The 113,659-nt window shown below is 71.8% G+C and carries 97 protein-coding genes, 1 rRNA gene and 6 pseudogenes (1 of these 104 cut by a window edge); 63 read left to right on the forward strand and 41 right to left on the reverse strand.

Going from position 1 to position 113,659, the window contains the following annotated elements:
* From rrf to IF67_RS44385, 3 genes and pseudogenes are all read left to right on the forward strand, one after another.
* Window positions 1–92 (forward strand): 5S ribosomal RNA (gene rrf / locus IF67_RS40465); the annotation flags it as partial.
* Window positions 93–510: 418 nt separating this feature from the next.
* Window positions 511–1,317: pseudogene (locus IF67_RS45250) on the forward strand (hypothetical protein); the annotation flags it as partial.
* Window positions 1,318–1,359: 42 nt separating this feature from the next.
* Complete coding sequence (locus tag IF67_RS44385) at window positions 1,360–2,124, forward strand: tetratricopeptide repeat protein (protein WP_199812792.1); 765 nt, start codon at window positions 1,360–1,362, stop codon at window positions 2,122–2,124.
* A gap of 96 nt (window positions 2,125–2,220) precedes the next feature.
* Here the strand turns inward: IF67_RS44385 and IF67_RS0127355 are convergent, their stop codons facing one another.
* From IF67_RS0127355 to IF67_RS0127375, 5 genes are all read right to left on the reverse strand, one after another.
* A complete protein-coding gene (locus IF67_RS0127355) occupies window positions 2,221–4,038 on the reverse strand; it encodes an IucA/IucC family protein (RefSeq protein WP_030990051.1) in 1,818 nt (605 codons plus the stop codon).
* Window positions 4,035–4,604, reverse strand: a complete 570-nt coding sequence (locus IF67_RS0127360; protein WP_030990053.1) for a GNAT family N-acetyltransferase — start codon at window positions 4,602–4,604, stop codon at window positions 4,035–4,037. Before IF67_RS0127360 ends, IF67_RS0127355 begins: the two co-directional genes overlap by 4 nt.
* Complete coding sequence (locus IF67_RS0127365; protein ID WP_030990055.1) at window positions 4,601–5,920, reverse strand: lysine N(6)-hydroxylase/L-ornithine N(5)-oxygenase family protein; 1,320 nt, start codon at window positions 5,918–5,920, stop codon at window positions 4,601–4,603. The genes IF67_RS0127360 and IF67_RS0127365 overlap by 4 nt, the downstream gene beginning before the upstream one ends.
* 45 nt (window positions 5,921–5,965) lie before the next feature.
* Entirely contained in the window at window positions 5,966–7,498 is a 1,533-nt protein-coding gene (locus IF67_RS0127370; RefSeq protein WP_030990056.1) for a pyridoxal phosphate-dependent decarboxylase family protein, read from the reverse strand.
* A 159-nt stretch (window positions 7,499–7,657) separates the two neighbouring features.
* Window positions 7,658–8,923: a DUF1015 family protein gene (locus tag IF67_RS0127375; RefSeq protein ID WP_030990058.1), complete on the reverse strand. Its 1,266-nt coding sequence runs from the start codon at window positions 8,921–8,923 to the stop codon at window positions 7,658–7,660.
* 174 nt (window positions 8,924–9,097) lie between these two features.
* Between IF67_RS0127375 and IF67_RS0127380 the strand changes: the two genes are divergently transcribed.
* On the forward strand, window positions 9,098–10,123 hold the full coding sequence (locus tag IF67_RS0127380) for an HAD-IIA family hydrolase (RefSeq protein ID WP_030990060.1): 1,026 nt from the start codon (window positions 9,098–9,100) through the stop codon (window positions 10,121–10,123).
* 44 nt (window positions 10,124–10,167) lie between these two features.
* Here IF67_RS0127380 and IF67_RS0127385 read toward each other — a convergent pair whose 3' ends face one another.
* Both IF67_RS0127385 and IF67_RS0127390 read right to left on the reverse strand, forming a co-directional pair.
* On the reverse strand, window positions 10,168–11,061 hold the full coding sequence (locus IF67_RS0127385; RefSeq protein ID WP_030990062.1) for a siderophore-interacting protein: 894 nt from the start codon (window positions 11,059–11,061) through the stop codon (window positions 10,168–10,170).
* Between the two features lie 89 nt (window positions 11,062–11,150).
* Entirely contained in the window at window positions 11,151–12,179 is a 1,029-nt protein-coding gene (locus IF67_RS0127390) for an ABC transporter substrate-binding protein (protein WP_030990064.1), read from the reverse strand.
* Window positions 12,180–12,290: 111 nt separating this feature from the next.
* Here IF67_RS0127390 and IF67_RS0127395 point away from each other — a divergent pair, with 111 nt between their 5' ends.
* From IF67_RS0127395 to IF67_RS0127405, 3 genes are all read left to right on the forward strand, one after another.
* Window positions 12,291–13,295, forward strand: a complete 1,005-nt coding sequence (locus tag IF67_RS0127395) for a FecCD family ABC transporter permease (protein ID WP_051818662.1) — start codon at window positions 12,291–12,293, stop codon at window positions 13,293–13,295.
* Window positions 13,292–14,452 carry an iron chelate uptake ABC transporter family permease subunit gene (locus IF67_RS0127400; protein ID WP_030990068.1) on the forward strand — a complete coding sequence of 387 codons (1,161 nt, stop codon included), beginning with the start codon at window positions 13,292–13,294 and terminating at the stop codon, window positions 14,450–14,452. Before IF67_RS0127395 ends, IF67_RS0127400 begins: the two co-directional genes overlap by 4 nt.
* Before the next feature lie 211 nt (window positions 14,453–14,663).
* Window positions 14,664–15,545 (forward strand): ABC transporter ATP-binding protein, encoded by an 882-nt coding sequence (locus tag IF67_RS0127405; protein ID WP_051818664.1) that lies wholly within the window; start codon window positions 14,664–14,666, stop codon window positions 15,543–15,545.
* Here IF67_RS0127405 and IF67_RS0127410 read toward each other — a convergent pair.
* A complete protein-coding gene (locus IF67_RS0127410; RefSeq protein WP_030990071.1) occupies window positions 15,529–15,876 on the reverse strand; it encodes an SCP2 sterol-binding domain-containing protein in 348 nt (115 codons plus the stop codon). The genes IF67_RS0127405 and IF67_RS0127410 overlap by 17 nt on opposite strands.
* A gap of 74 nt (window positions 15,877–15,950) precedes the next feature.
* Between IF67_RS0127410 and IF67_RS0127415 the strand changes: the two genes are divergently transcribed.
* The 6 genes from IF67_RS0127415 (at window position 15,951) to IF67_RS0127440 (ending at window position 23,115) form a co-directional block, all read left to right on the forward strand.
* Complete coding sequence (locus IF67_RS0127415; protein WP_107050313.1) at window positions 15,951–16,283, forward strand: hypothetical protein; 333 nt, start codon at window positions 15,951–15,953, stop codon at window positions 16,281–16,283.
* Window positions 16,284–16,290: 7 nt separating this feature from the next.
* The gene (locus IF67_RS0127420; protein ID WP_030990075.1) at window positions 16,291–17,106 is read left to right on the forward strand and encodes a TlyA family RNA methyltransferase; all 816 of its coding nucleotides are present in this window, start codon (window positions 16,291–16,293) and stop codon (window positions 17,104–17,106) included.
* A 59-nt stretch (window positions 17,107–17,165) separates the two neighbouring features.
* Window positions 17,166–18,044, forward strand: a complete 879-nt coding sequence (locus IF67_RS0127425; RefSeq protein WP_030990077.1) for an NAD kinase — start codon at window positions 17,166–17,168, stop codon at window positions 18,042–18,044.
* 650 nt (window positions 18,045–18,694) lie between these two features.
* On the forward strand, window positions 18,695–20,422 hold the full coding sequence (gene recN / locus IF67_RS0127430) for a DNA repair protein RecN (protein WP_030990079.1): 1,728 nt from the start codon (window positions 18,695–18,697) through the stop codon (window positions 20,420–20,422).
* A gap of 209 nt (window positions 20,423–20,631) precedes the next feature.
* Window positions 20,632–21,423 carry a hypothetical protein gene (locus tag IF67_RS0127435; RefSeq protein ID WP_030990082.1) on the forward strand — a complete coding sequence of 264 codons (792 nt, stop codon included), beginning with the start codon at window positions 20,632–20,634 and terminating at the stop codon, window positions 21,421–21,423.
* 528 nt (window positions 21,424–21,951) lie between these two features.
* Window positions 21,952–23,115, forward strand: a complete 1,164-nt coding sequence (locus IF67_RS0127440; RefSeq protein ID WP_030990084.1) for a glycosyltransferase family 4 protein — start codon at window positions 21,952–21,954, stop codon at window positions 23,113–23,115.
* 77 nt (window positions 23,116–23,192) lie between these two features.
* On the opposite strand, the gene IF67_RS0127445 is transcribed toward IF67_RS0127440, so the two are convergent.
* Window positions 23,193–24,827, reverse strand: a complete 1,635-nt coding sequence (locus tag IF67_RS0127445; RefSeq protein ID WP_030990087.1) for a PucR family transcriptional regulator — start codon at window positions 24,825–24,827, stop codon at window positions 23,193–23,195.
* Window positions 24,828–24,890: 63 nt separating this feature from the next.
* Window positions 24,891–25,976 (reverse strand): LacI family DNA-binding transcriptional regulator, encoded by a 1,086-nt coding sequence (locus IF67_RS0127450; protein ID WP_030990089.1) that lies wholly within the window; start codon window positions 25,974–25,976, stop codon window positions 24,891–24,893.
* 140 nt (window positions 25,977–26,116) lie between these two features.
* Here IF67_RS0127450 and IF67_RS0127455 point away from each other — a divergent pair, with 140 nt between their 5' ends.
* Together IF67_RS0127455 and IF67_RS0127460 are read left to right on the forward strand one after the other, a co-directional pair.
* Window positions 26,117–27,202 (forward strand): glycoside hydrolase family 16 protein, encoded by a 1,086-nt coding sequence (locus IF67_RS0127455; RefSeq protein ID WP_030990091.1) that lies wholly within the window; start codon window positions 26,117–26,119, stop codon window positions 27,200–27,202.
* Entirely contained in the window at window positions 27,199–28,383 is a 1,185-nt protein-coding gene (locus IF67_RS0127460) for a beta-1,3-glucanase family protein (protein ID WP_030990093.1), read from the forward strand. The genes IF67_RS0127455 and IF67_RS0127460 overlap by 4 nt, the downstream gene beginning before the upstream one ends.
* A gap of 71 nt (window positions 28,384–28,454) precedes the next feature.
* Here the strand turns inward: IF67_RS0127460 and IF67_RS0127465 are convergent, their stop codons facing one another.
* Window positions 28,455–30,266, reverse strand: a complete 1,812-nt coding sequence (locus IF67_RS0127465) for a glycoside hydrolase family 15 protein (RefSeq protein WP_030990095.1) — start codon at window positions 30,264–30,266, stop codon at window positions 28,455–28,457.
* A 437-nt stretch (window positions 30,267–30,703) separates the two neighbouring features.
* On the opposite strand from IF67_RS0127465, the gene IF67_RS0127470 reads away from it, so the two are divergent.
* The 11 genes from IF67_RS0127470 to IF67_RS0127520 all read left to right on the forward strand — a co-directional run bounded on the left by IF67_RS0127470 (window position 30,704) and on the right by IF67_RS0127520 (window position 44,043).
* A complete protein-coding gene (locus IF67_RS0127470; protein WP_030990096.1) occupies window positions 30,704–32,359 on the forward strand; it encodes a CTP synthase in 1,656 nt (551 codons plus the stop codon).
* A 98-nt stretch (window positions 32,360–32,457) separates the two neighbouring features.
* Window positions 32,458–33,084, forward strand: coding sequence for an NUDIX domain-containing protein (locus IF67_RS0127475; RefSeq protein WP_030990098.1), 627 nt, complete (start codon window positions 32,458–32,460; stop codon window positions 33,082–33,084).
* 157 nt (window positions 33,085–33,241) lie between these two features.
* Window positions 33,242–35,386 carry a tetratricopeptide repeat protein gene (locus IF67_RS0127480; RefSeq protein ID WP_030990100.1) on the forward strand — a complete coding sequence of 715 codons (2,145 nt, stop codon included), beginning with the start codon at window positions 33,242–33,244 and terminating at the stop codon, window positions 35,384–35,386.
* 168 nt (window positions 35,387–35,554) lie between these two features.
* Window positions 35,555–36,670 (forward strand): alanine dehydrogenase, encoded by a 1,116-nt coding sequence (gene ald, locus IF67_RS0127485; RefSeq protein WP_030990104.1) that lies wholly within the window; start codon window positions 35,555–35,557, stop codon window positions 36,668–36,670.
* Between the two features lie 488 nt (window positions 36,671–37,158).
* Window positions 37,159–38,175: a ParA family protein gene (locus IF67_RS0127490; protein WP_030990106.1), complete on the forward strand. Its 1,017-nt coding sequence runs from the start codon at window positions 37,159–37,161 to the stop codon at window positions 38,173–38,175.
* Window positions 38,172–38,813: a hypothetical protein gene (locus IF67_RS0127495; protein WP_030990108.1), complete on the forward strand. Its 642-nt coding sequence runs from the start codon at window positions 38,172–38,174 to the stop codon at window positions 38,811–38,813. The genes IF67_RS0127490 and IF67_RS0127495 overlap by 4 nt, the downstream gene beginning before the upstream one ends.
* A 252-nt stretch (window positions 38,814–39,065) precedes the next feature.
* Window positions 39,066–40,244 (forward strand): segregation and condensation protein A, encoded by a 1,179-nt coding sequence (locus tag IF67_RS0127500; RefSeq protein ID WP_030990109.1) that lies wholly within the window; start codon window positions 39,066–39,068, stop codon window positions 40,242–40,244.
* Window positions 40,241–40,939 (forward strand): SMC-Scp complex subunit ScpB, encoded by a 699-nt coding sequence (gene scpB, locus IF67_RS0127505; RefSeq protein WP_030990111.1) that lies wholly within the window; start codon window positions 40,241–40,243, stop codon window positions 40,937–40,939. The genes IF67_RS0127500 and scpB overlap by 4 nt, the downstream gene beginning before the upstream one ends.
* A complete protein-coding gene (locus IF67_RS0127510; protein WP_030990114.1) occupies window positions 40,939–42,111 on the forward strand; it encodes a pseudouridine synthase in 1,173 nt (390 codons plus the stop codon). Before scpB ends, IF67_RS0127510 begins: the two co-directional genes overlap by 1 nt.
* 98 nt (window positions 42,112–42,209) lie before the next feature.
* Window positions 42,210–43,223, forward strand: a complete 1,014-nt coding sequence (locus IF67_RS0127515; RefSeq protein WP_030990116.1) for an ADP-ribosylglycohydrolase family protein — start codon at window positions 42,210–42,212, stop codon at window positions 43,221–43,223.
* Window positions 43,216–44,043 carry a DNA polymerase beta superfamily protein gene (locus IF67_RS0127520; protein WP_078889666.1) on the forward strand — a complete coding sequence of 276 codons (828 nt, stop codon included), beginning with the start codon at window positions 43,216–43,218 and terminating at the stop codon, window positions 44,041–44,043. The genes IF67_RS0127515 and IF67_RS0127520 overlap by 8 nt, the downstream gene beginning before the upstream one ends.
* Here the strand turns inward: IF67_RS0127520 and IF67_RS0127525 are convergent.
* Window positions 44,029–44,724, reverse strand: a complete 696-nt coding sequence (locus IF67_RS0127525) for a DNA polymerase beta superfamily protein (protein WP_030990118.1) — start codon at window positions 44,722–44,724, stop codon at window positions 44,029–44,031. The genes IF67_RS0127520 and IF67_RS0127525 overlap by 15 nt on opposite strands.
* 239 nt (window positions 44,725–44,963) lie before the next feature.
* Here IF67_RS0127525 and aroH point away from each other — a divergent pair, with 239 nt between their 5' ends.
* From aroH to der, 5 genes are all read left to right on the forward strand, one after another.
* Entirely contained in the window at window positions 44,964–45,326 is a 363-nt protein-coding gene (aroH, locus tag IF67_RS0127530; RefSeq protein WP_030990119.1) for a chorismate mutase, read from the forward strand.
* Entirely contained in the window at window positions 45,323–46,408 is a 1,086-nt protein-coding gene (locus tag IF67_RS0127535) for a prephenate dehydrogenase (RefSeq protein ID WP_030990120.1), read from the forward strand. Before aroH ends, IF67_RS0127535 begins: the two co-directional genes overlap by 4 nt.
* Window positions 46,409–46,494: 86 nt before the next feature.
* Window positions 46,495–47,229, forward strand: a complete 735-nt coding sequence (cmk, locus tag IF67_RS0127540) for a (d)CMP kinase (protein WP_030990122.1) — start codon at window positions 46,495–46,497, stop codon at window positions 47,227–47,229.
* Complete coding sequence (locus tag IF67_RS0127545) at window positions 47,226–47,882, forward strand: lysophospholipid acyltransferase family protein (RefSeq protein ID WP_030990123.1); 657 nt, start codon at window positions 47,226–47,228, stop codon at window positions 47,880–47,882. The genes cmk and IF67_RS0127545 overlap by 4 nt, the downstream gene beginning before the upstream one ends.
* 70 nt (window positions 47,883–47,952) lie before the next feature.
* Window positions 47,953–49,413 (forward strand): ribosome biogenesis GTPase Der, encoded by a 1,461-nt coding sequence (gene der / locus IF67_RS0127550; protein WP_030990126.1) that lies wholly within the window; start codon window positions 47,953–47,955, stop codon window positions 49,411–49,413.
* A 27-nt stretch (window positions 49,414–49,440) separates the two neighbouring features.
* Here the strand turns inward: der and IF67_RS0127555 are convergent, their stop codons facing one another.
* Both IF67_RS0127555 and IF67_RS0127560 read right to left on the reverse strand, forming a co-directional pair.
* Complete coding sequence (locus tag IF67_RS0127555; RefSeq protein ID WP_030990127.1) at window positions 49,441–49,785, reverse strand: hypothetical protein; 345 nt, start codon at window positions 49,783–49,785, stop codon at window positions 49,441–49,443.
* Window positions 49,786–49,904: 119 nt separating this feature from the next.
* Window positions 49,905–50,714, reverse strand: coding sequence for a hypothetical protein (locus tag IF67_RS0127560; protein ID WP_030990129.1), 810 nt, complete (start codon window positions 50,712–50,714; stop codon window positions 49,905–49,907).
* 284 nt (window positions 50,715–50,998) lie between these two features.
* Here IF67_RS0127560 and IF67_RS0127565 point away from each other — a divergent pair, with 284 nt between their 5' ends.
* The 4 genes from IF67_RS0127565 (at window position 50,999) to IF67_RS0127580 (ending at window position 55,234) form a co-directional block, all read left to right on the forward strand.
* A complete protein-coding gene (locus IF67_RS0127565) occupies window positions 50,999–51,610 on the forward strand; it encodes a transglycosylase family protein (RefSeq protein WP_051818665.1) in 612 nt (203 codons plus the stop codon).
* A gap of 289 nt (window positions 51,611–51,899) precedes the next feature.
* Window positions 51,900–53,159, forward strand: a complete 1,260-nt coding sequence (locus tag IF67_RS0127570; protein WP_030990132.1) for a glycosyltransferase family 4 protein — start codon at window positions 51,900–51,902, stop codon at window positions 53,157–53,159.
* Window positions 53,156–54,124 (forward strand): hypothetical protein, encoded by a 969-nt coding sequence (locus IF67_RS0127575; protein ID WP_078889667.1) that lies wholly within the window; start codon window positions 53,156–53,158, stop codon window positions 54,122–54,124. Before IF67_RS0127570 ends, IF67_RS0127575 begins: the two co-directional genes overlap by 4 nt.
* Before the next feature lie 72 nt (window positions 54,125–54,196).
* The gene (locus IF67_RS0127580) at window positions 54,197–55,234 is read left to right on the forward strand and encodes a helix-turn-helix transcriptional regulator (RefSeq protein ID WP_037839938.1); all 1,038 of its coding nucleotides are present in this window, start codon (window positions 54,197–54,199) and stop codon (window positions 55,232–55,234) included.
* Here IF67_RS0127580 and ctaD read toward each other — a convergent pair.
* The gene (gene ctaD, locus IF67_RS0127585) at window positions 55,122–56,804 is read right to left on the reverse strand and encodes a cytochrome c oxidase subunit I (RefSeq protein ID WP_030990138.1); all 1,683 of its coding nucleotides are present in this window, start codon (window positions 56,802–56,804) and stop codon (window positions 55,122–55,124) included. The two genes, IF67_RS0127580 and ctaD, sit on opposite strands and share 113 nt — an antisense overlap.
* A 509-nt stretch (window positions 56,805–57,313) precedes the next feature.
* On the opposite strand from ctaD, the gene IF67_RS0127590 reads away from it, so the two are divergent.
* Entirely contained in the window at window positions 57,314–57,529 is a 216-nt protein-coding gene (locus tag IF67_RS0127590; protein ID WP_030990139.1) for an I78 family peptidase inhibitor, read from the forward strand.
* Window positions 57,530–57,682: 153 nt separating this feature from the next.
* Here IF67_RS0127590 and IF67_RS0127595 read toward each other — a convergent pair whose 3' ends face one another.
* Both IF67_RS0127595 and IF67_RS0127600 read right to left on the reverse strand, forming a co-directional pair.
* Window positions 57,683–58,717 (reverse strand): phosphatase PAP2 family protein, encoded by a 1,035-nt coding sequence (locus IF67_RS0127595; protein ID WP_030990141.1) that lies wholly within the window; start codon window positions 58,715–58,717, stop codon window positions 57,683–57,685.
* 283 nt (window positions 58,718–59,000) lie between these two features.
* Complete coding sequence (locus IF67_RS0127600; RefSeq protein WP_030990142.1) at window positions 59,001–60,194, reverse strand: mannosyltransferase family protein; 1,194 nt, start codon at window positions 60,192–60,194, stop codon at window positions 59,001–59,003.
* 210 nt (window positions 60,195–60,404) lie between these two features.
* Here IF67_RS0127600 and IF67_RS0127605 point away from each other — a divergent pair, with 210 nt between their 5' ends.
* Together IF67_RS0127605 and IF67_RS0127610 are read left to right on the forward strand one after the other, a co-directional pair.
* Window positions 60,405–62,057, forward strand: coding sequence for an MFS transporter (locus tag IF67_RS0127605; RefSeq protein ID WP_051818666.1), 1,653 nt, complete (start codon window positions 60,405–60,407; stop codon window positions 62,055–62,057).
* Between the two features lie 140 nt (window positions 62,058–62,197).
* Complete coding sequence (locus IF67_RS0127610) at window positions 62,198–63,385, forward strand: acyl-CoA dehydrogenase family protein (protein WP_030990146.1); 1,188 nt, start codon at window positions 62,198–62,200, stop codon at window positions 63,383–63,385.
* Window positions 63,386–63,491: 106 nt separating this feature from the next.
* On the opposite strand, the gene IF67_RS0127615 is transcribed toward IF67_RS0127610, so the two are convergent.
* From IF67_RS0127615 to IF67_RS42075, 3 genes and pseudogenes are all read right to left on the reverse strand, one after another.
* Window positions 63,492–63,941: a cell division protein SepF gene (locus IF67_RS0127615; RefSeq protein ID WP_030990148.1), complete on the reverse strand. Its 450-nt coding sequence runs from the start codon at window positions 63,939–63,941 to the stop codon at window positions 63,492–63,494.
* 296 nt (window positions 63,942–64,237) lie between these two features.
* Window positions 64,238–65,158, reverse strand: a pseudogene (locus IF67_RS0127620) (ABC transporter substrate-binding protein); the annotation flags it as partial.
* 25 nt (window positions 65,159–65,183) lie between these two features.
* Window positions 65,184–65,438: pseudogene (locus IF67_RS42075) on the reverse strand (GNAT family N-acetyltransferase); the annotation flags it as partial.
* Here IF67_RS42075 and IF67_RS0127630 point away from each other — a divergent pair.
* From IF67_RS0127630 to IF67_RS0127655, 7 genes and pseudogenes are all read left to right on the forward strand, one after another.
* A pseudogene (locus IF67_RS0127630) lies at window positions 65,429–65,689 on the forward strand (ABC transporter permease subunit); the annotation flags it as partial. The pseudogenes IF67_RS42075 and IF67_RS0127630 sit on opposite strands and share 10 nt — an antisense overlap.
* A complete protein-coding gene (locus IF67_RS0127635) occupies window positions 65,686–66,456 on the forward strand; it encodes an amino acid ABC transporter ATP-binding protein (protein WP_030990154.1) in 771 nt (256 codons plus the stop codon). The pseudogene IF67_RS0127630 and the gene IF67_RS0127635, both read left to right, overlap by 4 nt.
* 59 nt (window positions 66,457–66,515) lie before the next feature.
* Window positions 66,516–66,834: pseudogene (locus IF67_RS45255) on the forward strand (ABC transporter substrate-binding protein); the annotation flags it as partial.
* An 8-nt stretch (window positions 66,835–66,842) separates the two neighbouring features.
* Window positions 66,843–66,992: pseudogene (locus tag IF67_RS43240) on the forward strand (DUF1684 domain-containing protein); the annotation flags it as partial.
* Between the two features lie 276 nt (window positions 66,993–67,268).
* Window positions 67,269–68,168, forward strand: a complete 900-nt coding sequence (locus IF67_RS0127645; protein ID WP_030990155.1) for a S1 family peptidase — start codon at window positions 67,269–67,271, stop codon at window positions 68,166–68,168.
* Window positions 68,169–68,397: 229 nt separating this feature from the next.
* Window positions 68,398–69,309 (forward strand): slipin family protein, encoded by a 912-nt coding sequence (locus IF67_RS0127650; protein WP_030990158.1) that lies wholly within the window; start codon window positions 68,398–68,400, stop codon window positions 69,307–69,309.
* A 425-nt stretch (window positions 69,310–69,734) separates the two neighbouring features.
* The gene (locus IF67_RS0127655) at window positions 69,735–70,811 is read left to right on the forward strand and encodes a S1 family peptidase (RefSeq protein WP_030990160.1); all 1,077 of its coding nucleotides are present in this window, start codon (window positions 69,735–69,737) and stop codon (window positions 70,809–70,811) included.
* Between the two features lie 146 nt (window positions 70,812–70,957).
* Here the strand turns inward: IF67_RS0127655 and IF67_RS0127660 are convergent, their stop codons facing one another.
* Both IF67_RS0127660 and IF67_RS0127665 read right to left on the reverse strand, forming a co-directional pair.
* Window positions 70,958–71,395, reverse strand: a complete 438-nt coding sequence (locus IF67_RS0127660; RefSeq protein ID WP_030990161.1) for a subtilase-type protease inhibitor — start codon at window positions 71,393–71,395, stop codon at window positions 70,958–70,960.
* 474 nt (window positions 71,396–71,869) lie between these two features.
* On the reverse strand, window positions 71,870–72,538 hold the full coding sequence (locus tag IF67_RS0127665) for a TetR/AcrR family transcriptional regulator (protein WP_030990163.1): 669 nt from the start codon (window positions 72,536–72,538) through the stop codon (window positions 71,870–71,872).
* A 108-nt stretch (window positions 72,539–72,646) separates the two neighbouring features.
* Between IF67_RS0127665 and IF67_RS0127670 the strand changes: the two genes are divergently transcribed.
* Window positions 72,647–73,417, forward strand: coding sequence for an SDR family NAD(P)-dependent oxidoreductase (locus IF67_RS0127670; RefSeq protein WP_030990165.1), 771 nt, complete (start codon window positions 72,647–72,649; stop codon window positions 73,415–73,417).
* Window positions 73,418–73,516: 99 nt separating this feature from the next.
* Here IF67_RS0127670 and IF67_RS0127675 read toward each other — a convergent pair whose 3' ends face one another.
* The gene (locus IF67_RS0127675) at window positions 73,517–73,732 is read right to left on the reverse strand and encodes a tautomerase family protein (RefSeq protein WP_030990167.1); all 216 of its coding nucleotides are present in this window, start codon (window positions 73,730–73,732) and stop codon (window positions 73,517–73,519) included.
* Between the two features lie 409 nt (window positions 73,733–74,141).
* Here IF67_RS0127675 and IF67_RS0127685 point away from each other — a divergent pair, with 409 nt between their 5' ends.
* Window positions 74,142–75,068: a phosphotransferase family protein gene (locus IF67_RS0127685; RefSeq protein WP_030990169.1), complete on the forward strand. Its 927-nt coding sequence runs from the start codon at window positions 74,142–74,144 to the stop codon at window positions 75,066–75,068.
* 8 nt (window positions 75,069–75,076) lie between these two features.
* Here IF67_RS0127685 and IF67_RS0127690 read toward each other — a convergent pair whose 3' ends face one another.
* The 3 genes from IF67_RS0127690 to IF67_RS0127700 all read right to left on the reverse strand — a co-directional run bounded on the left by IF67_RS0127690 (window position 75,077) and on the right by IF67_RS0127700 (window position 78,497).
* On the reverse strand, window positions 75,077–76,330 hold the full coding sequence (locus tag IF67_RS0127690) for a hypothetical protein (protein WP_030990171.1): 1,254 nt from the start codon (window positions 76,328–76,330) through the stop codon (window positions 75,077–75,079).
* 812 nt (window positions 76,331–77,142) lie between these two features.
* Window positions 77,143–77,466, reverse strand: a complete 324-nt coding sequence (locus tag IF67_RS0127695) for a hypothetical protein (protein WP_030990173.1) — start codon at window positions 77,464–77,466, stop codon at window positions 77,143–77,145.
* Window positions 77,463–78,497: a membrane protein gene (locus tag IF67_RS0127700; RefSeq protein ID WP_030990175.1), complete on the reverse strand. Its 1,035-nt coding sequence runs from the start codon at window positions 78,495–78,497 to the stop codon at window positions 77,463–77,465. Before IF67_RS0127700 ends, IF67_RS0127695 begins: the two co-directional genes overlap by 4 nt.
* 232 nt (window positions 78,498–78,729) lie before the next feature.
* On the opposite strand from IF67_RS0127700, the gene IF67_RS0127705 reads away from it, so the two are divergent.
* Window positions 78,730–82,335 (forward strand): DNA polymerase III subunit alpha, encoded by a 3,606-nt coding sequence (locus IF67_RS0127705; RefSeq protein ID WP_030990177.1) that lies wholly within the window; start codon window positions 78,730–78,732, stop codon window positions 82,333–82,335.
* Entirely contained in the window at window positions 82,332–83,444 is a 1,113-nt protein-coding gene (locus tag IF67_RS39565) for a DNA polymerase Y family protein (RefSeq protein ID WP_051818689.1), read from the forward strand. The genes IF67_RS0127705 and IF67_RS39565 overlap by 4 nt, the downstream gene beginning before the upstream one ends.
* 17 nt (window positions 83,445–83,461) lie before the next feature.
* On the opposite strand, the gene IF67_RS0127715 is transcribed toward IF67_RS39565, so the two are convergent.
* The gene (locus IF67_RS0127715; RefSeq protein WP_030990180.1) at window positions 83,462–84,109 is read right to left on the reverse strand and encodes a pyridoxamine 5'-phosphate oxidase family protein; all 648 of its coding nucleotides are present in this window, start codon (window positions 84,107–84,109) and stop codon (window positions 83,462–83,464) included.
* 308 nt (window positions 84,110–84,417) lie between these two features.
* Between IF67_RS0127715 and IF67_RS0127720 the strand changes: the two genes are divergently transcribed.
* Window positions 84,418–85,275: an esterase/lipase family protein gene (locus tag IF67_RS0127720; RefSeq protein WP_030990181.1), complete on the forward strand. Its 858-nt coding sequence runs from the start codon at window positions 84,418–84,420 to the stop codon at window positions 85,273–85,275.
* A gap of 119 nt (window positions 85,276–85,394) precedes the next feature.
* On the opposite strand, the gene IF67_RS0127725 is transcribed toward IF67_RS0127720, so the two are convergent.
* Entirely contained in the window at window positions 85,395–85,982 is a 588-nt protein-coding gene (locus IF67_RS0127725; RefSeq protein WP_030990183.1) for a TetR/AcrR family transcriptional regulator, read from the reverse strand.
* A gap of 87 nt (window positions 85,983–86,069) precedes the next feature.
* Between IF67_RS0127725 and IF67_RS46375 the strand changes: the two genes are divergently transcribed.
* Entirely contained in the window at window positions 86,070–86,240 is a 171-nt protein-coding gene (locus IF67_RS46375; RefSeq protein ID WP_420708722.1) for a hypothetical protein, read from the forward strand.
* Here the strand turns inward: IF67_RS46375 and IF67_RS0127735 are convergent.
* Window positions 86,230–87,531: an APC family permease gene (locus IF67_RS0127735; protein WP_037839942.1), complete on the reverse strand. Its 1,302-nt coding sequence runs from the start codon at window positions 87,529–87,531 to the stop codon at window positions 86,230–86,232. The two genes, IF67_RS46375 and IF67_RS0127735, sit on opposite strands and share 11 nt — an antisense overlap.
* Window positions 87,532–87,611: 80 nt before the next feature.
* Here IF67_RS0127735 and IF67_RS0127740 point away from each other — a divergent pair, with 80 nt between their 5' ends.
* Window positions 87,612–88,079 (forward strand): Lrp/AsnC family transcriptional regulator, encoded by a 468-nt coding sequence (locus IF67_RS0127740; RefSeq protein WP_030990187.1) that lies wholly within the window; start codon window positions 87,612–87,614, stop codon window positions 88,077–88,079.
* A gap of 88 nt (window positions 88,080–88,167) precedes the next feature.
* On the opposite strand, the gene IF67_RS0127745 is transcribed toward IF67_RS0127740, so the two are convergent.
* Window positions 88,168–89,196, reverse strand: coding sequence for a lytic polysaccharide monooxygenase (locus IF67_RS0127745; protein ID WP_030990189.1), 1,029 nt, complete (start codon window positions 89,194–89,196; stop codon window positions 88,168–88,170).
* Window positions 89,197–89,509: 313 nt separating this feature from the next.
* Window positions 89,510–92,017, reverse strand: coding sequence for a SpoIIE family protein phosphatase (locus IF67_RS0127750; protein WP_030990191.1), 2,508 nt, complete (start codon window positions 92,015–92,017; stop codon window positions 89,510–89,512).
* A gap of 195 nt (window positions 92,018–92,212) precedes the next feature.
* Here IF67_RS0127750 and IF67_RS0127755 point away from each other — a divergent pair, with 195 nt between their 5' ends.
* On the forward strand, window positions 92,213–93,409 hold the full coding sequence (locus IF67_RS0127755) for a methyltransferase domain-containing protein (protein WP_078889669.1): 1,197 nt from the start codon (window positions 92,213–92,215) through the stop codon (window positions 93,407–93,409).
* Between the two features lie 31 nt (window positions 93,410–93,440).
* Here the strand turns inward: IF67_RS0127755 and IF67_RS0127760 are convergent, their stop codons facing one another.
* Window positions 93,441–94,370: a GNAT family N-acetyltransferase gene (locus tag IF67_RS0127760; RefSeq protein ID WP_030990195.1), complete on the reverse strand. Its 930-nt coding sequence runs from the start codon at window positions 94,368–94,370 to the stop codon at window positions 93,441–93,443.
* Between the two features lie 288 nt (window positions 94,371–94,658).
* On the opposite strand from IF67_RS0127760, the gene IF67_RS0127765 reads away from it, so the two are divergent.
* From IF67_RS0127765 to IF67_RS0127775, 3 genes are all read left to right on the forward strand, one after another.
* Window positions 94,659–95,048 carry a GntR family transcriptional regulator gene (locus IF67_RS0127765; protein ID WP_030990196.1) on the forward strand — a complete coding sequence of 130 codons (390 nt, stop codon included), beginning with the start codon at window positions 94,659–94,661 and terminating at the stop codon, window positions 95,046–95,048.
* A 35-nt stretch (window positions 95,049–95,083) separates the two neighbouring features.
* Window positions 95,084–95,860 carry a dimethylargininase gene (ddaH, locus tag IF67_RS0127770; RefSeq protein ID WP_030990198.1) on the forward strand — a complete coding sequence of 259 codons (777 nt, stop codon included), beginning with the start codon at window positions 95,084–95,086 and terminating at the stop codon, window positions 95,858–95,860.
* 69 nt (window positions 95,861–95,929) lie between these two features.
* Window positions 95,930–96,892 carry a pirin family protein gene (locus IF67_RS0127775; RefSeq protein WP_030990199.1) on the forward strand — a complete coding sequence of 321 codons (963 nt, stop codon included), beginning with the start codon at window positions 95,930–95,932 and terminating at the stop codon, window positions 96,890–96,892.
* An 88-nt stretch (window positions 96,893–96,980) separates the two neighbouring features.
* Here the strand turns inward: IF67_RS0127775 and IF67_RS0127780 are convergent, their stop codons facing one another.
* The 6 genes from IF67_RS0127780 to IF67_RS0127805 form a co-directional block, all read right to left on the reverse strand.
* Window positions 96,981–97,277 (reverse strand): hypothetical protein, encoded by a 297-nt coding sequence (locus IF67_RS0127780; RefSeq protein WP_030990201.1) that lies wholly within the window; start codon window positions 97,275–97,277, stop codon window positions 96,981–96,983.
* A gap of 158 nt (window positions 97,278–97,435) precedes the next feature.
* Entirely contained in the window at window positions 97,436–98,548 is a 1,113-nt protein-coding gene (locus IF67_RS0127785) for a DUF5925 domain-containing protein (RefSeq protein WP_030990203.1), read from the reverse strand.
* Window positions 98,549–98,751: 203 nt separating this feature from the next.
* Window positions 98,752–99,258, reverse strand: a complete 507-nt coding sequence (locus IF67_RS0127790) for a hypothetical protein (protein WP_030990204.1) — start codon at window positions 99,256–99,258, stop codon at window positions 98,752–98,754.
* 132 nt (window positions 99,259–99,390) lie between these two features.
* Window positions 99,391–99,684 (reverse strand): hypothetical protein, encoded by a 294-nt coding sequence (locus IF67_RS0127795; protein WP_030990206.1) that lies wholly within the window; start codon window positions 99,682–99,684, stop codon window positions 99,391–99,393.
* Between the two features lie 322 nt (window positions 99,685–100,006).
* Window positions 100,007–101,107, reverse strand: coding sequence for a GNAT family N-acetyltransferase (locus IF67_RS0127800; RefSeq protein ID WP_030990207.1), 1,101 nt, complete (start codon window positions 101,105–101,107; stop codon window positions 100,007–100,009).
* A 1-nt stretch (window position 101,108) separates the two neighbouring features.
* Window positions 101,109–101,534 carry a hypothetical protein gene (locus IF67_RS0127805; protein ID WP_030990209.1) on the reverse strand — a complete coding sequence of 142 codons (426 nt, stop codon included), beginning with the start codon at window positions 101,532–101,534 and terminating at the stop codon, window positions 101,109–101,111.
* Window positions 101,535–101,701: 167 nt separating this feature from the next.
* Here IF67_RS0127805 and IF67_RS0127810 point away from each other — a divergent pair, with 167 nt between their 5' ends.
* From IF67_RS0127810 to IF67_RS42085, 3 genes are all read left to right on the forward strand, one after another.
* The gene (locus tag IF67_RS0127810) at window positions 101,702–102,412 is read left to right on the forward strand and encodes a YoaK family protein (RefSeq protein ID WP_030990211.1); all 711 of its coding nucleotides are present in this window, start codon (window positions 101,702–101,704) and stop codon (window positions 102,410–102,412) included.
* 243 nt (window positions 102,413–102,655) lie between these two features.
* A complete protein-coding gene (locus IF67_RS0127815) occupies window positions 102,656–103,462 on the forward strand; it encodes an SGNH/GDSL hydrolase family protein (protein WP_030990212.1) in 807 nt (268 codons plus the stop codon).
* A 271-nt stretch (window positions 103,463–103,733) separates the two neighbouring features.
* Window positions 103,734–103,997 carry a hypothetical protein gene (locus IF67_RS42085; protein WP_078889670.1) on the forward strand — a complete coding sequence of 88 codons (264 nt, stop codon included), beginning with the start codon at window positions 103,734–103,736 and terminating at the stop codon, window positions 103,995–103,997.
* 309 nt (window positions 103,998–104,306) lie between these two features.
* On the opposite strand, the gene IF67_RS0127820 is transcribed toward IF67_RS42085, so the two are convergent.
* On the reverse strand, window positions 104,307–105,566 hold the full coding sequence (locus tag IF67_RS0127820; protein ID WP_030990214.1) for a type ISP restriction/modification enzyme: 1,260 nt from the start codon (window positions 105,564–105,566) through the stop codon (window positions 104,307–104,309).
* A gap of 219 nt (window positions 105,567–105,785) precedes the next feature.
* Between IF67_RS0127820 and IF67_RS0127825 the strand changes: the two genes are divergently transcribed.
* A complete protein-coding gene (locus IF67_RS0127825; RefSeq protein WP_030990216.1) occupies window positions 105,786–107,177 on the forward strand; it encodes an MFS transporter in 1,392 nt (463 codons plus the stop codon).
* Between the two features lie 452 nt (window positions 107,178–107,629).
* Here the strand turns inward: IF67_RS0127825 and IF67_RS0127830 are convergent, their stop codons facing one another.
* Together IF67_RS0127830 and hmgA are read right to left on the reverse strand one after the other, a co-directional pair.
* Complete coding sequence (locus IF67_RS0127830; RefSeq protein WP_030990218.1) at window positions 107,630–108,376, reverse strand: GntR family transcriptional regulator; 747 nt, start codon at window positions 108,374–108,376, stop codon at window positions 107,630–107,632.
* Between the two features lie 16 nt (window positions 108,377–108,392).
* Window positions 108,393–109,739 carry a homogentisate 1,2-dioxygenase gene (hmgA, locus tag IF67_RS0127835; RefSeq protein ID WP_030990220.1) on the reverse strand — a complete coding sequence of 449 codons (1,347 nt, stop codon included), beginning with the start codon at window positions 109,737–109,739 and terminating at the stop codon, window positions 108,393–108,395.
* A gap of 167 nt (window positions 109,740–109,906) precedes the next feature.
* Between hmgA and IF67_RS0127840 the strand changes: the two genes are divergently transcribed.
* The 3 genes from IF67_RS0127840 to IF67_RS0127850 form a co-directional block, all read left to right on the forward strand.
* Window positions 109,907–110,563: a TetR/AcrR family transcriptional regulator gene (locus tag IF67_RS0127840; protein WP_030990222.1), complete on the forward strand. Its 657-nt coding sequence runs from the start codon at window positions 109,907–109,909 to the stop codon at window positions 110,561–110,563.
* Window positions 110,564–110,699: 136 nt separating this feature from the next.
* Window positions 110,700–112,964: a molybdopterin-dependent oxidoreductase gene (locus IF67_RS0127845; RefSeq protein ID WP_030990223.1), complete on the forward strand. Its 2,265-nt coding sequence runs from the start codon at window positions 110,700–110,702 to the stop codon at window positions 112,962–112,964.
* A 134-nt stretch (window positions 112,965–113,098) separates the two neighbouring features.
* Window positions 113,099–113,659, forward strand: the start of a protein-coding gene (locus IF67_RS0127850; RefSeq protein WP_030990225.1) for a CitMHS family transporter. The gene runs 909 nt beyond the window's last position; only the first 561 of its 1,470 coding nucleotides appear in the window; its start codon is at window positions 113,099–113,101; its stop codon lies beyond the right edge, outside the window.

A 113,659-nucleotide genomic window follows, 5' to 3' on the forward strand; every position in this document is an offset into this window, starting at 1 on the left:
CGCCCGGTTACATTTCGAACCCGGAAGCTAAGCCTTTCAGCGCCGATGGTACTGCAGGGGGGACCCTGTGGGAGAGTAGGACGCCGCCGAACAATCTTTCAGGACCCTTGGTCCCAGCGTTCATGCTGGGACCAAGGGTCCTTTTTGTTTTTTGTCGAAGCGCGCCGAACTCATTGGTGCGTGAGAATGAATGCAGTACCGAAGACAGGAGTCACGTCGATGTCCACCAACTCTTCCGACGATCGTTCGGAGCGCCGGCCGCAGCGGCGCGACGACGGTGACCGCGGTGGTTTCCGGCGTGACGACCGGGGGCCGCGTCGGGATAACAACGACCGCGGCGGCCGCCCGGCCGGCGGCGGTGGCAGTTACGCAGGGCGGGACAACCGTGGTGGTGCCCGTCGTGATGACCGTCCGTCCGGTGGCGACCGTGGTGGTTCCCGTGGGGGAGACCGTCGCGACGACCGGCCGCGTGGACCGCGTCGCGATGACGAGCGCGGCGGCGGATTCCGGCGCGACGAGCGGGGCGGAGACCGCCCCGGTTTCCGTCGTGATGACCGTCCGTCGGGCGGTGAGCGTGGTGGGTACCGCGGTGGCGACCGGCGTGATGACCGTCCGTCGGGTGGTGACCGCGGCGGGTTCCGTCGTGACGATCGTCCGTCCGGTGGTGACCGTGACCGCGGTGGGTTCCGTAGGGATGACCGTCCCTCCGGTGGCGACCGTGGCGGGTTCCGTAGGGATGACCGTCCCTCCGGTGGCGACCGTGGCGGGTTCCGTCGTGACGACCGTGGTGGCGACCGCGGTGGGTTCCGTCGTGATGACCGTCCCTCCGGGGGCGACCGCGGAGGCTTCCGCCGTGACGACCGTCCCTCCGGTGGCGACCGCGGAGGCTTCCGTCGTGATGACCGTCCGTCGGGCGGTGACCGTGGTGGGTTCCGCCGTGACGACCGCCGTGACGACCGTGGTGGCGACCGCGGTGGGTTCCGTAGGGATGACCGTCCCTCCGGTGGCGACCGCGGAGGCTTCCGTCGTGATGACCGTCCGTCGGGCGGTGACCGTGGTGGGTACCGCGGTGGCGAGCGGCGTGATGACCGCGGTGGTGACCGTGGCGGGTTCCGTAGGGATGACCGTCCCTCCGGGGGCGACCGTGGCGGGTTCCGTCGTGATGACCGCCCGTCGGGTGGCGACCGTGGTGGGTACCGCGGTGGCGAGCGGCGTGATGACCGTGGCGGTGACCGTGGCGGGTTCCGTAGGGATGATGAGCGTGGGCGTCGGCCGTATGGTGCGGGGCGTGGGCGGGATGACCGGCGGGACGATCGGCGTGATGACCGGCGGGACCGGGACCGGGAGCCGATCAAGCGGCTGCCGATTCCGGAGGATGTCACCGGTGACGAGATCGACAAGGATGTGCGTCAGGAGCTGCTGAGCCTGCCGAAGACGCTTGCCGAGGATGTCGCCAAGAACCTGGTGATGGTGGCGAAGTTGCTGGACGAGGACCCGGAGAAGGCGTACGGGTACTCGCGGGTGGCGCTGCGGCTGGCGTCCAGGGTTGCGGCGGTGCGTGAGGCCGCGGGTTTCGCGGCGTATGCGGTCGGCAAGTACAGCGAGGCGCTGGCGGAGTTCCGGGCGGCGCGGCGGATGACCGGCAGCGTGGAGCTGTGGCCCGTCATGGCCGACTGCGAGCGTGGTCTCGGGCGGCCGGAGAAGGCGATGGCCATGGCCGGCGAGCCCGAGGTGCAGAAGCTCGACAAGGCCGGACAGGTCGAGATGCGGCTGGTCGCGGCGGGTGCCCGGCGGGACATGGGGCAGGCGGACGCCGCGGTGGTGACGTTGCAGAGCCCGGAGCTCGCGTCGAGTGCGGTGCACCCGTGGACGGCGCGGCTGCGGTATGCGTACGCGGATGCGCTGTTGGAGGTCGGGCGCGAGGACGAGGCGCGCGAATGGTTCGCCAAGGCGCTGGAGGCCGACCAGGGCGGCACGACGGATGCCTCGGACCGGCTCGCGGAGCTGGACGGGGTGGAGTTCACCGACGCGCTGGACGAGGCCGACGCGCTGGACGAGACCGACGAGCTGGACGAGGCCGCGGACGAGGGTGCGCGGGACGACGAGGGGCCGGCGAAGGACTGAGCCGGCCGGCGTCGTGAGATGACGTGCCTGAAGTGATGGGCCGAAGGGCGGGACCCCTGTGAGGGGGTCCCGCCCTTCGGCGTTTGGGGGGAGGGATCAGGAGGCCGGTGCGTAGGGGGCGAGGGGATTGCGGAGGGTGCCGATGAGCTGGAGGGCGCCCGCGGGGTCCTGGAGGTCGACCATCTGCTGGTTGTTGCGCAGCTGGAGGCGGTTGAGGCAGGAGAGGCCGAACTCGTCGGTGAACAGGTCGTACTGGCGGAACTTGTCGGCGAGGTGCGGGGCGGATGCCTGGTAGTCGGCGACGCAGGCGGCGACCGTGCGCCAGAAGGTGTCCTCGTCGAGGGTGCCGAGGTCGGCGAGGGTGGCGCTCAGGAAGCGGAAGAAGCAGTCGAAGACATCGGTGAAGACCGAGAGCAGCTTTTTGTCCTCGGGGACGTCGGCGCGGATGCGCTCGACGGCGGGAGGCAGAACCGCCTGGGGGTCCATGACGGCGATCTCTTCGGCGATGTCCTTGAAGATCACGCGCTCCACGGCGCCGTCCTCGATGACCAGGATGGCGTTCTCGCCGTGCGGCATGAAGACCAGGTCGTAGGCGTAGAAGGAGTGCAGCACGGGGGTGAGATACGCGTCGAGGTAGCGGCGGAGCCAGACGGCGGGCTCCAGGCCGGACTCCTCGATCAGGGCGGCGGCGAACGAGCCGCCGTGGCGGTCGACGTGGAGGAGGGAGGCCATGGTGGCCAGGCGCCGGCCCGGTTCGAGGGCGGGGACGGGGCTCTCGCGCCACAGGGCGGCGAGCATCTTGCGGTACGGGGAGTCCTTGGTGGTGGCGGCCTCGTACTGGCGGTGGTGATAGCCGAGGGCGGCGCGCTCACGGATGATCGAGAAGCGGGCGGCCTGGAAGGTGTCGTCCGCGGCGATCAGGCGGGCCAGCCAGTCGTTGATGGCTGGGGTGGCCTCCATGTAGGACGCGGACAGGCCGCGCATGAAGCCCATGTTGAGGACGGAGAGCGCTGTTTTGACGTAGTGCTTGGTGGGGCTGGTGGTGTTGAAGAAGGTGCGGATCGACTGCTGGGCCAGGTAGTCGTCGTCACCGGGGCCCAGGCACACCAGGCGCTGCTCGGCGACTTCGGCGGCGAAGGTGATGGAGAGTTTGTTCCACCACTGCCAGGGGTGGGTGGGGAAGAAGTAGTAGTCGGCGGGGTCGAGGCCGAGGGTGGTGAGGGTGGTGGTGAAGCGGGTGCGGGTCTCGTCGGTGAGTTCGTCGCGGATGAGGGTGTCGTAGTCGAGGTCGGCGCCGGCGGTGAAGGTGGCGTGGTCACGGTGGGCGGCGAGCCACATGAGCCGCAGGGGGCTCGCGGTTTCCGGGGCGTAGGCGTGGTACTCGTGGATGCCGAAGCCGAGGCGGCCGTTGTTGGCGACGAAGCAGGGGTGGCCCTCGGTCATGCCGGTCTCGATGGCCTGGAAGCCGGACTTGGTGAGTTCGGCGGCGGTGGGCTGCTGGGCGGCGAGTTTGTAGGCGGTGCCGGAGAGGGTGGAGCTGATCTCCTCCAGGTAGACCGGCAGGATCTCGTCGCCGAGGCCCAGCGAGCCGCGCAGTTCGATGAAGAAGGCCACGGCGTCCAGCGGGAGTTCACTGTCGTCCCGGTGGCGGGTGATGCTCTCGGCATCGATCTGCCAGTGGTCCAGGGCCAGTCTGCGGGCGGCGAAGCGGTACGCGATGGCGCCGTCGTCGCTGTGGACGACGTACTGGCCGTCCTGCGGGAGGCGCTTGGGGGCGAGCAGCCGCTCATGGGAGAACTCGGCCAGGCCCTTGCGGATCAGCAGGCGGTTGGCGCGGGCCCACAGGTCGGGGGTGAGGTGGGCGACGGCGTCCTGGGCGGAGAGGTGCGGGTTGCCGTCGGACGGGGCGGTCATCGGTGGTCTCCTCGGGTGGCCAGGAACTGGTCGCGGGTGCAGGTGCTGAGGCAGGCGTCTTTGGAGGGGAGCGAAACGGTCCGCAGGACCTCGAAGCCGACGGCCTTGTTGAGGGCGTGTACGGCGGTGTTGCGGGCGTCGGGCTCGACGACGACACGGCGGGTGTCCGGGTCGGCGAAGAGCATCTCCATGACGGTGGTGATCACGGCGAGGGTGAAGCCGTGCACGGGGGTGTCGGTGGGGGCCGACAGGAAGTGCATGCCGACGTCGCCGGGTTCGGCGGCGTGGACGCCGACCAGTTCGCGGTGCGCGGGGTCGTAGCGCTCCATGAGGAAGGCCGGGGTCCCGTTGTGCAGGCCGAGGAAGGCGTCGTGGAAGGGGTCGGCGGCTATCCGCGCGAATTCCTTCTCGACGGCGGCGAGGTCGCACTCCTGCATCAGCCAGAAGGTGGCTTTGGGGTGGGTGACCCAGCGGTGGAGCAGCTCGGCGTCGGCGGACGGGTCGACCGGGCGCAGCGAGAACTCCCCGAGCGCGGCATCGGTGCGGGTGAAGAGCGGGGGCCTCATGCGGGGATCTCCATGGGGTGGTGCGGGCCGGCCGGGGCGGCGAATTCCTGGAAGGCGATGGACTTTTCGACCCGGTAGTACTCGCGGCCGAGCAGCTCTCGGATGATGCAGGCGTTGCGGTACGCGGCCATGCCCAGGTCGGGGGTGACGAAGCCGTGGGTGTGCAGCTCGGCGTTCTGCACGTAGATGCCGTGACCGCTGGTGTCGATGCTGTAGTTGCGCGCCACGTCGTAGCGGCCGGCGTCGTCCCAGGCGATGCGGTCGCGCACGGGGGTGAGGAAGTCCGGTACGCGGTAGCGGTAGCCGGTGGCGAGGATCAGGCCCTGGGTGTCGAGGGTGAAGTCGGTGCCCTGTTCCTCCTGGCGCAGACCGAGCGTGTAGGTGCCGCTCGTCTCGTCGTAACCCGCCTGGTGCAGCGCGGTATTGGTGAGCAGGCGGGTGGGGACGGGGCCGGCCAGGTTCTTCTGGTAGAGCAGATCGAAGATGTCGTTGATCAGCTCGGAGTCGATGCCCTTGTAGAGGTTCTTGTGCTCGGTGTTGAGCCGGTCGCGGGTGGCCGCGGGGAGGGCGTGGAAGTAGTCCACGTACTCCGGGGAGGTCATCTCCAGCGTGAGCTTGGTGTATTCGAGGGGGAAGAAGCGCGGGGAGCGGGTGGCCCAGGTCAGGTGGTAGCCGTGGCTGTCGATGTCCTGGAGGAGGTCGTAGTAGATCTCGGCGGCGCTCTGGCCGCTGCCGATCAGCGTGATGGAGTCCTTGGCCTGGAGGGTGGCCTTGGCGTCCAGGTAGTCGGCGTTGTGCAGCAGATCGCCGCCCAGGCCCTGGCAGGCGTCGGGGAGGTAGGGCGGGGTGCCGGTGCCCAGGACGAGCTTGCGGGCGCGGTAGGTGGTGCGCTCGCCGGTGGGGAGGTGCTCGGCGAGGACGGTGTACAGCTCTTCGCTCTCGTCGTACTCGACGGTGGTGACCCGGTGGCCGAAGCGGATGCTGTGCAGTTTCCCGGCCGCCCAGCGGCAGTAGTCGTTGAACTCGGCGCGCAGCGGATAGAAGTTCTCGCGGATGTAGAACGGGTACAGCCGCCCTGATTCCTTGAGGTAGTTCAGGAACGAGAAGGGGGACGTGGGATCGGCGAGGGTGACCAGGTCGGCCAGGAACGGCACCTGGAGGTGGCTGCTGTCCAGCATCATGCCGGGGTGCCAGTCGAAGGACGCTTTGTCGTCCAGGAACAGGCCGTCGAGTCCGTCGACCGGCTCGGTCAGACAGGCCAGGCCGAGGTTGAACGGGCCGAGGCCGATAGCGATGAAGTCGTAAGGGGCGGACACGAGGTCTCCGATGGGGGAGGTCTGCGGTGGGGACTGTGGGGAGGGTCAGCGCGCGCTGAGCGCCGGGCGGGGCTGCTCGGCAAGGAAGGCGCCGGCGTGCTCGGCGATCAGGTCGAGGACGGTGGCGATGTCCTCCAGCGTGGTCTCCGGGTTGAGCAGGGTGAACTTGAGGTAGTGGCGGCCGTCGACGACGGTGCCCGCGACGATGGCGTCACCGGAGGCGAAGAGGGCGTCCCGGGCGTGCAGATTGACCCGGTCGCTGAGTTCGGGGTCCTGGTCGGTGCTGGGGACGTAGCGGAAGACCAGGGTGCTCAGCCGGGGCTCGACGACGACGTCGAAGCGAGGGTCGTCGTGGAGGAGTTTCCAGGCGTCCGCGGCGCGGTCGATGACCTCGTCGAAGAGCTCCCCGACGGCGCGGGCGCCCATGATGCGCAGGGTGAGCCAGAGCTTGAGGGCGTCGAAGCGGCGGGTGGTCTGGATCGACTTGTCGACCTGGTTGGGGATGCGCTGCTCCACCATGCGGCGCGGATTGAGATAGTCCGCGTGGTAGGTGACATGCCGCAGGGTGGTGCGGTCGCGGACCAGGATGGCGCTCGAACTGACCGGCTGGAAGAAGGACTTGTGGTAGTCGACGGTCACCGAGTCGGCGCGCTCGATGCCGGTCAGCAGTGCGCGGCGACGGGAGACCAGCAGGCCGCAGCCGTAGGCGGCGTCGACATGCATCCAGGCGTCGTACCCGGCGCACAGGTCGGCGATCTCGGGGAGCGGGTCGATGGAGCCGAAGTCGGTGGTGCCGGCGGTGGCGACGACGGCCATGGGTATCAGGCCGTCGCGGTGGCAGCGCGCCAGCTCCGCGGCCAGGCTGTCGGTGCGCATCCGCTTGTTCTCGTCGCTGGGGACCGCGATGACGGCCTCCGCACCCATGCCGAGCAGGGTGGCCGACTTGCGGATGCTGAAGTGGCTGCACTCGGAGGTGAGGATCCGCAGCCGGGGGAGGACGTCCGTGAGCCGGGCGTCGGAGGGCGTGCCGTCGACGGCCAGCGCGCGGCGGCAAGCCTCGTCGCGGGCGAGCAGCATGGCCTGGAGGTTGGACTGGCTGCCGCCGCTGGTGAAGATCCCGTCGGCGTGTTCGCCCAGGCCGATCCGGTCGGCCGTCCAGTCGACGAGCCGGCGCTCGATGAGGGTGCCGCCGGCGCTCTGGTCCCAGGTGTCCAGGGAGGAGTTGACGGCGGAGAGCACGGCCTCGCCGACGAGGGCGGGGATCACCACGGGGCAGTTGAGGTGCGCGAGGTAGCGCGGGTGGTGGAAGTAGACGGCGTCGCGGAGGTAGACCTCTTCGAGTTCGTCGAGCGCGGCGGCGGCGTCGTGCAGCGGGGCATCGAGGTCGACGCCGGAGACGGCGGGCGCGAGGCCGTCGACGGTGATGCCGGTGAACGGGCGGGCGGTGCCGGCGATTTTGGCGCTGATCCGTGTGACGCTCTCGGTGACCGCGCTGTGGTAGCGCGGGGCCGTCTTCTCGTTGAGCAGATATGTCCGGCTGTCGGCCGGGTCCTCGGCGGGGTGCGCGAGGGGACTCATGAAGATGTCCTCCCTGGTGCGGACTTGGCCACGTCCTGCGCAGGGCGAGAGGTGCGCAGGGGCAGGGAGACCCGCCCTGGCGACGTAGTTAGGTAAGGCTAACCTAATTACGCCGCAGGGTGGGGTTCGGGGTTCCGGGGAGGGGCCCGGCCCCGGGATTCAGGCCTCGTGGTCGTCCAGGACGCGCAGGACCAGGCCCGTGGCGGGCTTGGGCCCGAAGGACGTCGACTTCCGCGGCATCGTCACGCCGTGCTCGGCGAGTTGACGGACCGTCTCCTCGGAGGTGGCGCGCATTAGGACCGCGGTGCCGCCGTGCCGGGCGGCCTGTTCGACGGCGGCCCCGGTGTGATGCAGATAGCTGATGTCCGACGGGTGGTCAGGGATGTGCCAGACCTCGTCCAGCAGGACGGAGTGCAGCACCGTGGCGTCCAGCTGCCGCCAGGCCTCGGGCCGGTCCCGGCGGATCGTACGGTCCAGCAGGCCGGGGTCGGGACGGTCCAGAAGGTGGAAGGAGTCCGGCCCGCCGGCGAGGACGAAGGCGGTGCCGGGCGTTTCCTGGAGGGTCTCCAGGGCGGCCGACAGGTCCCCTGGGAGGCTGCGGGCGCGGAAGGCGCCGGCCAGGTCCGCCAGCGCCTTGGCGGGCGGCAGATGCGGCAGTACGCGGTGGATCGCGCGGACCTGGAGCGGGTAGCGGGCGGTGTCGACCAGCAGCACCAGGCCGGAGGCCCACGGCGAGGCGGCGGTGGCGCCGGGCTGCTGCTCGTACAGCCGCTGATAGGTCGCCCAGCGGTGGTGGCCGTCGGCGATCAGCGCCTGCCGGCGGGTGAGATCGTTGTTGATGGCGTCGAGGTCGGCGGGGTCGGTGACCGCCCAGAGGCGGTGTGCGAAGCCGTCCTCGGTAGTGGTGGCCAGCAGCGGGTCGCGCTCCACCGTGCGTTCGATGACCGCGGCGGCGCCGGTCGCGGTGCCCTGGCCGCGGTAGGACAGCAGCAACGGTTCGAAATTGGCGGCCGCCGCGCGCATCAGGGCGGCGCGGTCCTCGACCACCTCCGGGATGACGCCCTCGTGCGGCAGCACCGGACCGTCCAGGCCCAGCGCCCCGATCAGCCCGCGCTGGAGCATCTCGCCGGAGCGCTGCTCGTAGACGTACAGCGCCGGCTCCGCGTCCTGCGTCAGCACGCCCTCGGCGCGCCAGCGGCGCAGGGTGTCGGCGGCCTGGCGGTGGCGGGTGGTCGGGTCCGCGGCGTGCGGGAGGATCAGCCGGACGATGTTGTACGGGTCGGCGGTCTCCAAGTGGCGCACGCCGTCCGGCCGGACCACCACGTCATAGGGCGGGGACGTCACGGCGGTCAGACTGCTGACCCGGTCCTGGTCGTAACGCAGTCCGCGGAACGGGAGAAGGCGGAGGCCGTCGGTACTGGTCATTGAAGAATGCTATGCCGCCGGGCCGATGAGGGAAGATCGGGGCACAGCCCGTGCGTGGCTGGAAATATCGGTATGCGCGCTACGGAGAACTGTGCATCCGGCGGCGCGGTGAGCGTGCCCCCGGTACGCGGCGGAACTCTTCGTACGACGTGTGGGAGTGAGGAGCGGGACGGCATGGACGAGCAGGTTCGCAGGCAGCCCGACGGGTGCCGGCGCGCGCTGAGCGAGGCGTATGACACGGCGCTGCTGGATCTGGACGGGGTCGTCTACGCCGGCGGACAGGCCATCGCGCATGCCGTGGACTCGCTGACGAGCGCGCGGGACGGCGGTATGCACCTCGCATATGTGACCAATAACGCCGCCCGGACCCCGCAGGCCGTCGCCGGCCAACTCTCCGGTTTCGGGCTGCCGACCGGTCCGGACGATGTGATCACTTCGGCGCAGGCGGTGGCGCGGCTGATCTCCGAGCAGGTGCCGCCGGGCGCGCGGGTGCTGGCCGTCGGCGGTGAGGGGCTGTGGGTGGCGCTGCGCGAGCGCGGTCTCGAACCCGTCCGCTCCGCGGACGACGACCCGGCGGCCGTGGTGCAGGGCTTTGACCCCACGCTGGACTGGGAGCGGCTGGCGCAGGCCGCGTACGCGGTGCAGCGCGGGGTGCCGTGGTTCGCGTCCAACACCGATCTGACGATCCCCAAGGAGCAGGGGATCGCCCCCGGCAACGGTGCGTTGGTGGAGGTGGTCCGGATCGCGGCGGGCGGATCGCCGCAGGTGGCGGGCAAGCCGCAGCCGCCGATGCACCGGGAGACGGTGCTGCGGACCGGGGCGCGGCGGCCGCTGGTGATCGGCGACCGGCTCGACACCGACATCGAGGGCGCCACCAACGGCGAGGTCGACTCGCTGCTGGTGCTCACCGGTGTCACCACCCCCGCCGAGCTGCTGGCCGCCCCGCCGCAGCACCGTCCCGCCTATGTGGACCGGGACCTGCGCGGGCTGCTGAGCCCGCAGCCCGAGGTGACCGCGGACGACGGCGGCTTCCGCTGTGGCGGCTGGCGGGCCGAGGCGGCCGGCGACACGCTCGTCGTGACGGGGGAGGGGACGCCGATGGACGGGCTGCGGGCGCTGTGCGCGGCGGCCTGGACGGCTGCCGGGGACGGCAGTTGCGGGGCGGACACGGGGAAGACGCTGGCGCGGATCGGGATGTGAGGAAGGGGGCCCGGCTCCTGGGGGCCGGGCCACTGACGGGCGGATCAGTCCTCGTCGGTGGTCGCCGCGGCGGCCGCGGTCAGCTCCGCGATCAGGTCCTCCTCGGTGGCGCCGCGCCGCCAGTAGCCGGTGAACTTCACGGCCCTGCGGTCGATCCCGCGCTCGCGGACGAGGTGCCGGCGCACCGCCTTGACGGTCCCGGACTCGCCGGCGATCCAGGCGTACGGCGTGCCCTCGGGCAGCTCGGCGGCGCGCAGTGCGTCGAGCACCGGCTCGCCGCCCGCGGCACTCGCCTCGTCCCGGACGAGCCAGCTGATGTCGGCATCGGCGAAGGTCGGCAGCCGCTGCCGGTCGTCCTCGTGCGCGATCTCGATCCAGACCTTGGCCCGGGTGCCGGGGGAGAGCCAGGACAGGATGCCGGCGATCGCGGGCAGTGCCGTCTCGTCGCCGGTGATCAGGATCCAGTCGGTGCCGGCCGACGGCCGGAAGTCGACGCCGCCGTTGTCCTCGACGGCCGGACCGAGGACGGTCAGCCGGTCGCCGGGCCGGGCGTGGGCGGCCCAGCGGGAGGCGGGTCCGCCCGCCGTGGCGGCGGCCCCCGGCCCGGCACCGTGCAGCGCGAAGTCGACGTCGAACTCCCCTGCATCGTGGCGCTGTTCGCGGATCGTGTACGAGCGCATCACCGCGCGCTCGGCCGGATCCTGCGCCCGCCAGGCGGTGTACCAGCCGTCGCCGGTGTCGTCGAAGACCGGCGAGTCCTGGTGGGGCTGCGGGAGGAAGAGCTTGAAGCGCTGGTCCCGGCCGCCGGAGGCCAGCTCCGCGAGCCGTTCGCCGCCGAAAGTGATCCGCACCATGGAGGGGCTCAGCCGTCGGGACCGCACGACGTGCACATCGAAGAAGCGGAACGGTGCGGTGGAGGGGGCGGCGGTCGTGGTCATGCGGGGAACCTCCCGGGGCGGTGGCAGGGGTGGGCAGGGCCGCGGCGGACCGCTGCGGCTCGCGGGCGGCGGATCGCCGCGGCCGTACGTCAGTTGGCCTTCTTGGCGCCCTCGATCGCCTTGGCGAGCGACTCGATGAGCGGTGCGGCGCCCGCGTAGGAGAAGCGCGGCTCGCTCGACCAGGGGGTGATCTGGCCGGCCTTGACGGCGGGCAGCTTCGCCCAGGAGGGCTTGGCGGCCAGTTCCTTGGGCTGGAGGGTGGCGGTCCGGTTGTCCAGCAGCAGGACATCGGCCTTGTACTTGTCGGCGTTCTCCCAGCTCAGGCTCTCGAAGTAGCCGCCCTTGTCCAGGTGGTCGGGGACGATCAGGTCGACGCCCAGGGACTTGTAGTACATGAGGTCGGCGTTGATGCCGGGGTTGGAGGCGTAGAAGAGGTCGGGGCTGCCGGAGCAGGCGAGCACCTTGACCGGGTGGGACTTGGCGGCCTTGCGCAGCGCCGCGGAGGCCTTCTCGAAGCGGGCCTTGGCGTCGGTGACCTTCTTGGCGTTCAGGTCGGCGCCGAGCGACTTCGCCAGGTCGGCGTAGCGCTCGATGATCTTGACGAGCGGGACCCGGGACGAGGTGATGGCGACGGTCTTCGCCAGCGGGGTGATCTTGTCCTTGCTGTCGTCCGGTACGAACCACAGCGCGTCCGGCTCGTACATGTTCGTGACCAGCAGGTCGGGGCGCAGGGCCGCGTACTTCTCGACGTTGAACTGGTTGTAGGCGTTGCCGATGATGGTGACCTTGTCGACATCCAGGTCACCGGCCTGCGGGTCGGGCTTGCCGTTCTTGAGCTTGGTGGGGCCGAAGACGCCGGCGATCTGGTCGTCGATCCCGAAGTCGTGCAGTGCGGCGGCGGTGCCGGTGAAGGCGACGATGCGCTGCGGGGTGTTCTTGAGGGAAACTTTCTGCTTACGGTCGTCGGTGAACGACCACGGGCCCGTCTTGGCGTCGCTGTTGGCGCCCCCCGAGCCCTTGTCTCCGCCGCATGCGGCAAGCAGGGCGCCGATGCCGAGGGCACCACCCGCGGCCAGGATGCCGCGACGGGACGGGGTGACGCTACGGGAGGTGCTCATGATGGCTGTGCTTCTCTCTGGGAGGGGCCGGTCAATCGAATGTGAGGGTAGGCTAACCTAACTATCGTGTTGGCTGACAGTCCCCCCGAAGCAACAACGGTCCCGGTCCCCGTGACCCCCCGTAGGCGGCATCTCCTGCGCTCCGCGGGGCTGGTGGCCGCCGTGGCCGTACTGGCCGTGATCACCGTCCTCGGTATCGCCGTCGGCGCGAAACAGATCCCCCTCGACCAGGTGTGGCACGGGGTGTTCCACTACTCCGGCTCCGACACCGACGTGGTCATCCGCGATGTCCGCTTTCCCCGTACCCTGCTCGGCCTGATCGTCGGCGCCGCGCTCGGTCTGGCCGGCACGGTCATGCAGGCGCTGACCCGAAACCCCCTCGCGGACCCCGGAGTTCTCGGCATCAACGCCGGCGCCTCGGCCGCGGTCGTCTCCGCCATCAGCTTCTTCGGCGTCACCTCGCTGAGCGGCTATGTGTGGTTCGCGTTCGCCGGCGCCGCGGTGGTCTCCGTCGCGGTGTACGTCCTCGGCGGCACCCGCAGCGCCACCCCCGTACGGCTCGCCCTCGCCGGCACCGCGCTGACCGCCGTCCTCGTCGGCTACATCAACGCCGTCAACCTGATGGACACCGCGGCGCTGGACAAGATGCGCTTCTGGACGGTGGGTTCGCTGGCCGCGGCCACCATGCCGACGGTCAGCCATGTCGCGCCATTTCTCGCGGTGGGCGGCCTCCTCGCGCTGCTGATCGCCCGGCCGCTGAACGCCCTCGCGCTCGGCGACGACCAGGCGCGGGCGCTGGGTGCCCGGCTGACCCGCACCCGGGTGCTGGCGATGCTCGCCGTCACCCTGCTGTGCGGCGGGGCGACCGCCGCCTGCGGCCCGATCGTCTATGTGGGCCTGATGGTTCCGCATGCCGTACGGGCCATCACCGGGCCCGACATGCGCTGGATCCTGCCGTACTCCGCCGTGCTCTCGCCGGTTCTGCTGCTCGGCGCGGATGTCCTCGGCCGGGTGGTGGCCCGGCCCGGCGAACTACAGGTCGGCATCGTCACGGCCGTCGTCGGCGGCCCCGTCTTCATCTATCTCGTACGGCGTCGGAGGATGGCCCAGCTGTGAGCGCGACTGTGAAGTCCCGGAAGGGCACCGAGGAGGAGACCGGGGCGGCCGCGAAGGCCGGGCGCGGACGGCGGGCGGGGACGGCCCGGCGGGTCACGGTGCTGCGTACCAGGGGCGGGCTCTCCGTGCGCCTGGACGTGCCCGCCGTGGTGGTCGGAGTGGTGCTGCTGGCCGTCGCGCTGGCCGCCGGTATCGCACTGATCGGCTCCGGCGACTACCCGATGACCCCGGCCGAGGTGATCAGCACGCTGATGGGTGGCGGCAACGCCGGGCAGGTGTTCATCGTGCAGGATCTGCGGCTGCCGCGCGTGCTGGTGGGACTGCTGGTCGGCGCCGCGTTCGGGATCGCCGGGGCGGTCTTCCAGACCGTCTCGCGCAACCCGCTGGGCAGCCCGGACGTCCTCGGTTTCGCGCAGGGATCGTCCGTCGGCGCGCTGGTCGCCATCGTCTACTTCCAGGCGGGGACCTTCGCGGTCGCCGCCGGATCGGTCGTCGGCGGCGTGATCACCGGCATCGCCATCTTCCTGCTCGCCTGGAAGCGCGGCATCCACGGCTACCGCTTCGTCCTCGTCGGCATCGGCGCCAGCGCGATGCTCTACGCGATGGTGCTCTTCCTGCTGACCAAGGCGAACATCGTCGAGGCGACCCGGGCCACCACCTGGATGACCGGTTCCCTCAACGGCCGTGACTGGGACCAGCTCCGGCCGCTCGCCGCCGTCTGCGTCGTCCTCGTCCCGCTGCTGCTGTGCTACGGGCGTCCGCTGCGCATGCTGGAGATGGGCGACGACGCCGCGAGCGCGCTGGGTGTACGGGTCGACCGGGTCCGCATCGTCGTTCTGCTGGCGGCAGTCGTGCTCGTCGCCGCCGCCACCGCCGCCGCCGGGCCGATCTCCTTCGTGGCGCTCACCGCACCGCAGCTGGCCCGGCGGCTGTCACTCCCGCGCTTCCTCAAGGGCACGGGCCGGGGAACGCCCCTGCCCGGCCCCAATCTGCTGCTGTCCGCCCTCATGGGTGCCGTGCTGCTGGTCGGCGCGGACTGGACCGCACAAGGGCTCTTCGGCGCCGACCAGCTGCCGGTGGGCGTGCTGACCGGTGTCCTCGGCGGCGGCTATCTGCTGTGGCTGCTGGCCACGGAGCGCAAGCCTGGACGGATATGAGCGGCCGGGGGCGACCCGTGGACCTGCCGGGGGCGGGGAGCGGACGGAGCGCGCGGTGGTGAGCGGACGGGGCCGGTGGGGCGCCGGAGGCGGACGCGGCCCGCACCGGGCGGCAGCGCCGCGTGGGCCGGGCGATGACGGGGCGGTGTGCGCCGCGCAACAGCCGGCAGCCGCGCAACAGCAGAGTTACGACAACCCCAGGAGTTCCGAAGTGAGCCGTCTCACGGCCGAGCACGTCACCCTCGCCTACGACCAGCGGGTCATCGCCGAGAACCTCTCGGTCGCCATCCCCGACCAGTCCTTCACGGTCATCGTCGGCCCGAACGCCTGCGGCAAGTCCACGCTGCTGCGCGCGCTCTCGCGGATGCTCAAGCCGGCCACGGGGTCGGTGCTGCTGGACGGTTCCGCCATCTCCTCGCTGCCGGCCAAGAAGGTCGCCAGGACGCTCGGGCTGCTGCCGCAGTCCTCGATCGCCCCGGACGGCATCACCGTCGCCGACCTGGTGGCGCGCGGCCGCTACCCGCACCAGGGGCTGCTGCGGCAGTGGTCGGCCGACGACGAGCGGATCGTCCAGGAGTCGATGGCGGCCACCGGGATCGGCGAGCTGGCCGACCGCTATGTCGACGAGCTCTCCGGCGGGCAGCGGCAGCGGGTGTGGATCGCGATGGCGCTCGCCCAGCAGACCCCGCTGTTCCTGCTCGACGAGCCGACGACGTATCTGGACATCCAGCACCAGATCGAGGTGCTGGACCTGTGCGCCGAGCTGCACGAGGAGCAGGGCCGGACGCTGGTCGCGGTGCTGCACGACCTCAACCACGCGGCCCGTTACGCGACCCATCTGATCGCCATGAAGGACGGCGCGGTCGTCGCCGAGGGCGCGCCCTCCGACATCGTCACGGCGGAGCTGGTGCAACGGGTCTTCGGGCTCAGCTGCCAGATCATCGAGGACCCGGAGACCGGCACCCCGCTGGTCGTCCCGGCCGCACGCAAGCCCCGTAAGGGCGGCACCGGAAGCGGCCGGGCGTCGGCGGAGAAGCCGGAGCGGGCCGGGGACACCGCGAAGGGCGAGGCTGCGACTACAGCAGTGTCCTGAGCCGCAGCAGGTCGCGCAGGCCGGCCTCCAGCTTGACGCGACCGCTGCCCCAGGCCTTGGCGAAGTTCAGCTTGCCGTCGACCAGGTCGACGAGGTCGTCACCGGCCATGGACAGGCGGATCTCGGCCTTGTGCGGGGGCGGGCCGGGGACGCTGGCCACATCCTGGATGGCGCCGTGGGACAGCCGCCCGAGGAAGGTCACGTCGAGGTCCGTGATGCGGCAGCTGAGCGAACGGTCGAGCGCGGCGGCGCCGCGGACGTTGCCGTCCGCCGAGGACAGATTCTGGGCCAGCCGGTCGAGAGCGGCACGGCACTGGTCGAGGGTTGCCATCGTGATCGACGATACGCCAGGTCGGGGACGGCTCGTTCGTCCTTGTCGGCCTTTGCCAAGGTAGCGTCGGAGGCATGGAACAGCCGATGTCCGGCCCGGAGCCGGAGGCGCCCGCGGAAGCCGCGCCGGAGCTGGACGGTCACACCCGGCCGGACGCTGCGGCGGAGCCGGGCGGACCCGCCGGGCCGCAGCCGATCGGAGTGGGGACGACACCGACCGGTGAGGCCGCGGTCGACACCGCGCTGCGCCGTCTCACCGATGCGGACCACCTCCCCGCGAGCGGACACCTGCGGGTGTACGAGGATGTGCATCGTGGGCTGCGCGATGTGCTGGCCGGTCTCGACCAGCACCCCGGGCCGCCCGCACCTTCCTCGAATTTCTCGACGCCGCACGACAACAGGAGCTGAACCACAGGTGGCAGGAGTGGCACGACGCCGACTCGACGCGGAGCTGGTGCGCCGCAAGCTGGCCCGTTCGCGCGAGCACGCGAGCCAGCTGATCGCCGCGGGCCGGGTGACCGTCGGCGGTGCGACCGCGACCAAACCGGCCACCCAGGTGGAGACCAGCGCGGCGGTGGTCGTACGCGAGGACGAGGGCGACCCCGACTATGTCTCGCGCGGCGGGCACAAGCTCGCCGGCGCCCTTGCCGCCTTTGTGCCCCTGGGCTTGAAGACCGAGGGCCGGCGGGCGCTGGACGCGGGCGCCTCGACCGGTGGTTTCACCGATGTCCTGCTGCGCGCCGGTGCGGGTCATGTCGTCGCCGTCGACGTCGGATACGGACAGCTCGCCTGGTCGTTGCAGAGCGATGAGCGGGTCACCGTGAAGGACCGCACCAACGTACGGGAGCTGACCCTCGAACAGATCGACTCGCAACCGGTCGATCTCATCGTCGGCGATCTCTCGTTCATTCCGCTGGGGCTCGTGCTGCCCGCGCTGGCGCGGTGTGCGGCGCCCGACGCGGACCTGGTGCTGATGGTCAAGCCGCAGTTCGAGGTCGGCAAGGAGCGGCTGGGCAGCGGCGGGGTGGTGCGCAGCGCGGAGCTGCGGGCCGAGGCGGTGCGCGCTGTCGCGCGGCGGGCGGCGGAACTGGAATTTGGCGTACTTGGCGTAACTGCGAGCCCACTGCCTGGACCTTCCGGGAATGTCGAGTACTTTCTGTGGCTGCGCGCCGGGGCGCCTGCACTCGACCCGGCGGACGTCGACCGTGCAGTGGCGGAGGGGCCTCGTTGACCACTACCCAGGCAGTTGAAGGCAACGCAGCACACGAGAACACCGGAGCCGCGCGGACGGTGTTCCTGCTCGCGCACACCGGCCGCCCCGCGGCCATCCGCAGCGCCGAACGCGTCGTCCAGGGGCTGCTGCGCAGCGGTATCGGGGTGCGGGTGCTGGCGGAGGAGGCAGCGGACCTGCCGCTGCCGCCGTCGGTCGAGCGCGTCGAGTCGGAACAGTGCGCGGCCGAGGGCTGCGAACTGCTGGTGGTCCTGGGCGGGGACGGCACGCTGCTGCGCGGCGCGGACTTCGCCAGGACGTCCGGCGTCCCGATGCTCGGCGTCAACCTCGGCCGGGTCGGCTTCCTCGCGGAGGCCGAACGCGACGACCTCGACAAGGTCGTCGACCGGGTCGTCACCCGCGCCTACGAGGTCGAGGAGCGGATGACGATCGACGTCCTCGTACGCAACAACGGCAATGTCGTGCACACCGACTGGGCCCTGAACGAGGCCTCGGTGGAGAAGGCCGCGCGCGAGCGGATGCTGGAGGTTGTGACCGAGGTCGACGGCCGGCCCGTCTCGCGCTTCGGCGGCGACGGGGTGGTCTGCGCGACACCGACCGGCTCGACCGCGTACGCGTTCTCGGCCGGCGGCCCCGTGGTCTGGCCCGAGGTCGAGGCCCTGCTGATGGTGCCGATCAGCGCGCACGCCCTGTTCGCCAAACCGCTGGTCACCTCGCCGCGTTCCGTGCTGGCGGTGGAGGTCCAGCCCAAGACCCCGCACGGCGTCCTGTGGTGCGACGGCCGCCGCACCGTGGAACTCCCCGCGGGCGCCCGCGTCGAGGTCCGCCGCGGCGCCGTCCCCGTACGCCTTGCCCGTCTGCACCATGCCTCCTTCACGGATCGTCTGGTGGCCAAGTTCGCCCTCCCGGTGGCGGGGTGGCGGGGGGCGCCGCACTGAGGACCTGCTCCGGCAGATCATGGCCGGACAGCCCCTGGATATGCCCCCGGACGCGGCTTTCACGGCTTGTGGCGCGGTAAGGGTCGGCCGTCGCCGTCACGTGATACCGGGTGATACCGGGGGCGGCCACTCCCGCTGCCGCGGTGTGGGCGGGGTGTGACCGTTCCCCTCCTCCAGGCGACTTTGCATATCGGCATATGGATCGAGTGGATCGCGATATGGATCGAGTAGATCGCGCCGGGGAGCGGGGCGGCGGCCGTGCCCCGATGCTGTGGTCTGCCGGTCCGGCCGCCGCGCGGTGGCCGGGAACGCCGTCTGAACGCCGTCCGCCGCGGTCGCAAGGAGCATCGTCATCGATGCGCGGGCAGCGGTCGCCGCACCCCATGTCACCGCCCCTGCCTGGGCAAATGCGAGCGCTGCCCTGTTCCCGGTCGGACGGCGGCCACGCAGTGCCGAAGGCGCCGGTCCACTCGACAGGAGCTCACCTCCCGTCCCGGACCGTGATCGGCCGGACGGCAGAGCGTGATCGCGCGCCATGGGCAATCCGCCCGTTTTCTGCTGCGGTTTTCCGCAGGGTCGGTGGCAGGAGTGAGGGAGGCCGTCGCGGGGCGGCCCCCGGACCTCGTAAGGTCGTATCCGTGTTGGAGGAGATGCGGATCCGGTCCCTGGGTGTCATTGACGACGCCGTTGTCGAGCTTTCCCCTGGCTTCACGGCGGTGACCGGCGAGACGGGCGCGGGCAAGACCATGGTCGTCACCAGCCTCGGCCTGCTGCTCGGCGGGCGCGCCGACCCCGCCCTGGTGCGGATCGGCGCCAAGTCGGCGGTCGTGGAGGGCAGGATCAGCGTCGGCCCCCAGACCCCCGCTGCCGTGCGGGCCGAGGAGGCCGGCGCGGAGCTGGATGACGGCGCGCTGCTGATCAGTCGCACGCTCTCCGCCGAGGGCCGTTCGCGCGCCCACGTGGGCGGCCGCTCCGTACCGGTCGGCCTGCTGGCGGAGTTGGCCGACGACCTGGTCGCCGTACACGGACAGACCGACCAGCAGGGCCTCCTGCGCCCGGCCCGGCAACGCCAGGCCCTGGACCGCTACGCCGGGGACACGGTCGCCGTACCGCTCGCCAAGTACACCGCCGCCCACCGCAGGCTGCGCGCCGTCGCCACCGAACTGGACGAGCTGACGACCCGGGCCCGCGAGCGTTCACAAGAGGCCGATCTGCTGCGTTTTGGCCTCGACGAGATCGCGGAGGCCGAGCCGCAGCCCGGCGAGGACACCGAACTCGCCGCCGAGGCCGAGCGGCTCGGTCACGCCGAGGCACTGGCCTCCGCGGCGACCGCCGCGCATGCCGCGCTGGCCGGCAATCCCGAGGACCCCGAGGGCATCGACGCCACCACCCTGGTCGCCGGCGCACACCGTGCGCTGGAGGTCGTACGCAGCCACGATCAGGAGCTGTCCGCGCTCGCCGAGCGGCTCGGCGAGATCGGCATCCTGATGGCGGACGTCGCAGGTGAGCTGGCCAGCTACGCGGACGGTCTGGACGCCGACCCGTTGCGGCTCGCCGCGGTCGAGGAGCGCCGTGCCGCGCTGAACCATCTGACACGCAAATACGGACAGGACATCGCGGCGGTGCTGGCCTGGTCCGAGGAGAGCGCCGGCCGGCTCGCAGAACTGGACGGCGACGACGACCGGATCGGTGAACTGGCCGCCGAGCGGGACGCGCTGCGCGCCGAACTGGGCGAACTGGCACAAACGTTGACCGATGCCCGCACGGCATCCGCGACGCGTTTCGCCGATGCGGTCACCGCCGAACTCGCCGAACTCGCCATGCCGCACGCCCGTGTGACCGTCGAGATCGGCCAGACCGAGGTTGCGGAGGACGCCGACGGCATCGAGGTCGGCGGCCGCACCGTGGCCTACGGACCGGCCGGTGCGGACGAGGTCGAGCTCCTGCTGGCCCCGCATCCGGGCGCACCGCCCCGTCCGATCGCCAAGGGGGCGTCCGGCGGTGAGCTCTCCCGGGTGATGCTCGCCGTCGAGGTGGTCTTCGCCGGTTCCGACCCCGTACCGACCTACCTGTTCGACGAGGTCGACGCGGGGGTGGGCGGCAAGGCGGCCGTCGAGGTCGGCAGGCGGCTGGCCAGGCTCGCGAAGTCGGCGCAGGTCGTGGTCGTCACGCACCTCCCGCAGGTCGCGGCGTTCGCGGACCGTCAGCTCCTCGTGGCGAAGACGAACGACGGATCGGTCACCAGGAGCGGCGTCAAGGTGCTGGAGGGAGAGGAGCGGGTCCGCGAACTCTCCCGGATGCTGGCCGGCCAGGAGGACTCCGAAACGGCCCGCGCGCACGCCGAGGAACTGCTGGAGACGGCGCGTACGGGCAGCTGAGCGCTCCGCGGGAAGTGCCGCGAGGTGCCGTGAGTCGGCTGTGGCTGGGTCTGGGGCTACGGCGGCTACGGCGCGCGGGGGGAGGCCAGCGGCCGGCCATGGGATTCACGCGGGCGGAGGCCGTGGCCGGGCCGCCGCGTGACCGGGTGGTTCTCGCCCCTAGGGTGACGGGAGTTGAGCGCGGCAGGGCGCCGGGCGAGGGGAGCGACATGGTGGCGGTGGCGGGCAACAGGGTGCTGGGGCGGATCTCGTCGCTCTTGGCGGCGGCAGGGGCGACCAGGGCCACCTACACGGCGCTGAGGAAGCGGCCGCCGGGTGGTGCCGTCCTGTGGGAGCGGAAGAACTACGCCGGCCGGACCGTGCACCTCCACGCAGGACTCGCGACGGCCACCGGTACCGCGCTCGCCGCCGCCGCCGCACCGGAGCTGCCCGCCCGGACCCGTACGGCCGCGGCGCTGGCGGTGCTGGCCGCCGGGGGCTGCGGGGCGTACGACGACGTTTTCGGGGCCGACGACCCCCGCCGCGGATTCCGGGCGCACCTCTCGGCACTCAAGGACGGAGAAGTCACCACCGGAGCCGTGAAGCTGTTCGGGATCGGTGCCGCCGGGCTCGCCGCCGGCGCCCTCCTCAAGGAGCGCCCGGCCGACAAGCTGCTGGCCGGTGTGGTCATCGCGGGCTCGGCCCATCTGGTGAACCTGCTGGACGTCCGGCCGGGCCGGGCGGCCGGCGCCGTACTGGCCCTCGGTGCGCCCGGCCTGCTGCGCCGTGGTCCGGCGGGCCCGCTGTCCGCCGCGCCCATAGGGGCTGCGGCAGCCGTCCTCGGCGACGACCTCGGGGAGCGCACGATGATCGGGGACGCCGGGGCGCATGCCCTCGGCGCGGCGCTCGGCCTCGCCATCGTCACGGGCAACGGCCGCCGCGGACTGGCCGCGCACGCCGCGGGGCTGATCGCCGCCGCGGCAGCTGGGGACCGCGTCAGCCGGGCGGCCGCAGCGATCTGAGGCGTGAACGGGGGCGAGGCCGCGGGCTGTCCCCCTTCCCGCACATCACGCTGCCCTACGCTTCAATCCCCACGTGCCCCGCCACCCTCTGCTGTCACCCCCGTACTCCCCACCCTCTGCCGTCCCTCCCACGCCCTCCGAGCGCTCCTTCCCCATAGCCCATCGATTCGGGTGAACACCGGGCGCTCTGGACAGCGGCGTACGCGCCCCCTGTCGCGGCGCAGGCGCACTCCAGGGAGCGGACTCACTCGAAAGAGCCGGTAACCCGCGCGGGCGGTTTGTCGCCCATGTGGGTGATCTGGTGGGCGCTGAGGTGAGACTTCCCACCGGAACGGCGGGCCGACGGTGCCGAATTGGCGTCGCCGGGCTGGCATCCTGGGCGCGGTGCGCAGTCGCGGGCGTGCTCGCCCCGTCCTGCCCCTCCGCCGGGAAGCGGACGGGTCGCGGTCGCGCGTCTCAGCACCCTGTAGTAAACGGACCGACTCGCCGGTACGGCCCGTCCCGCCCCCGACCCAGGAGCCCGACCACGTGATCAGCACCCCGACCTCGGCGCACGGGTTGTCGCCGCTGCGCACGGTCCAGGTGCTCGGGAACGGCAGCGCCGGCAGCGCGGCACATGTCCGCTCGCTGGCCGAGGGGCTGGTCGCGCGCGGGGTACGGGTGACTGTCTGTGCCACCCCGGAGACCGAGGAGGCCTACGACTTCACCGGCGCGGGCGCGCGGTTCGTGCATGTCCCTCCGCGGACGGACCCGGCGAGCGTGGCCTCGCTGCGCAGCGCCTGCTGGGATGCGGACCTCGTCCATGCGCACGGTCTGCGGGCCGGCCTGCGCGCCTCGATGGCATTGCGCGGACTGCGCGGCCCCCGGGGCGGGCGGCGGGTTCCGCTGGTCATCACCTGGCACACCAAGGCGCACATCGAGGGCGCGCGGGCCGGGCTGGTGCATCTGACGGAGCGGCGGGTGGCGCGGGCCGCGGCCGTCGTCCTGGGGGCCTGCTCCGACCTCGTGGACCGGGCGCGCGAGCGGGGCGCGCGGGACGCACGGCTCGCGCCGGTCGCGATTCCACGTCCCCGGTCGGGCGGTGCACCGGCCGAGCCGGAGAGCCATGACCGGATGCGTCACAAGGAGCGGGCCGAGCTGGGCGCGGTGGACCGCCCGTTGCTGCTCGCGGTCGGCCGTCTCGACCCGGCCCAGGGGCATGACCTGCTGCTGGACGCGGCGCACGCCTGGTGTGCGCTCGACCCGCAGCCGCTGATCGCCATCGCGGGGGAGGGGGAGCAGCGGACCGCGCTACAGCGGCGGATCGACGTCGAGCAGCTGCCCGTCCAGCTGCTCGGCCGTCGCGACGATGTGCCCGAACTCCTCGCCGCCGCCGACCTGGTGGTACTGCCCAGCAGGTGGGAGGCGCGCTCGCTGATCGCCCAGGAGGCGCTGCGGGCCGGGGTGCCGCTGGTCGCCACCGACACCGGAGGCACCCGCGAACTGGTCGGCCGGGCCGCGGAACTGGTCCGTTACGGCGACGCCGCCGCCCTGGCCCGTACGGTCCGTGCGCTCCTCGCCGACCCCGCACGACGGGACGCGCTCGCCGCGGCGGGCCGCGCCCAGGCGGCCGGCTGGCCCAGCGAGAACGACACCGTCACCCAGGTCCTCAGCGTCTACGACGAGTTGACCCAGCCGATTCAGCCCGTCTAGGGGATCTCTCCCCGGTCTCCGTGGACCTGCGACGCTCCCCCGGCCAACGCTGGGAAGTGCCCCCGGCCCCCGCCCCGCTAAGGCTTCTCCGTATGCCGCCTCGCGCGCAGGGCCAGGCGCAGGCCGAGGACCGTCTGCGGATCGTCCAGGTCCGTGCCCAGCAGCTGGGCGATGCGGGCCAGCCGGTCGTACAGCGTCTGCCGGTTCACGTTCAGGTCGCGGGCGGTCTCGGCCTTGCGGCCCGCGCTGGCCAGATAGGCCTCCAGTGTCGGCAGCAGCGGCTGACGGGCGCCCCGGTCGTGGACGAGCAGCGGCCCGATGGCGCGCTCCACGAAGTCGGTGAGCATGCCCTGGTCGCCGTGTTCGCGCATCCGCCACAGCAACAGCTCGATGTCCAGCCGGCGGGCGTCGTACCAGAGCTGTTCCGGCAGTCCCTGGGCCGAGGCCGCCGCCTCCGCGGCATGCCGCAGACCGGGCCCCGCCGCCGCCCAGTCGCCCGGTGTACCGACGACGACCACCGGGCGGTGCGCGGCCGGCCGGTCCAGGCCCGCGCGGACGACTCCCGCGCGCAGCGCCTCGGCGATCCGGTCGGCGAGCGCCTCGCGGTCCTGGCCCGCGCGGAGCGAGACGAGCAGCGGGACCCGGTTCTCCACGGGGCGTACGCCGAGGAGTACGGGCACCCCGGGGGCGGCGAGTTCCTCGCGCAGGGCCTGGGCGAGCAGCGCCCAGCTGCCGGGGGAAGGGAGGCCGGCCGGCAGCCGCATCACCACGGGGAGCACGGGCTCCGTCCCGGGGCGGAAGCCCAGCAGGCGGGCCTGGGCGGGCGCCTCGGACGCGGAGATCCGGCCCTCCGCCAGGTCGGCGAGGAAGTCGCCGCGGCCACGGGCGGCGAGCACCTCCTCCTGGCGGGACTGGAGCATGACCACGGCGAGGAGGTCGGCGGCGCGCTCGGCGGCGATCCGGTGCACCGGTGCCAGGGGGGCGTTGACGGGCAGCAGGACGAGGCGGGCGCGGACCGCGTCGGGGCCGTGTCCGCCGCCGGGGACGTCGATGCGTACGCCGGTGTCGCGCAGGCCCTCCCAGGCCAGCAGCGGGTCGGCGTCCGCGGGGCCGCCGTCGTCGTCGCTCTCCGGCCCCGCCGCGTACAGCGGGCTGCCGTCGGGCGCCTCCAGACAGAGCGGGTTGCCGGTGAAGACGGCCAGCAGCCGCAGTACCTCGGGGGCGCCGCCGCCGTGCAGCAGCACGTCGGTGCAGCGCCGCAGGATCTCGTCGGCGCGCCGCAGCAGCGCATAGTGGCTGTTGATGATCTCGGTGTGGATCGCTTCGGTGACCGTGACGTACGGGACCTCGCGGTGCAGCTGGATCAGCGGGAGCCCGCTGTCCCGTGCGGCGTCGACCAGCGCGGCGGGCAGCGATTCGAAACGGGAGCCGAGCTCCACGACGAGAGCCGCGATCTCGCGGTCCGCGAGCTTGCGGATGAAGGCGCGCTGCTCGGACGGCCGGGCACCCAGCCCGAGGCCGGTGGTCAGCAGCAGCTCGCCGCCCTTGAGCAGCGAGGCGATATGCGGGACCTCGCCCGCGTGCACCCAGCGCACCGGGCGGTCCAGCCGGTCGCCGCCGGCCAGCACCTCCGGCAGACCGCGTCGCAGCGCGGGCAGCTCCAGCGCCCTGCGTACCGTGATCTCGGCTTCGATCTTCGCTTCCGGCCCCATGGCGTCGAACGGTACCCGTAGTCCGCTGTCCGGAGCCGTCTGGTCCGGACAGCGGCCCGCCGCTTACGCCGACTCCCGCACCACCAGCCGCGCCTCCGTGATCACCGGCGCAAGCCCCGCCGCACCCGCGCCCCGAGCCTCCTCCACGCCGGGCGAGCCCTCCGCCCCTGGGGCCTTGCGCGGATCCAGCAGCCGCAGCAGCAACCGGGCCATCAGCCGCCCCATCTCCTCCACGTCCTGCCGCACCGTGGTCAGCGGGGGATCCGCCCAGGCCGCCGGCTCCAGATCGTCGTAGCCGACCACCGCCACGTCGTCCGGCACCCGTCGCCCGCGGGCCCGCAGGGTGCGCAGCGCGCCGTTCGCCATCAGGTCGGAGCAGGCGAAGACGGCATCCAGGTCGGGGGCGGCATCGAGAAGCTCGGCCATGGCCCGCTCGCCGCCCCGGGCGGTGAACCCGCCGTCCGCGATCAGCCGCGGATCCGGCTCCGTGCCCAGCGCCTCACGGTAGCCGTCGAGCCGGTCCACCGCCGAGGTCTGGTCGAGCGGTCCGGTGATCACGGCGATCCGGCGGCGGCCGCGGCCGAGGAGGTGGCGTACGGCCTGGCGGGCGCCGCCGCGGTTGTCGGTGTCGACGTACAGCGGCCGTGGCGCGCGGCCGGCACCCGCCCAGTCGGGCCGGCCGCCGTAGACGGTGGGCAGTCCGGCGCGCTCGGCCATGGCGGGCAGCGGGTCGTCGCGGTGCAGCGAGAACATCAGCGCGCCGTCGACATGCCCGGCCGACAGGTAGCGGCCGATGCGGTCGTAGTCGTCGCGGTGCTCGACGAACATCAGCAGGAGCTGGGTGTCGGCGGCGGCCAGTTCGCGGCTGATGCCCCGTAGTTGGCGTCCGAAGAACGGATCGCTGAAGACTCTGGTCTCCGGCTCCGCGATCACCACGGCGACCGCTCCCGTGCGGCGGGTGACCAGGGAGCGGGCCGCGCTGTTCGGTACGTAGCCCAGCTCGGCCACCGCCTGGCGGACCCGTTCCTGGACCGCGGCCCGTACGCCCGCACCGCCGTTGACCACACGGGACACCGTTGCGCGGGAGACCCCGGCGAGCGCCGCCACCGCCTCCAGCGTCGGTCGTGGACCGTTCGGCTCAGACACCACACAACTCCTTTTTCCATACGGCGACTTGACGGTGTGCCGTCGAGTCGGCAGGGTTCACAGCGCACGATATGAGAGCGCTCTCACGACGGACCTCCCCACGGAACTCCTCACTCCCCCCACTGCAACGAGGAGAGAATGTCATGAGCATGAGAAATCGGCCGGGCGGCCGGATACAAGAGCGGCTGCCGAAACGGCCGGAGGAACGGCGGCAGAAGCGGGCGGGCCTACTGCTCCTCGCCGCGAGCACCGCACTCGTCAGCACCTGTGCGCTCACCCTCCCGACGGCGTCGGCCGAAGAAGCGGGCCCCGCCCCGCACGCCGCCCCTGCAACGCCCGCCGCCCCCACCGCCTTCCAGGAAGTCTGGCGTACGGACTTCGACGGCGCCGCCGGATCACGCCCCTCCGCCGACGACTGGATCACCGACACCGGCACCGGCTATCCCGGAGGCCCCTCCAACTGGGGCACCGGCGAGCGCGAGACCTACACCGACCGCCCCGAGAACCTCCAGCTCGACGGCGCGGGCCATCTGAAGATCACGGCCTTGAAGGACGGAGCCACCTGGACCTCGGGCCGCATCGAGTCCCGGCGCACCGACTTCGCGGCCCCGGCCGGCGGCAGGCTCCGCATCGAGGCGAGCATCCGGATGCCCGATGTCTCCGGTGACGGTGCGCTCGGCTACTGGCCGGCGTTCTGGACGCTGGGTGCCGAGTACCGCGGGAACTACGGGAACTGGCCGGGCATCGGCGAGTTCGACATCATGGAGAACGTCAACGGCATCAACAAGGTCTGGGGCACGCTGCACTGCGGCGTCAACCCCGGCGGGCCGTGCAACGAGACCCAGGGCAAGGGCAGTTCCCGCGCGTGCCCGGGCAGCGCCTGCCAGGCCGGATTCCACACCTACGCGCTGGAGCTCGACCGCACCGACGGCGCCGCGGAGTCGCTGAACTGGTACGTCGACGGACAGAAGTTCCACACCGTGAACTCCTCCGAGACGGACGCCGACACCTGGGCGAAGGCCACCCACCACGGCCACTTCCTGCTGCTCAACCTCGCGATGGGCGGCGGATTCCCGGACGGGGTCGCGGGCTTCGCCACCCCCACCGACGCCACCCGGCCCGGCGGCTCCCTCCTCGTCGACCATGTCGCGGTCTCCGTCCAGCAGCCCGGTCAGGCCCGTACCGCCCGGCCCTCCCACCGCACCGCCCCGCAAGGAGCCACCTCATGATCACTCGCCGCAGCCTGCTCGGCGGCCTCGCCGCCGGCGCCGCCACCGCCTCCGGAATCGCCCTGGCCGGCCGCGCGACCGGCGCCACCGTCCCGGCCGCAGGCTCCACCCGGACCGGCCGCGCCGCCGCCGGGATGCCCCTGCACCTCGTCAACGACTCCGGCGAGTACGCCAACTCCTCGGTCTGGATCTACATCGTCGGCAATGACGGCACCCAGCAGGTGCACGTCACCCCGGATGGTGAACTCAAGCCCGTCGCCATGGCCGACAACGGCCCGGACGGTTTCACCGACTACGCCATCCCGCTCGCCGCCGGCACCACGACCGTCCAGTTGCCGTACATGTCCGGCCGGATCTACACCGCGCTGGGCGGCAAGCTCAAGTTCAAGGCGGTCCAGGACGGCAACGGCAAGGCCGCCCTCGCCTACCCGGCGGGCTGGGTCTCCGGCGACCCCAACTACGACGTCCTGCACGACTGCGCCGAGTTCACGTACAACTCCGGCGGGATGTACTGCAACACCACCATGGTCGACATGTTCAGCGTCCCGCTCGCGATCAAGCTCACCGGGGCCAAGGAACAGACCACCGGCACGCTCAAGGACGGCGCCCGAGCCAAGATCTTCTCCGATGTCAGGGCCGCCGACGGCTTCGGCCGCCTGGTCATCGACGACAAGCGGGTCATCGCCCCCGGCCACGGCCTGGACAGCGGACTGTTCGACAAGGACTACTTCGCCCCGGCCGTCGACGAGGCCTGGTCCGCCTACGCGGGCAAGGACCTGACCGTCACCACCGATGCGGGCACCTTCACCGGCCGGGTCAGCGGCGGAAAGCTCTCCTTCACCGGCCCCAAAACGATCTCCTTCGACAAGCCGTCCACCCGCGATGTCCTCTTCTGCGACGGCACCCTCGCGGCCCCCAACGACGGCACCCTCGGCCCGGTCGCCGCCATCCTGGGCGCCGCCCTCAACCGCTCCACCCTCATCTCGCAGGCACATCAGCCCACCACCGACCCGGCCGCCTTCTACCAGCAGCGGCTGACCAACCACTACGCCCGGTCCATGCACGCCGCGACGCAGGACGGCAAGGCGTACGGCTTCGCCTTCGACGACGTCGCCGGCTTCGCCTCGTACATCGAGGACGGCGCCCCGAAGGAGATCACCCTCACCCTGACCCCCTTCTGACAAAGAAAGGTGCCGTCCGAAAGCCGGACGGCACCACAGAACGCCGGGAGGTCAGCGCCCCGAAGGGGGCGCTAACCTCCGTAGGCCCCGCTGGCCGTCAGCCGCAGCGCGGTGTCGATCAGCGGAACATGGCTGAACGCCTGCGGGAAGTTGCCCACCTGCCGCTGTGCCTTGGGGTCCCACTCCTCCGCGAGCAGCCCCAGGTCGTTGCGGAGCGAGAGCAGCTTCTCGAAGAGCTTGCGGGCCTCGTCCACCCGGCCGATCATCGCCAGATCGTCGGCGAGCCAGAACGAGCACGCCAGGAAGGCGCCCTCCTCACCCTCCAGACCGTCCACCCCGAGATCGTCCGCACCGGACGTCGGGTAGCGCAGGACGAAGCCGTCCTCGGTGGACAGCTCCCGCTGGATCGCCTCGATCGTGCCGATGACGCGCTTGTCGTCCGGCGGCAGAAAGCCCATCTGCGGGATCAGCAGCAGCGAGGCGTCCAGCTCCTGCGAGCCGTAGGACTGGGTGAAGGTGTTGCGTTCCTTGTCGTAGCCGTTCTCGCAGACATCCCGGTGGATGGTCTCGCGCAGGTCCTTCCAGCGCTCCAGGGGCCCGTCGACGTCCCCGGACTCGATCAGCTTGACCGTGCGGTCGACCGCGACCCAGGTCATGACCTTGGAGTGCACGAAGTGCCGGCGCGGGCCGCGGACCTCCCAGATGCCCTCGTCCGGCTCGTCCCAGTGCTTCTCCACCCACTGGATCAGCTTGAGCTGGAGCAGCGAGGCGTAGTCGTTGCGGGCCAGGCCCGTCATGTGCGCCAGGTGCAGCGCCTCGGTGACCTCGCCGTAGACATCGAGCTGGAGCTGCCCCGCGGCGCCGTTGCCGACCCGCACCGGACGGGAGTTCTCGTACCCGGGAAGCCAGTGGAGCTCGTTCTCGCCCAACTCCCGTTCACCGGCGATGCCGTACATGATCTGGAGGTTCTCCGGATCGCCGGCCACCGCCCGCAGCAGCCACTCCCGCCACGCCCGCGCCTCTTCGCGGTAGCCGGTGCGCAACAGGGAGGACAGCGTGATCGCGGCGTCCCGGAGCCAGGTGAAGCGGTAGTCCCAGTTGCGTACGCCGCCCAGGCACTCCGGCAGCGAGGTCGTCGGCGCCGCCACGATCCCGCCGGTCGGCGCATACGTCAGCGCCTTGAGCGTGATCAGCGAGCGCACCACCGCATCGCGGTAGGGGCCGTGGTACGTGCAGTGCTCGACCCACTCACGCCAGAACTCCTCGGTGGCCTCCAGCGAGCCCTCCGGGTCCGCGACGGCCGGCGGCGGCTTGTGCGACGGCTCCCAGCTGATCGTGAACGCGATCCGCTCACCCGGCGAGACGGTGAAGTCGGAGAACGTCGTCAGATCCTTGCCGTACGTCTCCGCCGCGGTGTCCAGCCACACCGAATCGGGGCCCGCGACCGCGACCGTACGGTCGTCCACCTTGTGCACCCAGGGCACGACCCAGCCGTAGGAGAACCGCATCCGCAGCTGCGAGCGCATCGGCACACGGCCGCTGACGCCCTCCACGATGCGGATCAGCTGCGGCGCGCCATCACGCGGCGGCATGAAGTCGATCACGCGGACCGTGCCGCGCGGGGTGTCCCACTCCGATTCCAGGACCAGTGAATCGCCCCGGTAGCGCCGGCGGTCGGCCGGTGCGGGCCGGCCCCCGGGGCCGTTGACCGGCCCCATCCGCCAGAATCCGTGCTCCTCCGTGCCCAGCAGCCCTGCAAAGACCGCCGGGGAGTCGAAGCGGGGCAGACACAGCCAGTCCACTGTGCCGTCCCTGCACACTAGAGCGGCGGTTTGCATATCGCCGATAAGTGCGTAGTCCTCGATGCGCCCGGCCACGTGCATCTCCCGTCGAACTGGAGTCACGCCCCCCATGGGACGTTGTGATCTGTCCGTCCTGCCCATGAAACGTCGCCGAGCAGCGGGACCGGAAATCGGGCGGGGGTGGTGCCTTCCCGGACGGCTCGTTGCGAGTGTCCGAGCAGGATACGACGCACGTGGGTGATCCGCGCGACCCTCGCGACGAGTGAGGCGGTCCAAATGGGTGGCCTCCGTCACGTGATGGTGTCACCCCGGCAGCTACTGCCAGGTTCGCGTGTGTGGCCGGACACGACCATGCCCGGTCGCTGATAGCCTGGTACCCCGTGGACCGGTGGGACGCAGATAGATGTCACGGCAGAAGTCACGGCACCCCCGAACCGCAGCGACGGCACCCTGAATCACCAGGCCCCACGCCGCATCGCACCTCTCCACCTCGCGACCACGGGAGCTCCCTCTTGGCCATGCCGCCCAAATCCACGACGACCAAGCACCTCTTCGTCACCGGGGGCGTCGCCTCCTCGCTGGGCAAGGGGCTCACCGCCTCCAGCCTGGGTGCTCTCCTCAAGGCGCGCGGCCTGCGGGTCACGATGCAAAAGCTCGACCCGTACCTGAACGTCGACCCGGGAACGATGAACCCGTTCCAGCACGGCGAGGTCTTCGTCACCAACGACGGAGCCGAGACCGACCTGGACATCGGCCACTACGAGCGATTCCTGGATGTCGACCTCGACGGCTCCGCGAACGTGACCACCGGCCAGGTCTACAACACCGTGATCGCCAAGGAGCGGCGCGGCGAGTACCTCGGTGACACCGTGCAGGTCATCCCGCACATCACCAACGAGATCAAGCACCGCATCCGGCGGATGGCGACCGAGGACGTCGACGTCGTCATCACCGAGGTCGGCGGCACCGTCGGCGACATCGAGTCGCTGCCGTTCCTGGAGACGGTCCGCCAGGTCCGCCACGAGGTCGGCCGGGACAACGTCTTCGTCGTGCACATCTCGCTGCTCCCCTACATCGGCCCGTCCGGTGAGCTGAAGACCAAGCCGACCCAGCACTCGGTCGCGGCGCTGCGCAACATCGGTATCCAGCCCGACGCGATCGTGCTGCGCGCCGACCGCGAGGTCCCGACCGCCATCAAGCGCAAGATCTCGCTGATGTGCGACGTCGACGAGGCCGCGGTCATCGCCTGCCCGGACGCGCCGTCGATCTACGACATCCCGAAGGTCGTGCACGCCGAGGGCCTGGACGCCTTCATCGTGCGCAAGCTGGACCTGCCGTTCCGTGATGTGGACTGGACCCAGTGGGCGGACCTGCTGGACCGCGTCCACAACCCCGACCACGAGGTCAAGGTCGCGCTGGTCGGCAAGTACATCGACCTGCCGGACGCCTATCTCTCGGTCACCGAGGCGCTGCGGGCCGGCGGCTTCGCGAACAAGACCCGCGTGAAGCTGAAGTGGGTCACCTCCGACGACTGCAAGACCCCGGCCGGCGCCGCCGAGCAGCTCGCGGACTGTGACGCCGTCTGCATCCCCGGCGGCTTCGGCGACCGCGGTGTGGACGGCAAGGTCGGCGCGATCACCTACGCCCGGGAGAACAAGCTCCCGCTGCTCGGCCTGTGCCTGGGCCTCCAGTGCGTGGTCATCGAGGCGGCCCGCAACCTGGCCGGTATCGCGGGCGCGAACTCCACCGAGTTCGACCCGGCCGCCGCCGACCCGGTCATCTCCACGATGGCCGAGCAGATGGACATCGTCGCAGGTGAGGGCGACATGGGTGGCACGATGCGGCTGGGTATGTACCCCGCCAAGCTCGCCGAGGGCTCCATCGTCCGTGAGGTCTACGACGACCAGCCGTACGTCGAGGAGCGCCACCGCCACCGCTACGAGGTCAACAACGCCTACCGCGCCGAACTGGAGAAGAAGGCCGGGCTCCAGTTCTCCGGCACCTCCCCGGACAACAAGCTCGTCGAGTACGTCGAGTACCCGCGCGAGACGCACCCCTACCTGGTCGCCACCCAGGCGCACCCGGAGCTGCGCTCCCGCCCGACCCGCCCGCACCCGCTCTTCGCCGGGCTGGTGAAGGCCGCGGTCGCGCGCAAGACGGGCACCGCGAAGTAAGAGAAAGCACGGCGGATACGGTTGCCGGGGTACGGCCTCTTCGAGGTCGTGCCCCGGTTTCTGCGTTGGGTACACGGCAACACACAGGAGGACGCGCCATGGCGATCAAGGACACCCCCGAGGAGTGGACGGTCACCGCGACCACGACGCCGTTCACCGGGAACAAGACCAGCGTGCGCACCGACGAGGTCGTCATGCCGGACGGCTCCACCGTCACGCGCGACTACCAGGTCCACCCCGGTTCCGTGGCCGTCGTCGCCCTCGACGACGAGGGCCGGGTGCTGGTGCTGCGCCAGTACCGCCACCCCGTGCGCCAGAAGCTGTGGGAGATCCCCGCCGGGCTGCTCGACATCCCCGGTGAGAACCCGCTGCACGCGGCGCAGCGCGAGCTGTACGAGGAGGCGCACGTCAAGGCCGAGGACTGGCGGGTGCTGACCGATGTGTACACCACGCCCGGCGGTTGTGACGAGGCTGTGAGGATCTTCCTCGCCCGGGGGCTGTCCGAGGCCGAGGGGGAGCGCTTCGAGGTCTCCGAGGAGGAGGCCGACATGGAGCTGGCACGGGTGTCGCAGGACGAGCTGGTCCGCGGGGCGCTCGCCGGTGATCTGCACAACAACTGCCTCGTCGTGGGCGTGCTGGCACTCGCTGCGGCCCGGCTCGGTGAGGGGCTGGACGCGCTGCGCCCGGCCGATGCGCCGTGGCCGGCCCGCCCCTTCGAGGCCTGAGCCGCCGCTCCGCCACGAGCCGGTCGGATGATCCACCGATCCGATCGGGTGACCCAACCGCCCTGCTCGGCAGGGCACGTGACGGTCCGTGAACTACGCTCGGCAGCGTCCGTCCCGGCGGCGGACGCGTACGCGCAGGTGGACGGGAGCGTGACCGGTGACGGACCAGGCGGTGGGCGGGGAGCACCTCCCGCCGGAGACGGCGGACGGGCCTGCCACGGCAGCACCCGGACAGCGGGCATCGGGGTTCCGCCAGGCCGGCGGAACCGTCCGTCCCCTGGTCCCCGCGGCCGTCACCGCCCCCTCCGCCACCGGATTCGCCGGCCGCCGCCGCGAGCTCAAGGCGCTGCACGCCGATATCGCCCGGGCCGGCCTGGACACCCTCTCCGGCCGCAAGGGCGCCCGCAGCCGGGTGCTGCTGATCGCCGGCCGCCCCGGCTCCGGGCGTACGGCCCTGGCCGAGGAGCTGCTGCGCGAGCTGGCCGGCAACCATCCCGACGGTGTGCTGAGGGCCACACTGACCGGGCCGGGCGGCGAACCGGCCGACCTCGGCCGCGCCGCGCGTGACCTGCTGGCCGTGCTCGGCGTCGACGCCCCACCGGGCGCCGCCGAGGACGAGCTGACCGAGCTGCTGCGCGGTGCGCTCGCCGGGCGCCGCGCCCTGCTGTTCCTGGACGACGCACGGGGCGCCGAACAGGTCGAACCGATGCTCCCCGACGCCCCCGACTGCCTGGTCGTGGTGGTCTCCCAGGGGCCGCTGACCGGCATTCCGGACGTCCGGCCGTGTGCCCTGGGCGGCCTGGACAGCGTGGCCTGTGTCGAGATCCTCAGCCGCTACGCCGGGCCGACCCGGATCACCGTCGACCCGCGGACCGCCGACAGCGTCGCCGAGGAGTGCGGTGGCCAGCCCGCCGCGCTGGTGCTGGCCGGTGCCTGGCTCGCCGCCCGCCCCAAGTCCTCGGTCGCCGATCTGCTCCAGGCGCTGCACGCCGTCCCGCTGCCCCCGGACCTGCCCACCGGCGCCCGCCCGCTGTTCCGTGCCTTCCGGCTCGCCTATGACGCGCTGCCGGCGCCCGCCGCCCGCATACTGCGGCTGATCACCCTGGCACCCGCCGGCCTCGTGGACGCCCATATCGCCTCCGCGCTGGCCGGCTGCTCGGTGGCCGCGGCCGCCACGACACTGGGCGACTTCGCCGCGCTCGGCCTGCTGCGGCCGGTCGCCACCGAGGGCGACGGGGCTGTGGGCGCGAGTACGCCCGATCCGGCCCTGCGCCCGCAGTACCGGCTGCCCGGCTGCCTCGACCCGCTGGCGCGCGAACTGCTCCGGGAACACGAGCGCCCGGCCGACGTCCAGCTGGCCCGCGCCCGGATGCTGGAGCGGACCGTACGCCTGCTCCAGTCCTGCCGGGCGATGGGCGAGCCGGCCGATTCGCCCGCCCGGCAGAAGGTCGCCGGGCTGCCGCGCTCGCTGCGCTTCTCCTCGCAGGGCGCCGCCGCGTACTGGCTGCGCAGCCGTCGCGGCGCCCTGCTCGACGCCGCCCGGATCGCCGTTGCCGACGGTGAACTCGACACCCTGGACCGTCGGTTGATGGCCGCGCTGACCCGGACGCTGCTCGCGCACCAGGGCCCGGAGGCCGCCGCGCCGGACCTCTACGCACTGCACGGACTCGTCCTTCAGGTCGCCGAGCGGCGCGGGCTGCCGCGGGAGAAGGCCGCCGCCCTGCTGAACCTCGCGGACCTGGACGGCCAGGCGGGGCGTACCGCTCAGGCGCTCACCCGTTACCGGGGTGCGCTGGAGGCGGCCCGCTCGGTGCAGGACCCGGTGGCGACCGGCCGGGCGCTGGAGTCGCTGGGCGGTACGTACACCGAGCTGGGCGACTGGCAGCGGGCCGCCGACTGGTACGGCCGGGCGCTGGAGCTGCGGCTCGCCCGTGACGAGGGCGCTGACGCGGCGCGGCTGCACGGCCGGATCGGTGGCGCGCACACCTACGCGGGCCGGTGGGGCGAGGCGCTCAAGGCCTGGCGGGCGGCCGTCGGGACGTATCGCAGGATCGGCGATGCGGCCGGCCAGGCGCGGGCGACCGGTGAGGCGGCCCGGGTGCAGGAGTACGCGGGGCGGCCCGAGGACGCGCTGCGGACCTGTCTCGAAGCCCTCGACATCGCCCGGAAAGCGGGCGACGGACGACTGGAGGCGGCACTGCAACTACGGATCGCGGACACCCTCGAGAGGCTCGGCGACCCAGCAGCGGCACGGCTCCATCGGGCCGTGGGGGAGCGACTCCTCGAAGATCACTCCAAGTGACCTGCGAAATCGGTGGTGCTTCTCGCGAGAATTAATGCTTTGCAAGGCTAGACAACGGGAGCTCCTTCAATAGACTGGCTGGGCCGCGTTCGGCGCGGTCAGTTCCGTCATGCAGCGCATGAGGGGATAATTCCTCCTGCACCCTCTCTTTCAAGGACCGTGATCGACGTGAAGGTCGGCATCCCCCGCGAGGTCAAGAACAACGAGTTCCGCGTGGCTATCACGCCCGCCGGAGTGAACGAACTCGTCCGCCACGGCCACCAGGTCTTCATCGAGAAGGACGCCGGTGTCGGCTCGTCCATCACGAATGAGGAGTACGTCTCCGCCGGTGCCTCCATCCTGGACACCGCCGATGAGGTCTGGGGCACTGCTGACCTGCTGCTGAAGGTCAAGGAGCCGATCGCGGAGGAGTACCACCGCCTCCGCAAGGACCAGACGCTCTTCACCTACCTGCACCTGGCCGCCTCCAAGGAGTGCACGGACGCGCTGCTGGAGTCCGGCACCACCGCGATCGCCTACGAGACCGTCGAGACGGCCGGCCGCCAGCTGCCGCTGCTCGCCCCGATGTCCGAGGTCGCGGGCCGTATCGCCCCGCAGGTCGGCGCCTACCACCTCATGCGCCAGGCCGGCGGCCGCGGTGTGCTGCCCGGTGGCGTCCCCGGTGTCCACGCGGGCAAGGCCGTCATCATCGGCGGTGGCGTCTCCGGCTGGAACGCACTCCAGATCGCCGTGGGCCTCGGCTTCCACGTCACCCTGCTCGACAAGGACATCAACAAGCTCCGCGAGGCCGACAAGATCTTCGGCACCAAGGTGCAGACGATCGTCTCCAACGCCTACGAGCTGGAGAAGGCCGTCGTCGAGGCCGACCTCGTCGTCGGTGCCGTCCTGATCCCCGGCGCCAAGGCCCCCAAGCTGGTCACCAACGAGCTCGTCGCCAAGATGAAGCCCGGAAGTGTTCTTGTCGACATCGCGATCGACCAGGGCGGCTGCTTCGAGGACTCCCGTGCCACCACGCACGCCGAGCCGACCTTCCCGGTCCACAACTCGGTCTTCTACTGCGTCGCCAACATGCCCGGCGCGGTGCCGAACACCTCCACCCACGCGCTCACCAACGCCACGCTGCCCTACATCGTGGAGCTGGCGAACCGCGGCTGGGTCGAGGCGCTGCGCCGTGACCCGGCGCTGGCCAAGGGCCTGAACACGCACGACGGCAAGGTGGTCTACGGTCCCGTCGCCGAGGCCCACGGCCTCGAGCACGTCGAGCTGCGCACCCTCCTCGGCTGAGGCGTCAACGAAGCGCGTCAACGCTGCATCACCGGCCGGGCCTTGTCGACAAGGCCCGGCCGGCCGCATGTGCGGCCCGCGGAACGCTTCATTCCGGAACGCCGGGCCCCAACTCGCCGCGAACGTGACCCTTTAGCCGATTCGCGCCCCCCTGAAACTTCGGTCCGATGGCATGTGCGCCCTTGACATCGGGGGTCCGGTTACCGACACATCGTGCCGGGTCCGGTGGATTGTGTTGCTGCGGACGCCCGACACGCCATAGAGTCGCCAACCGTCGGCATGGTGCCACGCTGACCTATCGATAAAGTTTCCTGGTCACATCCAAGGAGGTAAGACGACTTGTGAATGAGTCGACATTTACTCCCGGGGGTGGTCAACCAGGAGCGGTTGCACGGGGCCAGGGTCCCTCGGGGCTCGAGGCTGTCGGCTCCGTAGCGGTCCACACCTTCGCAGCCCACCAGAGCATTTCCACGACAGCCCACCAGAGCATGGACGGCCATCACGTGAACGCCATGGCCGGCGACCGGGGCAGTGGAGAACCCGCCCGTCTCGCCGACTACGACGACCTGCCCCAGGGGCACTTCTACGATCCGGACGCGGAGTACGAGCCGGACCCCGAATACGCCGCGACGCTCGCGCCGGACGCCGCGCGCCAGCGCCGAGAACGCGTCGGCCCGACCGGACGCCCGCTCCCTTATTTCCCCATCCCGGGACCGCTGTCCGACCACGGCCCCGCCAAAATCATCGCCATGTGCAACCAGAAGGGCGGGGTCGGCAAGACCACCTCGACCATCAACCTGGGTGCCGCACTTGCCGAATACGGACGACGGGTGCTGCTCGTCGACTTCGACCCGCAGGGCGCCCTGTCGGTCGGACTCGGCGTCAACCCGATGGAGCTCGACCTGACGGTCTACAACCTGCTCATGGAGCGGGGCATGGCGGCCGACGAGGTGCTCCTGAAGACCGCGGTCCCCAACATGGACCTGCTGCCCAGCAATATCGATTTGTCAGCGGCAGAGGTGCAGTTGGTCAGCGAGGTCGCGCGTGAGTCGACCCTCCAGCGCGCCCTGAAGCCGCTGCTGGCCGACTACGACTACATCGTCATCGACTGCCAGCCCTCGCTCGGTCTGCTCACCGTCAACGCGCTGACGGCGGCTCACAAGGTCATCGTGCCGCTGGAGTGCGAGTTCTTCGCGCTGCGCGGTGTCGCGCTGCTCACCGAGACGATCGAGAAGGTCCAGGAACGGCTCAACCCCGAACTGGAGCTGGACGGCATCCTGGCGACGATGTACGACTCCCGCACCGTGCACAGCCGTGAGGTCCTGGCACGTGTCGTCGAGGCCTTCGACGATCACGTCTATCACACCGTCATCGGCCGTACGGTCCGCTTCCCGGAGACCACCGTCGCGGGCGAGCCGATCACCACGTACGCCTCCAACTCCGTCGGTGCCGCCGCCTATCGTCAGCTCGCCAGGGAGGTGCTCGCCCGGTGTCACGCCGAGTGAGTCTGCCGGGCGCCGACGAACTGTTCCGTACCACCGGGGGAGGGGGGCTTCAGCCCTCCAGCCCCCGCCGTTCGGCGAACGGCTCCCCGGCCAACGGCGAGGCGCCCCGCGTGCCCGCACCGGCCGGCGAGCCCGATCCGGCGGCGGACGGGCCGGAGACGGCCACCGCGGTACGGCAGCGGCGGCCCGGGGCCGGCAGCTCGGACACCCCGGCGACGGCGGGTGACGGCGGACCGGCTACGCCACCGCGGGTGCCCGCCGTCGGTCCCTCGGCCGAGCACAGCGGCCGTGAGGCGGACGGCGACACCGGCAAGAGCCACCGGGCCCAGGCGGGGCAGGCCGGTTCGGACGCGGCCGCGGCGGCCGCGCAGGCCGGTGGCCAGGGCCGCCGGCGCGGGGGCTCCCGCGGTGCCAACCGCCGCCCCAGCGGCCGGGAACGGCACGACGAGAAGATCACCGTCTATGTCTCCGCCGAGGAGCTCATGGACCTCGAACATGCGCGGCTGGTGCTGCGCGGCGAACACGGCCTCGCCGTCGACCGCGGCCGGATCGTCCGCGAGGCGGTCGCCGTGGTCCTCGCCGACCTGGAGTCGCGCGGCGACGCCAGCATCCTGGTGCGGCGGCTGCGGGGGCGCTGACGCCCGGCTCCTGCCCGTGTGGGGGCGCGGCCGGTCCGGCACCGCCGGTGCCCGCGGCGTGGCTGCTCGCCGTGGTGGCGGAGATTTCCTGCGGCGGCTGCCACGGTGCGGAAACGTCACGCCGCGCGGAGCCTGACGCGTCGGGTCGGACAGGGCGCGGGCGCCGCGGGATAGCCTGCCTCCTCGGCGGGGTCTCCCGCCCGTGACCAGCCCGTCGCCCCCCGGCGCGGGACCGCAGCACCATGGACCGCGATGCCGACGACCAACGACGATGCCCCTGCGCCCCGCGCCCGTAGACCTCTTGGGCGGGGGGCGGGCGCGGACGCGGGGCCGGTGGCACCGGACGGCCCGGTGACGCCGTACGAGCCCGCGGTGCCGGACGGGTCCGGAGCGGCCGGGGTGCCGGAGGGTGCCGACGCACCGCAGCCGGACGCGTCACAGCCGGACGTGCCGCAGGGCGCCGCCGCCGAGGACGCGCCCGTCGCCGTTTCCGGTGACGCTCCTGCCGCGGCCGTCCCCGACGCCGCTCCCGCCGAGGCTCCCCCCGAGGCTCCCCCCGAGACCGGCGGCGGCAAGTTCACCCTCCGGCTGGACAACTTCGAGGGGCCCTTCGATCTCCTTCTCCAGTTGATCTCCAAGCACAAGCTGGACGTCACCGAGGTCGCGCTGTCGAAGGTGACCGACGAGTTCATGGCGCACATCCGGGCCATGGGGCCGGACTGGGATCTGGACCAGACCACGGAGTTCCTGGTCGTCGCGGCGACGCTGCTGGACCTCAAGGCGGCCCGGCTGCTGCCCGTGGCCGAAGTGGAGGACGAGGCGGATCTCGCGCTCCTTGAGGCCCGTGACCTGCTCTTCGCCCGGCTCCTCCAGTACCGCGCCTACAAGCGGATCGCGGACATCTTCAGCGGCCGGCTGGCGGACGAGGCCCGGCGTCATCCCCGTACGGTCGGGCTGGAGCCGCACCTCGCCGAGCTGCTGCCCGAGGTCGTCATCAGCACCGGAGCGGAGGGTTTCGCCAAGCTCGCGGTGAAGGCGATGCAGCCCAAGGCCCGGCCGCAGGTCTATGTCGACCACATCCACGCGCCGCTGGTGAGCGTGCGGGAACAGGCCGAGGTGATGATGGCGCGGCTGCGGGAGGCGGGCGAGAGCAGCTTCCAGGAACTGTGCGCGGACGCACCGGACACCCTCACCGTCGTGGCGCGCTTCCTGGCCCTGCTGGAGCTCTACCGGGAGCGGGTGGTGGTCCTGGAGCAGGAGGAGGCCCTGGGGGCGCTGAACGTCCGCTGGACGGGCGCGGAGGGGGCCGAGCCGGTCGTCACGGACGAGTTCGACCAGGAGCCGGGGCAGCGCGCCGCCGAGGCTGAGCGGAAAGAGCACGCAGAGAAAGAGCACGCAGAGAAAGAGCACGCAGAGAAGGAGCGGGCATGAGCGGCGTGGCCGACGGCGGGGCGTACGACGTCACGGAGACCGGTACGGAGGGCGTCCCGGGGGAGTGGTCCGGTGCGCCGGCCGGTGCGCTGGGCGTGGCCGAGCTGGAGCTGAAGCCCGCGCTGGAGGCGGTCCTCATGGTCGTCGACGAGCCCGCGACCGAGGAACACCTGGCCAGGGTGCTGGAGCGGCCCCGCCGCGCGGTCGCGCTGGCGCTGCGCGAGCTGTCCGACGACTACACCCGCCAGGGGCGCGGATTCGATCTGCGGCTGGTGGCCGGGGGCTGGCGCTTCTACTCCCGTGCCGCGTACGCGGACGCGGTGGAGAGCTTCGTCCTGGACGGGCAGCAGGCCCGGCTCACCCAGGCCGCATTGGAGACTCTGGCCGTGGTCGCGTACCGTCAGCCGGTCAGCCGTTCCCGAGTCTCGGCCGTACGCGGCGTGAATTGTGACGGTGTGATGCGCACGCTCCTCCAGCGCGGACTGGTGGAGGAGGCGGGGACGGAACCTGAAACAGGTGCGATCCTGTACAGGACGACGAATTACTTTTTGGAGCGGATGGGCCTGCGAGGCCTGGACGAGCTCCCTGAGCTCGCACCGTTCCTTCCGGAGGCGGACGCGGTCGAGGGCGACTCCCCGGAAGGTATCCCGTCGTTCGACGTAGACGACAGCGGCGACTCTCAGACGGATCATTGATGCGAAGCAGCGGCAGGAACAACAGGGACAGCGGCCGGGGCGACCACCGCGGCGCCGGCGGGGCCACTCCGCGGCCGAAAGCCGGGGGGAAGAGGGACGACAAGCAGCGCGCGGGCCGCCCCCGTCCCGAGGAGCGCCGCTACGACGTGGGCGGATCCGGTGGTCCCGGGGGCTCCTCGGACCGCAAGGACGAGCGCGGCGGTGCCAAGGGCGGTGGCCCCAAGAGCGGTGCCCCCAAGAGCGGCGGCAGCCGGGGCGCGGCGGCCCGTGGCGGTGCCAAGGGCGGCCCGCGCACCGGTGCCAAGTCAGGTCCGGGTGCCAAGGGCGGCCCGCAGCGCGGGCGCGGCCAGGCGCCCGCACGGCCCCGTGAGTACGACGCCCAGGTGGAGGAGCGCAACCGCGCCCGCCACAACAAGCCGCAGGTCAAGACCCCCAAGACCTTCGGTGACCAGGAGGGCGAGCGGCTTCAGAAGGTGCTGGCCAGGGCCGGTATGGGCTCGCGGCGGGCCTGCGAGGAGCTGATCGACCAGGCGCGCGTCGAGGTCAACGGCCAGGTCGTCATGGAGCAGGGCGTCCGGGTCGACCCGGAGAAGGACGAGATCAAGGTCGACGGCCTGACGGTCGCCACCCAGTCGTACCTCTTCTTCGCGCTGAACAAGCCGGCCGGTGTGGTCTCCACGATGGAGGACCCCGACGGCCGCCAGTGCCTGGGCGACTACGTCACCAACCGCGAGACGCGGCTGTTCCACGTGGGCCGGCTGGACACCGAGACCGAGGGCATCATCCTGCTCACCAACCACGGTGAGCTGGCGCACCGCCTGACGCACCCGCGCTACGGCGTGAAGAAGACCTACCTGGCCGCGATCCAGGGCCCCCTCCCGCGCGACCTGGGCAAGCAGCTCAAGGACGGCATCCAGCTGGAGGACGGCTACGCCCGCGCCGACCACTTCCGGGTGGTGGAGAACACCGGCAAGAACTACCTCGTCGAGGTCACGCTCCACGAGGGCCGTAAGCACATCGTGCGCCGGATGCTCGCGGAGGCCGGATTCCCCGTCGAGCGGCTCGTCCGCACGAGCTTCGGCCCGATCCCGCTGGGCGACCAGAAGTCGGGCTGGCTGCGGCGGATGACCAACACCGAGGTCGGCATGCTGATGCGTGAGGTCGAGCTCTAGGTCCGAAGGACCGCCGCGGGACCGCACGGCAGGAAATGCCTTGCGGCTCCGCAGCCCCACCCCTTAATGTCACTGTGACATTAAGGGGTGGTTTTTTCATGGAGTCCACGGGGTCCGCCGCTACCGGCTCGCTGATCGGGCTGGCTCTCGGCGATGCGCTCGGCTTTCCCACCGAGTTCAACGATGTGCCGTCGATCCTGGCCAAGTGCGGCCCGTGGCGGCAGATGCCGCTGCCCGATCCCGCGTTCGTCACCGACGACACCCAGATGACGCTGGCGCTGGGCCGCGGACTGCGCACGGCCCTGGGCCGCGGTCCGCTCACCGCGCAGGCCCTCGTGGGACCCGTGCGCGAGGAGTACGTCACCTGGTGGCGCTCGCCCGACAACAACCGGGCGCCGGGCGGCACTTGCCTCAGGGCCTGCCAACTGCTCAGCGACCGCGACCGGCCCTGGGCCGAGGCCGCCCAGATGGGGTCGAAGGGCTGCGGCGCCAATATGCGGGTCGCGCCGATCGGGCTCGTCCCGGGGCTGGGCCCGCAGCAGCGCTCCGGTGCCGCACAGCTCCAGTCCGCGCTGACCCATGGGCACCCCACCGCGCTCGCCGCCGCCGATCTGACCGCCTGCGCCGTACGCGCCCTCGCCGACGGCACACCGCCCGCCGAGCTGCCCGCCCTGCTGCGCACGTATGCCCACGCCCATCGCACCGTCTACCGGGAGGACTGGCTCGGCGACCTGTGGCGGCGGAGTCAGGACCCCTCCGCGACGGCCTTCACCGCCCGCGGCTGGGACGAGTGCCTCGGTGTGCTGGACCGGCTGGACGCGGCGCTCGGCGCACCGGACCGGGAGGCCGACCCGTGCCTGGCCACCGGCGCCGGCTGGATCGCGGAGGAGGCGCTGGCCACCGGCCTGCTGTGCTTCCTGCTCTTCCCCGACGAGCCGCTCACCGCGCTGCGCAGGGCCGCCTGCACCTCCGGCGACTCCGACTCGATCGCCTGCCTCACCGGCGCCTTCGCGGGCGCCTGCCTCGGCGCCGGCGCCTGGCCCGAGGAGTGGGCCGCCCGTATCGAATACCGCGACGAGCTGCTGGCACTGGGGGAGGCCTGGGATGCGTGAGAACCCGACCGCCACCGAGGCGGTCACCGGACGGGAGGCCGTCCTCCGGGCGGCCGGGCTGCCCGCCGTCGACCTGGGCGCCGTGGTCGCGGAACAGGATGACCCGCTGGTCTTCGCGACGGTCTCCGGCGCGCATCTGTACGGCTTCCCGTCCCGGGACTCCGACGTCGATCTGCGCGGCGCCCACCTCCTGCCGGCCGCCGCCCTCCTCGGGCTGCACGAGCCCGACGAGACACGGACCCGGATGTGGGACGAAGGACGCACCGAGCTGGACCTCGTCTCGCACGACCTGCGCAAATTCGCCCGGCTGCTGCTGCGCCGCAACGGCTACGTACTGGAGCAGCTGCTCTCGCCCCTGGTGGTGCACACCACTCCCGTGCACGACGAGCTGATCGCGCTGGCCCCGGACCTGCTCACCGCCCACCACGCCCACCACTACCGCGGCTTCGCCACGACCCAGTGGCGGCTCTTCGAGAAGACCGGCGAGCTGAAGCCGCTGCTGTACACGCTGCGGGTGCTGCTCACCGGCATCCACCTCATGGACAGTGGCCGGGTGCAGCCCCATCTGCCCACCCTGGTGGGCGAGCTGGCCGCGCCCGCCTACATACCGGAGCTGATCGCGGCCAAGGAGGCGGCCGAACACGGCACGGCCGGTGCGGTGGTGGACCCGGTGCGGCTGCGTACGGACATCGAGGCACTGCACGCCCGGCTGGACGCCGCCCAGGACGCGACCGCCCTGCCGGATGCTCCCGGCGCCCGCGAGGCGCTGCACGGCCTCATCGTCCGGGCCAGGACGGCCGGCGCCTCAGCCGAGCGCTGAGGCCCGCCGGGCCCGGAACAGGAAGTCCGCCACCCGGCCCCGGTCCGGCTCGGCCGGCAACGGCGAGCCGGACACCGAGGCCTCGGCCTCCTCGGCCAGCCGCCCCATCCGGCGCTCCACCGCCTCCCAGGCCACCTCGCCGCGCCGGACCGCCAGCAGTTCCTCCCGGTCCTCGCCGACGTCCAGCGTGAGCGCGCCCGTACGGAGCAGATCGCGCGAGGAGGCCAGCAGCCGCAGCAGATGCATGGCGTGTTTCCAGCGGGGCGCACCGTGCTGCCGTACGTCGGCCCGCAGCTGCTTGAGCTGCCCGCCGGCATAGCCCGCGAAGGTGCGGTGGACCTGCCGGGACAAGAAGGCGTCGCGCAGCGCGAGCAGCTCCCGGCCGGTGTCGTCGATCCGCTCCACCAGGGGGGAGTGCAGGCACTCCAGGATGGTGGGGTTGGCACGCAGCGCCAGATGGCAGAACCGCTCCAGCTCCCAGGAGAACTCCTCCTCGCGCGGCCCCTCCACATGGGTCGGCGGCTTCTCGAAGCCCCAGAAGAGCGGGGTGGGTGCGAGATACACCCCGCGCCGGTCGGTGTCGCTGGACTCCGTGGCCAGACCGAAGGCGCGCGAGCCCATCACGCAGGCGTAGACGGTGTGCTCGGCGACCAGGGTGTGACCTGCGGCGGCTTCGGACATGGCGGCGATTGTCGCTGGTGGAATGGCGGATGTCACCAGTTTTTAAGGGCGGAATGCTGCCCTCCGGAAGCGTGCTGACTGTCGGTGGGCGGCCGGTCGCGGCGCGCACGGACCGCCGTCCTGCCCCTCCGGCCGTCTCAGCGTCCGGCCGCCGCGTACGGATTGTCCGTGCGGCTGGTTACGCTGATCAGTGCGCGCACAGGTGCGTGACGCGGCACAGAACGCAGGGGAGCAGTGACGTGGCGGTACGAGCGGTCCGCGGGGCCGTCCAGCTGGAGCGGGACGACGCGCAGCACATGCAGGAGCAGGTCGGCGAGCTGCTCACCGCCCTCCTCGAGCGCAACGACCTCCTCGCGGACGACCTGATCAGTGTGTGGTTCACCGCCACCCCCGATCTGCACAGCGACTTCCCGGCCGCCGCCGCCCGCGCCCTCGGCATCACGGACGTCCCGCTGATCTGTGCCCAGGAGCTGGACATCGACGGCGCCATGGAGCGCGTGGTGCGGGTGCTCGCCCATGTCGAGACCGGGCTGTCCAAGGCCGGGATCGCCCATGTCTACCTCGGTGCGGCCGGAGAGCTGCGGAAGGACATCGCGCAGTGAGGACCGCACTCGTCATCGGAACGGGCCTGATCGGCACGTCGGCCGCGCTCGCGCTGCACGCACGGGGCGTCCGGGTCTTCCTGGAGGACCACGACCAGGCGCAGGCCCTGACGGCCGCCGCGCTCGGCGCGGGCACGGCCGAGGCCCCCGAGGGCCCGGTCGACCTGGCCATCGTGGCCGTGCCCCCGGCCCATGTCGCGGCGGCCCTGGCCGATGCCATCCGCCGCCGGGTGGCCCGCGGCTACATCGACGTCGCCAGCGTCAAGGGCGGCCCGCGCCGTGAGCTGGAGGCGATGGGCTGCGAGCTCTCCGGCTACCTCGGCACGCATCCGATGGCCGGCAAGGAGCGCTCCGGCCCGCTGGCCGCCACCGCCGACCTCTTCGAGGGCCGGCCCTGGGTGCTCACCCCGACCCGCGACGGCGACACCGAGGTGCTCAACCTCGCCCTGGAGCTGGTCGCGCTGTGCCGGGCGGTCCCGGTGGTGATGGACGCGGACGCGCACGACCGCGCCGTCGCCCTGGTCTCGCACACCCCGCAGCTGGTCTCCAGCCTCGTCGCCGCCCGCCTCAGGGGAGCCGACGAGACCGCCGTACGCCTCTGCGGCCAGGGCATCCGGGATGTGACGCGGATCGCGGCCTCCGATCCCGCGATGTGGATCGACATCCTCTCGGCCAATCCCGGCCCGGTCGCCGATGTGCTGGGCGAGATCGCCGCCGACCTGGACGAGACCGTGCGGTCGCTGCGCGCCCTGGAGTCCGCCGACGAGGAGAAGCGCGGCGGCGGCGCCGGCGGTATCGAGGACGTGCTGCGCCGCGGCAATGCCGGCCGTGAGCGGGTGCCCGGCAAGCACGGCGCCGCCCCGGCCACCTACGAGATCGTCGCCGTCCACATCGGCGACCAGCCCGGCGAGCTGGCCCGGATCTTCGCCGACGCCGGCCGGGCCGGGGTCAATATCGAGGACGTCCGCATCGAGCACGCCACCGGTCAGCAGGCCGGTTTCATCCAGCTCATGGTCGAGCCGCAGGCCGTGCCGGTGCTGACCGCGGAGCTGCGCGAGCGGGGCTGGTCCATCCGGCAGTGACCGCGTGGACGGCACCGTGCGGGTGAGCCAGTAACCTTGTCCGAGGCCCTTATGGCCCTTGGACCCCCGCCCCGTGTACAAGAAAGGTGTTCGTCACCGTGGAAACCGCCGCTCGGACCGCCCCGGCAGCAGTGATTGTCGCCATCGACGGCCCCGCAGGCACGGGCAAGTCCAGCACGTCCAAGGCCGTCGCCGCCAAGCTGGGCCTCGGCTACCTCGACACCGGCGCCCAGTACCGCGCGATCACGTGGTGGATGCTGACCAACGGCATCGACGTCAAGGACGCGACGGCCGTGGCCGACGCCGCGGTCAAGCCCGTGATCGTCTCCGGCACCGACCCGTCCGCCCCGACCATCACGGTCGACGGCCTGGACGCCGCGGGCCCGATCCGTACCCAGGAGGTCACCTCCGCGGTCAGCGCGGTCAGCGCCGTCCCCGAGGTGCGGACCCTGATCACCGACCTCCAGCGCAGCATCGCCGCCGAGGCGCCGAACGGCATCGTCGTCGAGGGCCGGGACATCGGCATCACCGTCCTGCCCGACGCCGACCTCAAGGTCTTCCTCACCGCCTCTCCCGAGGCGCGGGCGGCCCGCCGCAGCGGCGAGCTCAAGGGCAAGGAGGCCGGCGACCTGGCCGCCACCCGCGAGGCGCTGATCAAGCGGGACGCCGCCGACTCCGGCCGTAAGACCTCCCCGCTGGCCAAGGCGGACGACGCCGTCGAGGTGGACACCACCGAGCTGACGCTGGAGCAGGTCATCGAGTGTGTGGTCACCCTCATCGAGGGCGCCGGCGCCGAAAAGGCAGGGCGGGCCGCCCGGTGACCGACAGCGGCGGGGCCCCGAGCGCGGCGGGCGCCGCGGTCGGCCGGCGGATCGGCATCGGCCTGATGTACGGGCTGTGGCGGCCGCGGGTGCTGGGCTCCTGGCGGGTGCCGTCGGCGGGCCCGGTGATCCTCGCCGTCAACCACTCACACGGCATCGACGGCCCGATGCTGATGGGCACCTCGCCGCGGCCCGTGCACTTTCTGATCAAGAAGGAAGCCTTCGTCGGCCCGCTGGACCCGTTCCTGCGGGGCATCGGGCAGCTGAAGGTGGACCGCCACACCGTCGACCGCAAGGCGATCACCGACGCCCTCGGGGTGCTGGAGCAGGGCGGAGCGCTGGGGATCTTCCCGGAAGGCACCCGTGGCGAGGGCGACTTCGCTTCCCTGCGGGCGGGCCTGGCGTACTTCGCGGTGCGCTCCGGCGCCCCGGTCGTGCCGGTGGCGGTGCTCGGCAGCAAGGAGCGCCACAGCCGGCTGACACCGGCCGTGCCACCGCTGCGGTCCCGCGTCGATGTCGTCTTCGGTGACGCCTTCGAGGCGGGCGACAGCAGCGGGCGACGCACCCGTAAGGCGCTCGACGAGGCGACCGTACGGATCCAGGAGCGGCTGACCGCCCACCTGGCGGAGGCCAGGCGCCTGACCGGGCGCTGACCCCACACTTGAGTAGTGGGCCGCGGACGAGTGGCCCACCGATCACGATGATGAACGAGGAACGGACTTCATGAACGACCAGATCCCTACCGGCGACGAGCACGGTGCGCTTGGCGACGCCGAGTACGCGGAGTTCATGGAGCTCGCCGCGGAGGAGGGCTTCGACCTCGAGGAGGTCGGGGGCGACATCGCCGCGGCCGGCCACGGCCCGCTGCCCGTCCTCGCCGTCATCGGCCGCCCCAATGTCGGCAAGTCGACGCTGGTGAACCGCATCATCGGCCGCCGTGAGGCGGTCGTCGAGGACAAGCCGGGCGTCACCCGCGACCGTGTCACCTACGAGGCCGACTGGAACGGCCGCCGCTTCAAGGTCGTCGACACCGGCGGCTGGGAGCAGGACGTCCTCGGCATCGACGCCTCCGTGGCGCTCCAGGCCGAGTTCGCCATCGAGGCCGCGGACGCGGTCGTCTTCGTCGTCGACGCCAAGGTCGGCGCGACCGACACCGACGAAGCCGTCGTCAAGCTGCTGCGCCGCGCCGGCAAGCCCGTGGTCCTGGTCGCCAACAAGGTCGACGGCCCGTCGGGCGAGGCCGACGCCGCGATGCTGTGGTCGCTGGGCCTCGGCGAGCCGCACCCGGTCTCCGCACTCCACGGCCGCGGCACCGGCGACATGCTCGACGCCGCGCTCGACGCGTTGCCCGAGGCGCCCGCGCAGACCTTCGGCACCGCCCTCGGCGGCCCCCGCCGGATCGCGCTGATCGGCCGCCCGAACGTCGGCAAGTCGTCGCTGCTGAACAAGGTCGCCGGCGAGGAGCGGGTGGTCGTCAACGAGGTGGCCGGCACCACCCGTGACCCGGTCGACGAGATGATCGAACTGGGCGGCAAGACCTGGAAGTTCGTGGACACCGCCGGTATCCGCCGCCGGGTGCACCTCCAGGAAGGCGCCGACTACTACGCCTCGCTGCGCACCGCGGCGGCCGTCGAGAAGGCCGAGGTCGCGGTCGTCCTGATCGACGCGTCCGAATCCATCAGCGTCCAGGACCAGCGCATCATCACGATGGCCGTGGAGGCCGGGCGCGCCCTGGTCATCGCCTACAACAAGTGGGACACCCTCGACGAGGAGCGCCGCTTCTACCTGGAGCGGGAGATCGAGCGGGACCTCGTGCAGATCCCGTGGGCGATGCGGGTGAACGTCTCCGCGCGCACCGGCCGCCACATGGAGAAGCTGGTCCCGGCGGTCGAGACCGCACTGGCCGGCTGGGAGACCCGCATCCCCACCGGGCGGCTGAACGCCTTCCTCGGTGAGATCGTCGCCTCCCACCCGCACCCGATCCGCGGCGGCAAGCAGCCCCGCATCCTCTTCGGCACCCAGGCGGGCACCAAGCCGCCGCGCTTCGTGCTGTTCGCCTCCGGCTTCCTGGAGGCGGGCTACCGCCGCTTCGTCGAGCGGCGGCTGCGCGAGGAGTTCGGGTTCGACGGGACGCCGATCCACATCTCCGTGCGGGTGCGCGAGAAGCGCAGCAAGAAGAAGTAGCGGCAGCTCCCGGGCCGTACGGACCGCTCAGCGGCCGTGCGGCCGGGAGTCCCGCTGCGCCGGTGGCAGCGCCGCCGGGGCATGGCCCCGCGGGTGGTAGGGCTGCCGGCTCACGACCTCCCAGTGCGCCGCGGACGCCGTCGTACGGCTCCAGTTCCCGCTGGCGTGCAGCGCCTCCGAGATCTCCGGCTCGTCCGTACGGTCCCCGGGCAGGGCACGGAAGGAGCGGCGGTACTCGGCGTACAGCGCGTCATAGATCGGCGTGGCCGAACCATGGTCCGTGAGGTGCGTCGTCGCGGGTTCGTAGGACGGGCGCATGCCGGGGATCGGGTGGGTGTACGGGGCGCGGGAGGAGGGGTCGTATGCGTGCACGTATGTGCCAACGACCCCGATGCCCGCGGGATGCGGCTTTCGTGCGGAAATGGCTGATCGCGAGGGCGTGACCGTCCGGAATGGCGGTCCTGCCCCCGCGATCGGGTGCCGAGGGGCTGTCAGGTGCCGGCCAGCGGCATCTCCGCGGCGACCAGGGCGCCCCTCGTCGCGGCGTTCTCCAGCGCCTCCCGCATCAGGTCCTCGCGGGGCTGGTGGCCGATGGAGCCGGCGGGCGCCGCGTACATCACCACCGACTGCGCCTTGTTGGCCGCGGTGCGCCAGCCGTCGGAGACGGCGAGCGGCTGATGAGCCTGCCACCACGCGGCCTGCTGGCCGGTGTTGCCCGGCTGGAGGACGGCGTGCAGCTTGCCCATGGCCAGCAGGGCGGACCAGCCCGGGTTCGGGCCCGGGAGCCGGTTCATGTCCGTCACGGGGTGGAACCCCTGCTCCAGGAGCAGCGGAAGGAAGTCGTCGTCGGGGCCGACCGAGCCGGGACGGGCGATCGGGCCGTCGGGCTCGACCACCAGGGCCGGGCGCAGGTCGCCGTCGATCAGCACCAGACCGCAAGTGATCCCGAGGGTCGCCTGGCGCGGGGTGGTGGGGGCCGGGGCGGCCGGGGACGGCTGCGATCCGGGGGCGGGGGCGGCGGCGTCCTCTCCGGTGATGGAGCGTACGGCTCCCTGGAGCTGCTCCTCCGACACCGGGACGACCTGCGAGGGGATGCAGGTGGCGTGGGCGAACGCGAGCACCGCGGTCTCCTCGCCCACGAACAGGACGGTGCTGGTGCGCTCCTGCTCGCTGTCTCCGGGGGTCCGGCAGGAGGTGCAGTCGTAGCTGCCGGGGGCGTCGCCACCGGCCAGCAGGCGGTCGGCTTCTTCGTCGCCGATCTCGGCGCGAACGTCGTCGCTGACGTCGAGCATGCGCGGCACGGGTGGCTCCTCGATCTCTGTGCGTCTGCCGGGTGGTCTCCCGGCTCGTACAAGGACAACGGGTGACCTGCGGCAGGAGTCACGCGAGGAAGGGAACGGAATCGAACCAATCGCCGCACAGTGGAAATCCATGGAAAGCCGCCACAGAAGCGGTCACATAACGCCAACTCTTGCGCAGAACCTGGTGCAGTCGGCGGCGTTCCGTACACCGGACCGGGTGGGAGCGCGGGCCCGAGGGCGTGGCGCCCTGGTCAGCGGCGGACGGCTGCTTACCGTCACCGGCTATGTCGGACAACTCTTCGGCGCCCCGGCGCCTCGTGGGATCCGTCGGGCTGCTCACCGCGGCGGCCGCTGCCCTGGTGCTGTGCCTGCCCGGCGCTGCTGTCGCCGCCGACGGGCCGGACGGCGGCGGTACCGGCGGCAAGAGCATGCACGCCTGCTCCGCCGACCAGTGGCCATGGGGCTGCCTCGCCGAGTGTGAGAGCAGCGGGGACTGGCACATCAACACCGGCAACACCTTCTATGGCGGGCTCCAGTTCTGGCAGCCCACCTGGGAGGCCTTCGGCGGCCTCGACTTCGCGGAGCGGGCCGACCTCGCCTCCCGCGCGGATCAGATCAAGATCGCAAAGCGGGTGCAGGCCGCCCAGGGATGGGGCGCCTGGCCCGAGTGCGCCCGGCGCTACGGGCTGACCCCTCCCGCCCGGACCCATGTCGTACGGCGGGGGGAGACGCTCGGCGAGATCGCCGAGAAGTACCGCGTGAAGGGCGGCTGGCGGGCGCTGTACAGCGCCAACCGCTCGACCATCGGACCGGACCCCAGCAGGCTGTCGGTCGGCACCAGGCTGCGGCTCCCGAAGGCGGCGAAGCCGAACTCCCGGTCGGCGCGCGACGACTGACGGGCGGACGGCGGAAGTTCGCAGGCGCCCGGACGGTGTCCGGCGTCCCGGCGCGATCCGGCGGAAGACCCGGTCACGCGGCAACGGCGGAGGGGATTCGGGGTCGTGGGGTTCCGTTGCGCGGCTACCGATGACCTAACTTTTGCGGAACAACTTGGCGAAAGGCCCAACCAGGGACCCTTTTTCGCGGTCCTACCGTTCAGCAGGGGATGCGTCGCGCCGTCGGGAGGGGGGCGCGACGCATCCCACGGGGACCGGAACGACCGAAGACCAGGGGACACGGGGACGGATGCACATCTCATTCCTGATACACAATGCCTACGGCATAGGGGGGACGATCAGGACGACGTTCAACCTCGCACGTACGCTCGCCGAGCGGCATGACGTCGAGATCGTGTCCGTACTGCGCCACCGCGACGACCCGGTCTTCGACCTCGGTCCGCGCGTCGCGCTGCGGCATCTCGTGGACATCAGGGAGAACAGCCCCGGCTACGAGGGCGCGGACCCCGAGCACACCCGCCCCGCCAGGGTATTTCCCGCCGCCGAGGGGCGCTACGGCCAGTACAGCGAGCTCACCGACCGCCGGATCGCCCAGCATCTGCGCTGGACGGAGACGGACGTGGTGGTCGGCACCCGTCCCGGACTCAATGTGCACATCGCCAAGCAGGCGCGCCGCGGCCCGGTCCGGATAGGCCAGGAGCATCTCACCCTGGACACCCACAACCGGGCGCTCAAGCTGGCACTGCGCGGTGCCTATCCGCGCCTCGACGCGGTCACCACCGTCACCGAGGCCGACGCCCGCGCCTACCGCCGGACGCTGCGGCTGCCCGGTGTGCGCGTCGAGGCGGTGCCCAACAGCGTGCCGGAGCCCGCCCTCCGGCCCGCCGACGGCAGCGGCAAGTGGATCGTCGCGGCCGGCCGGCTCGCCCGCGTCAAGCGCTACGACGTCCTCATCCAGGCCTTCGCCCGGGTCGTCGCCGAGCGCCCCGACTGGCGGCTGCGGATCTACGGCGGCGGCGCCGAGAAGGCCGCGCTGCGCGCCCTGATAGACGAACTCGGCCTGTACAACCACGTCTTCCTGATGGGGCCGGCCAACCCTCTGGAGCCCGAGTGGGCCAAGGGCTCGATCGCGGCGGTCTCCTCCAGCCTGGAGTCCTTCGGGATGACGATCGTCGAGGCCATGCGCTGCGGTCTGCCGGTCGTCGCCACGAACTGCCCGCACGGTCCCGGCGAGATCATCGACGACGGGGTGGACGGCAAGCTGGTGCCCGTCGGCGATCCGGAGGCCATGGCCGGCTCGCTGCTCACACTGATCAACGACGACGCCGCCCGCAAGCGGATGGGCGAGGCCGCGCTGGCCTCGTCGGCCCGCTTCGATCCTGCCGAGGTCGCCGGACGCTATGAGGCGCTCTTCGGGGAGCTGCTCGCCCGCAGGCGCGGCAACCAGCTGCGCGGCAGCCTGCATCGAGCCCGTGGGGCCCTGCTCAGCGGCGCATACGCCACCAAGGATGCGGCCTGCGCCGTGCTGAGAGGGGTGCGGACGGCATGACGGCGTCGAGCCAACTGACCGTGACCGGAGATGAGATGAAGGAGCCCTCTGCCATCGACCAGGAACCCATGGTTCCGGTGAGCGCGGGAACCGACGGCCCCGAGGGGCCCCAGGAGCGGAGCGACGAGGGGGAGCTGAGGGCCGACTGCATCGCGGACTCCGCCGGCGGCCTCACCTTCGACCTGAACGCCCCTCAGGACACTCACACCGCCTGGAACGCGGCGCTGGTGCTGCGGCTGCGCGGCGGCGACGGCGCCGACGACGAGGTACGGCTGCCGCTCGGGCCGAACGGCGCCGGGCGGCTGCGCGCCGTGCTGCCCAGCACCGTCGCCCTCGCCGAGGGCCGCTGGAACGCCTACGCCGACTTCGGTGACGGCGGGGACCCGCGGCGCCTGCTGCCGGGCGTCAACGACCTGCGGTCGCTGGTGGACCGCAGGCCGCTGGCGGGCATCGGCCGGCTCGGTGTGCGCATCCCGTACGCGACCAAGTTCGGCAATCTCGCGCTGCGCAGCTGGCTGCGCGGCCCGCACGCCGAGGCCGGTGACATCCTTGTCGCGCCCGACGGCATGACGGTCGCCGGCCGGCTCTACGGTGCCGCCCCGGCCGCCGGTGCCTGCGCCGAGGCCCGCGCCCGCCGCACCCCGGCCTCCTCGGACACCGAACCGGCCACCGTCACCGTCCCACTGACCGTCGAGGGCCAGGAGTTCACCTTCACGCTGCCCTACGAGGAACTGGCCGGCCGGTGGGAGCGGGGCAACGAGCCCTGGGACCTGTGGCTGCGCCCCGCAAAGGGGGCCCGGCCGGTGCGCATCGCCCGTCTCCTGGACGATGTCGCCGACAAGAAGCAGGTCTTCAGCTACCCCGGGCTGCCGGTGCGGACGGACGCGGGAGAGCTCAAGGTCGGCCCGTATTACACGCTCGACAACGACCTGGCCGTACGGGTCGCCGGACCGGCCGAGAGCTGACGGAACGCCGGCTGCGGTCCCGGTGGCGCACCGAGGACCGCAGCTGTCCGCAACGGCTGCGAGACTCGGGCCATGTTGGAGACCTCGGCACGTCTGCTCCGCCTGCTCTCGCTGCTCCAGGCCCACCGGGAGTGGTCCGGCGCGGAGCTCGCCGACCGGCTCGATGTCACCCCGCGCACGGTGCGCCGGGACATCGACCGGCTGCGCGAGCTGGGCTACCCCGTCCACTCCGCGCCCGGGACGGCCGGCGGCTACCGGCTCGGCGCGGGCGCCGAACTCCCGCCGCTGCTGCTGGAGGACGAGGAGGCGGTGGCGGTCGCGGTCGGGCTGCGCACCGCCGCGGCAGGCGGCGTCGAGGGCATCGAGGAGGCCTCCGTACGGGCGCTGGCGAAGCTGGAGCAGGTGCTGCCGCACCGGTTGCAGCGCCAGGTCGGTGCGCTGAACGCCTTCACCGTCCCGCTGCTCGGCAGCGGCGGCCCCCGGGTGGACCCGAACCTCCTCACCGAGCTCGCGCACGCCTGCCGGGACTGCCGCCGGCTCCATTTCGACTACACCGCCCACGACGGCACGGTCTCCCGGCGCACCGTGGAACCGCACCGCCTGGTCTTCGCCCGGCGCCGCTGGTACCTCGTCGCCTGGGACGCGGGCCGCGCCGACTGGCGCACCTACCGGGCCGACCGCCTCACCCCCACCCCGCCGCACGGCCCGCGCTTCACCCCCCGCCCGCCGCCGGCCGAGGATCTCGCCGCGTATGTCTCCCGGGGCATCTCCACCCGCGCCTACGCCCGGCAGGCCACCGTGCTGCTGCACGCCTCGCTGGAGCAGGCCGCGGAGCGCATCGGTCCCGCCGCCGGGACGCTCGAAGCGGTCGACGAGCGGCGCTGTCTGCTGCGGACCGGTGCGCACAGCCTGGAGGTGATGGTGTTCCACATCGTGATGACGGGTTTTGACTTCGAGGTCCGTGAACCACCGGAGCTGATCGGTCACATACAGGCGATCAGGGACCGGCTGTCCCGGGCACTGGCGGCATCGCCGTCGGCTGCTTCCTCACCTCGGGATGGTGCAGATCGAACGCGGGGGACTCGGAACGGATCTTCGGGAGAGTCGTGAAGTTGTGCCGGGGCGGCGGCGAGGAGGTCGCCCACTCCAGGGAGCGGCCGAAGCCCCAGGGGTCGTCCATGGTGATCCGTGCGCCGTGGCGGGTGGTCGTCCAGACGTTGTAGAGGAAGGGCAGTGTGGACAGGCCGAGCAGGAAGGAGCCGACGGTGGAGAGGGTGTTCAGGGCGGTGAAGCCGTCGGCGGCCAGATAGTCGGCATAGCGCCGCGGCATTCCTTCCACGCCCAGCCAGTGCTGGACGAGGAAAGTGGTGTGGAAGCCGATGAACAGTGTCCAGAAGTGGATCTTTCCCAGGCGTTCGTCGAGCATCTTGCCGGTGAATTTCGGCCACCAGAAGTAGAAGCCCGCGTACGTGGCGAAGACGACCGTCCCGAAGACGACGTAGTGGAAGTGGCCGACGACGAAGTACGAGTCGGTGACGTGGAAGTCCATCGGCGGTGAGGCGAGGATGACGCCGGTCAGCCCGCCGAACAGAAAGCTCACCAGGAACCCGATCGACCACAGCATCGGCGTCTCGAAGGACACCGAGCCGTGCCACATGGTGCCGATCCAGTTGAAGAACTTCACCCCGGTCGGCGCCGCGATCAGGAACGACATGATCGAGAAGAACGGCAGCAGCACCGCCCCGGTCACGAACATGTGGTGCGCCCAGACCATCACCGACAGGGCCGTGATGGCCATCGTCGCGCCGATCAGCATGACGTAGCCGAAGATCGGCTTCCGGGAGAAGACCGGGATGATCTCCGTGATGATGCCGAAGAACGGCAGCGCGATGATGTAGACCTCGGGATGGCCGAAGAACCAGAACATGTGCTGCCACAGCAGCGCACCGCCCCACTGCGCCTCGAACACCACCGATCCGAACTGCCGGTCCGACTCCAGCACCAGCAGCGCCGCCGCCAGCACGGGGAACGCCATCAGCACCAGGATCGAGGTGAAGAGGATGTTCCAGGTGAACACCGGCATCCGGAACATCGTCATGCCGGGCGCCCGGAGCGTGATGATCGTGGTGATGAAGTTGACGGCGCCGAGGATGGTGCCGAAGCCGGCCAGCGCCAGCCCCATGATCCACATGTCGGCGCCGATGCCGGGGGAGCGGACCATCGAGTTGAGCGGGGCGTACGCCGTCCACCCGAAGGCCGGGCCGCCGAACGGTGTGAGGAAGCTGCCCAGCACGATCAGACCGCCGAAGAGGAAGAGCCAGTACGAGAACATGTTCAGCCGCGGGAAGGCCACATCGGGCGAGCCGATCTGAAGCGGCATGATCTCGTTCGCGAAGCCGGCGAAGGCGGGGGTGGCGAAGAGCAGCAGCATGATCGTGCCATGCATGGTCAGCGCCTGGTTGAACTGCTCCGCGTCGATGATCTGGAGCCCGGGGCGGGCCAGTTCGGCGCGCATCACCAGCGCCAGCAGGCCGCCCACCAGGAAGAATCCGAACGCCGTGATCAGGTAGAGATGCCCGATCTTCTTGTGGTCGGTGGTCGTCAGCCAGTCGACCAGCACCGACCCGCGGCGCCGCGCCCCGGGAGGCCGGACACGCGCCCGGTCGGTGTCCGTAACCATCCGCTGCACCTCGTTCGTCGAAGGTGTACTGGGCCCGGAACATGATGCTCGCGCCGGGAGCGCAGAGCGAGTGGGCGCTCCGGTCCGTTCCGGTGGGATCGGGTGGGCCGTTGGGCGGGCGTACGGATGGGCCGGGAGGGTACGGGACCGGCAAGCGGGGCGATGTGCGGGAAATGTGTGCGGAGTGTGTGTCGTCGGGCAATTTCGGGACGGCCGATAAAGGGCGTCGGGTAAAGGGAATCCGACGCCGCCGGGGGATTGTTTTCGGACGTCGTGCTGCGCTGTGCCGAGTGACCGCGCCCGTTTCACATTCGAGCAAGGTGGAATTTCGGCTGTTTAATTTTCCACCCGGTTGCGCCATCACACGGCGCGTAAGGGTGACGGAAGTTCCGGCAAACGTACGAACGTGTGCTGTGACACAAGTGTGACCAATGTCGGACCGGAAAGTCACCGAGGCGTGCGACGGCCCGGCCTTCCATGGGCCGTCGCGGGCGCCTACGGTGGCTGTCATGGCTGACGTACCGAACCTTCCCGATAACCCTCAGGACGACATGGAGGCGTATGTCGGCCTCGCTCGGCAGGACGCCGAAGAGCAGGCCAGGGCACGTGGCTGGACCACCGTCCGCTCGCTGCCCCCGGGCGCGATCATCACCATGGAGTTCCTGGCCGGCCGGCTCAACTTCGAGGTCAAGGACGGCACGGTGCACCGCACCTGGCAGGGCTAGGGCCTGTCGTTTGGATCAGGCCGGGCTCGCGATCCGAAAGACACGCCCTGGCGCCGCACATACGACGAAGGCCCTGGCCGCTCCGTGGGGAGCGGCCAGGGCCGTCGCTGCGGGGTGGGGGTGTGCGTACCGGCCCCGCGGCTCGTGGGGCGGTCAGCCGCTCCCGTTGCGGCCGCGCCCGGTAGTCGGGCTCAGCGGCGTGGTGCGCGGGACGCGGTCCGCGTGCGGCGGTCGCCGGCTGCCCGCCGGGGTGACCGGAGCGCGCTCCGAGCGGATGGTGTACGGGCGTGGCGCGTGGTGCGGCCAGCCGTCCGGGGTGTGGGCGGACCGGCCGCCCGTGCCGGCGGAGATCGTCTCGCGGACGAGCACCTCGCCGTCGGAGGCGATGCGCTGCCGGGACACCCCCGGGGCCAGCGAGCCGACCGGCAGCGGGCCGCGCAGCGAATCGGGGCGCAGTCGCAGCCACAGACGCAGCAGCACGCCCATGAGGCGGTCCTCGAACCAGGTGATCCCGGGCTCCAGCCACGGCATCGCCAGCAGCACCAGCAGCCCCGCGGCCCAGCCGAGCAGCACATCGCTGACCCAGTGGGTGCCGAGGTAGACGGTGGTCATGCCGACGCCCAGCGCGCCCAGCGCGGCGATCACCGACAGCGAGCGGCGGCGCAGCGAGGTGGTCGCCAGGTAGGCCAGCACACCCCAGGTCACCACGGCGTTCGCGGTGTGACCCGAGGGGAATATGTCGCCGCCGAGTCCCATCTCGTTGGCGCCGACCACGGTCGCGTAGTGCGGGCCGAGCCGGCCCATGCCGAGCTTGGCGGCGCCCACGGTGATGTTCAGCAGCAGCAGCGAGGCGCCGAGCACCAGCAGCGGGTGGAGGTTGCGCTGGCGCCAGCAGCGCCAGCCCAGCCACGCCGCCACCGCCACCGCGGTCGGTCCGCGCTGCCCCAGTACAACGAAGTAGTCGAGGAAGGCATGGATCTCAGGCCATTGCTTGTAGGGCCTGAAGAACATGACTTGCCAGTCGAACGTGACCAGCCATGAAGTGGCCAGCACCCCGGCCACGATCGCGAGGTACACCGCCATGGTTCCCCAGAACAGCCACAGGCGGGTCCGGGTCATACGGGGCGGTCGGACGCGATCGGTCGGGCGCTGCTCCTCCATCTGGTCGAGCTTGTCATCGGTACGCACTCAATCGACGTTACCGCGTGTGATGTAGGTGCTTGGTCAAACTGTGCGCTTTGTAATGACGATGTGATGTGGAATGTGTCTCAATCGAGGCTTCGGCGCGGGGATTTGGAAGCGAATTCCCGGCGATTCCCAATGAGCTCCCGGGGATCCGCGTGTCGTGCCCCCGAGCGCCTTATCTGCTTTTCCCCGGCAGAGTTTATCGGCCCTTTGCTCGGGGGTGGCGCGAAGTTTCCCGGGAGGGGTGGTGACGGAACGGGATCATTCGGTCACGCGGGGCTTCGGGTCACGGCGGCCCCGACCCGTTCAGCCAGAACGCCCCGTACGCCGCGGAGCCCGCCGTCACCAGGCCGATGACCAGCAAGGCCCGTACCGGCCGCGCTCGGGCGAGCGCGACCGCCGGCGGCAGCAGCAGCGGGTAGGCCGGCAGCATCAGCCGCGGCTTGGACCCGAAGTAGCCCTTGGCGGTCAGTGCGAGCAGCAGCACCGTCCCGCCGTAGACCGCCAGCGGCAGCGGCTGGCCCTGCCGTACGCCGTGCAGGTACAGCCAGATCACCAGCGCGACGCCGACGAGCAGCCCGAGTCCGGCCGCGAACGTGGGCCCCGAGAGCTGGTGCCAGATGAAGGCAGCGAAGGCGATGCCCCCGTCGAAGCCGTTGCCCCAGCCCCCCTGGACGTCGAGATAGCCGGTGAACGAGCCCTGCCGCGCCCCCACCCACAGGAAGAAGCCGCACCAGCCGAGCGGTGCCAGCAGCACGCCGGGCAGCATGCCCGGTTGGGCCCGCAGCGCCGCGCGCAGCCGTACGCCGTCGGCCCGCTGCCGCCACAGCGCCGCGGCCGCGGTCAGCCAGACGGCCGCGACCACCGCGGCACCCACCGGCCGGGTCAGCCCGGCCAGCGAGGCCAGCACCCCCGCCCACATCCACCGCCCGGTCAGCACGGCGTACACACCCCAGGCCGCGAGCGCGGTGAACAGCGACTCCGAGTACGCCATCGACTGCACGATCCCGACCGGCAGCGCGGCCCACAGCGCGGCCAGGGCGATTCCGGCCCGCGGCCCGTGCAGCCGCTCACCGGTCGCGTACAGCGCCCAGGCCGCGGCCAGCGACGTCAGCCAGGCCACCACCATCCCCGCGTCGGCCGGCGACAGCGGCGAAAGGGCCGACAGTGCCCGCTCCAGCCACGGCAGCAGCGGGAAGAAGGCCAGGTTGGAGTGCACATCGCCGTTGGGCAGCTGGACGGTGTAGCCGTAGCCCTGCTCGGCGACCCGGGTGTACCAGACCGCATCCCAGCGGGCGGTCAGCAGCGTGTGCCAGTCCTTGCCGTTGACCGTGGACCAGACCGCGAGGACGACGAGCCCCAGCAGCCGGATCGCCGCGAAGGCCGCCAGCGCGGGCGCGGCCGCGCGCAACGCGGCCCGTACGGCGGGCGCGTCGCACAACGGCCGGCCGGGAACGCCGGCGGAGGCAAGATCGTTCATCGGGACGATTATCCAGGTGGCCGAGGAACGATCGGTGACGGCGGTGGGGAACGCACAGTGCTGCGATGCGCGTCTCATCGTGAGGTGAGCCACGCGGCACCCTGGGGGACTCGCGTAGTCTGACGTCCCTACTCGCTTGTGCCGCCGGTTCTTCCCGGGGCGTTTTCGCGCCCTGATCCGTGGCCGCGAGAGCATGACTGGAGGTGCTGCATGTCCGGGACGACCGCGTCCGGCAGTGGACGGACGGCTGGTGGACCCCGGCTCACAGGCGGCGGTGCGAATCGCTGGACCGTGCTGATCGTGCTCTGCGTCAGCCTGCTCTTCGTCGCGCTGGACACCACGATCCTCTACGTCGCCGTGCCCTCCGTCACCGAAGATCTGCGGCCGGGCCCGGTGGAGCTGCTCTGGATCGTCGACGTCTACCCGCTGATCGCGGCATCGCTGCTGATCCTCTTCGGCACCCTCGGCGACCGTGTGGGCCGCCGGCGCATCCTCCTTCTCGGCTACGGCCTCTTCGGGCTGGCCTCGGCCGCCGCCGCGCTCGCGCCCAACCCGCAGATCCTCATGGTGGCCCGCGCCCTGCTCGGCATCGGCGGCGCCATGATCATGCCGGCGACGCTGTCGATCCTGCGGCAGGTCTTCCCCGACCGGCGCGAGCGCGCGGTCGCCATCGGTGTGTGGAGCGCGGTGGCCGCGGTCGGCGCCGCGGTCGGTCCGGTCCTCGGCGGCTTCCTCGTCGAGAACTTCTGGTGGGGGTCGGTCTTCCTCATCAATATCCCGATGATGGCCGCGATGCTGCTGATAGGCCGATGGCTGCTGCCGGAGTCGCGCGGCGAGCGCAACGGCCCCTGGGACGTGATCGGCGCGATCGTCGCGGCGCTCGGTGTGCTGGGCATCGTCCTCGGCGTCAAGCGGATCGGCAGCGGCGAGGCCGTGGTGGGCCTGACCACGCTCCTGCCCATCGTCCTCGGCATCCTGCTGCTGGTCCTCTTCGTACGCCGGCAGCGTCGGCGCGAACACCCGCTGATCGATGTGCGGCTGTTCGCCCGGCCCGCCTTCGGCACCTCCGTCACCTGCATCGTGCTGGCCATGCTCGCTCTGGTGGGCCTCCAGCTGATCGCCGTCCAGTACCTCCAGCTCGTCCTCGGGCTGAGCCCGCTGGAGACCGGGCTGCGGATGCTGCCGCTGGTCTTCGCCGCGATGGCGGCCGGGCTGACCGGCTCGAAGATGCTCCAGGCGCTCGGCCCGCGCGCGATGGTCTCGCTCGGCTTCGTGCTGACCGCCGTCGCGGTGCTCTGTCTGACCGCGATGAGCAGCCAGGACCGCCCCTGGCTGCTGTCGTTGGGCTTCGTGCTGCTCGGCTTCGGCTTCCAGTCCACGCTGTTCGGGTCGTACGAGTCGATGCTCAGCGAGGCGCCTGCCGAGCAGTCGGGCGGCGCCGCCGCGATCGGGGAGACCTCCTACCAGCTCGGGGCCGGTATCGGTGTGGCCCTGCTCGGCAGCGTCATGAACGCCGCCTACGCCCCGGGCCTGGCGCATGTCGACGGTGTCTCCAAGCGGGTCTCCGCCTCGGCCGCGCACTCCCTCGGCGAGGCCTACAAGGTGGCCGCCGGTCTGGGCGAGGGGGCCAAGGCCGCGCTGCGCGAGACGGCCCGGGAGTCCTTCGTCCGCGGGCTGCACATCACCCTCGTCGCCAGCGCCGTGCTGCTGCTGGTCGGCGCGGGGATCGCGCTGCGGCTGCCGCGCCGGGCGGCGGACTCCACGGAGCGGGCGGAGGCCGACGGGGAGCCTGCTCCGGGCGACCACCCAGCCGGCGCCGGCCGTGGCAGCGGCGAGCCCGCCCCGGCGAGCTCCGGCCGCTGACCCGGGGTTTCTCCTTCTTGTGTGTCCCCGGCCCGCCGCGCGGCGGTGACTCTTGCCGCGCGGCACCGCGGGCCGTACCGTCGGAAGCGAAATAACTACCACTGCTAGTTTTTCGCGCTGAACCCGCCGGAGGCCCCGCCATGTCCGCAAAGCCGCCCTCGTTCGACCCCAGCGACCCCCTGGGCCTCGACGACCTGCTGACCGACGAGGACCGTGCCGTCCGGGACACCGTCCGCAGCTGGGCCGCCGACCGTGTCCTGCCGCAGATCGCCGACTGGTACGAGCGCGGCGAACTGCCCGGCATCCGTGAGCTCGCCCGCGAGCTGGGCTCCCTCGGCGCGCTCGGGATGTCCCTGACCGGCTACGGCTGCGCGGGTGCCTCCGCCGTCCAGTACGGGCTGGCCTGTCTGGAGCTGGAGGCCGCCGACTCCGGCATCCGCTCCCTGGTCTCCGTCCAGGGCTCGCTCGCCATGTACGCGATCTGGCGCTTCGGCTCCGAGGAGCAGAAGCAGCAGTGGCTGCCGGGGATGGCGGCCGGCGAGACCATCGGCTGCTTCGGTCTGACCGAGCCGGACGTCGGCTCCGACCCCGCCGCGATGCGGACCTACGCCAAGCGCGACGGCGGGGGAGACTGGGTGCTCAACGGGCGCAAGATGTGGATCACCAATGGCTCGGTGGCCGGGGTCGCGGTGGTCTGGGCCCGTACCGACGACGGCATCCGCGGGTTCGTGGTCCCCACCGGCACCCCGGGGTTCTCGGCTCCCGAGATCAAGCACAAGTGGTCCCTGCGGGCCTCGGTGACCAGCGAACTCGTCATGGACGAGGTACGGCTGCCGGCCGACGCGGTGCTCCCCGAGGTCACCGGACTGCGCGGCCCGCTCGGCTGTCTCAGCCACGCCCGCTACGGCATCGTCTGGGGCTCCATGGGGGCCGCCCGCGCCAGCTTCGAGGCGGCGCTGGACTACGCGAAGACGCGGGAGCAGTTCGGCAAGCCCATCGGCGGCTTCCAGCTCACCCAGGCCAAGCTCGCCGACATGGCCGTCGAACTGCACAAGGGGATCCTGCTGGCCCACCATCTGGGGCGGCGGATGGACGCGGGGCGGCTGCGCCCCGAGCAGATCAGCTTCGGCAAGCTGAACAACGTACGGGAGGCGATCGAGATCTGCCGTACGGCCCGGACGATCCTCGGCGCCAACGGGATCTCGCTGGAGTACCCCGTCATGCGGCATGCGACCAACCTGGAATCGGTGCTCACCTACGAGGGCACCGTCGAGATGCACCAGCTGGTGCTGGGCAAGGCGCTCACCGGTCTCGACGCCTTCCGGTGAGCGGCCTCGCCCGCTGACGCCGGTCGCCGCACTGTCCGGGGGCCCGCACACCGGTGGCTGCCGGGGCGGGCCCTGGGGCCCCCGGCCGGGAACACGCGGGTCGCGCTCAACTCTGGTTGAAGAAGCCGCCGTTGCGGTGGGCGCGGGCCTCGCCGCTGACGACCTTGTAGTCGGCGGGGGTCAGCAGGAACACCCGGGTGGCGACGCGCTCGATCGAACCGCGCAGACCGAACGTCAGACCGGCCGCGAAGTCCACGACCCGCTTGGCGTCGGCGGACTCCATGGACGTCAGGTTGACGATCACCGGGACGCCGTCCCGGAAGAGCTCGCCGATGCCGCGGGCGTCCCGGAAGCTCTCCGGAGTGACCGTGGCGATGCGGGTGCCCTGGTCCTGGGCGACCTCGTCGGCCACCAGGACCCGGGGGTCGGTGACCCAGGGGCTGTTGCCCGAGTCGCCGGCATCGGGTCCCTCGGCGTAGTCGTCGTCGTAGTAGCGCTCGTCATCACTGTCGTCGACGAGGCCAAGCCAGGCGCTCGCCTTGCGCACCGATCCCATTGACGCCTCCTCTCACCCGCGGTGTCTGTGTGTGTACCCCTATCGTCGTCCATCAGGCCGACAGTGTGCCAAGTGGATAGCCGCCGCACGGGGGGTTCGTGACACATCTGGTGCAAAGAGGGTGGCGCGTCATCACCTTACGCGCCCCGTAAGGAAACTGACAGTATGAAGAACCTCACGGTCGGTACCTGACCTTCCGTTGACGGCAAGCGGTCAGCGGAAGGCGGACCGGACCGGCGGGTAGGTTCGTGCGCGGGACCAGCGCACATGCCCCACCGCCTGACGGCCCCGGGGCAGCGGATCTCCGGCGGGCTGATCCGCGAGGTCGTGAGGGCCGAGGGGCCGGTGCCCCACTTCTTCAGGATCCGGTCGTAGGTGCCGTCCTTCTTCAGGTGGTTGACCGCGGCCTGGACGGCGGGCGCCAGCGGGGTGCCCTTCTTGAACGCGAAGCCGACGTCCAGCCGCTTGAACTCATTGAGGAACCGCAGGCCCGGCTGCTGCCGCACGGCGTAGCGCAGCCCGTTGATGGTGCTCATCACCACATCGGTGCGGCCCTGCTGGAGCGAGATCCACAGGGCGCCCTGTTCGGCATAGGTCTTGACGTCGTACGGCTTCTTGCCGGCCTCGGTGCACCGCTGCCGGTTCTCCTCCAGCGTCGCCTCGAAGGTGGTGCCCGCCCTGGTGGCCACCGTCAGCCCGCACAGCTGCCGCAGCGAGCCGACCTTCTTCAGCGGGCTGTCCTTGCGGACCGCGAAGCCCTGGCCGTCGTTGATGTACGTCACGAAGTCGATGGCCTTGCGTCGCTCGTCGGTGACGCCGAAGTTGCCGGTGCCCACGTCGTATTTGCCGCTGCCGAGGGCCGGCAGGATCGCCTCGAAGCTCGCCACCTCGCGGTCGATCTTCAGGCCGAGGACCTTGCCGACGGCGTCCGCGAAGTCGATGTCCTGGCCGGCCAGGGTCTTGCCGTCGGCCAGATAGGCCGCACCGGGCGGGGTGCCGACGCTGGTGGCGAGGGAGAGGCTGTCGCGTGCGCGGACGTCCGCGGGGAGCAGTTTCGCCGCGGCCGGGTCCTTCCGCACGCCCGAGACCACGTCCGTGGTGGGGATCTTGTCGTCGGCGGCCGACGGGCCCGCGGCCCCGGCCGCGCCCGACGTGTCGCCCGAGCCGCAGGCGGTGAGCGCCAGGGCCGCGGCGGCCAGGACCGCGGCGGTGCGCAGGGCGGTGGTGCGGGGGTGGTGAGGCTCATGGCTGCGGGATCTCCAGGTGCTTTTCGAACGGCAGCGGGCCGATCGACTCCGGGGCGGCGGACAGGTCGAACAGGGGGTGGTAACCCGCCGCGAGACAGCGGCCCTTGGCCTCCGGCCGGCGGGGGCCGGTCGTCAGGAAGACGCGGGTGCAGCCCCGGCCGGCGGCCTCCCGCTCCAGGGCGTCCAGGACCCGCCGGGCCAGCCCGCGCCTGCGGTGCGCGGAGTGCGTCCAGATGCGTTTGCATCGTGCTGCCGCAGGCGGCACGCTCGATCCTGCCGAACGCCACCAACGAGGTCATCTCCCTCTTCAAGGGCACCTCGATCGTCTCCGTCATGGCGATCGGCGAACTCTTCCACCAGGTCCAGGTCATCTACGGACGGAACGGCAGGGGCGTGCCCCGGCTGATGGTCGCCACCGCCGGGTACGCCCTGCTGACCACCGTGCTCTCCGTCCTCCAGTACTACGTCGAACGCCACTTCTCCAAGGGAGCCACCCGATGAGCGCGCAGGGCGCGATGGTCGAAATCCGCTCGGTCCACAAGAGCTTCGGCTCGCTCGCGGTGCTCAACGGGGTGGACCTCCAGGTCCGTACCGGCGAGGTCACCGTCGTCCTCGGCCCGTCCGGCTCCGGGAAGTCCACCCTGCTGCGCACCATCAACCACCTGGAGAAGGCCGACAGCGGCTCGGTGAGCGTGGACGGTGCGCTGGCCGGCTACCGGAGGGCCGGCAACAAGCTCTACGAGCTGCGCGAACGAGAGATCCTCCGGCAGCGCACGGAGATCGGCTTCGTCTTCCAGAACTTCCACCTCTTCCCGCATCTGACGGTGCTGGAGAACATCACCGAGGCGCCCGTCGCCGCGCTCCGTAGGCCGAAGAAGGACGCCGACAAGGCCGCGCGGGCGCTGCTCGCCCGGGTCGGGCTCGCCGACAAGGCGGACGCCTACCCCAAGACGCTCTCCGGCGGCCAGCAGCAGCGCGTCGCCATCGCCCGTGCGCTCGCCCTGGAACCCAAGCTGCTGCTCTTCGACGAGCCGACCTCCGCGCTCGACCCGGAGCTGGTCGGCGAGGTCCTCGACGTCATCAAGGACCTCGCGCACCAGGGCACCACGATGATCGTCGTCACCCATGAGATCGGCTTCGCCCGTGAGGTCGCCGACACCGTCGTCTTCATGGACGACGGACGGATCGTCGAACAGGGCCCGCCCGGCGAGGTCCTCGACCGTCCGCACCATGAGCGCACCAAGTCCTTTCTCTCCAAGGTCCTTTGAACATGAGAGTCATCCGTTGAACCGCCGCCGCCGCAGCCCTGGACCTACCGGCTCGACCAGAGAAGATCCTGGTCGACTGGAGCAAGGAGAACGAGAAGGCCGGCCGCAAACCGGTCGACATCAAGTACTTCCACAAGCCCTCCGACACCTACCTCGCGCTCCGATCGGGCCGCCTCGACGGCTTCTTCGGCCCGAACCCGACCGCCGCGTACCACCACCAAGAAGGACAGCGGCCTGGCCAAGGCCTATGCCGCCGCACTGCGGAAGGTCATCGACAACGGCCGCTACGGCAAGGTGCTGGCGCGCTGGGGGCTGACCGGCGAGCAGCTGAAGACCTCGCGGATCAACCCGCCCGGCCTGCCCAGGACTGCCAACTGACCGGCGCCGCCGAGGACGGCACCGTCACCGTCGACTTCCACCGCACCCTGCTGCCGCCCTGTGCGTTCGACGGCCGCTTCCGCTGTCCCTTCCCGCCGCCCGGGAACACCCTGACCGTCGCCCGGCCGGCCGGGGAGCGGAACCGCATCGTCCACTGAGCCGTCCAAGGGCCGACCGAGGGGGTCAGCGCCGCCCCGGCAGCCGTCAACGCGGCTGCCGGGGCGGAGTGCTGAGGGTGGTGAGGCCATGAAGAACGTGTACCCGGCACAAGACATTCGTGTGGCCCTCTTGCGCTGCGGGGGTGGTGCGCCCGAAACTCCGCTCAGCGCTTGTCAGGGGCACGCCGAAAATGAACGTGCGGATTCCCGCGTGCCCTTCGGCTGCGCCTCACGGGCTGCCCACCGGCGGCCCCCCGATCCCCCTCGGAGGAATCAGTGAGGAACGAGCGCACCACCCCCCGCAGCGGCGTTGCGAGACGCACCCGGCTGATCGCCGTGGCGTCCGGACTGGTGGCCGTCGGAGCCATCGCCATCCCGAGCGCCAACGCCCAGGACCCCGCCCCCGCACAGACGTTCAGCGCCACCCAGCTCACCGCCGTCGGCAACGCGGTACGCGCGGCGGATGTCGCGGGCACCGCCTGGCGGGTCGACAGCAAGAGCCACACCCTGGTCGTCACCGCCGACCGCACGGTCTCCCAGGCCGAGATAGCCAAGATCGAGCGGGCCGCCGGCAGCAATGCCGACGCGGTCCGAATCGACCGCATCGCGGGCACCTTCCGCAAGTTCATCTCCGGCGGCGACGCCATCTACGCCCCCAGCTGGCGCTGCTCGCTGGGCTTCAACGTCCGTAGCGGCAGCACCTACTACGCCCTGACCGCCGGTCACTGCACCGACGGCAACCCGCCGTGGACCACCGGGTCCGGTGCCGCCATCGGCCCGACCGTCGGCTCCAGCTTCCCCGGCAACGACTACGGCATCATCAAGTACACCGGCTCGGTCTCCCATGAGGGCACGGTCGGCGGCCAGGACATCACCAGTGCCGCCACCCCGAGCGTCGGCCAGACGGTCACCCGCCGCGGCTCCACCACCGGCACCCACAGCGGCAAGGTCACCGCGCTGAACGCCACCGTCAACTACGGCGGCGGCGACGTCGTCTCCGGACTGATCCAGACCACCGTCTGCGCCGAGCCCGGCGACAGCGGCGGCCCGCTCTACTCCGGGAGCACGGCGCTCGGCCTCACCTCGGGCGGCAGCGGCAACTGCTCGTCCGGCGGCACCACGTTCTTCCAGCCCGTCACCGAGGCGCTGAGCGCCTATGGGGTGAGCGTCTACTGACGCCGGCCGGCTGACGTCCGTACGGACCGGTCCCCGCGCGCGCCGGGGCCCGTACGGAGGGACATCCGCGCCGACCGCCGGGCCCGGCTCCGGCAGCACGAGGGCCCCCGTCCGCCGGCGGACGGGGGCCCGGTCGCGCCCGGTGCGAGCCTCGACCGCCTTCCCGGGCCGGGCATACCATGGTAAATGACGTGATTCGGACGGCGTACGGCACATGTCAGGAGCCGTGATGGTCGAAGAACTGGTGACGGCCGGGGTGGCGCTGGCCTCCGTCGGTGCCGTGTATCTCGTGGCCGCGGCGCGCGTGGTCAAGCAGTACGAACGCGGTGTGGTGCTCCGGCTGGGCCGGCTGGCCTCCGAGGTGCGCGGGCCGGGATTCACCATGATCGTTCCGGGCATCGACCGGATGCGCAAGGTCAACATGCAGATCGTCACGATGCCGGTGCCCGCCCAGGAGGGCATTACCCGGGACAACGTGACCGTCCGGGTCGACGCGGTCGTCTATTTCAAGGTCGTGGACGCCGCCGACGCCGTCATCCGGGTCGAGGACTACCGCTTCGCGGTCTCGCAGATGGCGCAGACCTCGCTCCGGTCGATCATCGGCAAGAGTGAACTGGACGATCTGCTGTCGAACCGGGAGAAGCTCAACCAGGGCCTGGAGCTGATGATGGACAGCCCGGCCATCGGCTGGGGGGTGACCGTCGACCGGGTGGAGATCAAGGACGTCTCGCTGCCGGAGACGATGAAGCGGTCGATGGCCCGCCAGGCGGAGGCGACCCGGGACCGGCGGGCCCGGGTGATCAACGCCGATGCCGAGCTCCAGGCCTCGAAGAAGCTGGCCGAGGCGGCCGCGGCGATGTCCGATCAGCCCGCGGCGCTGCAACTGCGACTGTTGCAGACCGTGGTGGCGGTGGCCGCCGAGAAGAACTCCACCCTCGTCCTGCCCTTCCCCGTGGAGCTGCTGCGGTTCCTGGAGCGTTCCGGACTACAGGCCCAGGCGCAGACCGCGGCGGCCGAAGCGGAGCGGGACGCCGCGCAGCGGCCGGCCGCCCCGGCGCCCGAGGCCTCGCGCGGGGCCGTCGAGGAGGGCGCCCTGCCGCCGGAGCTGGAGGACCTTCCGGAGGCGGAGGAGCTGCCGTAGCGGCGGAGCGCCGATAAGTCCCTGATATCCCTCTGATCGCCGTAAGTGCCCGTTGGTGTGGGTGCTTACGGCGATCCCTGCTGTGCGGGGGCCGGTTCCCGGCCGGTGCTTTCCGGCCAGCTATAGTCCTCACACGTTGCCGTCCGCCGAGCGCCTCGCGTGCCTGCTGATGTCCGTGCCCGGGACCGAGGTGTGCGGACATGGGTGTGACCGTCGTGTGGCGAAAACGTGAACTCCCGCATGGGGGACCGGAACTCGGTCTTGTGCGCGAGTGAGGCGGATGGGAATACTCTGCTCCGCGCATTGGCATGGACGCGCCCCCCCCGGGACGTCGGGGCGGACCCGTTCGTGCCCCGACTCCTCACTCTCCGGGCCCGTGCAACTCCCCACAGTTTCCGGGCTCTTCCCCCCACGGAGGCTCCGACTTGAAGCACCGTCGCATACCCAACCGGCGCGTCATCGTCGCAGGTGCGGGAGCCCTTGCGCTCGCCGCCACCGCCACTGTCGCCCTCGCCAACGCCAACGCGTCCCAGGCCCCCGCGCCCACCCCCGCGCTCGCCAAGCTGACGTCCGCCGCGGCGACCACCCTCGCCTCCCACCTCAAGACGGACACCGCCGGTGCCTTCTACGACGCCAAGGCCAAGAAGCTGGTGGTCAACGTCGTGAACAAGGCAGCGGCCCGCGCCGTACGGGCAAAGGGGGCGGAAGCCAGACTTGTCGCCCATACCTTTGCCCAGCTGGACTCGGCCCGGCAGACGCTGAAGTCGAAGGCGACCATCCCCGGTACGTCCTGGGGCATCGACCCGCAGAGCAACAAGGTCGTGGTCACCGCCGACCGTACGGTCAAGGGCACCAAGCTGGACCGGCTCACCAAGGTCGCCAAGACCCTCGGCGACAAGGTCGAGGTGCGCCACAGCAAGGGCGCGTTCAAACCCTTCATCGGTGGCGGCGACGCGATCTGGGGGAGCGGCGCCCGCTGCTCGCTCGGCTTCAACGTCGTCAAGGACGGCCAGCCGTACTTCCTGACGGCCGGCCACTGCGGCAACGACATCAAGAGCTGGTCCGACAAGCAGGGCGGCTCGGCGATCGCGACCACCGAGGACTCCAAGTTCCCGGGCGACGACTTCTCCCTCGCCAAGTACACGGGCGACACCGCGCACCCGAGCGAGGTGAACCTGTACAACGGCAGCACGCAGAAGATCACCAAGGCCGCGGAGGCCACCGTCGGTGAGAAGGTGCAGCGCAGCGGCAGCACCACCCAGGTGCACGACGGCACCGTCAAGGCGCTGAACGCCAGCGTCAACTACCAGGAGGGCACGGTCGAGGGTCTGATCCAGACCGACGTCTGCGCCGAGCCCGGTGACAGCGGCGGCGCGCTCTTCGACGGCGAGACCGCGCTCGGTCTCACCTCCGGTGGCAGCGGCGACTGCTCCCAGGGCGGCGAAACCTTCTTCCAGCCGGTCCCGGAGGCCCTGAAGGCCTACGGCGCGGAGATCGGCTGACCCGCGCGGCGGACCGCACCGCTCGGCGTACGGCGCCGGCTCCCGGACGTACTCGGCGTCCGGGGGCGGCACCGGCCCGGTGGCCGCCGCACGCGACGATCCCCGGGCACCGCCCTCCGGTGCCCGGGGATCTCAAGCCGGACCGGTCAGAAGTTGAAGACCGCGTCGCTGTCGTTGTTCATCGCGCAGGGGTTGGCGAAGGTGTAGCTGTACGAGACCCGCTTGCCCTGCCACACACCGTCGGCGGTGACCACGAGGGGGTTCCACTCCTTGGTGCACAGCCGGTCCGAGGTGGCGCCGGTTATCGCGTTGAAGTCACCGGCCACCGCACGCAGTTGGGTGCAGGCGGCTTTCGCGTACGGGTGGCTGCCCCTGGCCCCCGGCATACAGCTGAGCGTCACGGCGCGCTGCACCGTGGCGGTCGCACGGCTTTCGCCCTGGCCCACCGTCAGCACCAGTTCCGTCGGGGCGTACAGGCCGCCGGTCCGCGTCGGCTGCGCCGGTGCGGCGGCCTGTGCGGTGGTGGCCAGCGTGCCCAGGACCAGTGCCGCGCCGAGCGCGACCGCCCCAGTGATGTACCGCATGACGAACACTCCCTTGCTCGAAGGTGCAGATACCGGTCGGGAGTCTGGCCCAACCGCATCCCGAAAGCATCCTGAGTGGGCACAAGGCGATCGCTTTGAGTCATTGGGTGAAAGCTGAGAGTAATGGCGCGAACGAGCCGGAGGGCGTGCGCGACGGCAGGGTGAAGCGGGGTGTGCGGCCAGCGCGGATGTCGCTCCGGTCATGCTCCTGGCAAGGGCCGCCCGGACCCGGAACGAAGAAATCCGGCCGCCGACCGGCCGTTCGGGCGGGTTTCGATCTCCGGCGATTGGCTGAAGAGAGGGGCCGGAGGGTCCCTCCGTGCTGCCCGGCGTCTCCGACGAGGTAAGAACCGGCCACCCGTTGCTCGCCTTACCCCGCCCGGGTCCGGCTGTCCTGCGGGCCCGGATCTGCCGGCTCGCGGGCACGGGTTTGCCCGTTTGTGAGCCCGGCGCCCGCTGTCCCGCCGGAGCCTCTCACTCCTCGTGGCCGTCCGCCCCGCCCCGCGGCAGGAGCCCGGCCGTCAGCATCCGCATGCACCTCGTCACCAGCGCGGCGGGCCCCTGCGGCCCGTCCGGCGCCCCGCCGCCCGCCGCCCACTCCTCCACCGCGACCCTCATCGCGGTGTTCGCGGCGGCCGCGGCCAGCCGTGCCTCCAGTGGTCCCGCGCCGGTCAGCCGCGCCAGGACCGGCACCAGTGCCTCCTCGGCCTCGTGGTGGACCCGGTGCCAGACCGCGCGCAGCGTGGGATCGGCCGGCATGGCCCGCAGCAGCCCACGGGTCCAGCGCAGCGCGTCCACGGCCGGTTCGTCGGCGGGCGTCAGCGACCGGCGGGCCGTGCGTTCCAGCACCTCGTGTACGGCGGGCGCGTCCGGGCCGGGGGAGGCGGCGGCCAGGTCGTCGATCCACTGCTGTACCCCGACGGCGAGCAGCGGTGCCACTGCGTCCTCCTTGGTGCGGAAGTAGCGGTAGAAGGTGCGCAGCGCGACCCCCGAGGCGCGGGCGATGTCGTCGGCGGTGACGGCGGCGCCGCGCTCCGTGAACAGGGCCGCGGCGGTACGGGCGATCTCCAGCTGAGTCCCGGCCTTGCGCCGCTCGGTGAGCGAAGGGCGGGGGAGGGGGGCGGGGTGGGGCGCGGTGGGCATGGCGTCAGCTTACGGAAGAACACGCCGGTATTGGCACGTCACGCCAAATTGGCACACTGTGCCGTCTGGGCATATCGTGCCGGGGTACCTCAAGGACGGAGCTGGACCATGAACCGCTTTGACGGCCGCCGCACCCTGATCACCGGAGCCGGTTCGGGCATCGGCCGGGCCACCGTCCACCGGATCCTCGCCGAGGGCGGCCGGGTGGTGGCGGCGGACATCGACGCGGCGGGTCTGCGGGGCACCGCGGACCGTGCCGCGGCGGACGGTACGGCCGGGCGGCTGGAGACCACGGTGCTGGACATAGCCGACGAGACGGCGGTCCGCACCGCCGTCGCCGCCGCGGTGGCCGGTCTCGGCGGTCTGGACGTCCTGGTCAACGCGGCCGGGATCCTGCGCGCCTCGCACACCCACGAGACCGGCCTGGACGACTTCAACGAGATCATCTCGATCAACCTGACCGGCACGTTCCTGATGATCCGTGAGTCGCTGCCCGCGCTCCTGGGGGGCCGGGCGCCGGTCGTGGTCAACTTCAGCTCCACCTCCGCCTCGTTCGCGCACCCGTACATGTCGGCGTACGCGGCGAGCAAGGGCGGCATCCAGTCCATGACGCATGCCATCGCGAGCGAGTACGGCAAGCAGGGGCTGCGCGCGGTGTGCGTGGCGCCGGGCTCCATCGCCAGCGGCATGACCAGCGGCGGTGTGCCGGGGCTGCCCGACGACGCCGATATGAGCCTGTTCAGCAAGCTCGTCCCGGCGATCGGTGAGGGTTTCGCGAGCCCGGAGACGGTCGCGGGGGTCATCGCGATGCTCGCCTCGCAGGACGGTGCGTTCATCACCGGCACGGAGATCCGGATCGACGGCGGAACGCATATGTGAGCCGGCCGCACTCCCCGTCGGACAGCTCCGTCACCGCATCGACGACATCGCGCTCTGCGTGCCCGAGCTGGTCACCCAGCCTGATCCAAACGACAGGCCCTAGCCGGCCCTCTTGGCCTGAACGTCTTCGGCTGTCACGGCCTTACCGCCGATTGCCCACTCGCCACTGGGCGTCTCGGTGACCACCACATGCGTCACCGGTCGCAGTGCCTCACCTTCGATGGCGATCAACGCCTCGGAGACATCTTCGACCATCTTCTGCTTCTCTTCGGGGGTGAATACCCCTGCGATCACCTTGATGTCGATGAAGGGCATCGGATGCCTCCCACGTGATGGTGAGATCCGGCCGTCATGCGCTCCGGTTCGCCCGGTTAACCGGCCAGCCTGAAGGCGATGTCAACCGCTGCTTGCGCTGGCATGTTTCTCCCAGTCTCGCAGATCGACTCCGGTGACGTGCGGGAGCGCGGAATCAGCCACATGGACAGGCTGCTCAAGAGCCGCCCCGGCCGTGAGTGACCTTCGCCGTTGGTGTCAGACCCTTCTGAACTGGTGCCCCGGCAGGATGCGGACCTGCGACACCCGCTCTAGGAGGGTGCTCCGGTGACCACGGCGCTGACCTGAGCTGGGCCCAGCCTGCAACATCACCACGCCGGCCGCCCGCCGTTGTCCGCCCGTGCCCCTGCCATCTGGCACGGATCTGGCACGGCCCGGTACGGTCGATCGCATGATCTCGGACCCCGGCAAGAGTCCAGACACACTCCGGGAGTTCACAGCGGAGGGCGTGGAGGCCGTGCTCCGCGAAGCATGTGCAGAGGCCCGGATTGACGCGACCGGGGCGGAACTGCTGCGGCTCGGCTCGAACGCGGTGTACCGGCTGTCGGCTGCTCCAGTGATCGTTCGCATCGCGCGTGATCTCGATGCGGCAACCGAGATGGAGCGGGCTGTCAAGGTGGCCCGCTGGCTTGAGTCGCAGGACTACCCGGCAACGAGAGCGCTGCCCGATGTGCGTCAGCCGCTGTCGGCCGGCGGCAGAGTCGTCACGTTCTGGGAGAGTGCCCAGGATCGCGAGGAGTACGCGACGGTGACCGAGCTGGCAGGCCTGCTGCGGCGGCTGCATTGGCTTGAGGAGCCGGAGTCGTTGCGTCTGCCGTACTTCGATCCATTCGCCAAGGTGTGGTCCTCGTTCGAGGCACTCGATGGCGTCTCGGCGAACGACGCGGTGTTCCTGGAGCAGCGGGCTCGGCGACTGGGCAAGGAGTACGACCGGCTTGACTTCGTGCTGCCGTACGGAGTGATTCACGGCGACGCCAACATCGGCAACGTGCTGCGGGACCGCAGCGGCCAGGCCATCATGATCGACCTGGACGGCTTCTGCCTGGCACCGCGGGAGTGGGACCTGATCCTTACAGCGATCTACTACGACCGTTTCTGCTGGCATGGCCGGAGTGAGTACGAAGGCTTCGTCCACCACTACGGATTCGACATCATGAACTGGCCCGGCTACTCGGTGCTGGCCGACATCCGTGAGCTGATGATGGTGCTGTGGATGGGCCAGCAAGCCGGAAGCAGCGAGAAGTCTGCTACCGAGTTCGGCCGCCGGATGCATGCGCTCCGTACCGGGGGCAGCCGCCGGGACTGGAGCCCCTTCTGACCTGACGGCTACGAAGTCGTCAGCGCTTGCCCGCTTGCGATCCACAAACGGTGTTCCGCGGCCTGCTCGTGGAACTCGCGGACGGCGGCGGTAGGCCCCCACACCGCGAGGTGTTGGCGGAACTCGGCAAGGTAGGCGACGCATCGCGCGGACCTGAGCTGTTCCCCGAGATCAAGGGCGTCCAGGGCGACGTTGCAACCTTCCTCGGCGTCGCCGGCGTGGAGGTGGGCGTCGGCCAGGACCATGGTGGCGAAGAAGTCGCTGCGGACGTGGCTGCCGCTCATTGCGCTTTCCGCGTGGGAGACGGCCTGACGAGCGCTGCGCACGTCACGGAAACAGTGGGCGGCTTCCGCTGCCAGTTCGGCAGCGTCGAAGTAGGTGATCCACTCGGGCTCGTCGTCCGTGTTGCAGCTCTCCAGCGCCTCGGCGGCTGCGGCGAGCGCACTTTCGCACGCGTGCCGGTCACCTGTGCGTGCCAGCGCCCGAGCCTCCATCGCGTGGAACTGCGCTCGCAGGGTCGGAGTGGCAACAGCGGAGACACCCATCAGGGCCGCGCGAGCGAGAGTGGCAGCGTGGGTGAACTGGCCCAGGAACGTGGCCTGGTGGCTCATCGCGGACAGGATGCTCCCGGCCAGGCGCCGGTCATTGCCGTCCTGAGCGAGCCTGAGCGCCTGGAGAAAGTACCGCTGCGCAAGTCCGTGGCGGCATGCGTCGTATGTCATCCAACCTGCCAGCAGGGTGGCTTCGGCGACGGTTGAAAACAGGACGCGCCCCACAAACTCGGTGTACCGGCCGGAGAGTAGAGGCGCTACGTCCCGGCTGAGGTACTGGATCACGGAGTGTCGAGCATGGTCTCCGCCGAATTGGTCATCGAGCTGGGCGAACATGTCGCAGGTCGACTTGATCACCGCGACGTCGGCGAGGCCCACACGCGGCCCTCGATCACCCATCGTCTTGGGGAATGCTGCCTCCGGAGCAACAAGCCACCGTAACGACGCTTCACTCCATGCGGGCTCGGATGCCTGGGCCTGAAGCAGGGGAGCATAGCCGTTGAGGTCCGCCCGCCAGAGGCGGTCCACGCTCGCAATGGCAGCGTCGGGACTGGCGGGGTAGCCGGCGTCCAGGAAAACGGAATCCTGGCCGGTTAGGTGGCCCAGTCCCAGTTCAGCGGAGCACATCCCCAGGGTTTCGCACACCACCGGGCCGTAGAACTCATCCGGGGCACTGTGGCCGTTCTCCCAACTGGCGATGCGCCGTTTCACGCTCGCATCGGCTGGGAGCGACTGGCCATGACGAGTGGCGACTTGGCGTATTTCATGGACCAGCCGGGCCTGACTCCAACCGCGGCTCTTCCGGGCACGCAGCAGGAGAGGCCCGAACGACATCGGCGTCGATTTCGTGGTGATCGCCTCCCCGGACGATGTGGGCGATGCCCGCTCCTGCTCCTGAATCTAGGGAACTGACACGCGTCGCGTGTCGACTCCGGCGGATTGCCCGCGGTTCGGACCCTGATGGGGGATGACGCGATCGTGCAATGCTCGTCATCCCCCGTCACCTCTCGTCATCTGCCCAGCTCAGAGCCTCACGCAGGAGTCTGGTTGCACCGCGGCAGACGAGCCGCCGCAGTTGCCGACCGAGGTGGGATGACGTGCAGAGGATGACGAGGCGAGGCATTCAGTGGCTGTCCGCTGTCGCTGACGATCCAGTGATGTGCCGGGCTCATTGGGCGGATGACCCCAGGCGCCCGTACGTGCTGCCGGCCGGGCGCCTCTTCGATGTGGTGGTCATGAGCCAGCGGTTGGGCATGGAGACCTTCGACCAGTTGGTACGCCGCGAAATGCCGCTCGGCCCGGTCATGATGGACCGTCGCACAAAGCAGATCGGGTTCCTTCTGCCGTCCAAGTCGCGGGCTCGCTTCGCGCGTCTCGTGTCCCTGGAGACGGCCACTCCGCCTGAGTACCGCTATCTCGACGCCGGCTCCTTCAGCGGTGCCCCTAAAAGCGAGGCGCCGCGCCCCTCCCGTACCGAGGCCCCCACGTCCTATCGGGCGCCGGGCCCCCTACGCCCCCCGACCTCAAGCCTGCCCCGTTTCGAACCGGCTGACCTTTCCGTCCGCCACCGTGAACCGCCAGCGCGTGCGCATCTCGCTCCAGGTGTCGTTGCGGTAGTCCGCCACGAGGGACAGTCCCTGGTGGGACTCGGACTGCACATCCATGTGTCCGCGGGTGGTGAAGATCTCCCGCTCGCACCACTCGCGCAGATCCCGGTCGGACCCGTCGTCGGACATGGTGGCGTCAGGGGTGAGGGCGGCGAAGAACGCCTGCTCGTCGTTGCTGTTGAGGGCCGTGACCAGGGCACGTACCGCGGGGTCGGACAGCCGGTTGGCGGAGAGGGTCATGAGGGGGTCTCGCCCTTCTTGCGGAAGATCGACAGTGCCAGGGTGATCAAGGTGCCGCCCACCGCCCAGGCCGACAGCACCAGGAGCGGGCCGGTGACCGCGCGGCCGTGGAAGTAGGCGAGGGAGCGCGCGGCCCAGGTGCCCGCCCCCGGGGGGAGGGCGGGGCCGATGGCACGCCAGAACGGGGGCAGCAGCGGGTAGGGGTAGGCGCCGCCCGCGCTCGGGTTGCCGAGGATGACGATCAGCAGGATGGCCAGGCCGATGCCGATGATGCCCAGCAGGGCCTGGCAGGCCAGGGTGGTGGCGCCCACCGCGAACACGATCAGGGCGCCCAGCCCCCACAGCCCGAAGAAGGTGCCGGGCAGGGCGCCGAGCACCGGTCCGACGATGATCGCGCCGGCCAGTCCGGCGACGATCGCGTACAGGGCGAGCGCGGCCAGCCGGATGACCGCCCGGTGTCCGTTGGAGGGCCGCGCCCCGGCGCTGATCGCGAGGATCGCGGCGCACAGATAGCCGCCGACGCACCAGCCGACGACCAGGTAGAAGGACGACAGGCTGCGGCTGTCGCCCCGGGCCGCCGGGGTCACATCCACCGTGCGGACGGTGCGGTGCTCGGCTTTCTCCGCCGCGCGGACGACCAGTTCGACCGCCTGGGACAGGGAGGCGCCGCCACCGCCGGCCACCAGCAGCCGGTCGGGGCGGCCGCGCGGGCCGACGATCAGCGCGCCGTCGATCGTCCGGTCCGCGAGCTGCTGTCGCGCGGCCCGCTCGGAGGGCACCGCGCGGGGGTCCAGGGGGGAGCCGGACAGCCGGTCCAGTTTGCCCACCAGCTGCCCGCTGACCTGCGCGGGGGCGACGACGCCGAACGGCACATCGGCCGGCTTGGGGTGGTGGAAGGCGCCGGTGTACGACGTGATGAACGCGATCATCAGCCCCAGCACGCCGAGCACCAGCAGCGAGGCATGGGGCGTCACCGCGCTCTTCACCTCCCTGAGGAAGGTGGTGCGGGCGCCGTCGTCCGTCGTGGCCATGGGTCGCTCCTCGCCGCACTTCCGGCTGCCGGTCCGGTGCTGTCGGTGCTTTTGCTCCGCCATTTTCAGGTCGGTGGTGGGGGTGTGCAGATCGGGTGGGGCTGATCGGCGGACGGGCGGGGGCACCCCTCGGCAGGCGTTCGTACGAATGTTCGATGGCCGGGTTATGGTGGAGGGGAGGAACGAGAGACACAAGGTCAGCTGGGGGGCGGATGAGGCGCAGGAGGTGCGGATGCCCGGGTTCACGCATCTGCACACCGCTTCGGGGTTCTCCCTGCGCTACGGCGCCTCCCATCCGGAGCGGCTCGCCGAGCGCGCCGCCGAACGCGGGATGGACGCCCTCGCACTGACCGACCGGGACGGGCTCTCCGGGGCCGTACGCTTCGCCAAGGCCGCCGCCGAGGCCGGTGTCCGCCCGCTGTTCGGCACCGAACTCGCCGTGGCGGAACACGAGTCGGTGCCCGTCACCGGCACGGCCACCGCGCGGCGGCGTACCCCGGTGCGCGGCGGCGCCTTCCTCGACGAGTCCGCCGCCCGCGCCGTCTTCCTGGCCCGCGACGGAGCGGCCGGCTGGGCCGCCCTGTGCCGGCTGGTCTCGGCCGCCCACGCAGGCCGGGCCGAGCAGCCCGTCCTCCCGTGGAGCTCCCTGGAATCCGTCACGGACGGACTGACCGTGCTGCTCGGACCGGACTCCGAGGTCGGCCGGGCGCTGGCCGCCGGCCGCCCGGACCGCGCCGCCCGGCTCCTCGCCCCCTGGCGCGAGCTGTACGGCGAGGCGCTGCGCCTGGAGGTCGTCGACCACGGGCGGCCCGGCAGCGGCCCCGGCTCCCCGCGGCTGGCCGCCCGCACCCTCGGCTTCGCCGTCGACCAGGGCGTCCGCGCCGTCCTGACCAACGCGGTCCGCTATGCCGACCCCGGTCAGGGCCCGGTCGCCGACGTCCTGGATTCCGCCCGCCGTCTGGTGCCGGTGGACCGGAGCCGGCCCGAGGCCTGGGACAGCGGCGAGCGCTGGCTCAAGGACGCCGCCACGATGAGCCACACCGCCGAGCGGATCGCCGAGGCGGCCGGATTCCGGCGCGACCTGGCCCACCGGCTGCTCGCCATGACCGAGGAGACCGCCGGCGCGTGCCTGGTCGACCCGCAGGACGACATCGGGCTCGGCCGTGTCCACTTCCCCGAGCCGCGGCTGGTCGGCGCGGGCCACCGCACCGCCGCCCGGGTGCTGCGCTCGCGCTGCGCCGCCGGGATGGTGCTGCGCGGCTACGACCGCGACCGCGCGCGCTGGGACCGGCTGCACGACGAACTGCGCACGATCGAACGGCTCGGCTACCCCTCGTACTTCCTGACGGTCTCTCAAGTAGTGGACGACATACGGGAGATGGGTATCCGGGTCGCGGCCCGCGGGTCCGGCGCCGGCTCCCTGGTCAACCACCTCCTCGGCATCGCGCACGCCGACCCGGTCGAGCACGGCCTGCTGATGGAGCGCTTCCTGTCCGAGCGGCGGGCGGCACTGCCGGACATCGACATCGACGTCGAGTCCGCCCGCCGGCTGGAGGTCTACCGCGCGATCTTCGACCGCTTCGGCGTGGAGCGGGTCGCCACGGTCTCGATGCCCGAGACCTACCGCGTACGGCACGCCGTACGGGACGTGGGTGCCGCCCTGGGCATGGACCCGGCGCAGGTGGACCGCCTGGCCAAGGCCTTCCCGCACATCCGCGCCCGGGACGCGCGGGCGGCGCTGGCCGAGCTGCCGGAGCTGCGCGGGGTGCGGGAGGCCGGCGGCGAGCGGCTGTGGCCGCTGGTCGAGGCGCTGGACGCGCTGCCGCGCGGGATCGCCATGCACCCGTGCGGGGTGCTGCTCTCGGACGCCACGCTGCTGGACCGTACGCCGGTCGTCCCGACCAGCGGCGAGGGCTTCGCCATGTCCCAGTTCGACAAGGAGGACGTGGAGGACCTGGGGCTGCTCAAGCTCGATGTGCTGGGCGTACGGATGCAGTCCGCGATGGCGCATGCGGTCGCCGAGGTCGGCCGGGCCACCGGGCGCCGGATCGATCTCGACGACCCCGCGCAGGTGCCGCCCGGCGACGATGCGACCTACGACCTGATCCGCTCGACCGAGACGCTCGGCTGCTTCCAGATCGAGTCGCCGGGCCAGCGCGACCTGGTCGGCAGGCTTCAGCCCGCCACCTTCCACGATCTGGTCGTCGACATCTCCCTCTTCCGGCCGGGGCCGGTCGCCGCCGATATGGTGCGGCCCTTCATCGAGGCCCGGCACGGCCGGAAGCCGGTCCGTTATCCGCACCCCGACCTGGAGGAGCCGCTGCGCGAGACCTACGGGGTGGTGGTGTTCCACGAGCAGATCATCGAGCTGCTGCGGATCATGACGGGCTGCGCACGGGACGAGGCGGACGAGAAGCGGCGCGCGCTGTCGCACCCGGAGCTCCAGGGCAGGCTCCGCGCCTGGTTCGCCCAGCGCGCCGAGCGGCGCGGCTATACGTCCGAAGTGATCGCGCGCACCTGGGAGATCGTCGAGGCCTTCGGCTCGTACGGCTTCTGCAAGGCGCATGCGGTGGCCTTCGCGGTGCCCACCTACCAGTCCGCCTGGCTCAAGGCACACCATCCCGCGGCCTTCTACGCCGGGCTGCTCACCCACGACCCCGGGATGTACCCGAAGCGGCTGCTGCTCGCGGACGCACGGCGGCGCGGGGTGCCGGTGCTGCCGCTGGACGTGAACCGGTCGGCGGTCGCTCACCGGATCGAACTGGTGTCCGGTTCCGGTAGGGGCGGCGGGCCCCGCTCCGGCGCGCTCTGGGGGCTGCGGCTCGCGCTCTGCGATGTGCACGGCATGAGCGAGGCCGAGGCGCGGCGGATCGAGGCCGGGCAGCCCTACCGCTCGCTCCAGGACCTGTGGCAGCGGGCCAGGCCGAGCCGCCCGGTGGCCGAACGCCTCGCCCGGGTGGGCGCGTTGGACGCCTTCGGCGCGAATCGGCGGGATCTGCTGCTGTACCTCGCCGAGCTGCACCACCACGGGCGGCAGACGTCCGGTGGCCAGCTGACGCTGCCGGCCGGGGCCCTCGACAGTGCGGGCGCGGAACGGACGGCTCCGGCCGATCTGGTCGAGCCGGTGGGGCTGCCCGACCTCAGCGATGTCGAACGGCTCAGCGCCGAGCTGGGCGTCCTCGGCATGGACGCCTCCCGCCATCTGATGGCCGACCACCGGGAGTTCCTCGCGGAGCTGGGCGCGCTGCCGGCCCGGCTGCTGCGCGGCGCCAGGCACGGAGAGACGGTGCTGGTCGCCGGCGCCAAGGCGGCCACCCAGACACCGCCGATCCGCTCCGGCCGCCGGGTCATCTTCACCACCCTGGACGACAGCACGGGACTGGTCGACTGCGCCTTCTTCGACGACAGCCACGCGGCCTGTGCGCACACGGTCTTCCACTCCTGGCTGCTGCTGGTGCGCGGTACGGTCCAGCGGCGCGGTCCGCGCAGCTTCAGCGTGGTCGGCGCCGCCGCCTGGAACCTCGCCGAGCTGGCCGAACTCCGTCGCGAGGGCGGGCTGGAGGCGGTCGCCGCCCGGCTCGCGACGGGGCCGGACACGCCGGACGGCGGGGCGGAGGGGGCGGACGACGGGACGGACGGGACGGACGGGACGGGCAAGGGGCTGCCGGGGAAGGAGTCCGAGGCGGGCCGGGAACCCGAGCCGGCCGCCGCCCCGGGCCGCACCATCCGGCTGGAGACCGGCTATGAGCTGCACCCGTGGGCCGACCTCCAGCCCCCGGGCGAACGCGCCGCCACCGGACGCAAGTTGTGGCACTCCAGCCCGGGGAGCGCGGGATGACCCCCGCGCCGAGGCCGCCCGCCGCGCCGCCGGAGCCGTCCGGCGCCCCGCGGCAGCCGGGCATGCTCCACATACGCTTCAAGGCCGCCGACGACACCCCCGTGAGCGCCGGAGGCTTCGAGCAACTGCTGCGGCTGCTGGCGCAGTTCACCCCGGTGATCGAGGCGCTGCCGCCGGACGCCGCGCTGGCGGACGTGCGCGGTGCGCTGCGCTACTTCGACCGGGACGCGGCGGGCATCGCCGAGCTCGTACGGCTGCGCGCGCTGGCCTGGCACGGCGTGCGGTGCACGATCGGGATCGGCGCCAACCCGCTGCTCGCCCGTATGGCGGCCCAGGAAGCGGCGCCCGGGGAGATCCGGTCCGTTCCCGAGGGCGCCGAGGCCGTCGCCGCGTTCCTCGGCCGCCGGCCTGCCTCGGCGCTGCACGGCGTCGGCCCGGCGACCGCGCGCGCCCTGTGTGCGTACGGGCTCGACAGCGTCGGCCGGATCGCCGCCGCACCGCCCGCGACCCTGCAACGGATCCTCGGCGCGAAGACCGGCCGCGTCGTGTACGAGCGGGCCCGCGGCATCGATCCGACGCCGGTGACGCCCAACGCCGCGGCCCGCTCGATGGGCGCGGAACACCGCTTCGTCCACGACGAGCTGGACCCGGCCAGGCGCCGCCGGGCGCTGCTCTCGCTCGCCGACGGCCTCGGCGCCCGGATGCGTGCGAGCGGGCAGGTGGCCCGTGCGCTCACCCTCACCGTCCGCTACGCCGACCGCTCCACCACGACCCGCACCCGGCGGCTGGACGGGCCGACCGCGCACGGGCCCGCACTGACCGGGACGGCCTATGCGCTGCATGCCGCGCTCGGATTGCAGCGGGCGCGGGTGCGGTCCGTGGCACTGCGCGCGGAGGATCTGTGCCGCGCCGAACTCGCCGTGCGCCAGCTGACTTTCGACCCGTCCGACGACAAGGCGCACCGTATCGAGGCGGCCGTCGACCGGGCGAGGGCGCGCTTCGGGTCCGGGAGCGTACGGCCCGCGGCGACCCTCGGCCACACCGGTCGTATGCGCCCGCCCCCGCCCCCGGGTGCCAAGCCACCCGGCCCCGGGGCCGCCCGGCCGTAGCGACCGGCCGTGGCGCCTCAGCCGTAGAGCTTCTCCGCATACCGCGGGCCGTAGTGCTGCTCCAGCTCCGCCAGCGGCATCTCCTGGGCCTCGACGCCCTTGACGATCCGGGCCCGCGAGGGCAGTGCGTCCGGCTGCCAGGTCTCCGGATTCCACAGCTGCGAGCGCAGGAACGCCTTGGAGCAGTGGTAGAAGACCTCCTCGACCTCCACCAGCAGCGCCAGCCGCGGGCGGTTGCCCTTGACGGTCAGCTCGTCGAAGAACGGGGCATCGCGCAGCAGCCGGGCGCGGCCGTTGATCCGGAGGGTGTCACCGCGCCCCGGCAGGAAGTAGTTCAGCCCGACACGGGGATTGCCGAGGAGGTTCACCATGCCGTCCAGGCGCTTGTTGCCGGGACGGTCCGGGATCACGAGGGTGGTGTCGTCCAGGACATGGGTGAAGCCCGCGGGGTCGCCCTTGGGCGAGACATCGCACCGGCCCTGTGCGTCCGCGGTGGCGATCACGCAGAACGGCGAGTGGGCCAGCCACTGCCGGTCGATGTCGTGCAGCCGGTGGCGGGTCTTGTTCGCCGCGTGGGAGCTGGGCTCACCGATCAGCTCGCGCAGCTCCGCCTCCGACGAGACCTCCACGATGCCGGCCGGATCCGCGGCCTCTGCCGTCTCCATCGGTGTCCCCCTCTTGTTACGTCTTATGTCTTACGCCACTGGTCAAGGCGTTATCGACGATACGGGACCGCTCCGGCATCCGAGTCGGCCGTGACATCGGAGGGCGCAAGCACACAAGCGGCGCTCTGCACCCCGGACGTCCGGTGAGGGTCATGTGCGGTTTCCTTCACCGTCACACCGCTGGTACACCTTGCTTACCCAGCCGTAACTTACTTGCCAGTCAACTGCGTTGGCCCTTGCGATCCGGATCGCAGGTGAACGGCTCACCGAGCACTTCGGAGTCCCCCTCACCCCGCAAGGAGCATCGTATGAAGCTGCGCTGGTCAAGAACGCTGACCCTGCTGCCCGCCCTCGCCCTGGCCCTCGGTGTCACCACCCCCGCGCCGCCCGCCGCCGCCGACGCCCCCACCGTCCGCAGCGGCTGGAACAACTACTCCTGCAAGCCCTCCGCCGACCACCCGCGGCCGGTGGTCCTGGTGCACGGCACCCTGGGCAACGCCATCGACAACTGGCTGGGCCTCGCGCCCTACCTGGTGGCCCGCGGCTACTGCGTCTTCTCCCTGGACTACGGGCAGTTGCCCGGCGTCCCGTTCTTCCACGGGCTGGGGCCGGTCGACGCCTCCGCCCAGCAGCTCGCCACCTACGTCGACCGGGTGCTGGCCGCCACCGGCACCTCGAAGGCCGATCTCGTCGGCCATTCGCAGGGCGGCATGATGCCGCGGGTGTACATGAAGTTCCACGGCGGCGCGGGCAAGGTGAACGCGCTGGTCGGGCTGGCCCCCGACAATCACGGTACCGATCTGAACGGTCTGACCCGTCTGCTGCCCTACTTCCCCGGCGCCAAGCAGTACCTCGACAAGCTGACGCCTGGACTGTCCGACCAGATCGCCGGCTCGGAGATCCTCAACCGCCTCAACGAGGGCGGCGACACCGTCCCCGGGGTGCACTACACCGTGATCGCGACCAAGTACGACGAGGTCGTCACCCCCTACCGGACCACCTTCCTCGACGGCCCCGATGTGCGCAACGTCGTGCTCCAGGACCTGTGTTCCGCCGATTACTCCGAGCACGTGGCCATCGGCCTCGTCGACCGCATCGCCTTCCACGAGACGGCCAACGCCCTGGACCCGGCCCACGCCACCCCGACCACCTGCGCGTCGCGCTGACCGGGTGCCGGTCCGGCCCACCGCCCGTGCGGGGGCCGGACCGTGCTGCGCGTGGGGCTCTGGTCCGCCCGTACGCCGGGCCGCGCGCCGTCCGCGGGGTGTCGTCCCCCTCGTCTCCGTCAATCGCCGGCCAGCAGTGCGTCGGTGCACCGCTCCGCCAGGTCCTCGGCGTGTGGGGGCAGCGGTGTTCCGCCGCGCAGATGGCGGCGCACCACGGACAGCGGGAGATCGATGACGGCGAGCGTCACCCGGTCCAGGCTCGGCCTGCCGTGCATCCCCAGTGCGCCCGCGAGCGCCGCCACGGCCGCCCGGACCTGTATGTTCCCCTCCTCCGCGCGGAGCAGGTGCTCGTCGGACCAGTCGTCCCGCCCGAACTCCTGCGCCCCGTACAGGAGCAGCGCGGCCTCCGCCGGGTGGGTGCGGCTCCACGACACGATGTGCCGGGCGGCCGCCCGGCCCCCGGCGCGAGGGTCGTCCGATGATTCAAGGGCCTCGAAGTAGCCCTCCTGGAAGTCCTCGACGGTCCGCAGCCATACCTCGGCGAGCAGTGCCGTACGGCCCGTGAAGCGGTGGTAGAGCGAGCCGCTGGGGGCGCCGACGGCCGCCGCGACCGCGGACATGGTGACGCCCGAGGGCCCGGACTCGGCTGCCAGCCGCACGGCGGCGTCGAGGAGCTGCGGGGTATCGAAACGGGGTGGCCTGGCCATGTTCTAGAGGGTACTCTCCACTATATTGGAGAGGTGTCTCCATAACCTTCCCGGAAGAGGTGCGGACCAGGTACGGAAAGGGGCGCGATGGGCGTCTGCAACGTGCACGAGAGGGTGCTGCCGGTGCCCGGGGCCGAGGTGGGTCTGCTGCTCGACGGCCTGTCCGGCGACACCGACCGGCTCTCCTGTACGGGCACCGTCGCCCGGCCTGCCGGCTGGAGCCGCTCCGCCCGGCTGCTGCGCCACCTCACCGGCTGACGCGGTCCCGGCGGATCACCCGGCGCAGCGTCAGAAAGCAGAACGCGGCGCTCGCCAGGCCCGCGGGGATCAGCAGCAGCCATCCGGAGAAGACCAGCACCGCCGCCGTCAGCAGTGTGCTCGCGCACACGCCGCACCACAGGGGAGTGCGGCGCGGCAGCAGCACCAGTGCGGCGGCGAGGCCGGCGAGGGTCACCGCCGCCAGACAGGTGGCGGTGGCCCTCATCAGGACATCCAGATCGGCGCCGCCGAAGCCGGCCGCCGCGCCCACGAGGACGGCCGCCCCGCCCAGCACCGCCAGCGACCGCCGCGGCACCTCGCCCGGCCCGCCGCCCTCGGCAAGCAGCCGCGGCGCCGCCCCGTCCCGGCCGAGCGCCGCACCGAGCCGGGACGCCCCGGCCAGATACGAGTTGACCGCGCCGAAGGTGAGAAAGAGCGCCGCCGCAGCGGCCACGGGGCGGGCCGCGCCGCCCACGCTCCGGGCGAGCAGCTCGGTCAGCGGAGTGTCGGTGGCGGCCGCGGCCGGTCCCAGTGCACCGATCGTGACCACCGCGAGCCCCAGGTAGAGCACGGTGATGACGGCGAGCGTACGGCGCGTCACCCGCGGCAGGTCCCGTCCGGGATCGGCGAACTCGCCCGACAGATGGCTGGCCGCCTCCCAGCCCGCGAACGCGAAGAACAGCACCGAGGCCGCCGACCCCACCGAGGACCAGCCGCCGGGCAGGAACGGTGTGAAGTGGCGGGCGGACACCTGTGGGGCGGCGGCCAGCACCGTGCCCAGCAGCACCACCGCCAGCAGCCCGCCGAGCAGCAGCTGCACCCGGCCCGACATCCGCAGCCCCACCGCGTTGGAGACCAGCGCCACCGTCACCACCGCCCCGGCCACCACGGCCGCGCCCGTGCCGCCCCAACCGGCCGCATCGGCCACGTACTTCCCGCCGATCCAGGCCGCCGAGACCACACCGATCGGCACCGCTCCGTAGAACCACCACCCCACCACGGCCGCCGCACGCGGCCCGATCGCCCGGTGCACATACGTGGCCACGCCCCCGCCGTCGGGGAACCGCGCACCGAGCGCCGCGAAGGCGGTGGCCACCGGCACGCACAGGGCCAGCAGCACCACCCAGGCCACGAGCGAGGCGGGTCCGGCCGCGTCGGCGGCCAGGGACGGCAGGGCCAGGACGCCGGGGCCGAGCACCGCGCCGGCGCACAGCGCGGTACCACTGCCGATGCCCAGCCGCCGTACATCCGGACGTTCGGAAGGGGGAAGGGATGTTTCTTGTACGGTCACAGTCGCAGAAGGTAACCGTGCAAATGATCAAATGGGGCTCTGGCCGAACGAAATTCGGTGGGCACGGCACCATGGAGTCCATGGATGACATTGATTCGGCGATTGTCCGCGAACTACAGCGCGATGCACGGCAGACCAATCGCGAACTGGCCGGCAGACTCAACATCGCGCCCTCCACCTGTCTGGAGCGGGTCCGCGCGCTGCGCGCCCGCGGTGTGCTCACCGGCTTCCGGGCCACGGTCGATCTGCGCGCCCTCAACCGCCCCGTACAGGCGTTGCTCACGATCCGGATCCGTCCGATGAACCGCGAGGTCATCGAGCGGTTCAAGGCGTTCTTGACCTCGCTGCCCGAGGTGCTCAACGTCTATGTCGTCGCGGGCGGCGACGACTTCCTGGTCCATGTCGCCGTCCCGGACGTCGACAGGCTGCATGCGCTCCTCATGGACCAGGTCTTCAAGCGCCGCGAGGTCGTCGACTGCCGCAGCTCGGTCATCTACCAGCACGTCGCCAACGACATCATCGAGCCGCTGCCGCCGAACGGCCCGTGACAACGGCCCGCAACGGGGCGACGCCGCCCCCGAGGTGCAGAAGAGGGGCGGCGTCGCTTCCCGGCCGGCCGGGTGCCGGGCGGAGGGCTCAGCCGTGGTGCCGGGCGGCCTTGCGGCGCGAGGTGGTGAACAGCACCCCGGCACCCACGGCCAGGACGGCGGCGCCGCCGATGGCCAGCGGGGCGGTGGAGCTGTCACCACCGGTCTCCGCCAGCCGCTGACCGCCGACGGGCGTGCCGCCGCCCTGTGCCTGCGCGGCGTTGCCCGTGGTCTTCGAGGCGTTGGCCTCGGTCTTCGAACTGCCGCCCGGCGCAGGGGCGTCGGCGCCCGCCGGCGTCACTGCATCGGTGTGCGGGCCCGTCCCGTTCTCCTTGTGCTCGTGCCGGCCCGTCCCGATCGACGACTTGCCGGCGGCCGCCGAGAGCTGGGTGGCACTCGGCGCGGAGGCGGTGGGCGCGGGCTTCGCCGCGGATGCGTCGCTGCCCTTTCCGAAGACGACGTCCGAGCAGGTGTAGAACGCCTCCGGGCTGTCCGACCGCTGCCAGATGCTGTAGATCAGATGGCGCCCGGACCGTGCTGGCACCTTCCCGTCGAAGACGTACTCTCCGTTGGTCAGCTTCGGATCGGTGACCTTCGCGAACGGCTTCGACTCCAGGTCGGACCACTTCAGCGGCTTGGCCGGGTTGTAGCTGCTCTTGGTGAGGTACAGCTCGAAGGACCCCCGGTGGGGCGCCGTGGCCTTGTAGTGGAAGGTGTGGCTGCCCGCCCGCATCGTGGACGAGGGCCAGTCGGCACGGGGCAGGTCCAGGCCCTTGTACTCCGCACTGTTGGCACTGCACAGCTTGCCGTCCGGGATGCGCGTCCTGGACTGCCCGCCCGCATTGCCGTCCCGTACGCCGTTCCAGTCGTAGAGCGCCTGGGTGCCGCCGGCCTGCACGGCCGCCTTGCACGCCGCGGACTTCGGGCTCTCCGGCCCCTCGGCGAAGCAGGCCGAGACCCGGCTGACCGGGTCCGTCATCGAACCGTGCGCGGCGGCCGGGCTCGCGGTGAGCACGGTGAGCGCGAGCGGCGCGATGCCGGTCAGCGCGATCCCGGTGGCTTTACGACGAACGGTCATCGTGGGGGTCTCCTTCATCATTTGCATCGAGCGAGGGCACGAGGCAGCACAGTGGTGGGGGGTCGGACGCAGACCACGGCGCCGTCCCCCGGTGAGCGGCGCCAACGGCCCGCAGCGCCGCCTGACGAGAAGCACGCTAGCCCCGCTGAACAGCGCATTCGCCCCGCAAAGCCCGTTCCGGAGGATCTTTATGGCGGGCTTAAGGAGCGGCTAAGCGGGGGCACAGGCAGGCGGGGAGGAAAGGGGCATCGGGTGGGTCCAGGTCTCGTAGCCGCCAACTCCCGGGCCATTTCCCGCCCCTGTCCTCGCCGCCCTAGGCCCCCGTGAAGTCCCCCTGGTCCTCCAGGTGTTCGAGGAGTGCGTCCAGGTCGTCGGCCGGTTCGGGGTCGGTGGTGGTGCCGAGGGGGAGTTCGGCCCAGATGATTTTTCCCTCGGCGGTGTAGCGGGTGCCCCACCGCTGGGCGTAGCGGGCGATGAGGAACAGGCCGCGCCCTCCCTCGTCGGTGGTCCGGGCGTGGCGGAGGTGCGGGGAGGTGCTGCTGGCGTCCGAGACCTCGCAGATCAGCTCGCGGGCCCGGATCATCCGCAGGCCGATCGGTGCGGAGGCGTGCCGGAGGGCGTTGGTGACCAGTTCGCTGACGATCAGCTCGGTGGAGAAGGCGAGTTCCTCCAGGCCCCACTCCCTCAGCTGTCCGGCGGCGGTCCTGCGGGCCTCGCCGACCGCGGACGGGTCGGCGGGGATCTCCCAAGTGGCCAGCCGGGTCCGGGGCAGGGCCCGGGTACGTGCCAGCAGCAGCGCCACATCGTCGACCGGCCGCCCGCCCGGCAGACCGCCGATCACCGTGTCGCAGAGGTCCTCCAGCGGGGCTTGCGGATCGGCCAGCGCGTCGCGCAGCCTGGTGATCCCCCCGTCGAGATCGAGGGCCTTCCCCAGCAGCAGACCGTTGGTGTAAAGGGCCAGCAGACTCCCTTCCGGCAGCGGCAGTTCGACGGATTCGAAGGGCATCCCGCCCAGCCCCAGCGGTGGGCCGGTCGGCAGCTCCAGAAGCCGGCCGGTGCCCTCGGGGCTGACGAGCAGCGGAGCGGGGTGGCCGGCGCGGGCCAGGGCGCAGGAGCAGCTGACGGGGTCGTAGACGGCGTAGAGGCAGGTGGCCCCGATGGACCCGTCGTCGGTGTTCGTGTCGTGGGCGACGCGGTTGAGCATGTCGTCCAGATGCGCCAGCACCTCTTCCGGGGACAGGTCCAGGTCCGCGAGCGCCTGTACCGCGGCGCGCAGCCGCCCCATCGTGGCCGCGGCATGCACGCCGTGGCCGACCACATCGCCGACCACCAGCGCGACCCGTGCTCCGGACAGCGGGATCACGTCGAACCAGTCGCCGCCGACCCCGCTGAGGGAGTCGGCCGGCAGATAGCGGTAGGCGGCTTCCACCGCGCACTGCTCGGGCAGATCGCGCGGCAGCAGGCTGTGCTGGAGGGTGAGGGCCGCGGTGTGCTCGCGGGTGTACCGGCGGGCATTGTCGATGGAGATCGCGGCGCGGGCGACGAATTCCTCGGCGAGCACCAGGTCGTCGGGCTGGAACGGTCCGACGGGCTGCCGGCGGGCGAACGCGGCCGCTCCCAGGAAGACGCCCCGCGCCCGGAGCGGCACCACCATCAGCGAATGAAAGCCCAGTCCCCGCAGATGTGCTGCCCGGAACGGGTCATCGGCCGACCGGTCACCGTCGGCAATATCCAGCGTCTGGAGCAGCGTGGAGTCGCCCTCGGTCAGGCTCCGCACGACGGGCGCCGACGGGGGATAGGCGGCCGCCTCCCCGATGGCGACCACCGCCTCCGGGCAGCCCTCGCGGACGGACTGCGCTCCCGCCCGGCGCATGGTGAGCAGGTCCGCCGCATCGAGCGGTCCGGGCGCCGCGTCCTGGCTGGTGAGCAGCGCATCGAGCAGATCGACGGTGACGAAGTCGGCAAGATCCGGAACCGCCGCGTCGGCGAGCTCCTGCGCGGTCCGCCAGACGTCCAGCGAGCTGCCGATGCGCTCGCCGGCCTTGTTCAGCAGTGCCATCCGCTGCCGGGCCCGGTAACTTTCCGTGACGTCGAGGACCATGTAGCAGACGCCGAGCACCTGACCGGCTTCGTCCTCCAGACGGAAGAACGACGTGGAGTAGGCGTGCTCCCGTTGCGGATCGGACTGCGGACGCCCCAGGTATTCGTAGCCGACCGAGGGGATGCCCGTGCCCAGCACCCGGCGCATCTCCGCCTCGATGGCCTCCCCGTCCAGGCCCGGCTGGATGTCCGCCAGGCGCTTCCCGAGGCGCTGCGCACGGGTGGTACCGCCCATCTCCTCCAGGGCGTCGTTCAGCCACACGAACTGGAGATCGGCGTTCACCATGGCCACACCGATCGGCGACATGCCGAGAATGCCCTCCAGGAACGAGCGGCTCGCCCCCGACCAGGGCGTCTGCGCCATCTCCGCGGCGAGCACGAGACGTACGGAGTCCTTCCGGGCATCCAGGAGGGGCAGAACGCGGAACTCCAGGTCGAGGCGGTGGCCGTCCTTGTGCCGTACGGCCTCCAGTCCGCTCCAGCCGTCCGCCGACGCCAGCCGGCTCTGCCACCTGCCGTCCTGCTCGGACCCGGCGCCCACCCCGGCGAAAAGGTCCGCCAGGGGCCTGCCGACGGCCTCGGAGACCGGATAGCCGAGGAGCCGCTCCGCGCCCCGGGTCCAGCCCTGCGCCACCCCCGCACGATCGGCCGTCACCACGGCCGTCCGTGTGAGGTCGAAGACCCCGTCTCCGGAGAAACGGCTGCTCTGGGAGGCACTCATCTGACCGGTTCCGTGCCGGTCCACCATGCGGGCACGCGCTCTTCTCGCGGCGGCGCCATCGCTCCGGACCGGCCCTACAACGGTACTCCCTCACCCTGTCCGGGCGCCCTTCGCAGCGGCCCGTGGCGGACCGCTCGGCACGCGTCAGCAACGCCTCCACCCGCCGTTGTCAGTGGTCGCTGGCACCATCGGCACATGAGCACCGATGCGCCCGCCGACCCGGCCTCTCAGCCCTCCACCGGACCTTTCAACCCCCCTGCCGCCCAAGGGGAATCGGCCCTGCCGACCGCCGACGCCGCCTACTGGGAAGCGGCCGCCGCCTCCTTCGACGACGAGCCCGATCACGGCCTGCGCGACCCCGCGGTCCGTTCCGCCTGGGCCGCCCGACTGCGCGCCTGGCTCCCGGCCGGGCCCGCCACCGTCCTCGACCTGGGCTGCGGCACGGGAAGTCTGGCCCTGCTCGCCGCCGAGCTGGGCCATCGGGTCACGGGCGTCGACCGTTCCCCGCGCATGATCGCGCGGGCCCGCGCCAAGCTCGCCGGCCGGGACGCCGCGTTCGCGGTCGGTGACGCCGCCGAACCGCCCGTGGGGGAGCAGCGGTTCGATGTCGTCCTGGTGCGCCATGTCCTGTGGGCGCTGCCCGACCCGGTGGCTGCGCTGCGCCGCTGGGCCGGGCTGCTCACGCCCGGCGGCCGGCTGGTGCTGGTCGAGGGCCGCTGGGGGGAGGCCGAGCCGGTCGGCATCCCGGCCGCCGAACTCACGGACCTGGTCGAGCCGTTGGCGGCGCGGACGTACGTGGAGAGCCTCTCCGGCGATCCGGCGCTGTGGGGCAAGGAGGTGACCGACGAGCGGTATGTGCTGATCGCCGAGCCCCCGCGCCGGCACACCGAAGTGGTCGACGTCCACCTCGTCCTGCGCCGCGGCAAGGAGGTGCTGCTCGCCCGCCGGGCCGGTACGGGCTATGCGGACGGTCTGCTGCACGCCCCTTCGGGCCATGCGGAGGACGGTGAGGACGTCAGGGAAGCCATGATCCGCGAGGCCGCGGAGGAGATCGGGCTGCGGCTGGCGCCCGAGGACCTGAAGGTCGCGCTCGTCATGCAGCACTGCGCCCCGCCCCCGGCGAAGCCCCGGATCGGCTGGTTCTTCGAGGCGGCGTACGGGGCGGGCGGCGAGCCGTGGAACCGCGAGCCGGACAAGTGCGCCGAGTTGGCGTGGTTCCGGCTGGACGCGCTGCCGGACGACATGGTCGCGTACTGCCGCGCCGGCCTGGACGGACTGCGGGCGGGACACCGCTTCCTGCTCCACTGGCACCGGCCCGGCGACGCCGTCGCCCACGACCCGTCGGCCCCCTCGCGCGCGGTCGCCCTGGACGGGGCGTGGCCGAGCGGGTGAACGGGCCGGCGCGGGTGACGCGGGCGGCGCGTCAGTCCCGCCCCGCCTCCCGCACATACCGCCATGCCCCGGCGAACGGCCGGTAGCCGAAGGCGTGGTTGACGGCGAACATCGGGACGTTGCCGGCGTCGTTGTGGGTGAAGGCCTCGGTGCAGCCCGCGTCGCGGGCACGGTGGAGGGAGGCGGTCTTGGCCAGCCGGGCCAGGCCCTGGCCGCGGAAGGCGCGGCGGGTGCCGGTCATGGCGGAGGAGCAGCGGGCGCGCCCGTCGGTGGCGGCCAGTGCGAAGGCGGCGATCTCCCCGTCGACGGTCACCACCGAGGTCAGGTCCAGGTCGATGTGGGGGTGTTCCCAGGTGTGCAGCAGCCAGTCGTCGTAGGCCATGGCGTCGCAGGTGACATCGCCCGGCTCGTCCGCGGTCACCTCCGCGTCCGCCGCGTACAGCGGGTGCGGGTCGGCCTCGAAGTCCGCGCCGGTGTGCAGCCGGACGCCGGAGGGGAGGGCGGAGGGGAGCGGCGGCAGGCCGGCGGCCGTGAGATCGAGGCGCAGATAGCGTGCCCGGCGGGTGCGGCGGTAGCCGTGGCGTTCCGCGAAGGCCGGGACGCCGGGCTCGTCCACCGCCCAGGCGAAGAGCCGTTCGGCGCCGGCCGCCACGAGGTGCTCCTCGGCCGACATCAGCAGGGCATGGCCGACACCCCGGCCGCGGTGCCCGGGATGGACCTCAGGAGTGGCCGCGGCCTGGCCGGGGACGTCGGCGTCGTGCAGCACCGAGGCCTGGACCGCTCCGACGACCCGGCCGTCCAGCTCGGCGACGAACAGCCGCAGACACTGCGCCGCGGGGGCGGTGGAGACCTCCCAGGCGATGCCCTGCGGGGTGGCGAGCCGGTACGGCACCACGGCCCGTCTCAGGTCGGCGACGGCCTTGGCATCGGCGGGGCGGAAGTCGCGCACGGTAAGCGTCATGACGGCGGACGGTACGTGCCGGCAGGCCGTTGTGCCGCTCCTTTTCGCGTGAGCGGGGGAGAGGGGGAGAGAGGCGCGGCGCCTCCGGACGGTTCGCCGTCGGCAACGCCACGGTGAGCCCCCGAGGTGTGAGACCTCCCGGCACCGCAGCCGCTCCTGACGCACAATGGGTGCGACAAAACCGCGCACCGACGGGTACGAGTACGTCACGCATCCCCGGGGGACGAGCCCCCGGGAGCGGTTCGTCGTGCATCGGCCCGCACCACCACCAGCACCAGGAGCGCCACCGTGTCCCCGCAGACCTTGACCATCACCGTCGATCCGGCCGCGGACGCCGCGCCGTTCGAGCAGGTACGCACCCAGATCGCGGACCAGGCCAGGGACGGCGGTCTGCCGGTCGGCTACAAACTCCCCACCGTCCGCGGTCTGGCCGAAGACCTCGGCCTGGCCGCCAACACCGTCGCCAAGGCCTACCGCGCCCTGGAGACCGACGGTGTGATCGAGACCCGCGGCCGCAACGGCAGCTTCATCGCGGCGGCCGGCGAGGCCGCGGACAAGGAAGCCGCCGCGGCCGCCGAGAGCTACGCCCGCCGCGCCCGGCGCCTCGGCCTGGACCACCGTGCCGCCCTCGCCGCCGTCGAGGACGCCCTGCGCGCCACCTACCGCACCGACGCCTGAGCGCAGCCACCGCGCCCACGCCCGAAAGGAGCCGCATGCCCAGCAAGCAGGCGCTCGTCCGCCGTCCAGGCCCCCGCCTCGCCGAGGGCCTGGTCACCCATATCGAACGGCGCCCGGTCGACCCCGCGCTCGCCCTGCGCCAGTGGGAGGCCTACGTCCAGGTGCTGCGCGACCACGGCTGGCACACCACCGAGGTCGACCCCGCCGACGACTGCCCCGACGCGGTCTTCGTCGAGGACTCCATGGTGGTGTTCCGCAATGTCGCGCTGCTCGCCCGCCCCGGCGCCGGCCCCCGACGCGCCGAGGTGCCCGCCGCCCGCGCGGCCGTGGAGGCGCTCGGCTGCTCCGTCAACGAGATCCGGGCGCCCGGCACCCTGGACGGCGGCGACGTCCTGAAGGTCGGCGACACCCTCTACGTCGGCCGCGGCGGCCGCACCAACGCCGACGGAGTACGCCAACTCCGCGCCGTCTTCGAGCCGTTGGGCGCCCGCGTGGTCGCCGTACCGGTGAGCCGGGTGCTGCATCTCAAGTCCGCGGTGACCGCACTCCCGGACGGCACCGTCATCGGCCACCCTCCCCTGGTCGACGACCCGGCCGCGTTCCCCCGCTTCCTGCCCGTCGCCGAGGAGTCCGGCTCCCATGTCGTGCTGCTCGGCGGCGGCAAGCTGCTGATGGCCGCCTCCGCGCCCCGGAGCGCCGAGCTCTTCGCCGACCTGGGATATCAGCCGGTCGGTGTGGACATCAGCGAGTTCGAGAAGCTGGAGGGCTGTGTGACCTGCCTGTCCGTACGGCTGCGCGAGCTGTATGCATGACGGGGCATCATCCCCGGGCACCTCGTGTGCCTGCCGGGACCGTACCCCGGCCGTGCCTATCGTGGCGCCATGAGCAACCTCGAACTCAGACCCGCGCCCCATCCGTGCGGCGGCAACGGCCGTACGGGCCCGGTCCGTGATGTACAGCCCGGCAAACAGGTACCGCTCGGCGAGAGCACCGTCGTCCGCAGACTGCTGCCGAACCTCGGCCGACGGATGGTCGGCGCCTGGTGCTTCGTCGACCATTACGGCCCCGACGACATCGCCAGTGAGCCCGGGATGCAGGTGCCGCCGCATCCGCACATGGGCCTCCAGACCGTCAGCTGGCTGCGCGAGGGCGAGGTGCTGCACCGCGACAGCCTCGGCAGCCTCCAGTCCGTACGGCCGCGGGAGCTGGGCCTGATGACCTCGGGCCGGGCGATCGCGCACTCCGAGGAGTCGCCGCCCGGCCATGGCCCGTTCCTGCACGGTGCCCAGCTGTGGGTGGCGCTCCCCGGCGAACACCGCGACACCGCCCCGGCCTTCGAGCACCACACCGACCTGCCGGTGATCACCGGCGGCGGCGGACTCTCCGCCACCGTCATCCTCGGCGAACTGGACGGCGCCACCTCACCCGGTACCACCTACTCCCCGCTGGCCGGCGCCGACCTCACCCTCGCCGCCGGCACGGACGCCCGTCTGCCGGTCGACCCCGACTTCGAGTACGCGGCGCTGGCCATCTCCGGCGAGAGCCAGGTCGACGGGGTGCGCCTGGCCCCCGGCGCTCTCCTCTACCTCGGCTGCGGACGCAGCGAACTGCCCCTGCGCGCCGACTCCGACAGCAGCCTGATGCTGCTCGGCGGCGAACCCTTCGAGGAGAAGATCGTCATGTGGTGGAACTTCGTGGGGCGGTCACAGGAGGACATCGAGGAGGCGCGTGCGGACTGGATGGCGGGGCAGCGATTCGGCCAGGTGAAGGGGTACGACGGGGGGCCGCTGCCCGCTCCGGAACTGCCTCCGGTGCCGCTGAAGGCGCGGGGAAGGGCGCGCTGACCTGCGGCGATACCGGTGGTCCCGGGGTTCCATGGCGGCATCCGTCCGTTCCGGGGGCCGGTGCGGACTGTCGACCTGTGCGGACCGTTCACAGGTCCGGATGGTCGGGTACGGGGGAGGCGGCGATGGCGTCGTCGAGGATCTGCTCCCGCCCCGAGATGATCAGCCTGTTGAGGGCGGCGGCCAGGGGGAGGATCTCGCCGGGCCCGCTCGGGGCGGTGATCCGGGGGGACGACTCCTCGAGGAAGGTCATCGCCTTCCGCATGAGGCGGTGCGCCTCGGGAGTGGTGGGAAGAGCATCGGCTCTGATCAGGTTGAGCATCGTCTCCAGTGCCTCGGCCAGCTCGCGGACCGTTTCGCGCATCTCGGTTTCATCGGACTCCATGCCGCATACGATCGCGGATCGCGGGGGGTTACGCCATGCCGCCCGTCTCGGCCGGAGGGCGGCCGCCGCCGCACCGCGGTTCGGCGGTGCGGCAGCGGTACGGCAGTGGTGCGGCCGCCCTTCGCAGGATCTCCGGGGCGCGGGGGCGCGGGGCGCGGTCAGAGGTACAGCCCGGCATCGGCTCCGGCGTCCTGGGCCGGGACCGACGTGGGCCGGATGCCGCGGCGCAGCGCATAGAGTTCGGCGAGCGAGGCGCCCTCGCGTCCGATGCCCGCTTCCGTGCCGAGCCACCGCACGGCCTCCGCGCGGCTCAGCGGGCCGACCTCGATACGGGCCAGACAGCGCCCGGGGCGGATCACCGCCGGATGCATCCGCTCCAGATCCTCGTTGGTGGTCACGCCGACCAGGACGTTACGGCCCTGGCCCAGCAGTCCGTCCGTCAGATTGAGCAGCCGGGACAGCGCCTGGCCCGCGGCGTGCTTGGCCTCGCCGCGGATCAGTTCGTCGCAGTCCTCCAGGAGCAGCAGCCGCCAGCGGCCCTTGCCGGTGCTGTCGTCCTCGCCGATCGCGATGTCCATCAGATAGCCGACGTCGTTGAACAGCCGCTCCGGGTCCAGCACACAGTCCACCTGGCACCAGTCGCGCCAGGAGCGGGCGAGCGTGCGCAGCGCGGAGGTCTTGCCCGTACCGGGCGGGCCGTGCAGCAACAGCAGCCGGCCGGCGATCTCCTCGGGAGCCACCTTCATCAGCCGGTCCATCGCATCGGCCACCGGAGCGGTGTAGTTGGGCCGGATCTCCTCCCAGGTGCCGGCCGAGATCTGGCGGGACGTACGGTGCGGTCCACGGCGTGGGGAGAAGTACCAAAAGCCCATCGGGACGTTCTCCGGCTGCGGCTCCGGTTCGTCCTGCGCCCCGTCCGCGGCCTGTGCCAGCACCTTCTCGGCGAGGGCGTCGGTGACGGCGGTGACCGTCACATCGGCGCCGCGGTTCCAGCGCGAGACCAGCAGGGTGAAACCGTCGCCCTCGGCGAGCGTGGCGCTGCGGTCCTCGTCCTTCGCCGAGCGCAGGATCCGTGCGCCCGTCGGCAGCAGCGTCAGTCCCGACTTCACCCGGTCCAGGGACCGGCTGCGGGCGTACGGCTGTTCGCCCTTGGCGAACCGCCCCAGGAAGAGCGCATCGACGACATCGGAGGGCGAATCGCTGTCGTCCATGGTCAGCCGGAGCGGAAGGGACTCCTCGGCGGCGGTCGGCTGGACGTGATCGGCACACATGCCGCCATGATCTGTCACAGCGGCCCGTCGCGTACACGGATTATCCCGGCGTTTTCCCTGTACCAGAACAGAACTGTTACCCAGAAAGCCGGGCGTAACGGTTCCTTCGCTCGCTAATCTGCCCAATGTGCGACGTCATGGGGGGAACGTCAGGGCCGGGTCCTTACGATTGCGGACTCGCCGACCGGCTCTCTGGTCATCCCTCACGACATCGTCATGAACCGCTGCACCAGCGCCGCCAGGAACACCAGAAGCAGCGGTTGCGAGAACCAGAACAGCCCCTGGATCCAGTGCAGTTGGCGCACGCTCGGCGCGACCGCGACCCGGAGCACCTCGCGCGCCGCCAGCACCACGACCAGCGCGAGCGCGGCCGGCGCACCGAGCACCGACCACGGGGTCCAGGTCACCTGCGGACCGGGCCGGCCGGGCCGGGGCTGCGGGACCTCGCCCGCCGGGCGCCGCGTCAGCTCGTAGACCGCCGCATGCCGGTTGGAGAGCACCCGCCGCAGCTCGGGGCGCCCGTCCAGGGCGGTGCGCAGCCGCGCTTCCCAGTCCTTGCGGTATCCGGAGTCCAGCCGCAGCGACTCCGACTGGCCGTGGTTGACGATGAGGTACGACTGCGGCCCCGCGTCCCGCAGGGCGGTGACGACCGGGCCGACCCGGCCCGGATCGCGCGGCGCCAGGGCCGGTTCGTACTGCACCCGCTCCATGTCCTCCGTCGGCCAGCACCGCGAGCTGCGCGGCGAAGGCCTCGGGCGGCACGGACAGCTCCCGTACGGCGGGTGTGGGGGCCACGGTCACCGCGTGGTACATCAAAATCGGCACCACGGTCGGGTGTTCGCTCATGCCGCCGCCCTCTCGCGCGCCGGGACCGCCCCCACGGCACCGCTCTCCGCGTGGTCCCCGCCCACCGGGGTCTCGAAGGGTGCGCGCTTCCCGCGGGCCCGTACGGTTCCCCACACATAGCCGCCCGCCGCGGCCGCCACCCCGGCGACGATCGCGCCCGCCCGGCCTGCGCCGCCCGGCCTGCGCAGCAGCGCGTCCCGTACCCCGCGCAGCACCCCCACGGGCAGCACCCGGGTCGTGTAACGCCGCTCGGTCGCCAGCCCGTCCCGCGCGCCGACGCTGCGGGCCACCAGCGCCCTCGTGCTCCGGTCATCGGCAAGCAGTGATCAGCAGGCGACGACCGAGCGCACGGGCCCCCCCGCGCACCGCACCGGTCGCTTCATCGTGTCGCTCGCGCTCTCCCCAAGAGCCGTCTTGCGAGGATCGTCCGATGCGGGTGGGTGTCCGTCGCAATTGATGACTGGGACTGTAGGGCACGACTTCCGGCGTCAAATACCCTTTGCGGCAACCGGCAGGTGCACATGGGGGCACGCCCGTATTGATGCACCGGCGCGCGCCCCGTTGCGCCGTCTTGAAGGCTGCGAAAACCAGGGCGCCGGGGGCTTGCGACGGTTATGAGTCATCCCCCGACCGGATCCGGCCCACCCGCTTGAGCAGGCGGTCGGCGGGCGCGAACAGCTCCGGCCTGGCCAGCACCGCATTGCGCAGCGCACGGACCGGCGCACGCCGCGCGCGATGCCCCAGTGCCACGGGATGCCGCCGCATCACCCACCCCTCGGACACCACGAGCTCACGGGTCTTGAGGGAGTCCTTGTCATCTTTCGCACCGCGCCTCAGGTCGAGATAGTCCATGGAGTCCGCGGCCGCCGCCTGCGCCATCCGCAGATGCAGCACCAGCCCGGGGGAGAACTTCGCGAACTGCGGGTCGTAGGCCGGGAACCAGCAGGCGAGGACGGACGGTGAACGCAGCCCGAAGTGCGCCGCGACCGGCCGCTCGCCCGCGTACAGCACCGACAGCAGCCCCGCGAAGGATTCCGTACGGGTGTGGAAGAGCCGCTGTGCGAGCCGGACGATCCAGGGCTGTGCAAAGCGGTCGCTGCGACCCGTCCTGCGGTACTGCGCGGACTTCCACCGCATGAGCTCCCGCAGCGCCGCCGGATCGCGCTCGTCATGGACATAGCGCAGCGGCCCGATGTCCCGGCCGAGCTTGCGTTCCTTGGCGAGGGTGGACCGGGTGAACTTCGGCGACCGGGCCCGCAGTCCCGTCAGATAGGCCTCGAAGCCCTGGTCCACCTCGATGACGGGCGAGGCGTGACCGCTGAACGAGGCCGCCTCGAAGGGGCTCTGGCCGGCCACCAGGTGGTCGAACTCCAGCACCGACAGCCCGCAGGCCCGCAGCAGCTCCTGGGCGTCCCACCGGAACCCGGGCCGGTGCACCAGCCCCTGGGCATCCGAGACGCCCAGGCCGATCGCCCGGCCGGTCCCGAGCGCCGAGCGCTGGAAGGGCAGAAACGCGGCAGGACCGCCGTCCTGGTGGAGCACCGCGATGCGTACCCCGCCGCGGCAGTGGCCGACGGCCAGCGTGAACTCGGGGGAGAGGAAGGGGTTCGCCAGCTGCGGCGCCCCCAGGGAGCGTGCCCGGGACTGGAGGGCGGTCCAGGCGCTCCGGTCGGCCCCGGTCAGTTCACCGGGACGGTACACCGCCACGTCCATATCAGTCCGCCCGGCTTCCGGGCGCCCGGCGGGCCCGCCGCCGCACCGCGCCGACCAGCAACAGGGCGCCGCTGAGCGCCGCCACGGCGAGAACACCGCCGCGCAGCGACCACAGATGCAGCGCGAGCATGGTCTGTGCCACCAGCAGATCGACGGCCAGCGCGCCGGCCCCGGCGGCGACCGCGCGGCCGAGCGGATCCATCCGGCCGAGCAGCACGGCGAGCGCACCGGCCGGCGCCATCAGAAGGAAGAAGAGGGTGAACGGCGCACGGAGCGGCGAGCCGATGCCGGCGAGCGCGAGGACGGCGCCGATGGCACCGATGCCGGCCGCCACCCCCGCGACCAGCGACACGGTGGCGCTCGTCGGCCGGTCGTCGGGTGGTGGCTGATCGTACGAGCCGTCGTGAGCGATGGTCTTGGTGTGCATTGGCAGCTTCGCCCCCCATAAGCGCCGGATGCTACGCAACCGGGTACGGGGCGGGGCTCCGGCGGGCCGCCCTCGGACGGCGCAATGGCGGCTGTGCGGGCCGGCCGTCCGGAGACTGGGAGGACGTGCCGGGAGGCGGGGTGACACCGCTGGAAGGAGCCGCGTCCGTGGAGCCGCCGAGCGGAACCGTCCTGACGGTGATCATGGTAGGTCTGACCGTGGCCACCGGAGTGCTCGACGCCGTCAGCTTTCTGGCGCTCGGTCAGGTCTTCACCGCCAACCAGACCGGCAATCTGCTCTTCCTCGGCTTCGGGATCGCCGGGCAGGGCGGGCGGCCGGTCCTGGTGACGGCGGTGTCGCTCGGCGCCTTTGCGGTGGGCGCGGCGCTGGGGGCCCGGCTGGAATCGGCGCTGGCCGCTCGGCACCACCAGTGGTTCCCGGTCGCGCTGACCACGGAGGCGGCGCTGTTGGTCGCCGCCGCGGCGGCCGCCTGGGAGTCGGGGCCGTCCCGCGGCCTGCCGCCGGGCCGGCGCTGTGCCGCCATCGGGCTGATGGCGGTGGCGATGGGCCTGCGCAATGTCACCGCCATACGGGCCGCCGTGCCCGACCTCACGACGACGGTGGCGACCCGGGCGATGACGGCCCTGGTGAGCGGGTCACCACTGGGGCGCGACAAGAGACTGGGGTACGGCAGCCACGCCGGGGGCCGCCGATTGTTCTCGGTCGCGGGGCTGTTCGCCGGCGGCCTCCTCGGTGCCGGGCTGCTCGGCCTGGGGACCCGTCCGGCACTGGTGCTCCTGCTGGTGGCCGCGTTCATCGCGGCCACCGCCTTCCTCGTGCCCGGCCTCGCCCGCCGCCGGCGCACCACCGAGGGCTGACGTGTCCGCCGGCTGCCCGCGGGTGTCAAGATCGCGCCCCACCGCACGGGCCCGATCAGGCCGCCCCGCTTCGGCCGTGATAGCTGTCGCCGCCCTGCACGCCGGAGCAGGAACGTGCGGTGAATATCCCCCCGGAACGGCACATTTGCCGTGGACCGTTCACCATTTTTGGCATGGACACTTCCGGCTACCGGCGAGTTTTGGTACGACAAAAGTGGCAGAGATCCTGCTAAGGGAGGTTCCATGAGACTGTCCCGGTTTGCGGCCTTGACGTCCGCCTTCTTCGTCACCACGGCGCTCGCGCTCACCGGCGCGGGCGCCGCCGCGTCCGCCCAACTCCCCACCGCCACGGGCTATGTGGCCCTCGGCGACTCCTACTCCTCCGGTGTCGGAGCCGGCAGCTACGACAGCGCCAGCGGCTCCTGCAAGCGCAGCTCCAAGGCCTACCCGGCCCTCTGGGCGGCCGCGCATTCCCCCTCCTCCTTCCAGTTCACCGCCTGCTCCGGCGCCCGAACGGGTGACGTCCTGAGCGGTCAGCTCGCCCCCCTCAACAGCTCCACCGGCCTGGTCAGCATCTCCATCGGCGGCAACGACGCAGGTTTCGCCGACACCATGACGACCTGTGCGCTCCAGGGCGAGAGCGCCTGTCTGTCACGGGTGGCCCAGGCCAGGAGCTACATCGACAACACCCTGCCCGGTCAGCTCGACGGGGTGTACAACGCCATCTCCCAGAAGGCCCCGGCCGCGCATGTGGTGGTCGTCGGCTACCCCCACTTCTACAAGCTCGGCGGCAGCTGTATCGCCGGCCTCTCCGAGAAGTCCCGCGCCGCGATCAACGCCGCGGCCGACGACATCAACGGCGCCACCGCCAAGCGGGCGGCCGACCACGGCTTCCGCTTCGCCGATGTCAATGCCACCTTTACCGGCCATGAGCTGTGCTCCGGCAGTGCCTGGCTGCACAGCGTGACCTTCCCCGTCCTGGAGTCCTACCACCCCACCGCCACCGGGCAGTCCGGCGGCTATCTGCCGGTGTTCGCCTCCGCTGCGTAATCATCCGCCCGCCGGGCGCCGGGGGGAGACGGTGAGATCCCGCTCTCTTCCCGGCGGCCCTGGCGGCCTGTCAGGCATCCCGCAGGGCTTCCGCCGAAGCCCGATGACGCTCAACTCGCCCTGGTCCATGCGGTGTACGTGACATTCCGTATGGTGTTCGTCAACGTCAAGGCGAGGCAGGTGAATCCGTTGACCGGTCTGCACGCGTGTCCTCCGAGAGAGATAGGGTTACCCTGCCCGGGCCGGGTGCCCTCGTAGGGTGGGGAGAGTCATGGAACAGATAACAGTGCGTAGCAGGGCGCGAGTCCCTGCCATCAACTGCGGGAGCAGTGCGTCCAGTACGCGTCTCGACCGCCATCTCGCGGTGCTGGGTGGTCCCGCCATCCCACAGCGTGAGGCGGAGGGGGCGACGTTGCTGATGCGAGAGCTCACCAAGCGTGATCATTCGCGTACGAGGAACGGCCGCGGCGCCAGGGTGTCGCTGTTCGCGCCGCTGCGCAGGCTGCGGCGCTCGCTGTTCGGGGGTCACGGCTGAGCCGCTTCTGAAGCGGTATCTCGGGCGATCACACCGTCCCGGCGCAGCACTGCGGTCCGATCGCTCGTCAGGCCCAGGGCGCCGGCAGCTAGTCGGTGTGCTCGCCGGGGCGGAATTCCTCGCCCCTGAGGTGCCGTGCGGCGCCCGCTCTTCGCCCGGCCTCGTCCCCGCCCGGCCGGTGCACCACTCCCCACCACCCGTTGCTCCGCGACGGGTGGGTTTTTTTTGTCCGTGACACTGTGCTGCCGGTCCTGAGCGGTGGAGAGCACGACGCCGGGCGGACACGGGCAGCGCCGCGGACCGGGGCGCTCACAACAGCGCGAACTGCCCCTCCGGACCCTCCTCGTGATGGTCGAGCACGGAGGCCGGACGGTGCGCGGAGACCGGCGCCGGGAGGATGCCGGCCGCGCGCAGTTCGCCCGCCGTCAGCTGCGGACCGTCCGTCGTCCGCTCCCGCAACTCCTCGCACTCCGGACGGAGTTCGTCCAGCAGCGCCAGTACGGTGATCAGCTCCAGCAGCTCCGACGTCCACTCCTGCGGCCAGTTCGCGGGGCGCAGCGCCGCCAGCGAACCGGCCTCGGGCGCCTCCGTCCCCGCCGCGGCGGCGCCGGTGCGCTCGGCCAGCCAGGCCTCCAGGACGCGTACGCCGCCCGCGTGGAAGTCCCAGGCGCCCCGCGGCACCGGTGAGATCCGGCCGTCACCGAGCAGCAGCGCCTCCTCCTCCGGGTCGTAGCCGAAGTCCTGGGGCAGTCCGCGGGCGGGGAGCGCGGAGCGTACGTACGGGCGCCGGCCGCCCGGCATCCGGGGCCGTTCGCCGCCGCCGGCGCCCGCCGCCCCGGGCGCGCAGGCGCCACGGGTGCCGAGCCACAGCAGCCGTTCACCGAGCGCGACGCCGCGGTCCCAGAGCTCCGGGGCGGCGGTGAGCGGCACCGTGCAGCCGTCGGGGGAGTGCTGGGCGCTCACGGCGAGCCAGGCGAGCAGATCCGTCGGGCCTGCCGGGCGGTCCAGGCGCCGGGCGAGCAGCTCGAGCAGGCCCGGGGCGAGATTCGGCTCCTGCCCGCCGGGCCGCCGGTAGAGCGGATGGATCCGTCCGGGGCGGCCGGCCGGCGAACGCCCGTCGGGCAGCAGCGTGGAGCACACCACCGCGGGGCCGGGCACCTGCGGCACCTGCCCCCACTCGACGACGAACAGCTGCCGTGCGTCCGCCACCCGCCACAGCTCCGGCCGCGCCCCGTCGATCAGCCGGTGGTCGGGCAGCAGCCACTGCTGGTCGAAGGGGCCGTGCGCCACCCGCACCGGCTCGGGGCACGGCCCGCTCGCCCGGTGGAGCCGCTCGGTGGGGGTGGCCTGGCCCGGCAGCTGGCCGACGGCGGAGTGCAGGGTCCGGGCGCGGGACGGCCGGAACAGCCGTTCGCGGGCCGCCGCGTCCTCGGCGTCCACCAGCGCCGCCCAGCGGGCGCGCAGCGTGGCCGGATCGGGCGCCAGTACCCAGGAACGGCCGAGCCGCAGCGGCGCCACGGACCACGGCATGAGATCGGACAGCCGTGGCGCGTCCTGCTTCGCCGTCACGCGGAGCCCCTCCCGGACCGTTCGGTTGACCCCGGCATGGTATCCACCGGCCCCGCGCCCGTACCGAATCCGCAGGTTCTGTCCACCGTCCGGGGCGGGCGGGCAGGCGGTCTTCCGCTTGCTGATCTTGAAGGAGTACGGTCCTGGCCGTACGCCCGACCACGCGGTGCGGACCTGGCTCCGCCCTGTGCGCCGGGACCTGCTCAGGGGAGGACCGCTATGACGGACACCACCTCCTCCACGCCTGAACGGCGCGGGGGACCCCCCATCGGCCACCGGGCCGCCGCGCGGCTGGACCGGCTGCCGCCGTCCCGGTGGCACCGCCGGATCACCCTCATCGTCGGCCTCGGCGCCTTCTTCGACCTCTACGAGATCTTCCTCGGCGGGGTGCTGGCCGCGGTCCTCGCCGAGCAGTGGCACCTCGGGCACACCGCGAAGTCCTGGGTGATCGCCGCCGGGTTCCTCGGGATGTTCGTCGGTGCGAATGTGCTGTCGGTACTCGCCGACCGCTTCGGGCGGCGCCGGATGTTCATGATCAACCTGGCGGCGTACTCGTTCTTCTCGCTGCTGTGCGCCTTCGCCCCGGACCTGTCCTGGCTCCTGGTGCTGCGCTTTCTGTCCGGCCTCGGGCTCGGCGCCGAACTCGTGCTGGTGGACACCTATCTCGCGGAGTTCCTGCCCCGGGCGGTGCGCGGGCGCTATATCGCCCATGCGTACACCTTCGGGTTCCTCGGCGTTCCGGTCGCCGCGCTGCTCGGCGCCCGGCTGGTGGCCGAGCAGCGGCTGCTGGGCATCGAGGGCTGGCGCTGGCTACTGGTGGCCGGTGCGCTGGGTGCCGCGTTCATCCAGCTCATGCGCCGCCAACTGCCGGAATCACCACGGTGGTTGACGGTACGGGGGCGGGGTGAGGAGGCCGAACGGATCGTGGCCGGGCTGGAGGAGCGGGTGGCCCGGGAGAGCGGCGGCAGCCTGCCGTCCGTACCGGAGGCGGAGACCGTCCCGGAGCGGAAGGTGCCGCTGGCCGACATGTTCCGGGGCGACCAGCGGCGGCGCACCGTCATGTGGTGGATCTTCCAGGTGCTCCAGACCGTCGGCTACTACGGCTTCGGGTCGCTGGCGCCGGTGGTGCTCACCGCGAAGGGCCACACCGTCACCGAGTCGCTGCTGTACGCGGCGCTGAGCTTCTGCGGCTATCCGATCGGCTCCGCGCTGTCCGTCCCGCTCATCGACCGGATCGAGCGCCGGACGCTGATCATCGCCTCGGCGCTCGGTATCGCCGGCTGCGGTCTGGCCTTCGGGTTCGCCGACGCCACCTGGGCCGTCGTCTCCTTCGGCTTCCTGCTGACGGTGTGCAGCAATGTCTTCTCCAACGCCTTCCACGTCTACCAGACCGAGATCTTCCCGACCGGTCTGCGCAGCAGCGCGATCGGCATCGCCTACTCGCTGTCCCGGCTCACCTCGGTCCTGCTGCCGTTCGTCGCGCTGAGTGTGCTGAACGACCTCGGAGCGGCCGCGGTGTTCACCGGCTCGGCGGCGCTGATGCTGCTGCTGTGCCTGGACGTGGCACTGCTGGGGCCGCGTAGTACGGGGCGGAGCCTTGAGAGAATTTGAGCCCACGTTTTTGTCTTTCCCGCCGTTCCGCTGCGCTTTGCGTCCCCCTGCGTCTTCGGCTTTCCCGCCGTGGAGGTTTCCCGCCGTTGCGCCTGCGGCGGCGGGTCCGCTGCGCGGGGCTGTCGGGGTGCGGTGACGGGCCTCCGCGGGTGGGTGTCCGGACTGCTTCGCTTTACGTCCGGACACCCACCCGCTCCGGCCCGTCCCCTCCCGTTGGGGGGCGGGAAAAGCCAGGTGGGCGTGAACGTGGGTGGTCCGGTGCACCTCGTGGTCACGGTCATGACGGAGCGATCAAAGGAGCCGCACGGCCATGCCCTTGGCCCGCCCCCACTCACCTTCACTCATCCACCCACGGGAGGGGACGGGCCGGAGGGGCCGGTGTGTGGGACGTAAAGCGAAGCAGTCCCACACACCGGCCCCGGAGGTCCGTCACCGCACCCGACAACCACAGGTCAAGCCTCCAGCGTCACCGTGAACGAGAAGCGGTCGCCCCGGTAGTGGATCCGGGCGACGTCGACCGCGCGGCCGTCCTCGTCGTAGGTGATGCCCGTGTAGTGCAGGATCGGGCTCAGCAGCGGAACCTGGAGCAGCCGGGCGGTCTCCGGGTCGGCCAGCCGGGCCTCGACGGTGTCGGTGATCCGGCTGATCCGTACGCCCACCGCGTCCCGCAGCACCTTCGTCATCGGCGAGCGCAGCAGATCCGCCGGATCGATCAGGGCGGCGACGTCGGGGCGTACATAGTTGTGTGCGTGGTTGGTCGGCTCGCCGGTCTCCTCGTCGCTGCGCAGCCGACGGAATCCGGTCACCTCGGCCAGGCCCGGGAAGTACTCGGACAGTTCGGACGGCACCGTGGTGGGTCCGTGCTCCAGCAGCTCGGTGGTCATCCCGGACTGCTGGGCCACGATCGCGTCCACCGAACCCAGCAGCCGTACCGGCGCACCGCGCCGGGCGCTCGGCTCGATGAAGGTGCCCCGGCGCCGGTGCCGGCTGATCAGGCCCTCCGCCTCCAGTTCCTTGAGGGCCTGGCGCATGGTCAGCACGCTCACGCCGTAGTGCGCGGCGAGCGCGTCCTCGGTGGGCAGCCGCAGCGGCGCCTCGGGGGAACGGCCCAGTATGGAGGCGCGCAGCGACTGCGAGACCTGGTACCACAGCGGCAGCTTGCGGTTCAGGGCGAGCGAGTCGGGAGCGAAGGTGGTCACGAGGCGATCCCCGGTGTCACGGGCGGAAGTGGCGCTGGAGACCCTGCCATACGTCGTCGTAACCGCGCTGGAGATGGCCGGCGCCCCGGGCCTGTTCGGTCAGCGTCAGCGGCCAGCGGGTCTCGAACATGAAGGCCAGCCCGTCGTCGATCTTCTGCGGTCGCAGCTCGGCGGCGCTCGCCCGGTCGAAGGTCTCCCGGTCGGGTCCGTGCGCCGACATCATGTTGTGCAGGGAGCCGCCGCCCGGCACAAAACCCTCGGCCTTGGCGTCGTAGGCGCCCTCGATCAGACCCATGTACTCGGTCATCACATTGCGGTGGAAGTACGGCGGCCGGAAGGTGTCCTCGCCGACCAGCCAGCGGGGTGCGAAGGCCACGAAGTCCACGCCCGCCAGGCCCGGGGTGTCGGAGGGGGAGGTGAGGACGGTGAAGATCGACGGGTCGGGGTGGTCATAGCTGATCGAGCCGATGACATTGAAGCGGCGCAGGTCATAGACGTACGGGACGTGGTTGCCGTGCCAGGCGACGACATCCAGCGGTGAGTGGTCGTAGGTGGCCGTCCAGAGGTTGCCGCAGAACTTGTTGACGACCTCGACGGGGCCCTCGACGTCCTCGTAGGCGGCGACCGGGGCGCGGAAGTCCCGGGGGTTGGCCAGGCCGTTGGCGCCGATCGGGCCGAGGTCGGGGAGCTGGAAGGGCCGTCCGTAGTTCTCGCATACATAGCCGCGAGCTGTCGGGCTCGGCCCGTCGGATGCAGCGTCCAGCAGCTCGACGCGGAAGCGGACGCCGCGCGGGATCAGCGCCACCTCGCCCGGTTCGGCGTGCAGCAGGCCGAGTTCGGTGCGCAGCAGCAGCCCGCCGCGCTCCGGCACGATCAGCAGCTCGCCGTCCGCGTTGCCGAACACCCGCCGGTCCATGGAGGTGTTGGCGCAGTAGAGGTGGACGGCGATACCGGTGCGCTGGGTGGCGTCGCCGTTGCCGCCCAGCGTCCACAACCCGTCCAGGAAGTCGGCCGGGCCCGCGGGTTCGGGCAGGGGGTTCCAGCGCAGCCGGTTGGGGTCGGGGACGCAGTCGGTGAACGGCGCCGAGCGGACCGCGCGCTGTTCGGCGCGGACGAACGGCGGATGCGCGGCCGACGGGCGGATGCGGTAGAGCCAGGAGCGGTGGTTGTGGTCGCGCGGTTCGGTGAACGCCGACCCGCTGAGCTGCTCGGCATACAGGCCGAGCGGTGCGCGCTGAGGGGAGTTGCAGCCCGCCGGCAGGGCACCCGGCACGGCCTCCGAGCTGTGCTCGTTGCCGAAGCCGGTGGCGTACGCCGGCCCTTCGGCCGTCTTCCTCGCCTGCTCGCTGCCCGTGCCTGCCATCGCGTGCTCCCGCCGCTCAAGGAATCCTATGCAAGACCTTAGGATTGCGGTGGGGGGCCGTCAACGGAGAGTCCCGGCCGCGTCGGCCGGATCGCGCCGATGGCGCCCCGCCCGGCCGGACGCCGGGCAGGATGGCCGGGGCGCCGGACGACGGGCAGGATGGTCGGGTGCAGCAACCGACCCCCCGCCCCGCCGCCCCGCCGACCCTCCTCCGCCGCGCGCCCGTCCAGCGGCGCAGCGCCCAGCGCCTGGCCAGAATCCTCGACGCCTGTGCCGAGGTCCTGGAGGAGACCGGGTACGAGGAGCTGACCACTCGCGCCGTGGCCCTGCGGGCCGGCGTCCCGATCGGCTCGGTCTACCGCTTCTTCCCCAACAAGCGCGCCATGACCGAGGCCCTCGCCCGGCGCAATCTCGACGCCTACGCGGACCGCATCACCGCCCGGCTCACCGCACCGGCCGACCAGCCCCTGCGGTGGCGCCGTGCGATGGATGTGGTGGTCGACGAATACCTCGCCATGAAGCGGACGGTGCCGGGTTTCGCCCTGGTGGAGTTCACCGTCCCGGCCCCGCGCGAATCCCGGCAGGCCAACTACGAGGTCGCCGACCGGCTGCGCGCCCTCTTCGCCGGACCGCTCGGCCTGGACACCGCCGACGAGCGGCTGCGCACCGCCTTCCTGGTCGGCGTCGAGACGGCCGATGCGCTGCTCCAGCTCGCCTTCCGCACGGATCCGGCCGGCGATCCCGCCATCGTCACGGAGACCAAGGAACTGCTCCGGGCCTATCTGGCGCGTTATCTGGACGGGCCGGGCGCGGGGGAGGGGTGAGCGCCGGGCGGGTACCGGCGCGCCTGACGGGGTGCCGAGGGCCGATTTCCGCCGAGAGGGCTGCCCTCATGCCAACCGGTCGGTATGGTCGGACGGTACGCAGCCCCGCCGCCGGCACCGTCCCCGGGAGGGACCGATGACCCGTACCGCCCTGCGCATCTGCCCGCTCTGTGAGGCCACGTGCGGGCTCAGCGTCACCGTGGACGGTGACCGGGTGACCGCGGCCCGCGGCGACCGGGACGACATCTTCAGCAAGGGCTTCATCTGCCCCAAGGGTGCGTCCTTCGGTGAGCTGGACGCCGACCCCGACCGGCTCACCCGCCCCCTGGTGCGCCGCAACGGAGCGCTGACGGAGGCCACCTGGGACGAGGCGTTCGCCGCCGTCCAGGCCGGGCTGCGCCCGCTCATCGAGGCACACGGCTCGGGCTCCCCCGAGCTCCCGGGTGCGCGCGAAGCGGCCGGGCCCCCCGTCGCCGTGGTCCTCGGCAACCCCAATGTGCACACCGTCGCCGGCGCCCTCTACCCGCCCGTCCTGCTCGCCGCCCTCGGCTCCCGCAGCGTCTTCACCGCCTCCACCGTCGACCAGATGCCCAAGCACGTCTCCAGCGGACTGCTCTACGGCGATCCGCTGGCCATCCCCGTACCGGACCTGGACCGCACCGACCACCTCCTGGTCATCGGCGCCAACCCGCTGGACTCCAACGGGAGTCTGTGCACCGCACCCGACTTCCCGGGCCGGATCAGGGCGCTGCGCCGCCGCGGCGGGCGGCTGACCGTCATCGACCCGCGGCGCACCCGTACCGCGAAGCTGGCCGACGAGCATCTCGCGGTCCGCCCCGGCACCGACGCCCTGCTGCTCTTCGCGATGGTGCGGGTGCTCTTCGAGGAGGGCCTGGCCGACGTGGGGGAGCGGGCCGGGCACCTCACCGGGATCGACGAGGTCGAGCGGCTGGCGGCGGACTTCACACCCGAGGTGGTGGCACCGCTGTGCGAGGTGCCCGCGGAGCGGATCCGGCGGCTGGCCCGTGAGCTGGCCGCGGCCGAAACCGCCGCGGTCTACGGCCGGATCGGCTCCACCACCGTCGAGTTCGGCACCCTCACCAGCTGGCTCGTCGATGTACTCGCCATCCTCACCGGCAACTTCGACCGGCCAGGCGGCATCATGTTCCCGCTCTCGGCGACCGGCGCCGCACCCCGCCCGGCCGGGCCCGGCCGCGGCTTCGCCCTGGGCCGCTGGCACAGCCGGGTCTCCGGCCACCCCGAGGCCAAGTCCGAGCTTCCCATCGTCGCGCTGGCCGAGGAGATCGACACCCCTGGTGAGGGCCGCGTCCGGGCCGCCGTCGTGATCGCCGCCAACCCGGTCCTCTCCGTCCCGGACGGCGACCGGCTCGACGCCGCGCTCGCCTCACTGGACTTCATGGTGAGCGTCGACCCGTACCTCAACGAGACTTCGCGGCACGCCGATGTCGTGCTGCCGCCGCCCCCGCCGTCCCGCAGCCCGCACTTCGACTACGCCTTCAACGCCCTGGCCGTGCGCAACCAGGCCCGCTACACCCGGGCGGTGCTCCCGCTCGCCGACGGGCAGCCCGACGAGTGCGAGATCCATGCGCGGCTGATCCTCTGCCTGGGCGGCCAGGACGGCGCGGACCCCGGCCTGGTGGACGCCATGGTGATCGGCACGGCGCTCGGCAAGGCGGCCGGGGATCCGCACTCTCCCGTGTACGGACGCCAACCGGACGCACTCGCACAGGAGTTGACCGGACGGACCGGAGCCGAACGCCGGCTGGACATGATGCTGCGGCTCGGCCCGTACGGCGAGGGCTTCGGCGCCGACCCCGAGGGGCTGACCCTCGACCGGCTGCTGGCGCACCCGCACGGCATCGACCTCGGCCCGCTCGCACCGCGGGTGCCCGGAGTCCTCAGGACCCGCAGCGGCGCCGTGGAACTGTGCCCCGGGCCGATCGCCGCCGAGGCGGCCCGGCTGCGCGGCCGGCTCGCCCGGCGCCCCGACGGCATGCTGCTCGTCGGCCGCCGCCATCTGCGGTCCAACAACAGCTGGCTGCACAACGTCCCGGCGCTGACGGGCGGCAGCAACCGCTGCACGGTCCAGGTGCACCCCGACGACGCGGCGCGGCTGGAGCTCACCGACGGCGGGCCCGCGCGGCTGAAGGGGGACGGCGGCGAGCTGGAGGTGCCGGTGGAGATCACCGAGGCCGTGCGCCCCGGTGTGGTGAGCCTGCCGCACGGCTGGGGCCACAACCGGACCGGGACCCGGCTGGGGGTCGCCGCCGCCGACCCCGGCGTCAACGTCAACCAGCTCAACGCCGGGCGGCTGCTGGACCCGCTCTCGGGCACCGCGGTGCTCAACGGACTGCCGGTTGTGCTCACGCCCGTCCGGTGAGATCCGTATTGACCTGGGGTTTTGCTCGTATTGCTCGCGCGTCAAGGCCTTGTTAACAAAAGTTTGCGGGACCTAACGTCACCTGAACTGCCACCCCCCGGCAGATGTTCAAGGGCGAACGTGAGGTACCCCTAATGCTGACAATCCTCGGATTTGTCATGATCGCCACCTTCCTGGTGCTGATCATGATGAAGAAGATGTCACCGATGGCCGCGCTGGTGCTCATCCCCGCGCTGTTCTGCATCCTGGTCGGACAGGGCGCGCACCTGGGCGACTACGTCGTCAAGGGCATCGGCGACCTGGCTCCCACGGCCGCGATGCTGATGTTCGCCATCATCTACTTCGGGGTGATGATCGACGTCGGGCTCTTCGACCCGATCGTCCGCGGCATCCTGAAGTTCTGCAAGGCCGACCCGGTGCGGGTGGTGGTCGGCACGGCGCTGCTCGCCGCGATCGTCTCGCTCGACGGTGACGGCTCCACCACCTTCATGATCACCGTCTCGGCGCTCTACCCGCTCTACAAGCGGCTGAAGATGAGCCTCGTGGTCATGACCGGTGTCGCCGCCACCGCCAACGGCGTGATGAACACCCTCCCCTGGGGCGGCCCGACCGCCCGCGCCGCCACCGCGCTCAAGCTCGACGCCGGCGACATCTTCGTCCCGATGATCCCCGCCCTCGCCGTCGGCCTGGTCGCG

The organism is Streptomyces sp. NRRL S-1813, assembly GCF_000719605.1.
Classification (GTDB): domain Bacteria; phylum Actinomycetota; class Actinomycetes; order Streptomycetales; family Streptomycetaceae; genus Streptomyces; species Streptomyces decoyicus.

Bases quoted from the DNA above. Each gene is read 5' to 3' on its own strand.
- IF67_RS0127815 (WP_030990212.1), top strand. From the start codon at position 102,656: ATGAGACTGTCCCGGTTTGCGGCCTTGACGTCCGCCTTCTTCGTCACC.
- IF67_RS0127780 (WP_030990201.1), bottom strand. From the start codon at position 97,277: ATGGAGTCCGATGAAACCGAGATGCGCGAAACGGTCCGCGAGCTGGCC.
- IF67_RS0127360 (WP_030990053.1), bottom strand. From the start codon at position 4,604: ATGAGGCCCCCGCTCTTCACCCGCACCGATGCCGCGCTCGGGGAGTTC.
- IF67_RS0127455 (WP_030990091.1), top strand. From the start codon at position 26,117: ATGAGCATGAGAAATCGGCCGGGCGGCCGGATACAAGAGCGGCTGCCG.
- IF67_RS0127490 (WP_030990106.1), top strand. From the start codon at position 37,159: ATGGACGGCCATCACGTGAACGCCATGGCCGGCGACCGGGGCAGTGGA.
- IF67_RS0127755 (WP_078889669.1), top strand. From the start codon at position 92,213: ATGAGCACCGATGCGCCCGCCGACCCGGCCTCTCAGCCCTCCACCGGA.
- IF67_RS0127390 (WP_030990064.1), bottom strand. From the start codon at position 12,179: ATGAGCACCTCCCGTAGCGTCACCCCGTCCCGTCGCGGCATCCTGGCC.
- IF67_RS0127805 (WP_030990209.1), bottom strand. From the start codon at position 101,534: ATGCACACCAAGACCATCGCTCACGACGGCTCGTACGATCAGCCACCA.
- IF67_RS39565 (WP_051818689.1), top strand. From the start codon at position 82,332: ATGACCCCCGCGCCGAGGCCGCCCGCCGCGCCGCCGGAGCCGTCCGGC.
- IF67_RS0127700 (WP_030990175.1), bottom strand. From the start codon at position 78,497: ATGGCCACGACGGACGACGGCGCCCGCACCACCTTCCTCAGGGAGGTG.
- IF67_RS0127435 (WP_030990082.1), top strand. From the start codon at position 20,632: ATGGTGGCGGTGGCGGGCAACAGGGTGCTGGGGCGGATCTCGTCGCTC.
- IF67_RS0127515 (WP_030990116.1), top strand. From the start codon at position 42,210: ATGGAGTCCACGGGGTCCGCCGCTACCGGCTCGCTGATCGGGCTGGCT.
- IF67_RS0127510 (WP_030990114.1), top strand. From the start codon at position 40,939: ATGCGAAGCAGCGGCAGGAACAACAGGGACAGCGGCCGGGGCGACCAC.
- IF67_RS0127670 (WP_030990165.1), top strand. From the start codon at position 72,647: ATGAACCGCTTTGACGGCCGCCGCACCCTGATCACCGGAGCCGGTTCG.
- IF67_RS0127790 (WP_030990204.1), bottom strand. From the start codon at position 99,258: ATGGAGCGGGTGCAGTACGAACCGGCCCTGGCGCCGCGCGATCCGGGC.
- recN (WP_030990079.1), top strand. From the start codon at position 18,695: ATGCGGATCCGGTCCCTGGGTGTCATTGACGACGCCGTTGTCGAGCTT.
- IF67_RS0127760 (WP_030990195.1), bottom strand. From the start codon at position 94,370: ATGACGCTTACCGTGCGCGACTTCCGCCCCGCCGATGCCAAGGCCGTC.
- IF67_RS0127615 (WP_030990148.1), bottom strand. From the start codon at position 63,941: ATGGGATCGGTGCGCAAGGCGAGCGCCTGGCTTGGCCTCGTCGACGAC.
- IF67_RS0127720 (WP_030990181.1), top strand. From the start codon at position 84,418: ATGAAGCTGCGCTGGTCAAGAACGCTGACCCTGCTGCCCGCCCTCGCC.
- IF67_RS0127475 (WP_030990098.1), top strand. From the start codon at position 32,458: ATGGCGATCAAGGACACCCCCGAGGAGTGGACGGTCACCGCGACCACG.
- ddaH (WP_030990198.1), top strand. From the start codon at position 95,084: ATGCCCAGCAAGCAGGCGCTCGTCCGCCGTCCAGGCCCCCGCCTCGCC.
- IF67_RS0127385 (WP_030990062.1), bottom strand. From the start codon at position 11,061: ATGACCACGACCGCCGCCCCCTCCACCGCACCGTTCCGCTTCTTCGAT.
- IF67_RS0127785 (WP_030990203.1), bottom strand. From the start codon at position 98,548: ATGTGTGCCGATCACGTCCAGCCGACCGCCGCCGAGGAGTCCCTTCCG.
- IF67_RS0127580 (WP_037839938.1), top strand. From the start codon at position 54,197: ATGTTGGAGACCTCGGCACGTCTGCTCCGCCTGCTCTCGCTGCTCCAG.
- scpB (WP_030990111.1), top strand. From the start codon at position 40,241: ATGAGCGGCGTGGCCGACGGCGGGGCGTACGACGTCACGGAGACCGGT.
- IF67_RS0127705 (WP_030990177.1), top strand. From the start codon at position 78,730: ATGCCCGGGTTCACGCATCTGCACACCGCTTCGGGGTTCTCCCTGCGC.
- IF67_RS46375 (WP_420708722.1), top strand. From the start codon at position 86,070: ATGGGCGTCTGCAACGTGCACGAGAGGGTGCTGCCGGTGCCCGGGGCC.
- IF67_RS0127370 (WP_030990056.1), bottom strand. From the start codon at position 7,498: ATGAGTCCCCTCGCGCACCCCGCCGAGGACCCGGCCGACAGCCGGACA.
- IF67_RS0127685 (WP_030990169.1), top strand. From the start codon at position 74,142: ATGATCTCGGACCCCGGCAAGAGTCCAGACACACTCCGGGAGTTCACA.
- IF67_RS0127825 (WP_030990216.1), top strand. From the start codon at position 105,786: ATGACGGACACCACCTCCTCCACGCCTGAACGGCGCGGGGGACCCCCC.
- IF67_RS0127520 (WP_078889666.1), top strand. From the start codon at position 43,216: ATGCGTGAGAACCCGACCGCCACCGAGGCGGTCACCGGACGGGAGGCC.
- IF67_RS0127660 (WP_030990161.1), bottom strand. From the start codon at position 71,395: ATGCGGTACATCACTGGGGCGGTCGCGCTCGGCGCGGCACTGGTCCTG.
- der (WP_030990126.1), top strand. From the start codon at position 47,953: ATGAACGACCAGATCCCTACCGGCGACGAGCACGGTGCGCTTGGCGAC.
- IF67_RS0127465 (WP_030990095.1), bottom strand. From the start codon at position 30,266: ATGCACGTGGCCGGGCGCATCGAGGACTACGCACTTATCGGCGATATG.
- IF67_RS0127380 (WP_030990060.1), top strand. From the start codon at position 9,098: ATGGACGAGCAGGTTCGCAGGCAGCCCGACGGGTGCCGGCGCGCGCTG.
- IF67_RS0127650 (WP_030990158.1), top strand. From the start codon at position 68,398: ATGGTCGAAGAACTGGTGACGGCCGGGGTGGCGCTGGCCTCCGTCGGT.
- IF67_RS0127375 (WP_030990058.1), bottom strand. From the start codon at position 8,923: ATGACCAGTACCGACGGCCTCCGCCTTCTCCCGTTCCGCGGACTGCGT.
- IF67_RS0127600 (WP_030990142.1), bottom strand. From the start codon at position 60,194: ATGAACGATCTTGCCTCCGCCGGCGTTCCCGGCCGGCCGTTGTGCGAC.
- IF67_RS0127445 (WP_030990087.1), bottom strand. From the start codon at position 24,827: ATGGGGCCGGAAGCGAAGATCGAAGCCGAGATCACGGTACGCAGGGCG.
- IF67_RS0127565 (WP_051818665.1), top strand. From the start codon at position 50,999: ATGTCGGACAACTCTTCGGCGCCCCGGCGCCTCGTGGGATCCGTCGGG.
- IF67_RS0127575 (WP_078889667.1), top strand. From the start codon at position 53,156: ATGACGGCGTCGAGCCAACTGACCGTGACCGGAGATGAGATGAAGGAG.
- IF67_RS0127715 (WP_030990180.1), bottom strand. From the start codon at position 84,109: ATGGAGACGGCAGAGGCCGCGGATCCGGCCGGCATCGTGGAGGTCTCG.
- IF67_RS0127695 (WP_030990173.1), bottom strand. From the start codon at position 77,466: ATGACCCTCTCCGCCAACCGGCTGTCCGACCCCGCGGTACGTGCCCTG.
- IF67_RS0127525 (WP_030990118.1), bottom strand. From the start codon at position 44,724: ATGTCCGAAGCCGCCGCAGGTCACACCCTGGTCGCCGAGCACACCGTC.
- hmgA (WP_030990220.1), bottom strand. From the start codon at position 109,739: ATGGCAGGCACGGGCAGCGAGCAGGCGAGGAAGACGGCCGAAGGGCCG.
- IF67_RS0127610 (WP_030990146.1), top strand. From the start codon at position 62,198: ATGTCCGCAAAGCCGCCCTCGTTCGACCCCAGCGACCCCCTGGGCCTC.
- IF67_RS0127800 (WP_030990207.1), bottom strand. From the start codon at position 101,107: ATGGACGTGGCGGTGTACCGTCCCGGTGAACTGACCGGGGCCGACCGG.
- IF67_RS0127775 (WP_030990199.1), top strand. From the start codon at position 95,930: ATGAGCAACCTCGAACTCAGACCCGCGCCCCATCCGTGCGGCGGCAAC.
- IF67_RS0127740 (WP_030990187.1), top strand. From the start codon at position 87,612: ATGGATGACATTGATTCGGCGATTGTCCGCGAACTACAGCGCGATGCA.
- IF67_RS0127750 (WP_030990191.1), bottom strand. From the start codon at position 92,017: ATGAGTGCCTCCCAGAGCAGCCGTTTCTCCGGAGACGGGGTCTTCGAC.
- IF67_RS0127470 (WP_030990096.1), top strand. From the start codon at position 30,704: ATGCCGCCCAAATCCACGACGACCAAGCACCTCTTCGTCACCGGGGGC.
- IF67_RS0127635 (WP_030990154.1), top strand. From the start codon at position 65,686: ATGAGCGCGCAGGGCGCGATGGTCGAAATCCGCTCGGTCCACAAGAGC.
- IF67_RS0127590 (WP_030990139.1), top strand. From the start codon at position 57,314: ATGGCTGACGTACCGAACCTTCCCGATAACCCTCAGGACGACATGGAG.
- IF67_RS0127675 (WP_030990167.1), bottom strand. From the start codon at position 73,732: ATGCCCTTCATCGACATCAAGGTGATCGCAGGGGTATTCACCCCCGAA.
- IF67_RS42085 (WP_078889670.1), top strand. From the start codon at position 103,734: ATGGAACAGATAACAGTGCGTAGCAGGGCGCGAGTCCCTGCCATCAAC.
- IF67_RS0127665 (WP_030990163.1), bottom strand. From the start codon at position 72,538: ATGCCCACCGCGCCCCACCCCGCCCCCCTCCCCCGCCCTTCGCTCACC.
- IF67_RS0127410 (WP_030990071.1), bottom strand. From the start codon at position 15,876: ATGGCAACCCTCGACCAGTGCCGTGCCGCTCTCGACCGGCTGGCCCAG.
- IF67_RS0127570 (WP_030990132.1), top strand. From the start codon at position 51,900: ATGCACATCTCATTCCTGATACACAATGCCTACGGCATAGGGGGGACG.
- IF67_RS0127460 (WP_030990093.1), top strand. From the start codon at position 27,199: ATGATCACTCGCCGCAGCCTGCTCGGCGGCCTCGCCGCCGGCGCCGCC.
- IF67_RS0127415 (WP_107050313.1), top strand. From the start codon at position 15,951: ATGGAACAGCCGATGTCCGGCCCGGAGCCGGAGGCGCCCGCGGAAGCC.
- IF67_RS0127355 (WP_030990051.1), bottom strand. From the start codon at position 4,038: ATGACCGCCCCGTCCGACGGCAACCCGCACCTCTCCGCCCAGGACGCC.
- IF67_RS0127500 (WP_030990109.1), top strand. From the start codon at position 39,066: ATGCCGACGACCAACGACGATGCCCCTGCGCCCCGCGCCCGTAGACCT.
- IF67_RS0127605 (WP_051818666.1), top strand. From the start codon at position 60,405: ATGTCCGGGACGACCGCGTCCGGCAGTGGACGGACGGCTGGTGGACCC.
- ctaD (WP_030990138.1), bottom strand. From the start codon at position 56,804: ATGGTTACGGACACCGACCGGGCGCGTGTCCGGCCTCCCGGGGCGCGG.
- IF67_RS0127845 (WP_030990223.1), top strand. From the start codon at position 110,700: ATGACCCGTACCGCCCTGCGCATCTGCCCGCTCTGTGAGGCCACGTGC.
- IF67_RS0127745 (WP_030990189.1), bottom strand. From the start codon at position 89,196: ATGACCGTTCGTCGTAAAGCCACCGGGATCGCGCTGACCGGCATCGCG.
- IF67_RS0127725 (WP_030990183.1), bottom strand. From the start codon at position 85,982: ATGGCCAGGCCACCCCGTTTCGATACCCCGCAGCTCCTCGACGCCGCC.